The 112,419-nt window shown below is 56.8% G+C and carries 108 protein-coding genes, 2 tRNA genes and 2 pseudogenes (2 of these 112 only partly in view); 59 read left to right on the top strand and 53 right to left on the bottom strand.

The window, feature by feature from the left end; translation table 11 throughout:
- A protein-coding gene (gene ssuE, locus AC007G_RS22495; protein WP_004860128.1) for an NADPH-dependent FMN reductase crosses the window boundary here: on the bottom strand, positions 1-171 show its 5' end (the start). 405 nt of this gene lie to the left of the window's left edge; 171 of the gene's 576 nt are visible here — the first part of the coding sequence; its start codon is at positions 169-171; its stop codon lies beyond the left edge, outside the window.
- 250 nt (positions 172-421) lie between these two features.
- On the opposite strand from ssuE, the gene pyrD reads away from it, so the two are divergent.
- Positions 422-1,432, top strand: a complete 1,011-nt coding sequence (gene pyrD / locus AC007G_RS22490) for a quinone-dependent dihydroorotate dehydrogenase (protein WP_004860131.1) — start codon at positions 422-424, stop codon at positions 1,430-1,432.
- Between the two features lie 167 nt (positions 1,433-1,599).
- A complete protein-coding gene (gene zapC, locus AC007G_RS22485) occupies positions 1,600-2,142 on the top strand; it encodes a cell division protein ZapC (RefSeq protein WP_004860132.1) in 543 nt (180 codons plus the stop codon).
- A gap of 6 nt (positions 2,143-2,148) precedes the next feature.
- Here the strand turns inward: zapC and AC007G_RS22480 are convergent, their stop codons facing one another.
- Positions 2,149-3,258 (bottom strand): YcbX family protein, encoded by a 1,110-nt coding sequence (locus AC007G_RS22480; protein WP_032688504.1) that lies wholly within the window; start codon positions 3,256-3,258, stop codon positions 2,149-2,151.
- Between the two features lie 98 nt (positions 3,259-3,356).
- On the opposite strand from AC007G_RS22480, the gene rlmKL reads away from it, so the two are divergent.
- The 6 genes from rlmKL (at position 3,357) to rmf (ending at position 11,275) form a co-directional block, all read left to right on the top strand.
- Complete coding sequence (rlmKL, locus tag AC007G_RS22475) at positions 3,357-5,462, top strand: bifunctional 23S rRNA (guanine(2069)-N(7))-methyltransferase RlmK/23S rRNA (guanine(2445)-N(2))-methyltransferase RlmL (protein ID WP_032688503.1); 2,106 nt, start codon at positions 3,357-3,359, stop codon at positions 5,460-5,462.
- 12 nt (positions 5,463-5,474) lie between these two features.
- Positions 5,475-7,382, top strand: a complete 1,908-nt coding sequence (locus AC007G_RS22470) for an ABC transporter ATP-binding protein (RefSeq protein ID WP_032688502.1) — start codon at positions 5,475-5,477, stop codon at positions 7,380-7,382.
- Between the two features lie 14 nt (positions 7,383-7,396).
- Positions 7,397-8,665 carry a membrane integrity-associated transporter subunit PqiA gene (gene pqiA / locus AC007G_RS22465; protein WP_032688501.1) on the top strand — a complete coding sequence of 423 codons (1,269 nt, stop codon included), beginning with the start codon at positions 7,397-7,399 and terminating at the stop codon, positions 8,663-8,665.
- Positions 8,655-10,292, top strand: a complete 1,638-nt coding sequence (pqiB, locus tag AC007G_RS22460) for an intermembrane transport protein PqiB (protein WP_032688500.1) — start codon at positions 8,655-8,657, stop codon at positions 10,290-10,292. The genes pqiA and pqiB overlap by 11 nt, the downstream gene beginning before the upstream one ends.
- Positions 10,292-10,852, top strand: coding sequence for a membrane integrity-associated transporter subunit PqiC (pqiC, locus tag AC007G_RS22455; protein WP_032688499.1), 561 nt, complete (start codon positions 10,292-10,294; stop codon positions 10,850-10,852). Before pqiB ends, pqiC begins: the two co-directional genes overlap by 1 nt.
- 255 nt (positions 10,853-11,107) lie before the next feature.
- Positions 11,108-11,275, top strand: coding sequence for a ribosome modulation factor (gene rmf, locus AC007G_RS22450; RefSeq protein WP_004871568.1), 168 nt, complete (start codon positions 11,108-11,110; stop codon positions 11,273-11,275).
- A gap of 66 nt (positions 11,276-11,341) precedes the next feature.
- On the opposite strand, the gene fabA is transcribed toward rmf, so the two are convergent.
- Both fabA and AC007G_RS22440 read right to left on the bottom strand, forming a co-directional pair.
- A complete protein-coding gene (gene fabA / locus AC007G_RS22445; RefSeq protein ID WP_004860150.1) occupies positions 11,342-11,860 on the bottom strand; it encodes a bifunctional 3-hydroxydecanoyl-ACP dehydratase/trans-2-decenoyl-ACP isomerase in 519 nt (172 codons plus the stop codon).
- A 69-nt stretch (positions 11,861-11,929) separates the two neighbouring features.
- The gene (locus AC007G_RS22440) at positions 11,930-13,687 is read right to left on the bottom strand and encodes an AAA family ATPase (RefSeq protein ID WP_032688497.1); all 1,758 of its coding nucleotides are present in this window, start codon (positions 13,685-13,687) and stop codon (positions 11,930-11,932) included.
- Positions 13,688-13,872: 185 nt separating this feature from the next.
- Here AC007G_RS22440 and matP point away from each other — a divergent pair, with 185 nt between their 5' ends.
- The gene (matP, locus tag AC007G_RS22435; RefSeq protein WP_004860155.1) at positions 13,873-14,325 is read left to right on the top strand and encodes a macrodomain Ter protein MatP; all 453 of its coding nucleotides are present in this window, start codon (positions 13,873-13,875) and stop codon (positions 14,323-14,325) included.
- A 105-nt stretch (positions 14,326-14,430) separates the two neighbouring features.
- On the opposite strand, the gene ompA is transcribed toward matP, so the two are convergent.
- Positions 14,431-15,501, bottom strand: a complete 1,071-nt coding sequence (ompA, locus tag AC007G_RS22430) for a porin OmpA (RefSeq protein ID WP_032688496.1) — start codon at positions 15,499-15,501, stop codon at positions 14,431-14,433.
- A gap of 352 nt (positions 15,502-15,853) precedes the next feature.
- A complete protein-coding gene (gene sulA, locus AC007G_RS22425) occupies positions 15,854-16,363 on the bottom strand; it encodes an SOS-induced cell division inhibitor SulA (RefSeq protein WP_032688495.1) in 510 nt (169 codons plus the stop codon).
- 460 nt (positions 16,364-16,823) lie between these two features.
- On the opposite strand from sulA, the gene AC007G_RS22420 reads away from it, so the two are divergent.
- Positions 16,824-17,447 carry a TfoX/Sxy family DNA transformation protein gene (locus AC007G_RS22420; RefSeq protein WP_032688494.1) on the top strand — a complete coding sequence of 208 codons (624 nt, stop codon included), beginning with the start codon at positions 16,824-16,826 and terminating at the stop codon, positions 17,445-17,447.
- Here the strand turns inward: AC007G_RS22420 and yccS are convergent.
- A complete protein-coding gene (gene yccS, locus AC007G_RS22415; protein WP_132467305.1) occupies positions 17,435-19,570 on the bottom strand; it encodes a YccS family putative transporter in 2,136 nt (711 codons plus the stop codon). The genes AC007G_RS22420 and yccS overlap by 13 nt on opposite strands.
- 17 nt (positions 19,571-19,587) lie before the next feature.
- On the bottom strand, positions 19,588-20,034 hold the full coding sequence (locus tag AC007G_RS22410; RefSeq protein WP_004860167.1) for a YccF domain-containing protein: 447 nt from the start codon (positions 20,032-20,034) through the stop codon (positions 19,588-19,590).
- 122 nt (positions 20,035-20,156) lie between these two features.
- Here AC007G_RS22410 and helD point away from each other — a divergent pair, with 122 nt between their 5' ends.
- Positions 20,157-22,211, top strand: coding sequence for a DNA helicase IV (gene helD, locus AC007G_RS22405; RefSeq protein ID WP_142630399.1), 2,055 nt, complete (start codon positions 20,157-20,159; stop codon positions 22,209-22,211).
- Positions 22,212-22,239: 28 nt separating this feature from the next.
- Here helD and mgsA read toward each other — a convergent pair whose 3' ends face one another.
- Positions 22,240-22,698, bottom strand: coding sequence for a methylglyoxal synthase (gene mgsA / locus AC007G_RS22400; RefSeq protein WP_032688625.1), 459 nt, complete (start codon positions 22,696-22,698; stop codon positions 22,240-22,242).
- 153 nt (positions 22,699-22,851) lie between these two features.
- Between mgsA and AC007G_RS22395 the strand changes: the two genes are divergently transcribed.
- A complete protein-coding gene (locus tag AC007G_RS22395; RefSeq protein WP_032688491.1) occupies positions 22,852-23,265 on the top strand; it encodes a CoA-binding protein in 414 nt (137 codons plus the stop codon).
- 34 nt (positions 23,266-23,299) lie between these two features.
- Here the strand turns inward: AC007G_RS22395 and hspQ are convergent, their stop codons facing one another.
- The gene (gene hspQ / locus AC007G_RS22390; RefSeq protein WP_004860177.1) at positions 23,300-23,617 is read right to left on the bottom strand and encodes a heat shock protein HspQ; all 318 of its coding nucleotides are present in this window, start codon (positions 23,615-23,617) and stop codon (positions 23,300-23,302) included.
- A gap of 59 nt (positions 23,618-23,676) precedes the next feature.
- The gene (gene rlmI, locus AC007G_RS22385) at positions 23,677-24,879 is read right to left on the bottom strand and encodes a 23S rRNA (cytosine(1962)-C(5))-methyltransferase RlmI (RefSeq protein WP_032688490.1); all 1,203 of its coding nucleotides are present in this window, start codon (positions 24,877-24,879) and stop codon (positions 23,677-23,679) included.
- Positions 24,880-25,068: 189 nt separating this feature from the next.
- Here rlmI and AC007G_RS22380 point away from each other — a divergent pair, with 189 nt between their 5' ends.
- From AC007G_RS22380 to yccX, 3 genes are read left to right on the top strand one after another with little or no spacing between them, the layout of a single operon-like run.
- Entirely contained in the window at positions 25,069-25,623 is a 555-nt protein-coding gene (locus AC007G_RS22380; protein WP_032695678.1) for a kinase inhibitor, read from the top strand.
- Between the two features lie 20 nt (positions 25,624-25,643).
- Positions 25,644-26,432, top strand: coding sequence for a helix-turn-helix domain-containing protein (locus AC007G_RS22375; RefSeq protein WP_032700359.1), 789 nt, complete (start codon positions 25,644-25,646; stop codon positions 26,430-26,432).
- 51 nt (positions 26,433-26,483) lie between these two features.
- Complete coding sequence (yccX, locus tag AC007G_RS22370) at positions 26,484-26,765, top strand: acylphosphatase (RefSeq protein ID WP_032695680.1); 282 nt, start codon at positions 26,484-26,486, stop codon at positions 26,763-26,765.
- On the opposite strand, the gene tusE is transcribed toward yccX, so the two are convergent.
- Together tusE and yccA are read right to left on the bottom strand one after the other, a co-directional pair.
- On the bottom strand, positions 26,762-27,091 hold the full coding sequence (gene tusE, locus AC007G_RS22365) for a sulfurtransferase TusE (RefSeq protein ID WP_004860187.1): 330 nt from the start codon (positions 27,089-27,091) through the stop codon (positions 26,762-26,764). The two genes, yccX and tusE, sit on opposite strands and share 4 nt — an antisense overlap.
- A gap of 88 nt (positions 27,092-27,179) precedes the next feature.
- Positions 27,180-27,839, bottom strand: coding sequence for an FtsH protease modulator YccA (yccA, locus tag AC007G_RS22360; RefSeq protein ID WP_004860189.1), 660 nt, complete (start codon positions 27,837-27,839; stop codon positions 27,180-27,182).
- 267 nt (positions 27,840-28,106) lie between these two features.
- Here yccA and AC007G_RS22355 point away from each other — a divergent pair, with 267 nt between their 5' ends.
- On the top strand, positions 28,107-29,735 hold the full coding sequence (locus AC007G_RS22355; protein WP_032688486.1) for an ABC transporter substrate-binding protein: 1,629 nt from the start codon (positions 28,107-28,109) through the stop codon (positions 29,733-29,735).
- Positions 29,736-29,880: 145 nt separating this feature from the next.
- Positions 29,881-29,968 (top strand) — tRNA-Ser (locus AC007G_RS22350).
- A 49-nt stretch (positions 29,969-30,017) separates the two neighbouring features.
- Here the strand turns inward: AC007G_RS22350 and AC007G_RS22345 are convergent.
- Positions 30,018-30,767 (bottom strand): hypothetical protein, encoded by a 750-nt coding sequence (locus AC007G_RS22345; protein WP_260612541.1) that lies wholly within the window; start codon positions 30,765-30,767, stop codon positions 30,018-30,020.
- A 12-nt stretch (positions 30,768-30,779) separates the two neighbouring features.
- Complete coding sequence (locus AC007G_RS22340) at positions 30,780-31,196, bottom strand: hypothetical protein (RefSeq protein WP_479466671.1); 417 nt, start codon at positions 31,194-31,196, stop codon at positions 30,780-30,782.
- 146 nt (positions 31,197-31,342) lie between these two features.
- Here AC007G_RS22340 and AC007G_RS22335 point away from each other — a divergent pair.
- The 8 genes and pseudogenes from AC007G_RS22335 (at position 31,343) to AC007G_RS22300 (ending at position 40,860) form a co-directional block, all read left to right on the top strand.
- Positions 31,343-31,430, top strand: a tRNA-Ser gene (locus tag AC007G_RS22335).
- Between the two features lie 595 nt (positions 31,431-32,025).
- Complete coding sequence (locus AC007G_RS22330; protein ID WP_032695682.1) at positions 32,026-32,640, top strand: TetR/AcrR family transcriptional regulator; 615 nt, start codon at positions 32,026-32,028, stop codon at positions 32,638-32,640.
- A gap of 75 nt (positions 32,641-32,715) precedes the next feature.
- On the top strand, positions 32,716-33,825 hold the full coding sequence (locus AC007G_RS22325; protein WP_032695684.1) for an efflux RND transporter periplasmic adaptor subunit: 1,110 nt from the start codon (positions 32,716-32,718) through the stop codon (positions 33,823-33,825).
- Complete coding sequence (locus AC007G_RS22320) at positions 33,822-36,908, top strand: efflux RND transporter permease subunit (RefSeq protein WP_032700357.1); 3,087 nt, start codon at positions 33,822-33,824, stop codon at positions 36,906-36,908. Before AC007G_RS22325 ends, AC007G_RS22320 begins: the two co-directional genes overlap by 4 nt.
- A 768-nt stretch (positions 36,909-37,676) precedes the next feature.
- Positions 37,677-37,790: pseudogene (locus AC007G_RS22315) on the top strand (helix-turn-helix transcriptional regulator); the annotation flags it as partial.
- 48 nt (positions 37,791-37,838) lie between these two features.
- Positions 37,839-38,750 carry a helix-turn-helix transcriptional regulator gene (locus AC007G_RS22310; RefSeq protein ID WP_373865650.1) on the top strand — a complete coding sequence of 304 codons (912 nt, stop codon included), beginning with the start codon at positions 37,839-37,841 and terminating at the stop codon, positions 38,748-38,750.
- Positions 38,751-39,166: 416 nt separating this feature from the next.
- A complete protein-coding gene (locus tag AC007G_RS22305) occupies positions 39,167-39,745 on the top strand; it encodes a hypothetical protein (protein ID WP_142630397.1) in 579 nt (192 codons plus the stop codon).
- A 44-nt stretch (positions 39,746-39,789) separates the two neighbouring features.
- Positions 39,790-40,860: a hypothetical protein gene (locus tag AC007G_RS22300; RefSeq protein ID WP_223525942.1), complete on the top strand. Its 1,071-nt coding sequence runs from the start codon at positions 39,790-39,792 to the stop codon at positions 40,858-40,860.
- A 255-nt stretch (positions 40,861-41,115) separates the two neighbouring features.
- Here AC007G_RS22300 and AC007G_RS22295 read toward each other — a convergent pair.
- A pseudogene (locus tag AC007G_RS22295) lies at positions 41,116-41,556 on the bottom strand (GNAT family N-acetyltransferase).
- Positions 41,557-42,024: 468 nt separating this feature from the next.
- On the opposite strand from AC007G_RS22295, the gene AC007G_RS22290 reads away from it, so the two are divergent.
- The 7 genes from AC007G_RS22290 to AC007G_RS22260 all read left to right on the top strand — a co-directional run bounded on the left by AC007G_RS22290 (position 42,025) and on the right by AC007G_RS22260 (position 48,385).
- Positions 42,025-43,041, top strand: coding sequence for an iron ABC transporter substrate-binding protein (locus tag AC007G_RS22290; RefSeq protein ID WP_032688471.1), 1,017 nt, complete (start codon positions 42,025-42,027; stop codon positions 43,039-43,041).
- Positions 43,042-43,065: 24 nt separating this feature from the next.
- Entirely contained in the window at positions 43,066-44,640 is a 1,575-nt protein-coding gene (locus tag AC007G_RS22285; protein WP_180888609.1) for an ABC transporter permease, read from the top strand.
- Positions 44,641-45,663, top strand: a complete 1,023-nt coding sequence (locus AC007G_RS22280; RefSeq protein WP_032695690.1) for an ABC transporter ATP-binding protein — start codon at positions 44,641-44,643, stop codon at positions 45,661-45,663.
- A gap of 360 nt (positions 45,664-46,023) precedes the next feature.
- A complete protein-coding gene (locus AC007G_RS22275; RefSeq protein WP_032695691.1) occupies positions 46,024-47,079 on the top strand; it encodes a DarT ssDNA thymidine ADP-ribosyltransferase family protein in 1,056 nt (351 codons plus the stop codon).
- Between the two features lie 4 nt (positions 47,080-47,083).
- The gene (locus AC007G_RS22270) at positions 47,084-47,809 is read left to right on the top strand and encodes a DarT1-associated NADAR antitoxin family protein (protein WP_032688468.1); all 726 of its coding nucleotides are present in this window, start codon (positions 47,084-47,086) and stop codon (positions 47,807-47,809) included.
- 13 nt (positions 47,810-47,822) lie between these two features.
- Entirely contained in the window at positions 47,823-48,068 is a 246-nt protein-coding gene (locus AC007G_RS22265) for a hypothetical protein (RefSeq protein ID WP_241950726.1), read from the top strand.
- Positions 48,065-48,385, top strand: a complete 321-nt coding sequence (locus AC007G_RS22260) for a hypothetical protein (protein WP_032688466.1) — start codon at positions 48,065-48,067, stop codon at positions 48,383-48,385. The genes AC007G_RS22265 and AC007G_RS22260 overlap by 4 nt, the downstream gene beginning before the upstream one ends.
- A gap of 176 nt (positions 48,386-48,561) precedes the next feature.
- On the opposite strand, the gene AC007G_RS22255 is transcribed toward AC007G_RS22260, so the two are convergent.
- From AC007G_RS22255 to hpxD, 3 genes are all read right to left on the bottom strand, one after another.
- Positions 48,562-48,903: a hypothetical protein gene (locus tag AC007G_RS22255; RefSeq protein ID WP_032688465.1), complete on the bottom strand. Its 342-nt coding sequence runs from the start codon at positions 48,901-48,903 to the stop codon at positions 48,562-48,564.
- 222 nt (positions 48,904-49,125) lie between these two features.
- Entirely contained in the window at positions 49,126-50,100 is a 975-nt protein-coding gene (locus AC007G_RS22250) for a PDR/VanB family oxidoreductase (protein ID WP_047664573.1), read from the bottom strand.
- A gap of 13 nt (positions 50,101-50,113) precedes the next feature.
- Complete coding sequence (gene hpxD / locus AC007G_RS22245) at positions 50,114-51,151, bottom strand: molybdenum cofactor-independent xanthine hydroxylase subunit HpxD (RefSeq protein WP_142630393.1); 1,038 nt, start codon at positions 51,149-51,151, stop codon at positions 50,114-50,116.
- A 126-nt stretch (positions 51,152-51,277) separates the two neighbouring features.
- On the opposite strand from hpxD, the gene hpxR reads away from it, so the two are divergent.
- On the top strand, positions 51,278-52,195 hold the full coding sequence (gene hpxR / locus AC007G_RS22240; protein WP_032688461.1) for a LysR family hpxDE operon transcriptional regulator HpxR: 918 nt from the start codon (positions 51,278-51,280) through the stop codon (positions 52,193-52,195).
- Here hpxR and hpxO read toward each other — a convergent pair.
- Positions 52,192-53,346 (bottom strand): FAD-dependent urate hydroxylase HpxO, encoded by a 1,155-nt coding sequence (hpxO, locus tag AC007G_RS22235; protein WP_032688460.1) that lies wholly within the window; start codon positions 53,344-53,346, stop codon positions 52,192-52,194. The two genes, hpxR and hpxO, sit on opposite strands and share 4 nt — an antisense overlap.
- 499 nt (positions 53,347-53,845) lie before the next feature.
- On the opposite strand from hpxO, the gene uraD reads away from it, so the two are divergent.
- Positions 53,846-54,346: a 2-oxo-4-hydroxy-4-carboxy-5-ureidoimidazoline decarboxylase gene (uraD, locus tag AC007G_RS22230; protein ID WP_094898233.1), complete on the top strand. Its 501-nt coding sequence runs from the start codon at positions 53,846-53,848 to the stop codon at positions 54,344-54,346.
- A complete protein-coding gene (gene uraH / locus AC007G_RS22225) occupies positions 54,343-54,669 on the top strand; it encodes a hydroxyisourate hydrolase (protein WP_032688458.1) in 327 nt (108 codons plus the stop codon). The genes uraD and uraH overlap by 4 nt, the downstream gene beginning before the upstream one ends.
- A gap of 33 nt (positions 54,670-54,702) precedes the next feature.
- On the opposite strand, the gene guaD is transcribed toward uraH, so the two are convergent.
- Together guaD and AC007G_RS22215 are read right to left on the bottom strand one after the other, a co-directional pair.
- Positions 54,703-56,019 carry a guanine deaminase gene (guaD, locus tag AC007G_RS22220; protein WP_032688457.1) on the bottom strand — a complete coding sequence of 439 codons (1,317 nt, stop codon included), beginning with the start codon at positions 56,017-56,019 and terminating at the stop codon, positions 54,703-54,705.
- 107 nt (positions 56,020-56,126) lie between these two features.
- Positions 56,127-57,620: an NCS1 family nucleobase:cation symporter-1 gene (locus tag AC007G_RS22215; protein ID WP_032688456.1), complete on the bottom strand. Its 1,494-nt coding sequence runs from the start codon at positions 57,618-57,620 to the stop codon at positions 56,127-56,129.
- A 145-nt stretch (positions 57,621-57,765) separates the two neighbouring features.
- Between AC007G_RS22215 and AC007G_RS22210 the strand changes: the two genes are divergently transcribed.
- Genes AC007G_RS22210 through puuE form a run of 3 tightly spaced genes read left to right on the top strand, consistent with a single transcriptional unit; the run spans position 57,766 to position 60,174 of the window.
- The gene (locus AC007G_RS22210) at positions 57,766-58,482 is read left to right on the top strand and encodes a GntR family transcriptional regulator (protein WP_032688455.1); all 717 of its coding nucleotides are present in this window, start codon (positions 57,766-57,768) and stop codon (positions 58,480-58,482) included.
- Positions 58,482-59,231, top strand: coding sequence for an allantoin racemase (hpxA, locus tag AC007G_RS22205; RefSeq protein ID WP_032688453.1), 750 nt, complete (start codon positions 58,482-58,484; stop codon positions 59,229-59,231). The genes AC007G_RS22210 and hpxA overlap by 1 nt, the downstream gene beginning before the upstream one ends.
- A gap of 10 nt (positions 59,232-59,241) precedes the next feature.
- Positions 59,242-60,174: an allantoinase PuuE gene (gene puuE / locus AC007G_RS22200; protein ID WP_032688451.1), complete on the top strand. Its 933-nt coding sequence runs from the start codon at positions 59,242-59,244 to the stop codon at positions 60,172-60,174.
- Between the two features lie 34 nt (positions 60,175-60,208).
- Here puuE and hpxZ read toward each other — a convergent pair whose 3' ends face one another.
- The 4 genes from hpxZ to hpxW are packed head-to-tail and all read right to left on the bottom strand — an operon-like array spanning position 60,209 to position 63,767.
- Positions 60,209-60,595, bottom strand: coding sequence for an oxalurate catabolism protein HpxZ (hpxZ, locus tag AC007G_RS22195; protein WP_046852922.1), 387 nt, complete (start codon positions 60,593-60,595; stop codon positions 60,209-60,211).
- Positions 60,595-61,989, bottom strand: coding sequence for an AtzE family amidohydrolase (locus AC007G_RS22190; RefSeq protein WP_142630391.1), 1,395 nt, complete (start codon positions 61,987-61,989; stop codon positions 60,595-60,597). The genes hpxZ and AC007G_RS22190 overlap by 1 nt, the downstream gene beginning before the upstream one ends.
- Positions 61,986-62,174 (bottom strand): oxalurate catabolism protein HpxX, encoded by a 189-nt coding sequence (gene hpxX, locus AC007G_RS22185; RefSeq protein ID WP_032688448.1) that lies wholly within the window; start codon positions 62,172-62,174, stop codon positions 61,986-61,988. The genes AC007G_RS22190 and hpxX overlap by 4 nt, the downstream gene beginning before the upstream one ends.
- 9 nt (positions 62,175-62,183) lie before the next feature.
- The gene (gene hpxW, locus AC007G_RS22180) at positions 62,184-63,767 is read right to left on the bottom strand and encodes an oxamate amidohydrolase (RefSeq protein WP_047664585.1); all 1,584 of its coding nucleotides are present in this window, start codon (positions 63,765-63,767) and stop codon (positions 62,184-62,186) included.
- A 167-nt stretch (positions 63,768-63,934) separates the two neighbouring features.
- On the opposite strand from hpxW, the gene hpxU reads away from it, so the two are divergent.
- The 8 genes from hpxU (at position 63,935) to AC007G_RS22140 (ending at position 71,581) form a co-directional block, all read left to right on the top strand.
- The gene (gene hpxU, locus AC007G_RS22175) at positions 63,935-64,774 is read left to right on the top strand and encodes a MurR/RpiR family transcriptional regulator HpxU (RefSeq protein ID WP_032688446.1); all 840 of its coding nucleotides are present in this window, start codon (positions 63,935-63,937) and stop codon (positions 64,772-64,774) included.
- 213 nt (positions 64,775-64,987) lie between these two features.
- Positions 64,988-65,773, top strand: coding sequence for a transporter substrate-binding domain-containing protein (locus AC007G_RS22170; RefSeq protein ID WP_032695697.1), 786 nt, complete (start codon positions 64,988-64,990; stop codon positions 65,771-65,773).
- A 9-nt stretch (positions 65,774-65,782) separates the two neighbouring features.
- Positions 65,783-66,448, top strand: coding sequence for an amino acid ABC transporter permease (locus AC007G_RS22165; RefSeq protein ID WP_032688444.1), 666 nt, complete (start codon positions 65,783-65,785; stop codon positions 66,446-66,448).
- Entirely contained in the window at positions 66,448-67,104 is a 657-nt protein-coding gene (locus AC007G_RS22160) for an amino acid ABC transporter permease (RefSeq protein ID WP_032688617.1), read from the top strand. The genes AC007G_RS22165 and AC007G_RS22160 overlap by 1 nt, the downstream gene beginning before the upstream one ends.
- Entirely contained in the window at positions 67,085-67,822 is a 738-nt protein-coding gene (locus AC007G_RS22155) for an amino acid ABC transporter ATP-binding protein (protein ID WP_004860340.1), read from the top strand. The genes AC007G_RS22160 and AC007G_RS22155 overlap by 20 nt, the downstream gene beginning before the upstream one ends.
- Positions 67,823-67,837: 15 nt before the next feature.
- Entirely contained in the window at positions 67,838-69,079 is a 1,242-nt protein-coding gene (locus AC007G_RS22150; RefSeq protein ID WP_049267604.1) for a pyridoxal-phosphate-dependent aminotransferase family protein, read from the top strand.
- The gene (hpxK, locus tag AC007G_RS22145) at positions 69,076-70,338 is read left to right on the top strand and encodes an allantoate amidohydrolase (RefSeq protein WP_032688442.1); all 1,263 of its coding nucleotides are present in this window, start codon (positions 69,076-69,078) and stop codon (positions 70,336-70,338) included. The genes AC007G_RS22150 and hpxK overlap by 4 nt, the downstream gene beginning before the upstream one ends.
- A gap of 337 nt (positions 70,339-70,675) precedes the next feature.
- The gene (locus AC007G_RS22140) at positions 70,676-71,581 is read left to right on the top strand and encodes a GGDEF domain-containing protein (protein WP_032688616.1); all 906 of its coding nucleotides are present in this window, start codon (positions 70,676-70,678) and stop codon (positions 71,579-71,581) included.
- Between the two features lie 8 nt (positions 71,582-71,589).
- On the opposite strand, the gene AC007G_RS22135 is transcribed toward AC007G_RS22140, so the two are convergent.
- The gene (locus AC007G_RS22135) at positions 71,590-72,423 is read right to left on the bottom strand and encodes an AraC family transcriptional regulator (RefSeq protein WP_479466669.1); all 834 of its coding nucleotides are present in this window, start codon (positions 72,421-72,423) and stop codon (positions 71,590-71,592) included.
- 250 nt (positions 72,424-72,673) lie between these two features.
- Between AC007G_RS22135 and AC007G_RS22130 the strand changes: the two genes are divergently transcribed.
- Positions 72,674-73,441: a phytanoyl-CoA dioxygenase family protein gene (locus AC007G_RS22130; protein WP_032688440.1), complete on the top strand. Its 768-nt coding sequence runs from the start codon at positions 72,674-72,676 to the stop codon at positions 73,439-73,441.
- A 486-nt stretch (positions 73,442-73,927) separates the two neighbouring features.
- Here AC007G_RS22130 and AC007G_RS22125 read toward each other — a convergent pair whose 3' ends face one another.
- The 5 genes from AC007G_RS22125 to AC007G_RS22105 form a co-directional block, all read right to left on the bottom strand.
- Positions 73,928-74,269, bottom strand: a complete 342-nt coding sequence (locus tag AC007G_RS22125; protein ID WP_032688439.1) for a PTS fructose-like transporter subunit IIB — start codon at positions 74,267-74,269, stop codon at positions 73,928-73,930.
- Between the two features lie 15 nt (positions 74,270-74,284).
- On the bottom strand, positions 74,285-75,160 hold the full coding sequence (locus AC007G_RS22120; RefSeq protein ID WP_047664593.1) for a [formate-C-acetyltransferase]-activating enzyme: 876 nt from the start codon (positions 75,158-75,160) through the stop codon (positions 74,285-74,287).
- On the bottom strand, positions 75,126-77,423 hold the full coding sequence (locus AC007G_RS22115; protein WP_032700341.1) for a formate C-acetyltransferase: 2,298 nt from the start codon (positions 77,421-77,423) through the stop codon (positions 75,126-75,128). The genes AC007G_RS22120 and AC007G_RS22115 overlap by 35 nt, the downstream gene beginning before the upstream one ends.
- Before the next feature lie 139 nt (positions 77,424-77,562).
- Positions 77,563-77,883, bottom strand: a complete 321-nt coding sequence (locus AC007G_RS22110) for a PTS fructose-like transporter subunit IIB (RefSeq protein WP_032688436.1) — start codon at positions 77,881-77,883, stop codon at positions 77,563-77,565.
- A gap of 20 nt (positions 77,884-77,903) precedes the next feature.
- Complete coding sequence (locus AC007G_RS22105; RefSeq protein WP_032695703.1) at positions 77,904-78,980, bottom strand: PTS fructose transporter subunit EIIC; 1,077 nt, start codon at positions 78,978-78,980, stop codon at positions 77,904-77,906.
- A gap of 308 nt (positions 78,981-79,288) precedes the next feature.
- Here AC007G_RS22105 and ptsP point away from each other — a divergent pair, with 308 nt between their 5' ends.
- Positions 79,289-81,790, top strand: a complete 2,502-nt coding sequence (gene ptsP / locus AC007G_RS22100; RefSeq protein WP_049266787.1) for a phosphoenolpyruvate--protein phosphotransferase — start codon at positions 79,289-79,291, stop codon at positions 81,788-81,790.
- 32 nt (positions 81,791-81,822) lie between these two features.
- Here the strand turns inward: ptsP and AC007G_RS22095 are convergent, their stop codons facing one another.
- A complete protein-coding gene (locus AC007G_RS22095) occupies positions 81,823-82,908 on the bottom strand; it encodes a tartrate dehydrogenase (protein WP_047664602.1) in 1,086 nt (361 codons plus the stop codon).
- A gap of 82 nt (positions 82,909-82,990) precedes the next feature.
- Here AC007G_RS22095 and AC007G_RS22090 point away from each other — a divergent pair, with 82 nt between their 5' ends.
- Positions 82,991-83,941, top strand: coding sequence for a LysR substrate-binding domain-containing protein (locus AC007G_RS22090; RefSeq protein ID WP_163921880.1), 951 nt, complete (start codon positions 82,991-82,993; stop codon positions 83,939-83,941).
- A 154-nt stretch (positions 83,942-84,095) separates the two neighbouring features.
- Here AC007G_RS22090 and AC007G_RS22085 read toward each other — a convergent pair whose 3' ends face one another.
- From AC007G_RS22085 to puuD, 4 genes are all read right to left on the bottom strand, one after another.
- The gene (locus tag AC007G_RS22085; protein WP_032688430.1) at positions 84,096-85,376 is read right to left on the bottom strand and encodes an NAD(P)/FAD-dependent oxidoreductase; all 1,281 of its coding nucleotides are present in this window, start codon (positions 85,374-85,376) and stop codon (positions 84,096-84,098) included.
- Positions 85,377-85,378: 2 nt separating this feature from the next.
- Positions 85,379-86,866, bottom strand: a complete 1,488-nt coding sequence (gene puuC / locus AC007G_RS22080; RefSeq protein ID WP_032695707.1) for an aldehyde dehydrogenase PuuC — start codon at positions 86,864-86,866, stop codon at positions 85,379-85,381.
- A gap of 238 nt (positions 86,867-87,104) precedes the next feature.
- Positions 87,105-87,662: an HTH-type transcriptional regulator PuuR gene (puuR, locus tag AC007G_RS22075; RefSeq protein WP_032688428.1), complete on the bottom strand. Its 558-nt coding sequence runs from the start codon at positions 87,660-87,662 to the stop codon at positions 87,105-87,107.
- Between the two features lie 25 nt (positions 87,663-87,687).
- Positions 87,688-88,440: a gamma-glutamyl-gamma-aminobutyrate hydrolase gene (puuD, locus tag AC007G_RS22070; RefSeq protein WP_181890568.1), complete on the bottom strand. Its 753-nt coding sequence runs from the start codon at positions 88,438-88,440 to the stop codon at positions 87,688-87,690.
- A 225-nt stretch (positions 88,441-88,665) separates the two neighbouring features.
- Between puuD and AC007G_RS22065 the strand changes: the two genes are divergently transcribed.
- From AC007G_RS22065 to AC007G_RS22055, 3 genes are all read left to right on the top strand, one after another.
- Entirely contained in the window at positions 88,666-90,084 is a 1,419-nt protein-coding gene (locus tag AC007G_RS22065) for a glutamine synthetase family protein (RefSeq protein ID WP_064385563.1), read from the top strand.
- Positions 90,085-90,257: 173 nt separating this feature from the next.
- A complete protein-coding gene (locus tag AC007G_RS22060) occupies positions 90,258-90,461 on the top strand; it encodes a YmjE family protein (protein ID WP_072000007.1) in 204 nt (67 codons plus the stop codon).
- The gene (locus AC007G_RS22055) at positions 90,451-91,842 is read left to right on the top strand and encodes an APC family permease (RefSeq protein ID WP_032688425.1); all 1,392 of its coding nucleotides are present in this window, start codon (positions 90,451-90,453) and stop codon (positions 91,840-91,842) included. Before AC007G_RS22060 ends, AC007G_RS22055 begins: the two co-directional genes overlap by 11 nt.
- A gap of 100 nt (positions 91,843-91,942) precedes the next feature.
- Here the strand turns inward: AC007G_RS22055 and AC007G_RS22050 are convergent, their stop codons facing one another.
- A complete protein-coding gene (locus AC007G_RS22050; protein ID WP_004860391.1) occupies positions 91,943-92,065 on the bottom strand; it encodes a small membrane protein in 123 nt (40 codons plus the stop codon).
- 247 nt (positions 92,066-92,312) lie between these two features.
- On the opposite strand from AC007G_RS22050, the gene AC007G_RS22045 reads away from it, so the two are divergent.
- Positions 92,313-92,537, top strand: a complete 225-nt coding sequence (locus AC007G_RS22045) for a hypothetical protein (protein ID WP_032688424.1) — start codon at positions 92,313-92,315, stop codon at positions 92,535-92,537.
- Between the two features lie 17 nt (positions 92,538-92,554).
- Here the strand turns inward: AC007G_RS22045 and AC007G_RS22040 are convergent, their stop codons facing one another.
- Positions 92,555-93,304 (bottom strand): SDR family oxidoreductase, encoded by a 750-nt coding sequence (locus tag AC007G_RS22040; RefSeq protein WP_046852827.1) that lies wholly within the window; start codon positions 93,302-93,304, stop codon positions 92,555-92,557.
- A gap of 100 nt (positions 93,305-93,404) precedes the next feature.
- On the opposite strand from AC007G_RS22040, the gene AC007G_RS22035 reads away from it, so the two are divergent.
- Positions 93,405-93,764: a winged helix-turn-helix transcriptional regulator gene (locus tag AC007G_RS22035; protein ID WP_032688422.1), complete on the top strand. Its 360-nt coding sequence runs from the start codon at positions 93,405-93,407 to the stop codon at positions 93,762-93,764.
- On the opposite strand, the gene AC007G_RS22030 is transcribed toward AC007G_RS22035, so the two are convergent.
- Positions 93,761-94,555 (bottom strand): SDR family NAD(P)-dependent oxidoreductase, encoded by a 795-nt coding sequence (locus AC007G_RS22030; RefSeq protein WP_049266796.1) that lies wholly within the window; start codon positions 94,553-94,555, stop codon positions 93,761-93,763. The genes AC007G_RS22035 and AC007G_RS22030 overlap by 4 nt on opposite strands.
- Positions 94,556-94,685: 130 nt before the next feature.
- Positions 94,686-95,135: a winged helix-turn-helix transcriptional regulator gene (locus AC007G_RS22025; protein ID WP_032688420.1), complete on the bottom strand. Its 450-nt coding sequence runs from the start codon at positions 95,133-95,135 to the stop codon at positions 94,686-94,688.
- Positions 95,136-95,291: 156 nt separating this feature from the next.
- On the opposite strand from AC007G_RS22025, the gene agp reads away from it, so the two are divergent.
- Entirely contained in the window at positions 95,292-96,539 is a 1,248-nt protein-coding gene (gene agp, locus AC007G_RS22020; RefSeq protein WP_032695711.1) for a bifunctional glucose-1-phosphatase/inositol phosphatase, read from the top strand.
- A 74-nt stretch (positions 96,540-96,613) separates the two neighbouring features.
- On the opposite strand, the gene AC007G_RS22015 is transcribed toward agp, so the two are convergent.
- Both AC007G_RS22015 and wrbA read right to left on the bottom strand, forming a co-directional pair.
- Entirely contained in the window at positions 96,614-96,841 is a 228-nt protein-coding gene (locus tag AC007G_RS22015) for a YccJ family protein (RefSeq protein WP_004860407.1), read from the bottom strand.
- Positions 96,842-96,861: 20 nt separating this feature from the next.
- Positions 96,862-97,458, bottom strand: a complete 597-nt coding sequence (gene wrbA / locus AC007G_RS22010; RefSeq protein WP_004860410.1) for an NAD(P)H:quinone oxidoreductase — start codon at positions 97,456-97,458, stop codon at positions 96,862-96,864.
- A 382-nt stretch (positions 97,459-97,840) separates the two neighbouring features.
- Between wrbA and AC007G_RS22005 the strand changes: the two genes are divergently transcribed.
- Complete coding sequence (locus AC007G_RS22005) at positions 97,841-98,014, top strand: con-10 family general stress protein (RefSeq protein ID WP_004860412.1); 174 nt, start codon at positions 97,841-97,843, stop codon at positions 98,012-98,014.
- Between the two features lie 167 nt (positions 98,015-98,181).
- On the opposite strand, the gene rutG is transcribed toward AC007G_RS22005, so the two are convergent.
- The 7 genes from rutG to rutA are packed head-to-tail and all read right to left on the bottom strand — an operon-like array spanning position 98,182 to position 103,603.
- On the bottom strand, positions 98,182-99,504 hold the full coding sequence (rutG, locus tag AC007G_RS22000; RefSeq protein WP_032700334.1) for a pyrimidine utilization transport protein G: 1,323 nt from the start codon (positions 99,502-99,504) through the stop codon (positions 98,182-98,184).
- Positions 99,505-99,525: 21 nt separating this feature from the next.
- The gene (rutF, locus tag AC007G_RS21995) at positions 99,526-100,020 is read right to left on the bottom strand and encodes an NADH-dependent FMN reductase RutF (RefSeq protein ID WP_004860416.1); all 495 of its coding nucleotides are present in this window, start codon (positions 100,018-100,020) and stop codon (positions 99,526-99,528) included.
- A gap of 9 nt (positions 100,021-100,029) precedes the next feature.
- Positions 100,030-100,620, bottom strand: a complete 591-nt coding sequence (locus AC007G_RS21990; RefSeq protein ID WP_032688417.1) for a malonic semialdehyde reductase — start codon at positions 100,618-100,620, stop codon at positions 100,030-100,032.
- A gap of 14 nt (positions 100,621-100,634) precedes the next feature.
- Positions 100,635-101,420 (bottom strand): pyrimidine utilization protein D, encoded by a 786-nt coding sequence (rutD, locus tag AC007G_RS21985; protein WP_142630407.1) that lies wholly within the window; start codon positions 101,418-101,420, stop codon positions 100,635-100,637.
- Positions 101,414-101,809 (bottom strand): pyrimidine utilization protein C, encoded by a 396-nt coding sequence (gene rutC / locus AC007G_RS21980; protein WP_032688415.1) that lies wholly within the window; start codon positions 101,807-101,809, stop codon positions 101,414-101,416. Before rutC ends, rutD begins: the two co-directional genes overlap by 7 nt.
- Entirely contained in the window at positions 101,802-102,512 is a 711-nt protein-coding gene (gene rutB, locus AC007G_RS21975; RefSeq protein WP_142630389.1) for a pyrimidine utilization protein B, read from the bottom strand. The genes rutC and rutB overlap by 8 nt, the downstream gene beginning before the upstream one ends.
- Positions 102,512-103,603, bottom strand: a complete 1,092-nt coding sequence (rutA, locus tag AC007G_RS21970; RefSeq protein ID WP_032688611.1) for a pyrimidine utilization protein A — start codon at positions 103,601-103,603, stop codon at positions 102,512-102,514. The genes rutB and rutA overlap by 1 nt, the downstream gene beginning before the upstream one ends.
- Before the next feature lie 283 nt (positions 103,604-103,886).
- Here rutA and rutR point away from each other — a divergent pair, with 283 nt between their 5' ends.
- Positions 103,887-104,525, top strand: a complete 639-nt coding sequence (gene rutR / locus AC007G_RS21965; protein ID WP_032688413.1) for an HTH-type transcriptional regulator RutR — start codon at positions 103,887-103,889, stop codon at positions 104,523-104,525.
- Here the strand turns inward: rutR and AC007G_RS21960 are convergent.
- A complete protein-coding gene (locus AC007G_RS21960; protein WP_479466668.1) occupies positions 104,522-104,917 on the bottom strand; it encodes a lysozyme inhibitor LprI family protein in 396 nt (131 codons plus the stop codon). The two genes, rutR and AC007G_RS21960, sit on opposite strands and share 4 nt — an antisense overlap.
- A 102-nt stretch (positions 104,918-105,019) precedes the next feature.
- Entirely contained in the window at positions 105,020-108,982 is a 3,963-nt protein-coding gene (putA, locus tag AC007G_RS21955) for a trifunctional transcriptional regulator/proline dehydrogenase/L-glutamate gamma-semialdehyde dehydrogenase (protein ID WP_032688411.1), read from the bottom strand.
- A 424-nt stretch (positions 108,983-109,406) separates the two neighbouring features.
- Here putA and putP point away from each other — a divergent pair, with 424 nt between their 5' ends.
- The gene (gene putP / locus AC007G_RS21950) at positions 109,407-110,915 is read left to right on the top strand and encodes a sodium/proline symporter PutP (RefSeq protein WP_142630387.1); all 1,509 of its coding nucleotides are present in this window, start codon (positions 109,407-109,409) and stop codon (positions 110,913-110,915) included.
- Positions 110,916-111,060: 145 nt separating this feature from the next.
- Positions 111,061-111,495, top strand: a complete 435-nt coding sequence (locus tag AC007G_RS21945; RefSeq protein ID WP_046852824.1) for a DUF3574 domain-containing protein — start codon at positions 111,061-111,063, stop codon at positions 111,493-111,495.
- Positions 111,496-111,526: 31 nt separating this feature from the next.
- Here the strand turns inward: AC007G_RS21945 and AC007G_RS21940 are convergent, their stop codons facing one another.
- Positions 111,527-112,419 carry the 3' portion of a NupC/NupG family nucleoside CNT transporter gene (locus tag AC007G_RS21940; protein WP_032688408.1) on the bottom strand. Its footprint extends 292 nt past the window's final position, so 893 of the gene's 1,185 nt are visible here — the last part of the coding sequence; its start codon lies off the right edge, out of view; its stop codon occupies positions 111,527-111,529.

The following is a 112,419-nucleotide window of genomic DNA, read 5'->3' as shown; positions in this document are numbered from 1 at the left end:
TAATGCCGGGTTATCGAAGCGAGCATACAGCAGGTCTTCCGGAGCAAAATTTTGCAAATGCCAGTGGCAGACTTCAACATCTGCCGCGGAGAGCGTCTCTCTGGCATATTCCAGAAGCGCGCTGGAACGGGAAGGGTAACGCGGACTGCCCGCAAGTGTAATGACACGCATCTTCTCTCTCCTTATAACCAAATGTTTGCATTTATCTATAATTGATAACATTTGCTGGCAGTGTGACAGAGCCGATTTATTTCCCTAAATGATTTTTCCACCCTTGTTTTGTCAGAAATTGCATAACGCGGGGGCGAAAAGTAAACGTTTGCGTTGGATGCGAGATTTTTTGTCGTAGGTCAATTCCCTTTCAGGCGTCAATCGAACATAATACGCCCCCGGTTTGCACACCGGGAATCCAGGAGAGTTCATGTACTACCCCTTCGTTCGTAAAGCCCTTTTTCAGCTCGATCCTGAGCGCGCTCATGAAGTTACTTTTCAACAATTACGTCGCGTATCAGGTACGCCGCTGGAAATGCTGGTCCGTCAGAAGGTGCCGTCCAAACCGGTCACCTGCATGGGTCTCACGTTTAAAAATCCGCTGGGTCTGGCCGCTGGGCTGGACAAGAACGGCGAGTGCATTGATGCGCTCGGCGCCATGGGTTTTGGCTCCATTGAAATTGGTACCGTAACGCCGCGTCCGCAGCCGGGGAACGATAAGCCGAGGATCTTCCGTCTGGTGGATGCCGAAGGTTTGATCAACCGCATGGGCTTTAATAACCACGGCGTTGATAACCTGGTTGAGAACGTTAAAAAGGCGCATTTTGACGGTATTCTCGGTATTAATATCGGTAAGAATAAAGATACGCCGGTTGAGCAGGGTAAAGATGATTATCTGATTTGTATGGAAAAAGTCTATCCGTATGCCGGGTATATCGCCATTAATATCTCTTCACCGAATACCCCAGGGCTGCGTACCTTACAATACGGCGATGCCCTGGATGATTTACTCTCTGGTATTAAAAATAAGCAGCTTGAGCTGCAGCAAAAGCATCAGAAATATGTCCCAGTCGCTGTGAAGATCGCCCCGGATCTTTCTCTTGAGGAATTGATCCAGGTGGCCGATAGTTTAGTTCGTCATAATATTGATGGGGTCATTGCCACCAATACTACTCTCGATCGTTCGCTGGTCCAGGGAATGAAATTCTGTGATGAAACCGGTGGCCTCAGCGGTCGTCCATTACAATTAAAGAGTACGGAAATTATCCGTATGCTGGCGACAGAATTAAACGGTCGTTTGCCGATTATCGGAGTCGGAGGGATTGACTCGGTGATCGCCGCACGGGAAAAAATCGCCGCCGGTGCAAGCCTTGTCCAGATTTATTCCGGATTTATTTTTAAAGGCCCTCCGCTGATTAAAGAAATTGTTACCCATATCTAATCTTTTCCTCCTCTGATCCCCCCCAGGGCTTTATTTCCGGCCCTGGTTGTTTTATATTCCTTCATTGTTGCTTATTTAGACATTTTAGTCTTTTCTTAATTTTGGAAATTATTCTGTTGCAGGATGCTATTGCATAAGAGATGCACGGGAAAGAGGACGGGGGAACGATGCGAATTAAACCTGACGATAACTGGCGTTGGTATTACGATGAAGAGCACGATCGTATGATGCTCGATTTGGCCAATGGTATGTTGTTCCGTTCGCGGTTTGCGCGTCGGATGTTGACGCCCGATGCCTTCTCACCTTCCGGATTCTGTGTCGACGATGCCGCACTGTATTTCTCTTTTGAAGAAAAATGTCGCGATATCGAGTTATCGAAAGAGCAGCGCGCGGAATTAGTTCTCAATGCGCTGGTCGCCATTCGCTTCCTGAAACCGCAGATGCCAAAGAGCTGGCACTTCACAACGCATGAAGTCTCCTGGCAGCCTGCCACCGGCGATGCCGCCAGCGCCTGGCTCAGCGATAGCGGACAGCAGGTTAATCTGCTGGTGGTTGAGCCGGGTGAAAATGCCGCGCTCTGTCTGTTGGCTCAGCCGGGCGTGACGGTCGCCGGGCGAGTCATGCAGCTGGGGGATGTGATTAAAATCATGAACGACAGGCTGCAACCGGCACAGGGTATGACCAGCTACAGCCTGGGTCAGGCGGTTTAAAGCGCGCTAAGGCGCCAGCCGTAAGGCCGTTTTCGGTATACAGCTACAGCACAGAATCGTGCCATCGTCAGCGACCGCGTTTTTCTTCAACGGGCTGACCTCGCCTTCTTCCAGTCTGATGCGGCAGCTGCCGCAAATCCCCGCCCGACAAGAGTAGGGGATTCGAATGCCTTTTTGCTCCAGCTGCTCCAGCAATACCTGCTGATTATTGCCGCTAAACCGCTGCCCCTGCCATTCAATTTCAATGACGGCATCCGGCTGTGCGACAACCGCGGGCGTATCGTCGCTCTCGCCTGCGCCATAGGCTTTTGCCGGGCCGCGAGTCAGCACTTCCACTTCATCGCCCACGCGCACTACGCCGCTGTTGCGGGCAATCAGGTTTTGTCCAAAATCGACATCGCCGCTATCCAGCGCGGTGCGGAACCGCTGCAGCGTGGCCAGCGGTTCACCGGAAGGATGCTTTTGCCCCCGTTCCGGACTGACGGTAGTCAGCACGCAGCGGCTGCAGGGTTTTGCTACGTCAAAAACCACGTCACCGATGCGAATCACTTTCCAGGTATCCTCTTCCCAGGCCGCCGCACCGGTCACCACCAGGTTAGGGCGAAACTGTTCCATTCGCACGCTGGCCGGACAGCGTTTTTGCAGATCGCGCAGTGAGGCTTCGTTAGCCAGCAGATAGGGGAAACCATCGGCGAAGGTGAGTGGGACGGCATCGTGGCGCTTCACCCGCCGGGTGAGGCGGGGTCCTAACCAGCGGAGCTGAACATCGCGGTTAAAGAAACCGCTGAGCCACTGGTTGACCGATGGTGGAGCGATCAGCGCGGTGAAGTGATTCCCCCATACCTCGGTAGGCTCCTCCTGCGCCGAAAAATCGCTGAAGCGCACCACCGCGCTGCTGCCGTCTACCGCCGTCAGATGAATACCGTCGTACAGCGGAGATGGCGTAAACTTCACCATCTGCGGAAACTGACGGGCGGTAATAAAGGTGCCATCGGTTTCCGTCACCATAAAGGCGCGATCGAAGGCCAGGCCGCTGATATCGGCAAACGCGTGCGTCAGACCAATTCCACGCATGGATTTGACGGGATGAATAAAAAGTCGCGATAGCGTTAGCATGCGCTGCCTCTGGGCTTAAAAATAAGCCTTTAACTTTATGACATGAGGCGCATATTGGCTATAATGCGCAACAATTTTCTTTTAGTAAAAGTGACGATATGAATTCTCTGTTTGCCAGTACGGCTCGTGGCCTTGAAGAGCTGTTAAAAACTGAACTGGAAGCACTTGGCGCGGTGGACTGCCAGGTAGTCCAGGGCGGGGTCCATTTTCAGGGAGATACGCGCCTGCTGTATCAAAGCCTGATGTGGAGCCGACTGGCTTCGCGCATCATGCTGCCGCTGGGCCAGTGTAGCGTGTATAGCGACCTGGATCTGTACCTCGGTGTGCAGGCCATTCCGTGGACGGAGATTTTCACCCCTGACGCCACCTTCGCCGTCCATTTTAGCGGGCTGAACGATGAGATTCGCAACAGTCAGTACGGGGCGTTAAAGGTTAAAGATGCGATCGTCGATAGCTTCACGCGTAAAAATCTGCCGCGACCCAACGTCGATCGTGAAAACCCCGATTTGCGGATTAATGTCTGGCTGAATAAAGAAACGGCGCACATTTCACTCGATCTTAGCGGCGAAGGTCTGCATCTGCGCGGCTACCGCGACGGCACCGGCATGGCGCCGATCAAAGAGACGCTCGCTTCGGCGATCGTCATGCGCTCTGGCTGGGTTCCGGGGACGCCGCTGCTCGATCCAATGTGCGGTTCCGGTACGCTGCTGATTGAAGCCGCCATGCTGGCGACCGATCGTGCGCCGGGCCTGCATCGCGGTCACTGGGGCTTCAACGGCTGGCTGCAGCATGATGACGCGGTCTGGAAAGAGGTGAAGGCCGAAGCGCAGACCCGAGCACGTAAAGGGCTGGCGGCCTATGAGTCGCGTTTCTATGGTTCTGACGTCGATGCCCGCGTCATTGAACGCGCGCGCAGCAACGCCCGTCGCGCGGGCGTCGGCGAACTGATCGCATTTGAAGCGAAAGATGTCGCCCAACTCAGCAATCCGCTGCCAAAAGGCCCGTACGGAACCGTTATCAGCAACCCGCCGTACGGCGAACGTCTTGAAAGCGAGCCGGCGCTGATTGCCCTGCATAGCCTGCTTGGGCGGACGATGAAAACCCAGTTTGGCGGCTGGAACCTGTCGCTGTTCAGCGCTTCGCCGGAGCTTCTGAGCTGCCTGCAATTGCGCGCAGACAAGCAGTTTAAAGCCAAGAATGGCCCGCTGGACTGCGTACAGAAGAACTACCATCTGGCGGAAAACGACGGCAGCGGCGCGGTCTCCCTGGCGGAAGATTTCGCTAACCGTCTGCGCAAAAATCTGAAGAAATACGAGAAATGGGCGCGTCAGGAAGGGATTGAGTGTTACCGCCTGTATGATGCCGATTTGCCGGAGTATAACGTCGCGATCGACCGCTACGGCGAGTGGGTTGTGGTACAGGAGTATGCGCCGCCGAAGACGGTTGATGCGCATAAAGCGCGTCAGCGTCTGTTCGATATTATCGCTGCAACGATCTCCGTGCTTGGCATTGCGCCGAATAAGCTGGTGTTGAAAACCCGCGAGCGGCAGAAAGGGAAAAACCAGTATCAGAAAATGGCCGAGAAGGGCGATTTCCTCGAGGTTCAGGAGTATAACGCGCGTCTGTGGGTCAACCTGACCGACTATCTGGATACCGGTCTGTTCCTTGACCACCGTATTGCGCGTCGCATGCTGGGCCAGATGAGTAAAGGCAAGGACTTCCTCAACCTCTTCGCCTACACCGGCAGCGCCAGCGTTCATGCCGGCCTTGGCGGGGCGCGTTCGACGACCACCGTCGATATGTCGCGTACTTATCTCGAATGGGCCGAACGTAACCTGCGCCTCAACGGCTTAACCGGACGCGCGCATCGTCTGATGCAGGCTGACGTGCTGGGCTGGCTGCGCGAGAGCGATGAACAGTTCGATCTGATCTTTATCGATCCGCCGACGTTCTCTAACTCAAAACGCATGGAAGATGCCTTCGACGTGCAGCGCGACCATCTGCGTCTGATGACCGATCTCAAACGTCTGCTGCGCAAAGGCGGCACGATTATGTTCTCGAATAACAAACGCGGTTTCCGTATGGATCATGACGGGCTGGCGCAACTGGGGCTGAAAGCGCAAGAAATTACCCAAAAAACGCTGTCTCAGGATTTCGCCCGTAACCGTCAGATCCACAACTGCTGGCTGATTACTGCAGCCTGAAAGGAATAAAGAATGTCATTAATTAGTATGCATGGTGCCTGGCTCTCCTTCAGCGACTCTCCGCTGCTGGATAATGCCGAGTTGCATATCGAAGATAACGAGCGCGTCTGTCTGGTCGGGCGTAACGGCGCGGGCAAATCCACCCTGATGAAAATCCTTAACCGGGAGCAGGGGCTGGATGACGGGCGCATTATTTATGAGCAGGATCTGGTGGTCGCGCGACTGCAGCAGGATCCGCCGCGCAATGTGACCGGAACCGTCTATGATTTCGTTGCGGAAGGTATCGCCGAGCAGGCGGCCTACCTCAAAGGCTATCACGATGTTTCGCAGTTGGTAATGACCGACCCGAGCGACAAGAACCTGAATGAACTGGCGCGTCTGCAGGAGCAACTGGATAATTTAGGGCTGTGGCAGCTAGATAGCCGTATTAACGAAGTGCTGGAGCAGCTTAATCTCGATCCCAACGCCGAGCTCTCCTCGCTTTCCGGCGGCTGGCTGCGTAAAGCGGCTCTCGGCCGTGCCCTGGTCAGCGGGCCGCGCGTGCTGCTGCTCGATGAACCGACCAACCACCTGGATATTGAAACCATTGACTGGCTGGAAGGTTTCCTCAAGACCTTCAAAGGGACCATTATTTTCATCTCGCACGACCGTTCCTTTATTCGCAACATGGCGACGCGGATTGTCGATCTCGATCGCGGCAAGCTGGTGACCTACCCGGGGAACTACGATCAGTATCTGCTGGATAAAGAAGAAGCGCTGCGCGTCGAAGAGCTCCAGAATGCGGAATTCGATCGTAAACTGGCGCAGGAAGAGGTGTGGATCCGTCAGGGGATCAAAGCGCGTCGTACCCGTAACGAAGGGCGCGTGCGGGCACTGAAAGCCATGCGCCGCGAACGTGGCGAGCGCCGTGAAGTGATGGGCAGCGCGAAGATGCAGGTCGAAGAGGCTGCTCGCTCGGGTAAGATTGTCTTCGAAATGGAGAACGTCAACTACCAGGTTGATGGCAAGGTCCTGATTAAAGATTTCAGCGCCCAGATCCAGCGCGGTGACAAAATCGCCCTGATTGGTCCAAACGGCTGTGGGAAAACCACGCTGCTGAAATTGATGCTTGGTCAGCTGAAGGCGGATAGCGGGCGTATTCACGTCGGGACCAAGCTGGAAGTGGCCTACTTCGACCAGCACCGCGCGGAGCTTGACCCGGATAAAACGGTGATGGACAACCTAGCGGAAGGCAAGCAGGAAGTGATGGTCAACGGCAAGCCGCGTCACGTTCTGGGCTACCTGCAGGACTTCATGTTCCATCCGAAACGCGCGATGACACCGGTGCGCGCGCTGTCCGGCGGTGAGCGTAACCGCCTGCTGCTGGCGCGTCTGTTCCTGAAGCCGAGCAACCTGCTGATCCTCGATGAACCGACAAACGATCTGGATGTCGAGACCCTCGAGCTGCTGGAAGAGCTGGTCGACGGTTATCAGGGCACCGTGATGCTGGTCAGCCACGACCGTCAATTCGTCGATAATACCGTTACCGAGTGCTGGATCTTCGAAGGGGAAGGGCGCATCGGGCAATACGTCGGCGGCTATCACGACGCCCGCGGTCAGCAAGCGCAGTATCTGGCGCAAAAGCAGCAGATTAGCAAAAAAGCGGTAGAAGCTGCTCAACCGAAAGCAGAAAGTGTCAAACGAGCGTCAGGCAAACTAAGCTATAACCTGCAGCGCGAACTGGAACAGTTGCCGCAACGGCTCGAAGAACTGGAAACCCAACTGCAAACGCTGCAGGAACAGGTTGCCGATCCTTCTTTCTTTGGCCAGTCCCATGATCATACGCAGCAGGTGCTGGCACAGCTGGCCGAGGCGGAACAGGCGCTGGAAACAGCCTTTGAACGCTGGGAATATCTCGAAGGATTAAAAAACGGCGCATAAGCTGAGGAGTTTTCATGTGCGATCATCATCATGCTGCGCGGCATATTCTGTGCCCACAATGTGATTTGCTGGTGGCTTTGCCGCAGCTGGAGCATCGCCAGAAAGCCGTATGCCCGCGCTGTGGCACGACGCTGACAACTTCGTGGGATGCGCCCCGGCAGCGTCCTACAGCCTATGCGCTGGTAGCGTTGTTTATGCTGCTGTTGGCCAACCTGTTTCCCTTCGTGGATATGCAGGTGAGCGGTCTCAGCAGCGAAATCAAGCTGCTGGAAATCCCCGGGGTGCTGTTTAGCGAAGATTACGCCAGCCTCGGCACCTTCTTTTTACTCTTCGTACAGCTGGTGCCCGCTTTTTGTCTGGTCACCATTCTGCTACTGGTCAACCGCATCCATATGCCGCGCGCGTTAAAGGCGTTTCTGGCGCGCATTCTGTTTCACCTCAAAACCTGGGGAATGGCGGAGATTTTCCTTGCCGGGGTGCTGGTGAGCTTCGTCAAGCTGATGGCATACGGTGATATCGGCGTCGGCTTAAGCTTCGCTCCCTGGTGTCTGTTCTGTATGCTGCAGCTGCGAGCGCTGCAGTGCGTAGACCGACGCTGGTTGTGGGACGATATTGCCCCGATGCCGGCGGTGACGCAGCCGCTGAAGATCGGCGTGACGGGGATCCGCCAGGGACTCCGTTCATGTTCGTGCTGTACCGCGGTTTTGCCCGCTGATGAAGCCGTTTGTCCCCGCTGTCAGACAAAAGGTACCGCGCGACGCAAACATAGCCTGCAGTGGACGCTGGCCCTGCTGCTGACCTCATGCGTCCTTTATCTGCCCGCCAATATCATGCCGATCATGATTACCGATTTACTGGGCGATAAATTGCCGTCAACGATTATGGCAGGGGTGATCTTGCTGTGGAGTGAAGGTTCATACCCGGTGGCGCTGGTGATATTTATTGCCAGTATTATGGTACCGACGCTGAAAATGCTCGCCATTGCCTGGCTGTGCTGGAACGCTAACGGTAACGGGCAGCGTGATTCGGAGCGCATGCACCTGATTTACGAAATTGTGGAGTTTGTTGGCCGCTGGTCAATGATTGATGTTTTTGTCATCGCTGTGCTCTCGGCGCTGGTGCGCATGGGAGGGTTGATGAGTATCTATCCTGCGATCGGGGCGGTGATGTTTGCGCTCGTTGTTGTCATGACAATGTTCTCAGCCATGACCTTTGACCCTCGTTTGTTGTGGGACCGTGAACCAGATTCAAGCCATGAGGAAATGCAGCAGCATGGAAAATAAGAGCGGAGAAGCGAAAGTGCAAAAGGTGAAGAACTGGTCACCCGTGTGGATCTTCCCCATCGTCACTGTGCTAATCGGCGCGTGGATTCTTTTTTATCACTACAGCCATCAAGGGCCGGAGGTGACGCTGATCACCACCAACGCTGAAGGGATTGAAGGGGGGAAAACCCGGATTAAAAGCCGCAGCGTGGATGTGGGGGTAGTCGAGAGCGCCACGTTGACCGACGATCTGACGCACGTAGAGATTAAAGCCCGGCTGAACGCCGGCATGAAGAAACTGTTGCATGAAGATTCCGTTTTTTGGGTCGTCAAACCGCAGGTAGGACGTGAAGGGATCAGTGGACTCGGCACGCTGCTGTCCGGAGCGTATATTGAACTGCAGCCGGGGACGAAAGGTGGGGAACCCGCCCGTTTCCCGCTGCTGGATTCTCCGCCGCTGGCTTCACCGGATGCAAAAGGGATCCGTATCCTGCTGGAGAGTAATAAAGCGGGTCAGCTGTCGCCTGGCGATCCGGTACTTTTCCGTGGCTATCGCGTTGGATCGGTGGAAACCAGTTCCTTTGATGCCCAAAAGCGCAGGATCACCTATCAGCTGTTTATCAATGCGCCCAACGATCGTCTGGTCACAACCAACGTCCGCTTCTGGAAAGACAGCGGTATTGCGGTCGATCTTTCTTCATCCGGGATGCGCGTGGAGATGGGATCGCTGGCGACCCTGTTCGGCGGCGGCGTCAGCTTTGATATCCCGGAAGGTCTGGATATGGGCGAGCCGGTGGCGAACAAAACGGGCTACCATCTCTTTGACGATCAGAAGAGCATTCAGGATTCAGTCTTTACCCAGCATATTGACTACGTCATGTTCTTTAAAGACTCCGTGCGCGGGCTGCAGCCGGGAGCTCCGGTCGAGTTCCGTGGAATTCGCCTGGGTACCGTCGGGAAAGTGCCGTTCTTTATTCCAGGACTGTATCAGCACCTGAATGAAGACTACCGCATCCCGGTGGAAGTCCGTATTGAACCAGAACGGCTGATCAGTCAGCTCGGCGGCGATCCAAATATCCGTACGCATATTGATGATCTGATTAATCGCGGCTTGCGGGGATCGCTGAAAACAGGGAACCTGGTGACCGGCGCGCTGTATATCGATCTCGACTTCTATCCGAAGGCGCCTCCGCGCGGCAAGATTCAGGAGTTTGGAAGCTATCCGATCATTCCAACAATCAGCGGTGGTCTGGCGCAGATCCAGCAGCGTCTGATGGAAGCGCTGGATAAGATTAACAACCTGCCGATAAACCCGCTGCTGGAACAAGCGACCACCACGCTGGCGCAAAGTGAAAAAACGATGCAGCACGTTCAGACCACGCTGGATAGCCTGAACAAGATAGCGGCAAGCCCGTCAATGCAGCAGCTTCCTGGCGATATGCAGAATACGCTGCGCGAACTGAACCGCAGTATGCAGGGCTTCCAGCCTGGCTCGGCGGCATACAATAAAATGGTGGCCGATATGCAGCGACTGGATCAGGTTCTTCGCGAACTGCAGCCGGTACTGAAAACGCTCAATGATAAGAGCAATGCGCTGGTATTCGAGGCCAAGGATAAGAAAGATCCTCAGCCGAAGGGAGCAAAATAATGAAAAAATGGCTAATTGTGGCTGCGGCCTGCGCGTTGGCGGCCTGCAGCAGTGGGGAAAATAAAACCTACTATCAGCTTCCGGTTGTACAAAGCGGCGCACAAAGCGCCGCCCACCAAAGCAAAAACCTGCTGTGGGTTGAACAGGTCAGCATCCCGGATTATCTGGCGGGCAACGGGGTGGTCTATCAGACCAGTGACGTGCAGTATGTCATTGCCAATAACAATCTGTGGGCCAGCCCGCTCGATCAGCAGCTGCGTACCACGCTGGTGGCGAATCTGAGTGCTCAGCTTCCGGGCTGGGTGGTTGCTTCGCAGCCTCTGGGCAGCGAACAGGATACGCTCAATGTGGCGGTTAATGGCTTCCATGGCCGTTACGATGGCCGGGTCATCGTTAGCGGTGAGTGGTTGCTGAAGCACCAGGGTCAGCTGATTAAGCGCCCGTTCAATATTGAGCTTAAGCAGCAGCAGGATGGCTATGATGCGATGGTGAAGACTCTGGCTCAGGCCTGGTCTCAGGAAGCCACGGCAATTGCCAGCGAACTGAATCGCCTGCCATAAGTAAAATGAATGAAAATGAAGCGCCGCGGTGGACTGAAAAACCCCCGCGGTTTTTTATTTGTCTCGTCAGATCGTTACTTGTGCCGGTTCACATTTTTTGTACAAATGAATTTTCATGTAGCTCACAATTATGACAATGGCGTGAATTTTGCGCATTGACGTTGCCCCTGATTCGCGGTATTCGTTAACCGTGGTTGCATATTTAGTGACCACTGTTTTCTTTTCCACCAGATCAAATAATGAGGGAAACGAGGCATGAAGAGACAAAAACGAGATCGCCTGGAACGGGCACATCAACGTGGATACCAGGCCGGGATAACCGGAAGATCGAAAGAAATGTGTCCCTACCAGACCTTGAACCAAAGGTCCTACTGGCTAGGAGGCTGGCGAGAAGCCATGGAGGACAGGGTACAAACTGCCTGACTGTCTCTTTAAAAAAAGAAGCCTCCGCAGAGCGGGGGCTTCGCCTTTTTCAAGCATTGCTGCTTATCAGAATGCGGACGTATCCTGGAACAGACCCACTTTCAGATCGTTTGCGGTGTAGATCAGACGATCGTCAACCAGCACTTCACCATCCGCCAGGCCCATAATCAGACGACGGTTAACAACGCGTTTGAAGTGAATACGGTAAGTGACTTTCTTTGCCGTCGGCAGTACCTGGCCGGTGAATTTCACCTCGCCAACTCCCAGCGCGCGGCCTTTGCCTTCGCCACCGAGCCAGCCCAGATAGAAGCCTACCAGCTGCCACATGGCATCCAGCCCCAGACAGCCAGGCATAACCGGATCGCCGATAAAGTGGCAACCGAAGAACCACAGGTCCGGGTTAATATCGAGTTCTGCTTCAACATAACCTTTATCGTAGTTACCACCCGTCTCAGTCATTTTGATGACGCGGTCCATCATCAGCATATTCGGCGCGGGTAACTGTGGGCCTTTTGCGCCAAACAGTTCACCACGGCCAGAGGCAAGAAGGTCTTCTTTCGTATAGGATTCGCGTTTATCTACCATGTTTTCAGTAAGCCTTATTTTGAGTTCGGGACGCAGGATAGCTAACACGTGTAAGCTGAACAAGTCCGATCAGTTAGAACCTGAACCACCTAACCAGCGTAGCGGCCACGGAAAACGATGACGACTCTCTTGCTGCGTCGCCTGCGCGATCCGTTCCTGGATGGTTTGCCGTAAAGTTTGCCCTTCGCCATCCCATAGCAGCTGGGTCAGAACCGGCAGCGCTTCCGTGACATCTTCCACCGCCCAGATGAAAAACTGCTCGTCAGCGACGGCCTGCCGGAGTTCTGCTGCCAGACTCAGGTGGCGGATATTTGCCGCAGGAATAATGACCCCTTGCTTACCGGTTAATCCGCGCTGCTGGCAAATGGTGAAAAAGCCTTCGATCTTCTCATTAAGGCCGCCTACCGGCTGCACGCGACCAAACTGATCGACGGAACCGGTAATGGCAATGCTCTGATTAATCGGTACGCCGGCGAGAGCACTGATTAGCGCACATAGCTCGGCCATCGAGGCGCTGTCGCCGTCGACTTCACTGTAGGATTGTTCGAAGGTCAGCGAAGCCGTGAAGGGGAGCTGCTGTTCGAGCTCCAGCTCGGACATCAGGAACGCCTGCATGATCATCATGCCTTTGGCATGGATGTTGCCACCCAGCTCCGCCTTACGTTCAACGTCGATGAACTCACCGTCACCGATGTGTACGACGCAGCTGATGCGAGACGGTTCGCCAAACGGACGCGGATGTCCGGGGAATTCGATGACCGACAAGGCGTTAATCTGGCCGATGCATTCGCCTTCGGTTTCAATCATTATCTGCTCTTGCAGGATTTCATCCTGAATCCGCTCGGCGAGATAGCCTTCACGCCACTCGCGCCGGGCCAGCATGGTTTGCATCTCTTCCGCGGTGATCTGCCCACCTTCGCAGAACGCCGCTGCTTCTCGCAGCTGACGGGCTATCCAGAGCGGGCACAGCGGTAATGTCTCCTGATCGCCGGTATAACGCGCGGCTTCCTGAATCAACAGGGGCCAGGCGTCAGCGGCCAGTTCCGGTAGTCCGAGCTGCTGCGCGTTTTTCCCGACCCACTGACACCACAGCTTGAGCGTATCCGCATCGGCAATCTGTAGATTCTCTTCGTATTCGCTGTAAATCGCCTGAGCGGAGAGTTCGGGCTCCATCTCCTGGAAATCGGCCAATGAATCACGCTCCCCAACCAGAATCACCTTCAGGCTGAGCGGCATAGAAGGAATCGCGACCGGCAGAGGACGAGACTCATCAATGGACAGCCAGTCAAAGCGCTGGCGGGTGACCATGCTTTTCAGGCGCATCCAGAGCAGCGGTTGAGCGAGTAACGCGCGCAGAGAGATAATCAGTACGCCGCCGTTGGCCCGGTGCACCAGACCTGGCTGGAGAGTGATTTCGCCGTTAAATTGCCGTACGCAGCCAAAGAGCTGCTCTGCTTCTATCCAGTCGGCAGATTCAACCGGTGCGGAGCTGGCAAAATTATCGTCAGCATCTTTAGCCGGGGTGAGGGTGACGTTGCCGCCATTGACCTGATAGCGCACACCGTAGAGCGGTGCGGCAGGCTCATGTAAGGTTCGCGTTTCCGTCGCCAGCCACTGCAGGTACTCCGGTTCTTCCGGGGCTTTCACCAGCATGAATGGCGAGATGGTCGGAGTCACCAGAAGCTGCTCCAGACCATAGAATAAACGGGGCTGCAGTTCGCCGGAGAGGCCATCTTCTGCCTGAGCTAAATCGGCTTGTGCAAACAGCGCCTGATAACTTTCCGTATCAGGAGCAAGGTCGTTTCGGGTAAGTTTCGTAATGGTCAAAGTCGCTGTTTTTTAGTCAGATGTAAAACGCGCGATTATACCTGATGCTGCGTCTGAGCACACGGGGGATTGCGTTTGCCGTGATGATTACCGGGTTACCTGCATCACGAATGATGATTTATTCTCAGCACATTGGGAAAAAACTGATATCCTGAAATGAGTTACACGGTCACATTGAGATCGCAATGAAATATCAACAACTGGAAAATCTTGAAAGCGGCTGGAAATGGAAATATCTGGTAAAAAAGCACCGGGAAGGTGAGCTGATTACCCGCTACATTGAAGCCAGCGCAGCGAAAGCCGCGGTCGATGTCTTACTGACGCTCGAAAATGAACCTGTTCTGGTGCATACCTGGATTGAGCAGCATATGAATCCGGAGTTAATGAACCGGATGAAGCAGACAATCCGCGCGCGTCGGAAACGGCACTTCAACGCTGAGCATCTGCACACGCGTAAAAAGTCGATCGACCTGGAGTTTATCGTCTGGCAGCGCCTGGCGGGACTCGCGCAGCGGCGTGGGAAAACCCTGTCTGAAACCATCGTACAGTTGATTGAAGACGCCGAGCATAAAGAGAAGTACGCCAGTAAAATGTCCAGCCTGAAGCATGATTTACAGGTGCTGTTGGGGAAAGAGTAGCTGCAGAGGACAGGGCGAGACAGTATCGGGCAGGCTATGTGTTGATGCCAGAAATAAGTCCAAAAAAAACCCCGCAAAAGCGGGGTTTTTTATCGGTAGTAAAACTTAAGCCTGCGGCTGAGTTACTACGTCTTTGTAACCTTTAACTTCGATCTCTACGCGACGATCTGGGCCCAGGCAGTCGATCAGTGCAGCGCGAGCTTTCACGTTGTCACAGGTATTGCCGGTAACCGGGTTGGATTCACCCATACCACGTGCGGAGATTTTGCCAGCCGGGATACCTTTAGATACCAGGTAATCAACAACGGACTGAGCACGTTTCTCAGACAGCTGCTGGTTGTAAGCGTCAGAACCGATACGGTCGGTGTAGCCCAGAACCACTGCAGAACCGTCTTTCGGATCCATGTTGCTCAGCTGAGTGTACAGCTGATCCAGTGCCTGCTGACCTTCCGGTTTCAGGGTAGATTTGTTGAAGTTGAACAGAACGTCAGACTTCAGAGTGAAGTGCTTAGTCGTCACTTCCGGAGCCGGTGCCGGTGCCGGAGCAACAACCGGAGCTGCTTCTTCCTGACCGAAACGGTAAGAAACACCCAGGCTCAGCATGCCGTTGTCAGGACGCGCGCCAACGGTACCTGCGTCACCGATGTTGTTAACCCACTGGTATTCCAGACGGGTAGCGATGTCACGAGTAACAGCCCACTCTAAACCACCAGCAAATACCGGGGATACGCCAGTGTCGTGTTCGCTGCGGGATACGCCGGTAGAACCGTAGTTGCCGTCAGCATCTGCACGCCAGACCATACCACCCAGACGGGTATAGATATCCAGATCGTCAGTGATCGGGTAACCCAGTTTAGCAGTCAGCTGAACGCCCTGAGCTTTGAAAGCGCCGTTGTCTACGCTGCCTTTATAAGCCATACGGCCCAGCCAGTCGTAACCCATTTCAAAACCGAGGTACGGGTTAACCTGATAACCACCGAACGCACCAGCACCCAGCTGATCGTTACGGGTCGGGCCGTTGTTGTTCTGGAAACCGTTACCGTAGAAACCGGTATCGTGATACTGGGACCAGCCCAGTTTACCACCTGCATACCAGGTGTTATCTTTCGGTGCGGCCTGCGCTACGGTAGCGAAGCCAGCCAGTGCCACTGCAATCGCGATAGCTGTCTTTTTCATTTTTTGCGCCTCATTATCATCCAAAATTCGCCATGAAGTTACAAAAGACCTCACGGTTAAATCCTTCACCCGGGGCGTGACTTGTTGTTAACTATGCTGATACATGCAGCGTAAGCCGATCACCCCTGGCGATGTAAAGTCTACAACTTAGTTCGAAACTTACAAGTGTGAACTCCGTCAGGCATATGAAAAAAAAGGGTTGTGTACACAAGATTTAACAAATATGGTTAATTTTTATTCACCAAATAAAGCCGCGAAACCGCATCAGACAGGCATTCCGCTACAAATCACCCTGTTTTAAAAAGGGTATTGTTGTAAGCAAAAAAAATTCCAGGATTAATCCTAATTTGGCTTAATGATACAAATTCGAGTGAATTTTTAGCCCGCTGAGTTGTCTCCCAGCCTGGTTCGTATTTCCAACCGGCCGCATGATAAACCCCATTGCATTACCCTCTTGTGCGGCAATGGCCAGGCGTTCATGCTCTTCTGCCGCCAGCTCATCTGCCAGCCAGCCAATCACCACACTGTAATTCCCAGTGCGCAGCGCGCGGATCATCGACTCGACGGTGTTGAAAGGGGAGAGCTGATTAATCTGCATAACCTTCGACAGCGGTAATCCGGAAGACTGAACCCATTCGCGACTCAATTTCTGCTTCGGCGTCAGCCAGAGCTGCCAGCGAGACTGCTGGCCGAGCTGCTGTAATAAAGGTAGCAGGAGTAATTGTGTCATCATCGGTTGATCTTCACGGTAGACAATTTCACTGATCAGCCCGCTGGCCGGTTGTTCGACAACGTCATGTGAAGGGCGACGTACTGAAGCAGAAGTCAGTGATGAACGATTTGCGTAAGCTGAAGTAAACATAGTCTATCCCGCCTGTGGGTTACTGTATGAATATACAGTATATCCAGCAGGGGAAAAGATCAACCTCATTTATCGCTTCATTGGTTGAAAATTGTACATGATTTTTGTCGATTCCGCGCCTGACCGTTCTGGTGGGGAGAGCGGAGAGAGCGATTCTTATCACCAATCGTCGTGGCGCAAGCCAATCGCCTGGCCCAGCGCTATATGCACATTGCCCAGGTTTACCATGCGGCTTGCCAAACTATTCACCGGCATTTCAGTGAGCAGGGCTGGCGTATTTATTACTTATATATCGGGTATTCCCGCCAGACTGTTTTCTGAAAGCCCCTCGCAAAATGATGATTAAATGTTGAACAGTGTAAAAATCATCTTGCTGCAATATACGAAGTCACTTATTTTCTATATTAACGGATCCGTTAACAAATAATCTTCTATTTACATGATTAACAAAGGAATAATCATGAAGAAAATGTCATCTTTACGGTTCCATCAACTCCAGGAATGTTTATCTCCACTCGGCAAAATAAGCTGTCGCCCGCTCTTTGGCGGCTATAGCCTTGCCATAGACGATACCGTTTTTGCCATGGTCGCCGAGGGCGAAATCTATCTTAAAATTTGTGAGCAGAGCGCGGAATATCGCGTTGTGCATGCCACTCCACTCTTGACGATGCGGAAAAATGGTCGCCCGGTCTTACTGAAATATTATCAGGTTGACGAGACCCTCTGGGGGGATAGCAAAACGCTTTTCAATCTATCGGCGTCCTCATTACAAAGTGCACGCAATGAAAAGCGTCTACAGCATGCGTCCGGAAGATTAAAAGATCTCCCGAATATCAGTTTTCATATGGAGCTGCTGTTGATTAACGCAGGCGTGAGCGATGAAAAAATGCTCCGTCAGTTTGGTGCGGAGAAAGTCTGGTTGAAATTGCGGGAATCAAACAAAGCACTCACGTTGAATGTTCTCTATGCGCTGGAAGGGGCTATTGCCGGAGTGCATTCCGCAGCGCTCCCGACGCAGCGGCGTCAGGAGCTTAAGGTATGGGCCGGCAGCCAGCACAAAAATATCGATCTTTACTCGGGTTGAACCGCAACCTGCTTTTGCAACCTGCAGATTTCCGGCAACAGCGCCAGCAGCAGACCAATTTGCTGCAGCACCAGCGGCTCTTTGCTGTCAGCCCGGGGCTCAAGATGTTGGATCCGGGTCTGCAAACTATTAAGCGCCTGCTGCACCCGCTGTTCGTCGGCAGGCGTGTGGTGCAGCGCATCATCAACGTAGCAGACGGCATCATCAAGCAGGGCGAGAATTTCCGCAGTCGTGAGTTTTTCCCGGTGCGCACCGAGTGCGGAAATATAGCTGGTAAAGGTATGGTTCAGGCAAAGTAAACGGAATGCCGTTTCGCGCATGGCTGAGTTAGCCCGCGGTTCCGTCGACAGGTTTGATACCACAGATGCCAGTTCACCATCCCGGCTATGGGCATCGCGGCGGGCAACGCGATAGGCCAGGCGGTTATCGCGTCCCTGGTGATATTGCTCGAGGATGGCATCGAGGTAGCGGCAGTTGGCGTTGATAGCCTGATCCAGCGCCCGTGGCAGATTGCGGAACTTCCAGTCTGGCCAGATAAAGCTCACCGCCGCCCAGGCGATAGCACAGCCAATCAGCGTATCGAAAATACGCGGCAGCGCGACCTCGAAACCTTCGCCTAGCAGGTTAAAGCACAGCAGAACCAGCAGGGTGATGAACATCGTCGCGTGGGCATACTGCACGTTGCGAAAAGCAAAGAACAGCACGCCGGTCAGAACAATGAGCAGCAGTTGGCCTTCAACCGATGGCACGAGCAGTAATATCGGCAGGCCTATGGCCACCCCGATCAGGGTACCGATAATCCTCAGCGCGAGTCGATGACGGGTGGCGTTATAGTTCGGCTGGCAGACAAACAGGCTGGTCAGGAGTATCCAGTAACCGTGGTTTAAGCCGGTGAACTGGATAAACGCATAGCCGGTACAGAGGACCAATGACATCCTGACCGCATGACGGAACAGAGCCGATTCTGGCGACATGTTGCGGCGCAGCCGCAGCCAAATATCGCTGAAACTGTTAAGTCCGTCGTCTGCGAGCAGGTTTTCGGTTGCGCTGTTCGCCGGGGCAATGGTTTGCGCCGACTCAATGGTTGCCAGCTGAGCGTCGATAGCGCGGAGATTGTTAAGCAGAAAGCCCAGCGCTTTCATCTGTTCAGCCGGAGCGCCGCTGGCCTGCACGCGGTCGAGGGCGGCATCAAGGTGCATAAATGCCCGCTCGAAATGGGCATCGTGCTGGTAGGGCTCGCGTAAAAGAATCGCGCGGGACAGTTTCTGGCATGCCTGCGCCTGCATCGACAGCATGCGCTGGAAGCGGAACATCACATCGCTATAGCGAAAATGATCGCGCAGCGTTTGGTACTGAATGTGCGATGAACTGGCGCGTTCGTGAATATCCTGAGCAACAAAGTAGTATTGCAATGTGCGACGGGTGCCGCGCTGGCCGCGGTCGCCGCGCAGACGCGTCAGCAGAGAGACCTTGGTCTGATTGAGCGTCGTCACCAGTTGGCCATTGGCAATGGCTAAATCATATAGCGGCGCCTGGCTCTCATCCTCAATATCCGGGTCAAACAGACGGGATTTAAGATCCAGGTAATGCGCCAGCTGTTCATAGCTGCGCGCAAGATTATCCTGAAGAGGGCGAATCGGGAAAATCAGGTGTCCGCAGAGGGTCAGCAGGTTGTACCAGACTGCACCGGTCAGCAGAAAGAGCGGCTGCAGATACCAGCGATCGTAGAGCGTTACCCCCAGCATGGTATAAATGGCGATCAGCAAGGCGCCAAATGCGATGGTGGCGTAACGCTGCCCCAGACCGCCGAGCAAGATAAATCCGGTGGTCGATACGGTTAACCCAAGCGCAAACAGCCAGGGCCAGGGGAACAGTAGCTCCACCGAAGCGGAAGCAATAAAGAAACACACTAGCGTGATGGCCAGATTGCGCAACCGGCCGGCCAGACGATCGTCGAGGTCGGTCAATGCCGCGGCCACCACGCCCAGCGTCAGGGGAATGGTCAGTTTGACTTCGCCAAGCCACCATGGAACGGCGGTTGTGCCGCAGAGTGCGATAAAAATCCTGGCGTTATATAGCCAGGCACTGTTCCATGTATAACGGCGTAGCAAGGGGCTAAGCATGGTCGTGTTCCGTCCGGTTACTGAAAGCGACGACGCGCATTCGCTTCACGCGCGGCGCGAGCCGTTTCGACGGAAACCACTCGACGTCCCACCGGCCATAATGCAATGGCGGCAATTTTAAAATTGGCAATACCGACCGGGATGCCAATGATGGTCAGGCATTGGGCGATGCCGCTGAAAATATGCATCAGGCACAGCCACCAGCCAAAAAAGATAAACCACAAAATATTCAGAATCGTGCCACCGGCATTCAGCAGGCTATTTTTGCCTTGCGGTTCAAGTTCATCGACATGAATGGCTTCATTACCGTAAGGCAGCAAGGAGAGTCGGGTAATCTCCCAGCATGAGCGGGTTAATGGCAGGGTGAAGATCAGGATGATGCTGACCAGAGTTGCCAGCAGCCAGCCCAGCGTGGTGGCGAAACCGCCAAGGATAAAGTTCAAAATATTCAGAATGGTACGCATAAACCCTCAGTTCAGTCCTGGAGATAATAAGTCCTGACCATTGTAACGTTTTTTACGCTGGAGCACCTGGTCGCTGGCGGTTAAACTTAAAAACATCCAACCTGATTGAAATTCGGCATGATATGGAACTTAAAGCGACAACATTGGGCAAACGTATGGCACAGCATCCCTACGACCGGGTGCAACTGCTAAACGCGGGAGTAAAAGTCTCGGGTGATAACCATGAGTATCTTATCCCTTTCAATCAGTTATTGTCAGTTCAATGTAAGCGCGGCCTGGTCTGGGGCGAACTGGAGTTCGTTTTACCGGACAGCAAAGTCGTGCGTTTACACGGCACCGAGTGGAATGAAACGCAGCGTTTTTATCATCATCTGAATACCCTGTGGCAGCAGTGGAGCGCGGAAATGAGCGGTATTGCCGCCGGTGTTCTCCAGCAGCAGCTGGAGGAGGTTGCCCGCGCCAGCGCCGAAGGCAAGTGGCTGACCCGTCAGCAGGTTACTGACATTCAGGTGAAGATTCGTCGTGCGTTGACCGGTCTGCCGATGCCGACCAGCCGTCTTGAGGCTTTCGAGAACTGTCGTGAGCTGTGGCGGCAGTGCCAAAGCTGGCTGGCCGATACCGAAGAGGCCCGGCTGGCTCATAATCAGGCTTTTACGGAATCGATGCTGGAGCAGTATCGCGGATTTTTTACCAGCGTCGAAACCTCTCCGCTGAATCCTGCGCAGGCGCGGGCGGTGGTCAACGGCGAGCGCGCTTTATTGGTGCTTGCCGGGGCCGGAAGCGGCAAAACGTCCGTGCTAGTGGCGCGAGCCGGATGGTTATTAACGCGGGGAGAAGCCGCCGCCGACCAGATTCTGCTGCTGGCATTTGGCCGCCAGGCGGCGCAGGAAATGGATGAGCGTATTCGTGAACGGCTGGGCTCAGAAGAAATTACGGCGCGCACCTTTCACTCTCTGGCACTGCATATTATTCAGCAGGGCAGCAAAAAAGTGCCGACCATCAGCAAGCTGGAGAGCGACAGCACGGCCCGCCAGACCTTGCTGCTGAAAAACTGGCGCCAGCAGTGTCAGGAGAAAAAAGCGCAGGCCAAGGGGTGGCGGCAGTGGCTGGAAGAAGAGATGGGCTGGCAGGTGCCGGACGGCGAATTCTGGCAGGATAAAAAAATTCAGCGACGGATGGCCAGTCGCCTCGATCGCTGGGTTAGTCTGATGCGAATGCACGGGGGATCGCAGGCGGAGATGATCGCCGGCACGCCGGAAGAGGTGCGCGACCTGTTCAGTAAGCGCGTTAAGCTGATGGCGCCGTTGTTAAAAGCGTGGAAAACGGCGCTGAAAGACGAAGGCGCGGTCGATTTTTCCGGGTTGATACATCAGGCGATTAATATTCTGGATAAAGGACGCTTCGTCAGCCCGTGGAAACATATCCTGGTCGACGAGTTCCAGGATATCTCGCCGCAGCGCGCTGCCTTGCTTGCTGCGCTGCGTCGGCAGAACACGCAGGCGACGTTATTTGCCGTTGGCGATGACTGGCAGGCTATCTATCGCTTTAGCGGGGCACAACTCTCTTTGACCACCGCATTTAATCACTATTTTGGCGAAGGCGATTGCTGCGCGCTGGATACCACCTACCGGTTTAACGGGCGTATTGGGGAGGTGGCGAACGGCTTTATACAACAAAACCCGCATCAGTTGAGTAAACCATTGAACAGCCTGACGGCCGGAGACAAGAAAGCCGTAACGTTGCTGGCGGACGATAAGCTCGACGATCTCCTCGATAAGCTCAGCGGCTACGCGAAACCGGAGCAGCGGATTTTATTGCTGGCGCGCTACCATCATTTGAAACCTGAGGCGCTGGAAAAAGCGGCGACGCGCTGGCCGCATCTGCAGCTCGATTTTATGACCATCCATGCCAGTAAAGGTCAGCAGGCGGATTATGTCATTGTCCTGGGACTTCAGGATGGTGATGATGCGTTTCCGGCCCCGGCGCGTGAATCCATTATGGAGCAGGCGCTGCTGCCGCAGCCGGAGGATTTTCCGGATGCGGAAGAGCGACGTTTGCTCTATGTCGCTATCACGCGTGCCCGGCTTCGCGTCTGGCTATTGTTCAACAAAGCGCGGCCTTCGCCATTTGTCGAAATGTTAGAAGATCTGGATGTGCCGGTGGCGAGAAAACCGTAAGTGCCGGCGGGCGGGCCGCCGGCCGGGATTACTTCAGCCGGTCGGCGAGGTAACGTTGATAATCCGGGATCAGAATATCGAGAGGTTCAGCGAAGTTCGGCGACAGAATAATAAAGTCGGCCGTTGAGGCATTGGTGGCTACAGGGATGTTCCACACCGTAGCCAGGCGCAGCAGTGCCTTGACATCCGGGTCGTGCGGCACGGCGTTGAGCGGATCCCAGAAGAAAATCAGCACATCGATTTTACCTTCCGAAATTAGCGCGCCGACCTGCTGATCGCCACCCATCGGTCCGCTCAGCATCGCGTTAACCTCCAGCCCGGTTGCGCGGGAGATAAGGTTACCGGTGGTGCCGGTTGCATAGAGTTCGTGCTGGGCCAGCAGCGGCTGGTGGCGCTCAACCCATTTCATCAGCATATCTTTACAGTGATCGTGAGCAACCAGCGCGATATGTTTGCGTGCGGGTAACGTACGTGTCGTCAGTTCCATATTTTTATTCCACATTTTGACCTGCAGACAGATTACTGGAAGTGACTGTTGCTGCAAGCATCCGGGTGAAAATTTTTGACGTATCCGTAAGTCAGGATGCATGGCCCGTTCAGTCGGATTAGCATACACTTGGGCTAAAGAGTGGAGGATTAAATGAAAGAGAACGATATCGCAGGCATTCTCACCTCAACCCAGACGATTGCGCTGGTGGGGGCGAGTGACAAACCGGATCGCCCAAGTTATCGGGTGATGAAATACCTTCTTGAACAGGGCTATCACGTTATCCCTGTTGCGCCGAAAGTCGCTGGTACCACGCTGATGGGGCAGAAAGGCTACGCCACCCTTGGCGATGTGCCGGAAAAAGTGGATATGGTCGATGTCTTTCGCAACTCCGATGCGGCGCTGGCCGTTGCTCAGGAGGCCATCGCCATTGGTGCGAAAACGCTGTGGCTGCAGCTGGGCGTGATTAACGAACAGGCGGCGGTACTGGCGCGCGAGGCTGGGCTGAATGTGGTGATGGATCGCTGCCCGGCGATTGAAATACCGCGTTTAGGGCTGGCGAAGTAAATAACAAACCCCGCGATAGCGGGGTTTTTTTACATCAGTTACGTAGCCGCGGGGCCTGCAGCTGTCGGCGAATCGTTCTGGCCAGCTCGTCCATCGACGGCTGTTCCGGATGTTCGTCGCTGGCTTCACCGCTCAACTGCGCTTCCGCAAGATAAGTGTGGATCGGCTGGCCGTCCTCATCTTCCATGACCACATGATACCAGGGCGACGCGCGCAGTTCGTCATTGGCTGCAATTTCATCCTCTTCCGGCTCGGCGAGCGAGTATACGGGATCGATATCAACAACCACGCCGAGGTAGCCCAATAGCGTATGGCGAACCTGCTGGCCGATACCGAATTTGCTGGCAATCATAGGCACCTCCTGGGAAACGTTATTACCTGCTATATGCGGGCAATGTTCCGCTTTTCAAGTTACATGATGCGACAGGCAAACCCTTTCAGATACAGCCCTTCCGGGTAGGTTGCAATCACCGGGTGATCGGCAGCCTGACGGAACTGTTCTATAAATTGTACATCACGTCCGGCATCAATTGCGGCATCGGCAATGATTTTCTGAAATAAATCGGTCGCCATCAAACCCGAGCAGGAGAAGGTCAGCAGGATACCGCCGGGATTCAAGAGCTGAATCGCCAGCATGTTGATATCTTTATAGCCGCGGCAGGCGCCCATCAGCTGGTTTTTATTCTCGACGAACTTCGGCGGATCCATGACGATAACGTCAAACTTCTCCCCCTGATCGCGATATTTACGCAGCAGTTTAAAGACGTCGTCGCGAACAAATTCCGCTCTGGAAAGGTCCAGCTTGTTCAGCTCTACGTTTTGTTTCGCAACATCCAGCGCCTCCTGGGAGGTATCCACGCTAATAACCTGGCGGCAGCCGCCCATCAGAGCGGAAACAGCGAAACCACCGGTGTAGGAAAAGCAGTTAAGAACGCGCTTGTCGGTGACATAGCGGCGGGTCGCCAGACGGCTATCGCGCTGGTCGAGGTAGTAACCGGTTTTGTGGCCGCCCTGAATATCTACCAGCAGCTGCATACCGTGCTCGGTAATCGGTAGCAGGGCCGGCGGCAGTTCGCCGACGACGGGACCCTGAGCCAGCTCCAGTCCCTCTTTTTTACGCACCGCGACGTCGCTCCGATCGTAGATAGAGCAGTCCGGAAACAGCGTTTGCAACGCGCTGATGATGGCGGCACGCTGGTATTCAGCACCGGCGCTCAGCAGCTGCAGTACGAAGAAGTTACCAAAACGATCGATGGTCACGCCCGGCAGGCCGTCGGATTCTCCGGCGATCAGACGATAGCTATCAAGGCCATCGCGGGCCGCCAGCCATTCGCGCCAGGTCTGAGCCTGCTGCAGACGACGCTCGAAAAAAGCGTTATCGATAGCTTCATTGCGATCGAAGCTCCAGACGCGAGCGCGGATCTGCGAAGAGGGCGAATACGCGCCGCGGGCCAGCCATTTTCCCTGAGAATCAACGATATCGATGGTCTCACCGGAACGAGCTTTACCTTCCATCCGGGCGACGGCGCCGGAGAAAATCCACGGATGGCGACGCAGCAGGGATTTCTCGCGTCCTTTGGTTAACACTAAGCGGGGGAAAATGGAATCTGTCATGGAGCTACCTTTAAGCAACGGGAATGTCGCACCGAAAAATGGCGCGTAGGTTAGCACAAGTGACCGGCGCAAGCATCATTCCACCTGCGCCGACAGGTGAGCGTTTCGGCACAAAATGCCGGCGCTTTGGCACAATAAAAACCTTCCCGGGATCTTACAGTGATTCCTCACCCAACGGAGGAAAACACGATGAAAACAGGATCCCGGTTAGCGACAATCTTGATTGCGGTTATCAGTACCAGCGCGGCAGCAGCGCCATTTCGCGTCACCAGCAGCGATATGCGCGAAGGCGACAGCCTGGCGACATCCCAACAGTTTAATGGTTTTGGCTGTCGCGGGGGGAATGTCTCGCCCCAGTTGACCTGGGAACATGCGCCGACGGGTACCCGCAGTTTTGCGGTGACCGCCTACGACCCGGATGCGCCCAGCGGGAGCGGGTGGTGGCACTGGACGGTGGTGAATATACCGCCGACGGTTTCCAGTCTGGCGACTGGTGCCGGAGATAAAAACAACGCTAAACTGCCAGCAGGCGCCGTGCAGGGGCGGAATGACTTCGGCTATGCGGGCTTTGGCGGAGCGTGTCCTCCGCCCGGGGATAAGCCTCATCGTTACCACTTTACGGTATGGGCGCTGAATACGGCGACATTACCGATTGATGCACAGGCCAGCGGCGCGTTGGTGGGCTTTATGCTGCGCAGCCATGCTATCGCCAGCGCCCAGCTGACGGCCATGTCAGGACGCTAAACGACAGACAGAGAGCTCAAATGCGGAATATTCACTTTCAGCATAACGCGTTATCGGCGGCGGAAATCACCTCCCGGCGATTATATAAACTGCATCGCGTCAGGCTTTTTTCGCCTGCGCTGTGTCGGGTCAATCGAGGAAGTAAAATCATCGTGCAGGGGGCCAGTCAGATGCAGGCCACCCCGCAGCAGCTGATTATTTTGCCCGCCGACGTTGAGCTCGAGGTCATTAATCAGCCGGACAATGGGCTATTTTGTTCTGACCTGCTCTCATTGACCGTCGACCTGCTCGCGGATTTTAAAGCACGTTACATGAGCGAGCCGCCGCCCGGCCGGCTGACATCACTCTGCGCGCCGATGACTCCTGAGCTGTCGTTTATGTGGCAGAACGTGTTGCAAGCGGTGCGTGGGGGACTATCGACGGAACTGCAGCATCACCAGACGATGGGGCTGCTGCTGGCGTTGCAGCAGGCGGGATATGCCGGACCGCTGTTAAACGAAAGACAGCAGGATCTGACCGGCCAGGTACGGCAAATTATCATGCTGTCGCCGGCGGAGGCGTGGAGCGTTCCCCGGGTGGCAAAGATGTTGTTTTTGGGGGAATCGACGCTGCGCCGCCGTTTACAGCTGGAATCGCAAAGCTTTCGTCTGATCGTTGAAGAGGTTCGCATGGCGTACGCCTTAGGCCAGCTGCAGTCAACGTCGCTACCCATAGGCGAGATCGCGCTCAACAGCGGCTATCAGTCCGGGTCACGCTTTACCGCGCGTTTTCGTCAGCACTATGGCCTGTTGCCGAAGCATGTACGCTGACGAGAATTTGCTATTCTGTGCATCAGGGCAGGCCAAAAAAGGAGCGTAACGATGGCGACAATCTGCACAATGGCATGGGTTTATGGCTCGGTTCAGGGCGTGGGGTTTCGCTACTCGACGCAGCGGGAGGCGCTACGCCTGGGGCTGACGGGCTATGCTCGTAATCTTGATGATGGCAGCGTGGAGGTGCTGGCCTGCGGGGAGGAAGACCAGGTCGCGGCACTTATCGCCTGGCTAAAAGCCGGCGGGCCGCGCAGTGCGCGGGTTGACAGAGTCAATACCGAGCCTCATCAACCCACCAGAGAGTGGCAAAAATTTGCCATTCTCTATTAAATGCACTTCACCGGTTTAGGCAGGCCGGCAATTTTGGTGGCCTGTTTGGCCGGCCCTTTCGGGAACAGACGGTAGAGATAGCGGCTGTTGCCTTTCTCTTCGCCAAACTTATTCGCCATCGCCTTCACTAACATGCGAATGGCGGGCGAGGTGTTGAACTCCAGATAAAATTCGCGCACAAAGCGCACCACTTCCCAGTGTTCAACGGAGAGCGTAATGCCTTCCTGCCCGGCGATAACTTCCGCCATGGCTTCGTTCCACTGTGTCGTCTCTTTCAGATAGCCTTCGCTATCGGTCTCAATTTCGTTGCCTTCAAAGATAAACATAATTCTTCACATACCGTTCAGACTGGCCGCAGTGTAGCAAAAAATAAGGCCCCGCATAAGCGGGGCCTGAGCACAGCGTCGGCAGAGGTTAGTCCCGGCTTGCGAAGCCAAGGATGCTCAGCAGGCTGACGAAGATGTTGTACAGCGACACGTACAGGCTGACGGTAGCGCGGATATAGTTGGTCTCACCGCCGCGGATAATATTGCTGGTTTCAAACAGGATTGCGCCTGAAGAAATCAGGATAAACACCGCGCTGATGGCCAGGTGCAGAGCCGGCAGCTGCAGGAAGATGTTAGCCACCATACCGATCAGAACCACCACTACGCCTGCCATCAGCATCCCGCCGAGGAAGGACATGTCTTTACGGGTGGTCAGCACATAGGCCGAGCAGCAGAAGAACACCAGAGCGGTACCGCCCAGCGCCAGACCAATCAGGTCACCCATGCCCGCAGACAGATAGGCGTTGAGCATTGGCCCAAGGATATACCCCAGGAAGCCGGTAAAGGCGAAGGCCGCCAGAATACCTGTCGGCTTATTGGCTAGTTTATAGGTCAGGAACATCAGACCATACATACCCACCAGCGTCAGAATCAGCCCTGGAGAAGGCAGCATCAGCACCGTGCTGGCCGTTGCCGTAATGGCGGAAAATGCCAGCGTCAGACTGAGAAGGAAATAGGTGTTCCGCAGAACTTTATGCGTACTGAGCAGCGATGAACGGTCACGCGACGACGTAATAATACGATCCATGAGTCACTCTCTTATGACAGATGTAATTAATAATGAAGCATAAAAAAACCAAGACGGAAGCCATAGTGCTTTTACCCATCTTTACTTAGACCCCAACGCAATCACGCAGCATATTATTCTAATAAATAATGGAAAGGTGGTGTGTTTGTGCGTTTGGCTTCAGGAACCCGATCGGAATCTTATAGGTCACTGAAAAATATTGCGTTATTGCCGTTCTGTGGCTAAGTGTGGAGAGGGTACAAACGAAGCGTAATAAAGGCAAGGGATATGAAATCACAAAAATACAATCACATCACGCAAGCATTGCTGGCTCTCGGTTTACTCTGCACGACGGCCACGATATTTGCCGCTCAGGTTCCCCCGGGGACGGTGCTGGCAGAGAAGCAGGAGCTGGTGAGAAATAACGGCAGCGAGCCGGCATCACTGGATCCGCATAAGGTCGAGAGTGACGTTGAGTTTAATATCATCAGCGATCTTTTCGAGGGGCTGGTCAGCGTCTCGCCGGCAGGTGAAATAGAGCCGCGGCTGGCGGAAAAGTGGGAAAATAAAGATAACACCGTCTGGACCTTCCATTTACGTCCGGGCGTTACCTGGTCTGACGGGACCGCCATCACCGCGCAGGATATTGTCTGGAGCTGGCAGCGTCTGGTCTCTCCTCTGACGGCATCTCCTTATTCCAGCTACCCGGGCAATATGCATATTGCGAACGCGCAGGAAATTGCCGAGGGGAAAAAAGCGCCGGAGACGCTGGGCGTGAAGGCGGTTGATGATGCGACGCTTGAAGTCACATTAACGCAGCCGAACGCGGCATTATTAGCGATGCTGGCGCACCCTTCGCTGGTGCCGATTGATAAAGTGCTGGTAAACCGCTTTGGCGAGCAGTGGACCAAACCGGAGCATATCGTGACCAGCGGTCCGTATAAGCTGTCCGCGTGGGTAGTTAACGAGCGCATCGTGGCCGAACGTAACCCGCGCTATTGGGACAATGAGCATACGGTAATTAATAAAGTGACCTGGCTGCCGATTCATTCAGAGGCGGCGGACGTTAACCGCTATAAAGCGGGTGAAATCGATATTGTTTATACGGTACCGATTAACCAGTTCGCACAGCTTAAAAAGACCATGGGCGATCAGCTGAACGTGTCGCCGCAGCTGGCGACCTACTATTATGAGTTCAACACCACCCGGCCGCCATTTAACGATCCGCGTGTCCGGCTGGCGCTGAACATGGCGCTGGATAAAGACATCATTGCTGAAAAAGTACTGGGGCAGGGACAACGCCCGGCCTGGCTGATTAGCCAGCCTGATATCGGCGGCGTAAAACTGCAAAATCCGGATTACGCCAGCTGGCCACGCGATAAGCGCATTGCCGAAGCCAAAAAACTGCTGAGCGAAGCGGGGTACTCGGATAGTCACCCGCTGGTGTTTAATCTGCTGTACAACACTTCGGAATCACACCAGCGCGTGGCGATTGCCGCCAGTTCGATGTGGAAGAAAAACCTTGGTGTGGAGGCGAAGCTGCAAAACCAGGAGTGGAAGACGATGCTCGACACCATGCACACGCACAATTTTGACGCCGTGCGCTATGCGTGGATTGCCGATTATGACGATGCCGCCACTTTCCTGAACAATTTCCGCACCGGCGACAGTGAGAATACCAGCCAGTACAGTAATCCTGCCTATGATGAAGCCTTAAAGAACGCCGCCAAAGCGTCGGATGGGGTGGCGCGCGGTAAGTACTACCAGCAGGCAGAGGATCTTCTGGCGAAAGATGTGCCGGCGGTTCCGGTTTATCACTATGTCCGTACGCACCTGGTGAAACCGTGGGTGGGGGGATTTACGCCTGATAAGCTGGGATACTACTTCACCAAAGATATGTACATCAAAAAGCACTAACGCCCAGCGGGCAGATTTCGTGCTGAAAAAATGGTCAATCTGCTGTTGGTTCAATCGATTAACAGCATTTTGGCTATTTTTGAAGCAAGTGAACGGCTCCTGACTTTACACGGCGCAAGTAGCTGTTTATAGTGCGCCTCATTACGGAAGTGTGGCCGAGTGGTTGAAGGCACCGGTCTTGAAAACCGGCGACCCGAAAGGGTTCTAGAGTTCGAATCTCTACGCTTCCGCCAGATACAGAAAAATCCCGCGATAGAAGTATCGCGGGATTTTTTTTGTGTATTATCTGGAGTCTTCCTGTCCGGCCTGGGCTTTGTCGCTGAGCCAGCCCATCATATATTCGGCGTAATGTGTGCTATCCAGCAGAGGCTTTGCTTGCACCCAGCCATCATTGACTTCTTTTTGCCAGGAGTCTCCCCAGCTGTTGATAACCTTCAGAACATCCAGACACTGATTTTTTTTGTCACAGAGCGTTTTGCTACCGCTAATGACAACGGTATGCAGCACCAGACATTTTTTGCCTTTTGTATTTTTATCAAGGCAAATACCTTCTAACACCAGCAGCCTGCCGCTGTTGAGTACCGTTTTAATGACCGCGATGGCTTCTTTATAGTTACCGTGTCCTGGTTTTTTATTCTGTCCGGTCTCTTTTCCCGAACTGCCAGGTGTTGTCGTGTCACCTCCCGCTGGCGGATAAACCGCGACATCCACCTTTCCGGCGTTCTCAAGCCACACTTTATTCGCGACCCGGTGGCATTTTATCGGCACGGTAAGTTTAACGACGAAGTCGCGATAAGTGGGTTCCCGCATGAGCCTGAGAAAACTGACCGACTGCTCTTTTATATTGGGGAATATTTTCTTTAATGTTGAGAATTCTGTTTGGTGAGTATTAAAAAAATCCTCAATGCACGCCTGACAATTAAAGTCTGTTTTTTGAGCGGTATTTGTGAGGTTTTTGTAAATGTTATAAACCTGATTCCACATCGTATATTCCCGAACGCCGCCATCATCGCTATTGGCGAAATCAGGCATCGTTTTATCTTTTTACGAGCACTCAAGTGATGGGTTACCGAACGCGTCATAGGCTGCATAATTTAAAGCATTTATTGCACTCCCGCCTTCATCTGCAAGAGGCTCATGACTTCTTGAATCCTCTTCGCCAAAAGGTTTTACCAGCCCGTAAGGTGAAAAGATTTTGTCTGGCGTATAGCGAGTACAATCCTCATGTAATTTGAGGCAGTTTTCCGCAGTAAGCACCACTGCCGCAGAGGCTGCGTAGCAGATCCCCCGACCTCTCTGCGCAGGTACTTTAGGTAAGTTAGTGACTTCAATCAGATCGCTTTGCACCGCATATTCTTTCGACGGTGGGGTGAATGCCGCAAATGAAGGATATTGAGCCGATGCTTCAGGCGGGATCAATAAAATAAACGCCAGAATAGCTAAGGTGTTGACCCTTTTCATATCGCCGAACCTTCTCTATGAGCACCGCTGTAAATAACGATGTTAGCGTATTGCTCGTTTTTTGCGCCATTGAGAGAGAAACCTTCGCGTTCGATAAATTCCTGCTTTACATGGCGCTAAGAGATGTTTATAGTGCGCGTCATTCTGGAAGCGTGGCCGAGCGGTTGAAGGCACCGGTCTTGAAAACCGGCGACCCGAAAGGGTTCTAGAGTTCGAATCTCTACGCTTCCGCCAAATAAAAAAAGGGGTTACCGAAAGGTAACCCCTTTTTGCTTTGGGGTCGTTTACCCTATCAGTCACATCGCCTACATTGTGAGGCGCGTATGACGCCATTCTCTTTACCCTGCTGCGCCGGGGCCGCGAACTGAGTTCCGGCGTTGTCTATTCGCCGTTTCACCGCATCACCTGTTGAGCAAGCCTGACAGCAGGCGATAAAAGCAGACCGTCTGCTCAGCGATAGTGAATATCTTGCCTGGTCGCAATGACCCTCCCTGGGAACTATCTGTTATGGATAGATTGCAACGCAGCGCCGTACTGCTTGTACACATTGATTAAAAGCAGAGGCCATTCCCGTGGTGGCATTCACTTCTGCCATTGAGATAAGCTTTCATATAGGGCTTTTATTGGCAAAGGTATTTGTCTGGTACAATTTCGGTACTGGAGCATCCGAACCGATCCGCCGGCACCTCCCGCAGTAAACAGATGCACTGCCCTGGTGCCGTCGCCGGTGAGGATAACATTGCGCGACCTTGAAACTAGCCGGAATTGTGACTAAATTCTAATTTGGTCATGAGTTGTCAATCAATGGCTATCACGCTAAGCTGAAAAAATGACTAAGAATATGAACGTCCCACCATCACGTGGTCCACTTGATCACAGCGTCCGAGAGCAAATTGTCGAAGCGGCTTTTGAGCATTTCGGCCATTACGGCTACGAAAAAACCACCGTGGCAGAGCTTGCTAAATCTATCGGTTTTTCAAAGTCCTATATCTATAAGTTTTTTGATTCCAAACAGGCTATCGGCGAGGTGATCTGCGCTAACCGCCTGTCGTTGATCATGGAGGCGGTCGATGCCGCAATTGCCGATGCGCCGTCAGCCAGCGAGAAACTCCGTCGTCTTTTCGGGGCGCTCACCGAAGCGGGGAGCGAACTGTTTTTCCACGATCGCAAGCTTTACGATATTGCCGCCGTCGCCGCGCGGGATAAGTGGCCTTCTACGGAAAAGTATGCAGAACATCTGATCAAGCTGATTGAGGGTATTCTGGTTGAAGGCAGGAAGAACGGGGAGTTTGAAAGGAAAACGCCGCTGGACGAAGCCACGCACGCGGTATATCTGGTGATGTGTCCTTTCGTTAACCCCGTTCAGCTGCAGTTTAATCTCGAAGCGGCTCCCAAAGCAGCGGTGCTGCTTTCCTCACTGATTTTAAGAAGCCTCGCCCCCTGACTAGTGACCATTGACTTTATTGGTCACTAGTCTGAGAATGCGGAAACTGTCCTGTTATTTTATTAAGGGTTTCCCATGCTCAGGCTTAATTCAGCCCGTTTTGCCGTTTGCCTCCTGCCGTTCATCCTGGGGGCCTGCGGCGACAATTCCGCTAATGACGATCCGCGCACGCGGCCGCCGCTTGTCAGAGCCGCGTCCGTTGAACTCGCGAACAATACTTCCCGGACCTTTACTGGCGTGGTGGTAGCAAGAACGCAAAGCGATCTTGGTTTCAGGGTGCAGGGTAAGATCCTCGAACGCTTTGTGGATACAGGCCAGACCGTTAAACGGGGTCAGCCGCTGATGCGACTGGACCCTGTCGACCTGAAGCTGCAGGCGCTGGCGCAGCAACAGGCCGTTGATGCCGCCAGGGCACGCGCAAGAAAAGCAATCAGTGATGAGGCGCGCTATCGTGGCCTCGTTGCCTCTGGCGCCGTCTCCGCGTCAGAGTATGACCAGATTAAAGCGGCGGCCGATTCTGCTAAAGCGGAGCTCAGCGCCGCCCAGGCTCAGGCAAACGTGGCGCAAAACGCGACGGGCTATGCCGTGCTGCTGGCCGATTCCGACGGCGTGGTGATGGAGACGCTCGGCGAACCCGGTCAGGTCGTCAGCGCCGGACAGGCGGTGATTCGGCTGGCGAGAGCGGGGCAGCGTGAGGCGCTGGTGCAGCTCCCGGAGACGTTGCGTCCCGCCATCGGCAGCGAAGCTCAGGCTACGCGCTATGGCAACGAAACCGAGCCCGTTATCGCCAGACTGCGGCTGCTTTCGGATTCGGCTGATACTGCGACCCGCACATTCGAGGCGCGGTACGTGCTGGAAGGCCCGCTGGCGAACGCTCCGCTGGGGTCGACCGTGACGCTGCAAATTCAAAAAAATAGCGGGGAACGCCCGGTGATGCAGGTTCCGCTGGCTTCTCTGTACGATTCGGGTAAAGGGCCCGGTATCTGGCGGATTTCTACACCGCCAACCAAGGTCGTCTGGCAGCCCGTAACGGTGCTAAGCGTAGGTGCGGAAGCTGTGCAGGTGACTGGCGATGTGCGGCCGGGCGAGAAGATTGTGGCGCTAGGGGCGCATCTTCTGCACGAAGGCGAGGCTGTGCGACTTGCTGAACAACGCGATGCTGCCCATGCGGGGAGCAAACCATGAGCGCAAAACGCTTCAATCTGTCCGCGCTGGCGGTGCGCGAGCGCTCGATCACCCTGTTTTTGATTATTCTGATTACGATTGCCGGTATTTATTCGTTTTTTGGCCTTGGACGAGCGGAAGATCCGCCCTTTACGGTCAAGCAGATGACCATTATCAGCGTCTGGCCCGGGGCGACCGCGCAGGAAATCCAGGATCAGGTTGCCGAGCCGCTGGAAAAACGTCTGCAGGAGCTCAAATGGTATGACCGTACGGAAACCTATACCCGCCCCGGCATGGCCTTTATCACGCTCTCATTACAGGACAGTACGCCGCCATCCCAGGTGCAGGAAGAGTTCTATCAGGCGCGAAAAAAGCTGGGGGATGAAGCCAAAAATCTCCCCGCCGGCGTGATAGGGCCGATGATCAATGATGAATTCTCCGACGTCACTTTCGCGCTTTTTGCGCTGAAAGCGAAAGGGGAGCCGCAGCGCCTGTTGGTTCGTGATGCCGAAACATTACGCCAGCAGCTCCTGCACGTCCCTGGCGTGAAGAAAGTCAATATTATCGGCGAGCAGGCGGAACGCATTTATATCTCCTTCTCGCATGCGCGTTTGGCTACGATAGGGCTCTCTCCGCAGGATATTTTCAATGCGCTTAACAGCCAGAACGTCTTAACCCCGGCGGGTTCAATTGAGACTCGCGGCGCGCAGATCTTTATCCGCCTCGATGGCGCTTTCGATGAATTGCAGAAGATCCGCGATACGCCATTTATCGCTCAGGGCAAAACGCTCAAGCTGTCCGACGTGGCAACGGTTGAACGCGGTTATGAAGACCCTCCCACTCTGCAGATTCGTAACCAGTCTGAACCGGCGCTGCTGCTCGGTATTGTCATGCGCGAAGGCTGGAATGGCCTGGCGTTAGGTAAAGCGCTGGATGCCGAAGCGGCAAAAATCAATGCGGCTATGCCGCTGGGGATGACCCTGACGAAAGTCACCGATCAGTCGGTGAATATCAGTGCGTCGGTCGACGAGTTCATGCTCAAATTCTTCGCCGCCCTGCTGGTCGTGATGATGGTCTGTTTTGTCAGCATGGGGTGGCGCGTGGGCGTGGTGGTCGCGGCGGCGGTCCCCCTGACGCTGGCGATTGTTTTTGTGGTGATGGAAGCCTCCGGTATCAACTTTGACCGCGTCACCCTGGGCTCGCTTATTCTTGCTCTCGGCCTGCTGGTCGATGATGCCATTATCGCCATCGAAATGATGGTGGTGAAAATGGAGGAGGGCTACGACAGAATTAAAGCTTCGGCCTACGCCTGGAGCCATACCGCCGCGCCAATGCTGGCAGGAACTCTGGTGACCGCCATTGGTTTTATGCCTAATGGTTTTGCGCAGTCTACCGCTGGAGAATACACCAGCAATATGTTCTGGATTGTCGGTCTCGCCCTGATCGCCTCGTGGTTGGTTGCCGTTGTTTTCACGCCGTATCTGGGCGTGAAGATGCTGCCGGATATTGCAAAAGTGGCAGGCGGCCATGCCGCTATCTATAACACGCCGCGCTATAACCGCTTCCGCCGTATGCTGGCCCGCGTTATCGCAAGCAAATGGGGTGTGGCCGGGTCCGTCGTCGCGATTTTCGTTTTGGCCGTTCTCGGAATGGGGCTGGTGAAAAAACAATTTTTCCCCACCTCTGACCGGCCGGAAGTTCTGGTCGAAGTGCAGATGCCCTATGGCACCTCTATTGGGCTGACCAGCGCAGCGGCGGCCAAAATAGAGGCGTGGTTGCAAAAACAGCCGGAAGCGAAAATGGTGACCGCCTACATTGGCCAGGGCTCACCGCGTTTTTATCTGGCGATGGCCCCCGAGCTACCCGACCCGTCGTTTGCCAGGATAGTGGTGTTGACGGACAGCCAGCAATCACGCGATGCGCTCAAACTCCGGCTGCGGGAAGCCGTCGCCAGCGGACTGGCGCCTGAAGCGCGCGTTCGCGTAACGCAACTGGTGTTTGGCCCGTATTCACCTTTCCCCGTGGCATGGCGGGTAATGGGGCCAGATAGCGATAAATTGCGCGACATCGCAGATAAGGTTGAGAGCGTGCTGCAGGCCAGCCCGATGATGAGGACCGTTAATACCGACTGGGGGCCGAAGGTACCCGCCTTACATTTCACCCTCGATCAGGACCGTCTGCAGGCAACCGGTTTAACGTCGAATGCCGTGGCCCAACAGCTCCAGTTCCTGTTATCGGGAATTCCCATTACCTCGGTACGGGAAGATATTCGCTCGGTGCAGGTCACGGGGCGCGCCGCCGGTGATATACGTCTGGACCCGGCGAAAATTGAGGGGTTTACCCTGGTGGGCAATGCGGGGCAGCGCATTCCTCTCGCACAAATCGGAAAGGTTGAGGTCAGAATGGAAGACCCGCTACTGCGTCGTCGCGATCGAACGCCGACCATTACCGTGCGCGGTGACATTGCCGACAACCTTCAGCCGCCGGACGTTTCTGCCGCCATCATGAAACAGCTACAGCCGATTGTTGATTCGCTCCCCCCTGGATACCGTATCGATATGGCGGGCTCGATTGAGGAATCGGGCAAAGCCACTCGGGCGATGGCGCCTTTATTCCCCATTATGATCGCCCTGACGCTGCTGGTCATCATTCTGCAGGTACGCTCCATGTCGGCCATGGTGATGGTGTTTCTTACCGCTCCGCTGGGGTTGGTCGGCGTGGTCCCTGCGCTGCTGCTTTTCAATCAGCCGTTTGGCATCAATGCCCTGGTCGGGTTGATCGCGCTTTCGGGCATTCTTATGCGTAATACGCTGATTCTTATCGGCCAAATTCATCATAACGAGAGGGAAGGCCTCGATCCGTACCATGCGGTGATAGAAGCTACGGTACAGCGGGCGAGGCCCGTGCTACTGACGGCAATGGCCGCTGTGCTGGCGTTTATTCCCCTGACCCATTCGGTGTTCTGGGGAACCCTCGCTTATACGCTGATTGGCGGAACGTTAGGGGGCACCATCATGACGCTGGTCTTCTTGCCGGCGATGTATGCTATCTGGTTCCGGATCCGTCCTGAGGTTCCGCCCCATTCGGCACGACAACAGGCGTAAACGGTAGTGCTTCGCATCGCGAGCGCCACGGCCAAAGAGGGGGAGGTGAGACGTCAGGCTCCCCCCCCCCCGAACAGGGGGTGATGTTTTTGTGATGCAAGTCATAAAATAACGTCCGGTTATTGTGATGTTACTTGCACGCAATGGATTTGAATTTGAATCAACCCGCGCTATCTCTGCGGGTTTTTTTTCTTCCCACGCTTGCTGACCGGCGATCGGCTACGGGTCAGACGGAATCAAGGGCAGAAAACCGCACCGACTTCATACCCATTTCAGCCAAAGCGCTCATGCCGCTTGCGGCGGGGAGTGACTCACCCATCGCTGGGGTATCGCTGGGCTATCGCTGGCTGAGCAGAGAGAACATTTGTCTGGCGCAGACTATTTGCCGTTGCCGGATAATGTGACCGCCCAGATGTCTTGCGCCATAGCTGGCTGCGTAAAACCCATTGGGCTTTCACTCCACGTCCTGCGATGGCGGGTTTATTCCCCGCTTTTTTCAGTGGCAGGACGTTGAAGGCAGCAAATTTTTCACCTTCCTGTCATCCGTTGCTATATGTAGTGCGGTTTGCGGCCACTAAAGAGTTGTTTCTCTTCCCGGCTGTCTTCGACATCAGGAATGACCTTTGCCTGGCCCTCTCTATCAGGTTACGTATTTCCCTGCCAACTTGTTGCGCCGGGTTTGCCACGATTTATCTTCCGGGTCTATGATGACTATGCAGGCATCATGTGCCGTCCAGGCAGGTTAAACACTGAGTAACAGGTGTTGTTATGGCCACCGATCCGGAACGAATTTATCTTGAGATCCTGGAAACTATCCTGATGGCCACGCTGGATCCCCAGCTGTGGAAACTCGCGCTGCAGAAGCTGTCGTTCCTCACCGGTCATCAGTACGCGGCATTACTTTTTTATGATAAAGGTAATGCGCATCTGATGACGGATTCATTCCTACTTGAAGAAAAGGTAGTTACGGCCTACCGGGATGTCTTTCTGGCCATTGACCCTGCCGAGAAAATACTGACGGGATTGCCTGTCGGACAGATGTACCGGGACAGGGAGTTTTTAGGCGATAAATTTATTGCGAACAGCATTTATTACAATGAATTTCATCACCCGAATGACCTGAATTATCTGACCAGTGTCAAGCTGTGTACCGTCAATGGTTATTCCACCTATTTATCGCTGATGACAGCCAACGATGCCGTCTATCCGCAGTCTGCACAATTTGACCTGTTTCAGCGCCTCATCCCGGCCTTAATGACCGCCAGCCAGCTTCACGCCAGATTTGAGCAACTTCGTGACACGATTAAGTATCAAACTGCCATTATGGACAACGGTATTTACCCGGTCTGGCTTGTGGATCGTAGTGGGAAAATTCTTTACGCCAGTGCCCATGCCGAAAGTTACCAACGTGCGAACGTCCGGTTAGCCTGGTCTGCCGGCGCTGATACACTCAGTCTGGATACCGACAGCAAAAAACTGAAACATGCCATCGAACAGGCCACGCGAACCGCGGAGCCACCCCGGGCAGGATTATGCTACACCGCCAGACGCCCGGCAAAACCGATTCTGGTTCTTCCGGCTTCCCGTATTCCCGGGGTAGCCTGCATTATCATTCCCGAGCCTTTCTTCAGCGGTAGCGCATTGATGGCGGTGTTTAATGTCAAACCCGCCGAAAATGCGGTGGCTGAACTGCTGGTCAGGGGGATGACCCCTGCTGAATGCGCCCTACATCTGGGCGTATCCATCACTACCATCAGAACTCATCTCAGTGCGCTGTACCGGAAAACGCATACCCGAAATCAGTCCGAATTGCTGCTTATTATCCGGGCCATTCACGGCTGATTTATTTCACTTACTCCTTCATATGAATGAGTGAGAATTGCATTATCGCCATTATACTCATGCTTATACGGCCGGGCAGATTTTACTTATCTTCATTAATGCCAGCGGCATATCGGTGTCTGTTTACGGGATGCGGTAATGATGTTTTAGCTTAGTCCGACAGTCCTGCTGTTTTTAGAATGCCAGGGTATATTTTTTGTCTGGAATTGCATGAAAAATATCCTGAAACTTCTTTCGTTCATCATTCTGACATTACTGCTCTCGGCGTGTGGTTCTGAATAGGTCGCGAAGCACGGAACAGCGGCATGGCAAAAATAAGTGAGATAACATCCTGTTGCAAAGGATGTATCTATATGAATGACTTTGTCTTCGCATGTCAATAATAAATGAAAGTGATATCGATGAGGAGTGTATTTATGTTTTCTCTCAAAACATACTGGTCAGCACATGCAATATTCTTGCTCTTTTTTTCTGCTGCCGTGCTGGCCGGGGAACCCTCAGCGCAGGGGCAGCATCTGTGTGGCGAGAATTACAGACTTATTTTCTCATCTATAATACTTTTTATTGTCATCTTTGGGACGCTGATTTCTATTTTAGTGATCCGCAACTCTCTTCCTGAAGAATGGTCTTTGGCCGATGCGCTTTCTGAAGATGTGGCGTTATCTGCCGTCTCTGAAGTTAAGGAAACAAAAAATGGCATTGATAGCGTGACAAAAACACCGCTTTATGACGCAGCAGGTAAACCTGTTCTGGAAACGGTCATGAAAGCCAGTTCGAGTCGGTTGATTGCGCTGATAGGGATGCTGGTTATTTTGTTTATGTTTGTTGGTTTTGGGTCCTTAATATTACTTGATTATGGTATGACTGGTGAAATATCAAGTCCTGAATCCGTTGGTGAGATTATTAAATTCCTGTCTGCCGGGATGACATTATTTGCACCATACCTGGTGAATAAGTTCTCTTCTCTGTTTCAGAGCTTATCCTCAAATAAATAGAGGCAAAACAGCGTCTCTGCAGTAATAAACCCATGAAGGAGAATATGATGGAGACTATGAACAAACGTATATTCATCACGACCCGCTATCCTGTCAGCGCGCAACATGGTCGCCCGCCCAGTGAGTTTCTGCAACAACTGGTCGAGACTCTGGATGCTTTACCCGATGATGTTTTTGCCGAAAATGAGCTTCATGATATCTATGCCGTCATGAAAGGGGTGCTTGGGCCTTACACCAGTCTTCAACACCGAAAAGCAGTGATGTGTGAAGTGCTTCGCGTGCAGGCGGGATTTGAATCGGACTGGCGCTGGGAAGCTGGCGTCGATCTGAGAAATCATCATTCCCGGACTCACATTGAAAGCGAAGAGACCGGAGCCTTTCAGGTCTCATTTGACAGTATTGGCACCAGGCAATCGGCACTGCTGGATTTTGCCAAACGGCATGGGATAGACACGGCTGAAACGTTCATTACCAAAATGAAAACCGACCACAGCCTGGCCGTGGAATATTGTGCCCGACTATTGCGTATCAGCACCGCCTGGTGCGGTACGATAAAAGACCCGGGTAAGGTTATCTCCCATGTGCGACGCGATGCCGTAGAGGAATTTCAGACATTTCTCTCGCCGCGAATAGCTTCCCAGACGCTATTCGCGGCAGGTATCGGGCCGCTCAGCGACAAAGAGAAAATGATCGAGGTGATGAATATTGCCAGAACGCCAGCTCGTTATGAAAAAGTACAGGAGGTCGCCGCGAGTGAGCTATTTAAGCTAACCCATGAGAGCTGGCCACATGATGGCTGTGCGCTAAATCTGGCTAATCTATTGCAGGAAGGTGGGATTGCCGTTCCCGATATTACGCAAGCATTAGCGTTGGGCAACTATCTTCACGATGAAAGAAAATGGGAAAAAATTCCTGTTGGTCAACAGCAAGCGGGAGATGTCGGTTCTACCTGCGGCCCGACGGCTCATCATGGTTATGATCATATTTATCTGGTGCTGGAACGTCAAGATAGCGACAAAATGGTGATTGTCGATAATCAAAAACCCCAGCCTCATGAACGACTCGCCAGCGGAAAGGGTAAAACACCCACGAAGTTCTTTTTGCGCCCGGTCTGAAGCAGCAAAACAAAGATCGACCCGATTAGCGCGTCGCGCCTCTCCCGGTGTGGCCGGGGAACCGTCAACGCCAGCGGAAGCACAAGTTGGCAACTGCATTATTTCAGCCGTTGCCGCACGGAACCCACGCGATATTTGGCGGTGGGTTCTCTACGCATCATTCGATGCTCAGCTTTCAGGGCATCTGCTCTACCTTGCTCGCCAGCAGCGTGCAGGGCGCGCAACCCCGATATATTATCGGGACTGCGAGAGCGGTTATTTATTTAACATCTTATTATAGACGTATAAATCCGTGTCGCGTACGAAGCCATTTTTCTCATACAGCGCTTGCGTATTATCCGTTGCGATACTGAGCATAATAAACGCCGGGTCGGACTCTTTGGCTAATTGCCCGGCGCGGGCGATTAGCGCTTCAGCAACTCCTTGTTTACGGGAGGAAGGATCAACAAATAAGTCATACAGTAACCAGATACGCTTCATTTCTAATGAGCAAAACAGCGGATACAGCTGCGTCAATCCCACGACTTTGTCGGCCACTTGAGCAAAGAAAATAGTCGATTCATTAAGCTGTAAGCGCTGCAGAATAAAATCACGCGCCTGTTCGCGCTATGTCGCGACATCATAAAATTCGCGATATGCCAGAAACAGGGGCAGGATTTTATCCCCATCCTTGGGTTGCGCCTGATAAATATTCATATTAAACCTTGTGACAAAGACCCATTATGGGATGCCGAATTATGCCACCGTAAATGCCAGCCCGGTGGCAAAACAAAATGCTGGCCATTTCACGCGCCGCGCTCGTTGTCTGTCCGGGGGATCATGCCGTCAGTGGAAAGACCTGCCGCTATCGTGGCGCAGATTCGCGCTTGTTGGCGTCGGCTAAACGGATGGTGTAGGATTTTTGTTCGCGGCAGAAATGCAACCGAGATCATATTTTTCATATTCTCTGCGAAAAAACGAACCTTTCTTAAGGTTTTTTTAATCTTTCATTTTTCATTGTTTTAAATAAAGCATTTTCAGATAAGAAAGCTATGCAGGGCAGTATTTTTAACTATTTTTATTTTATGGGAATTGTTTTCATTATCATTCCTATTTCTCTGTGTTTTAATCCTTTCCGGCCAGGCTATCGGCGGCCATTTGTCCATCAATACTAAGGATTAGCACATGAATTTTCGCCTGTCGTCTTATTGCTCCGCCGCGCTCGTCGCTGCTTCGGTGTTTCTTGCCCCTCAGGTCCTGGCGGCCGAAAGCGGTGAAGGCATTGTTGTCTATAACGCGCAGCATGAAAATCTGGTCAAGTCGTGGGTGGATGGCTTTACCAAAGAAACCGGTATTAAAGTGACTCTGCGTAACGGCGGCGATAGCGAGCTGGGAAATCAGCTGGTGCAGGAAGGCACGGCTTCACCGGCTGACGTTTTCCTGACGGAAAACTCCCCGTCTATGGTGCTGGTCGACAATGCAAAATTATTCGCGCCGCTGAATGCCGACACCTTAAGCCAGGTCGCGCCGGAATTCCGCCCTGAGCATGGCCGCTGGATCGGCATTGCCGCGCGTAGCACCGTTTTTGTCTATAACCCGGAAAAAATCAGTGAATCTCAGCTGCCGCATTCTCTGATGGATCTGGCGAAACCGGAATGGAAAGGGCGCTGGGCCGCTTCGCCATCGGGTGCTGATTTCCAGGCCATTGTCAGCGCGATGCTGGCGCTGAAGGGCGAGAAAGCCACGCTGGACTGGCTCAAAGCGATGAAAACCAACTTCGTGGCCTATAAAGGCAACAGCACCGTGATGAAGGCCGTCAATGCCGGGCAAATTGATGGCGGGGTGATTTACCACTACTACCGCTTTGTCGATCAGGCCAAAACCGGTGAGAACAGCAAAAACACCAAACTGTACTACTTCAAACATCAGGATCCGGGGGCTTTCGTGAGTATCTCCGGCGGTGGCGTGCTGGCCTCCAGCAAACACAAAGAGCAGGCCCAGGCCTTCATCAAATGGATCACCGGCAAGCAGGGCCAGGAGCAGCTGAGAACCAATAATGCATTTGAATATGCCGTGGGCGTTGATGCTGCCTCTAACCCGAAACTGACGCCGCTGAAAGCGCTGGATGCACCAAAGGTCGAGCCTTCTTCGCTGAACAGCAAAAAAGTTATCGAACTGATGACGCAAGCTGGCCTGCTGTGATCCCTCCGGTGAAGTGAATACCTTATGTCTGGTCTGAGTATTACACTCGGAAAAAAAGTACGACGCCTGCCCGAGCGCAGGCGTCCTGCATTTCCGATGGTTGCATTAGCGGTACTGTTTTCATTATTAGCCCTCCTCCCGCCGGGTTTTGTCGTTGCCGTGGGTATTGATACCGGCTGGGAGACCATTAAGGCGCTGGTGTTCCGTCCGCGCGTCGGGGAGCTGCTCAGCAATACGCTGTGGCTCAGCGCCCTGACCGTACCGGCGTGCATTGCGCTCGGCGTGACGGTCGCGTGGTTGACTGAACGCACGACCCTGGCGGGGCGGCAGGTCTGGTCGGCGCTGGCGGTTGCCCCGCTGGCGATACCGGCGTTTGTGCAGAGCTATGCCTGGGTCAGCGCGGTGCCATCGATGCACGGCCTCTCCTCCGGCGTGTTCCTCTCGGTGCTTGCCTACTATCCCTTTATCTATATGCCAGTAGCGGCGGTGCTTCGCCGCCTGGATCCGACGCTGGAAGACGTTGCTGCCTCGCTGGGTACGCCGCCGTGGCTGGTTTTTTTCCGCGTGGTGTTGCCGCAGCTGAAGCTGGCCATTTGCGGCGGCGCACTGCTGGTAGCGCTGCACCTGCTGGCGGAATACGGCCTGTATGCGATGATCCGTTTCGACACCTTTACGACCGCGATCTATGACCAGTTCCAGTCCACGTTCAGCGGCCCGGCGGCAAATATGCTGGCCGGCGTGCTGGCGCTATGCTGCCTGGCGTTCCTGCTGCTGGAGAGCGTCACCCGAGGCAAGGCGCGCTATGCCCGTATTGGCGCCGGGGCCGCGCGGGAGCAGAAACGCAAACAGATGAACATGATGGCGACCCTCGCAGCGCAGTCGCTGCTGTGTGCGCTGGTGCTGCTGGCGCTAGGGGTACCGCTGATGGTGCTGTGCCGCTGGCTGTGGTTGGGAGGCCTTGAAAACTGGATGAACGCCGACCTGTGGCTCTCTCTTCGCCAGACGCTCATGCTGGGGGCCAGCGGGGCGCTGCTGACGACCGCCTGCGGCATCCCCATCGCCTGGCTGGGGATTCGCTATCCGCATCGTCTGTTTCGTCTGCTTGAAGGGTGCAATTACATGACCAGTTCGCTGCCGGGGATCGTGACCGCGCTGGCGCTGGTTACGGTGACCATTCACTACGCCCGGCCCATCTATCAGACCGAAGTGACGCTGTTTCTGGCCTACCTGCTGATGTTTATGCCTCGTGCGCTGATCAATCTTCGCGCGGGAATCGCCCAGGCGCCGGTGGAGCTGGAAAACGTCGCGCGGAGTCTGGGAAGAAGCCCGGGGCGGGCGCTGTGGAGCATCACACTGCGTCTCGCCGCGCCAGGGGCGACGGCCGGGGCCGCTCTGGTCTTTCTCGGCGTCAGCAACGAACTGACCGCGACGCTGCTGCTTTCACCGCTGGGAACCCGTACGCTGGCCACCGGCTTTTGGGCATTAACCAGCGAGATAGATTATGTCGCTGCGGCGCCCTACGCGATGCTGATGATCGCGATTTCTCTACCGTTGACCGGTGTGCTCTATCACCAGTCGAAAAAAATTGCAGGTCTGTGAATGCTGGAATTAACCGCTATCTCAAAATCTTTTGCCGATGTGCAGGTGCTGGATAACCTTTTTCTGTCGGTGGCCCCCGGCAGCCGGACGGCCATCGTCGGGCCGTCCGGCTCCGGGAAAACAACGCTGCTGCGTATTCTCGCCGGCTTTGAAACGCCGGATGCCGGGCGCATCGTGATGCAGGGCCGGACGCTGTTTGATGAGGGGGTTTTTATTCCCGCCCATCAGCGCGGCATCGGTTTCGTTCCGCAGGAGGGAGCTTTGTTCCCGCACCTTAACGTCGCCGACAATATTGCCTGGGGCTTAGATTGCTCCCGGCAGGAGAAGCGCCGTCGGGTCGCGGCATTGATGGAGATGGTGTCGCTGGATGGGCAGCTGGCCACGCACTGGCCGCATGAAATTTCCGGCGGCCAGCAGCAGCGCGTGGCCCTCGCCCGGGCGCTGGCGCAGCGGCCATCGCTGATGCTGCTGGATGAACCTTTTTCCGCCCTCGATACCGGGCTTCGTGCCACCACGCGAAAGGCGACGGCAGACCTGCTTGCCCAGGCCGGCGTCGCCTCGATTCTGGTGACCCATGACCAGAATGAAGCGCTGTCGTTTGCCAGCCAGGTCGCGGTCATGCGTCAGGGGCGCTTTACCCAGGTGGGCACCCCGTTTGAGGTCTATTCGCGGCCCGCCGATGAAGCCACGGCACTGTTTCTGGGCGATGCGCTGGTGCTGCCTGCCGAGCTTCATGGCGGGCGGGCGCAGTGCGCGATTGGCGCGCTGCTTACCGATAATGACGACGCGACGGGGCAGGGGCGGGTGATGCTGCGTCCGGAACAATTGATGATTACGCCTTGCCAGAATGAGGAGAGTGCCGTCACCATCCTCGACGTTGATTTTTCCGGCCATCTGTCGACCTTAACGCTGGCGATCGCCCAGCAGACGCTGACCCTGAAAACCGTCAGCCGGGCGGACTGGGTACCGGGCCGCCGGGTACATATTGAGGTCAGCGGGAAAGGGCGGGTATTTATTCCTTAATAAATAAAAATCGCGCCAGGCTATTTCTGGCGTCATTTATTCTACCGGCGACCGTGACGTGGATGAATAATATCGACACGCACGGTTTGGCGGCTAAAAATGCTGCGTCCGGATCTCTGTCCGCTATCCACGCCGCATTTCCGCGCCCGTCATGCCGGCGTACAGGCAACCGTTAGTCCTTGAGTTAACTGAATGAATCGATTAATGTGAGTCGTCGTTCATCCTTTGCACGTGCCGTGGGCCCTCTGAATAACTAAAAATACGAATAAGATAACACGCACTTCCTCTTTGCTATCGGTGAAGCGTAACGGCGTGCGCGGTAATGCAAAATAATAGAATAATGATTGTGCTGGAGTTCATATGTGGACTGTGATTGGCATTTTTTTCGTTCTGGTTGTTATCGGCAATTTAATAAAGAAAAAAGAAACGCCCCCTACTAAAACAGGTAGTCGGGTAGCCGAACCGTTGGTTGACGTTGAAAAACGGAAAGCCTGTACCCGGCAGGTTGATCCGCTCAAGCCGCTGACGAAGCCGCGAATGCTTTTGGGTGACATACCGACGGATGACAAAGCGCCGCGCCCGTTAATGGTCGATGTAAATAATACTGCGCCCGGTATTACGATGGCGGAAGCGCTGAATCTTATTATGTATATCGACGGCTTTAAAGAATATATGTTAACGCGCTATGCAATTACGGGGTTAACTCACCTGGCACCGGCTTATATGTCCGATGTCCACGATGATTTCATGCGCTTAATTGCGAATAAACCCTTCTATGCGATTCAGCAATTTAACTGGGCACGAGTCATTGATTTTTCCTCCACCCGGCGGCGAAATATTTCTTCGCTGTATCACTTTAGTCATCTGTCAAATCTGAGAAGCATATTTAAATCTGGGATTATTAGCCGCCAAAGACTCGAAGAGGGCGGGCACAGTTTTCACTATAATGACGAACTGCGGCTGGAAGGGGTGCGAGATGCTATTTCCCTCTCGTTAGGTGAGGTGAATAAAAAAATGCTCTACAAATATTCCAACGGGCTGCGCGATCGCGACTGGGTAATCCTCAAAATAAAAAAAGAGTTGATTAGCGGACCCACCCAACCTTCATTCGATCATCGGGCTTTGCTCAAGCGGGCCATTTTTTGCCACCGCAACGCGGCGTCTTCCTCCGTCAGAGCTATCAGCGTGGAGCAGCGGCAAAAACATCAGGCTTTCCAGGCGATGTTTTGCGGTGATAATCATGAAGATTCCGGCGATCGTCCGTATGATATCCAGGCCGAAATTTTATATTCTGGCGAGATTCCCGCCTGGTTTATTAGTGACGTTGTTTTTTATTCCGCGGATAAGATCCCGCCGTGGTTACGCGACTATGCGGTGAACATCGTGGTTGATCCTTCACATTTTTCTTTCAGGTGAGTTTATGGCCGTTCGTCCCGTCTTTATCCCGACCCGAGAAGGGGAGGCGCTGGTGGACATCGTTAACGTGGATTTCAGCTGGTCACCGGGTCTGGCGGTCAGTCAGAAACAAAAGTCGATTGCCGCGCTGCATGACGGTTACGCGCAGATGTCGCCGGGAGCAAAGATTCTTGAAGTATCCAGTAAATCTCCGGATGCACTGGGCGTTCAGCTCAGCGCCTTTAACATGGGCGTCGGTAGCCTCGGCGGACAATTTATCAGCGTGGAATCGCTGTTCCAGTCTTCGAAAGTGTTTACCGATAGCGGAACGTTACGCGGGCCCTTTCGCGAGCTGATGCGCAAGGCGCCAAAAGAGGCCAGGCGCGCAGAACTGCTCAAAACGTCGGGTCGCTTAGCCCACTTTTCCTTTCAGCCCACTGAGGCGCGTGAACCGGTTATCTGGCCGCTGGAGCCGAAAACCGCCTTCTATGACTGGCTGTATCTCAATGCGCTGTACCACTCGCCTTGTAAAGAACAGGTGCTGAACTATTCGGCCTTTACCGACATCGAGTTTAATCCCATGAAATCGGTCAACTGCCAGGCCTACTCCGTGGCGCTGTGGTGTGCGCTACGCCAGCGGCAATTGTTAACAGCGGCAATTCCCCCGCGAGATGCGTTCATCGCACTGATCGAACGCTTCACCATTCACAACACCAGCGATGGCGATCTCCGCAATATGTCTCTTTTCTAAGTAATCAGGAGCGATGATGGCAAGTCAACTACCCAATGGCGATATCCCTGTGCCGACTTCTTCTGCGGCAGAGACCTTTGACGATATACCGCAGGTGCGTAAGCAGGCGATTCGCGAAGAGGTGATGGGCGACTATTACGCCCGCCTCCAGGCGGTGAAAAAAGCGGTGGATGCGATGACCATTACCCAGCGCGAAATGTTTCACCGTAGCCTGACGGAGACGCTGGCATTGCTGTCGGTCGGGGAGACGAAAAAATGAACGAGAACAAAATCCTGGCCGCCGTTGCCGAATCCCTTAATAAAACCCACGACGCCATCAACCAGGCCAATAATGCGCTCGGAACGCTGGCACGCGAGTATTTGTATCGCTCAATGCTGGAAAGCGCCCTCTCCGGAGAGCTGATTGCTATGGAAGCCGCATTGAAATCGGTGCAGGAGCGTATCCAGCGTCAGGAAAAACAAGAGGCGATGCTGGCGGGAATGGATCCCCAAAATCGGCAGACGTTTAACGCGCTGTATGAAGAAAACAGGGCCAGATACGCCCGGCTGCTGAATGAAAAACGCCCCGGAAAGTAAGCCGCCATGGCCGCATTCGGGCGGTGAAAAAAAGCCAGCCAGGAGCTGGCTGGCGAAGACTCGGATACAACTCCATATTATGATTGGTGTTTCGGGGGTTCCTGAACACCTGTCTGGGAACGGCGGCACAGGCTGCAATACCCAGAAAGCTGGTCAGCTATCGTTGGAGCCCGGGGTTATTCTCCGGCCAGCAGCTTTTTGCAGCGGTAGATAAACGCGCTGGAACGCCGCGTTAACCCTTCAATCTCCCTCGGCTTCATGCCGTTACGCAGATGCGTCATAATCCATTCCCGATCGGCGTCGATATGAGATCGGCAGTGATATTTCGCTGCCTCTTTCTCTACTTTTTGCTGCGTCAGCAGCGCGGCGATCTCCTGTTGTTTGTGGCGGGCTATCGGCGTCAGTTCGCTGTCGCCGTGTCGCGCGATTTCGTTCCACAGCGCTAAGGCACGCCGCAATAATCCCCGCTCCTGTAGACTTTGCGCCTGAACCTGTTTCTCTTGCAGTGTCGTTACCATGATATCAGCGCGGCCCGTTTCGCTGTGGAGTTATTTGTCATACAAATATGGCGGTGATTGATTCAGAAAGGAAATGAATAATTTTTATCTTAATTATGAATGAATGGCATGATTTTATATGTCGCTGATTTAAATGAATTTTATTTTACCGGCGGGAGTGGGGCAGGCCCGGCGTCTGAGATCCTGTGGTGCGCTATCATCAGACCCCGGAGAGGGCAAAAATTACAAATCAATGACTAAGTTTGCCGAGCGGCTGCGCGAGCAGCACAGGGCTATCTGCTGCGCGGCGGCAGATTTCTCGGCCTCTGACTGTACCGTATCACGATGATCGGCCTCACCGGCCATCAGCGGCGTCAGGCAGGCGCCGCACATCCCCATTTCGCAGGAGAGCGGCACGGCGACGCCATGTTCCTGAAGCACCTGGGCAATGGTCTTATCGCCCGGAACCGGCCACGTCTCGCCTGACGACGCCAGGGTGACGGTAAACGTATCCTGATCATCGCTCGTCGCGGCGGCCTTCAGCGGCTGGAAGGCTTCGCTGTGAACCTGCGCCTCGGGCCAGTTTTTCTCCGCCGCAATTCGCCGGGCGGTATCCATAAAACCCGACGGGCCGCAGAGATACAGATGGTGGTCGGCGCGCGCATCGCCCAGCGTATCAGCCAACGACGAGCGCGGACTTTGCCCTTCATCTGAACAATGGACCACGCAGGTGCCATGGCTGATGATTTTTGCCATTTCGCCGACAAAGGCCGCATTTTCCCGACGCTTAACGTAGTAGTGCAGCTCAAACGGCGTGCCCGCCGCGTCGAGATGCAGGGCCATGGTGTACAGCGGCGTGATGCCAATGCCGGCGGCCAGCAGCGTAACCTGTCGCGCAGGCTGCAGCGCAAACAGATTGCGCGGCGGAGAGATAAGCAGCGTCTGGCCCGGGCGCAGCGTCTCATGAATATAGCGTGACCCGCCGCGGGAGGCGCCCTCCCGACTCACGCAGATCAGGTAAGCGTCGGCGCCCGCTTCGGCGTGGCGACCGGTAAGCGAATACTGGCGAATTATCCCGCAGGGCAGGTGAACGTCAATATGTGCCCCCGGCAGCCAGCCGGGAAGCGGTCTACCGTCCGGTGCTAACAATTTGATGGCGAGGCTTTTGTCCCCCTCGCGCCACAGGCCATCGACAACGACCTTCAGTACGTCACTCATCACTCTTCTCCCTTTACACCAGGAAAAACTCACCAAAACCCATTTTCTTCAGGCTACGGCGATAGGCGATTGAACTGCGATCGGCGGGAATGTGCGCCTCAAGCGTTAAGTCCAGCGGCAGCCGTTCCGGACGTTGAGTCTCCACCATCAGACGGTCCTCTTCGAACACGCGCAGGTTGAACGCATGTACCTCTTCCACCGGCACATGCAGGTCAAAATTGCGCGCAATGGGGGCAAACATTCGGGTCACCCGCGATGATACCGGTGAGGCGGCATTCATGATCACCAGTCGGGCCTCGCCAGGGAAATGGATGGTCAGGGTTGCCGTAAAGGGCAGGTGCAACTCAAAATGACGCAGCCACTGGAAGCCATCCGGGGCCCGAAATTCAGAACTGGCCGGGTAATTGCCGACCGAACTCCAGTAATCGGCGATGAAGCCAAAGGGGGTCTCCTGCGGGGTATAGTCGGGAACCACTTGATTATCGGGATCCGCGAAGGTGTCGGTATGGATCCAGGCGAAGTGGGCAACATCGAGAAATCCCTCGACCTGGCGACCGGCAAAGCCGTTGACTTCAAAGGCCGGGCAGTTGATCTGCTGGAAGCCCTCATCGTCCCAGTGGGGAAGGGTGGGCAACGGCATCGGGTTTTCCGCATCGAAAGCCAGGCAGGTCCAGATGAGCCCGTAGCGCTCCTCGACCGCGTAGCAGGTGAGATTAAGCTTTGCCGGTACCGGCCGATCGGGGCTTGAGGGAATGCGGTTGCAGAGGCCATCTTCCCCGAAGCGCAGGCCGTGATAGGGACAAACGATCCCCTCTTCATCATGGAAGCCCAGCGTCAGCGGCACGCCGCGGTGCGGGCAGACGTCGCGCGCGACCACGACCTGGCCCTTAATGCGATAGATAACCAGCTGTTCATCCAGCAGCACCGCTTTCACCGGCGCGGCGCCAATATCTTCGGCACGGGCGACCGGATGCCAGCAGCGGGCCAGGCGTAACCAGTCTTCAGGATCGAAAGTGCAATGGGCGGGGGGCGTTGGCGCGGCTCTGTTCATGATTTTCCTTCCTGCTCACAGAATACATTTGTTTAATTGTTGTGAGTTTATTGTTGTCATATTAGGGTGTTGACATCCATCAGCATTAATTCACTAACCCGTTGCAAAAAAGAGGACAGGGTAGACATGAGTCCGTTTTCGCGTTTTGCGCTCTATTTTGCTGAAGTCGCCCGCAGCGGCAGCCTGCGTCGGGCCGCTGAAAAGCTGCATATTTCGGCTTCGGCGATCAATCGCCAGATCCTGCAGGCCGAAGAGGCATTTGGTACGCCGCTGTTTGAACGTCTGCCGGAAGGGCTGCGAATGACGACCGCCGGCGAGCTGCTGTATGACAATCTGTTGCGCTGGCAAAAAGAGTTTCGCCTGACCCGGCAAAAGTTTGATGAGCTGCAGGGGCTGAAGCGCGGAACGGTCAGCGTGGGGATGGTGCAGGCGCTGGCGGAGGGAAGCTTTGCCGCGGCGCTGGCCGATATTATCGGTACCTGGGACTGGCTGGAACTGGTTTTGCAGGTGGCCGACAGCCATACGGTCAGCGAAAAAGTTCGTCAGGCCGATCTCGATTTCGGCCTGATTCTTGATCCGGAAGGCCAGGTGGGGCTGAGCGTACTGGCGTTTGTGGAACTGGAAATGGGCGTTGTCATGCGCCCGGATAACCCCCTGGCGGATGCGGCCGCGCTCTCCCTGGGGGAGCTCAGCCAGCAGCGCCATATTGTCCCTGGCGCTCCGTTGATTGTGCACGAACGCGTCGGCCTGCTCTATCGCCATTATGATTTTAGCCCGGCCAACAGCATCAGCTGTAACGATATCCGGCTGATTAAATCGCTGGTGCTGAAAGGCAGCGGCGTGACCGTTCTGAGCCTGCTGGATGTTCTGGATGAGGTGAAAAGCGGCCAGCTGGCGTTTGTTCCGCTGCGCAATAAGCTGCTGCGGCCGCTGACGCTGGCGCTGTGTACGGCGCCATCGCGCCAGCTGTCTCGCCCGGCGCAAATGGCGATTCAAAAATTGACGGCGGTGATGGAGGAGATGCAAACCGTCGGCGGAGGTTAGCCCAGCGGGCCGCCCTGGATGGTTTCGCACAGGCCATTGATAATTCGCTCCCCGGTCTCCTCTTTGAGCTCCTGATACCACGCCTGGGTCAGGGCCATATCTTTCCCGTGCGTGATGTCGCAGCGCTTGCGCGCCTTGAGTATCAGGTCGCGTACGCGCGCGCAGCGCAGCGCTTCGTACTGCCGCAGCGCGGAAACAATCTCACGATTTTCCAGGAAAATATTGCCCAGCACCACCGCATCCTCCATCGCCGCGCAGCCGCCCTGTCCGATGTCCGGGGTCGTGCTGTGACCGGCATCGCCGAGCAGCGCGACCTTGCCGCGAACCAGGGTATCCAGGGGTTCAATGTCATGGATTTCAACACGGTTGGTTGTCTGCGGATCCAGGGCGGCAATCAGTTTTTGCACCGCGGGCGCCCAGCCGCTGAAGTAGCGGCTGAGATCGTCGCGCAGGGTGTGCCGATCTTCGGCCAGACCGGCGGGCAGCGGAACATCAAAGAAGAAATAGAAACGGCCATGCGCCACCGGCATCAGCGAGACGCGTTTGCCTTCGCCGACGAAGGTGGTCCACTGATCCGCCGGCGCAATGCTCTCATCGATATCCACCAGTCCGTTCCAGTTGACGTAACCCGCATAGCGGCGCTCGGGCTGATGGCCAAGTACATAGGGGCGCAGCGCCGAGTGGCTACCGTCGGCGGCGATCAGAAAATCACCGTGGGCCGTGCTCCCGTCGCTAAACCAGACGGTGACACCGTCAGCGTTTTCTTCCGCGCGAGTCACCCGTTTACCAAACTGCACCGCCTCGCGTCCCCAAAAATCGAGCATCTCTCTTTGCAGTTCGCTGCGTGACACCGGGCAGGGGCGGCCGCCGGTGCGTTCAACCAGCGGAGCGAGGCTAAAGCGGGTCAGGGTTTCTCCGCCCTGATACTCTTTATAGGCTAAAAAGTGCATCGGGCCGCCGTAGGTTTCGATGATCTCGCCCATGCCGAGGTTGTTCATGCACTTCACGCCGTTTGGCCAGATGGAGATCGCCGCGCCGACCGGCTTTATCTCTTTCACCGCCTCAAACACCTCGCAGGTAATTCCCGCATTCTTCAGGGCTACCGCCGCGCTCAGACCGCCGATACCGGCACCAATCACTAATGCTTTCATGCTGTTCTCCTTATATTGCGTCATCAGGGAAGTGAGCAATTTGCGTACCAGCTTGCTCAAAGCACTAAAATCGGCCTTGCGGCGACAACACGGCGAGGTTTTGCACTTATCTGGTGCGTCAGAGGGTGGCAATTGCCATTTTCTGAACTAAAAATTTCTTAAGGATAATGATGGAATCGAAAGTTTCATCAACGGCGCACGACAGATGAGCGGGCAGGTAACAGCGATATCGAGTAATTATCATTAATAAACAACTAGTTATTGAGCTTCGCTATTGACGGGCGGCCCGCGGCGCCACTCTGGCCTGCTTTGTGCACTGTGCAGACAACGTTGAGGTGAAACGGGGGAATGGAGATGTTGCAAAACAACAACAGCGGTCAGTTGACGGCCTGGGCAATGGACAATGGCGCGGGGCCCTGTCCGCGTGGCCAACGACGGGCGACGCCCCTGCATGGGTTGTTATCACGCGGACAACGCGCGGCGGCGGCAAGGAGGGACAATGATCCTGCTTACTGACTTTAACCAACTGCCAGCCGACGAGGCCGCGCATCTGCTGGAGCCGTGCGTGGCGATTGACGCCTGGGTGACGGCGCTGGTGCAGGCCCGGCCATACCCGAACCTGGCGACGCTGCACGCCGTGGCGCAGCAGAAGTCGCTGGTGTGGGGCGAACCGGAGCTGGATCTGGCGCTAAGCGCGCATCCGCGCATTGGCGAAAAACCCGCCGCCCGGCACGGACATGCCGCGCTGTCGCGGCAGGAACAGGCGGCGGTCAACGATCGGGATGCGTCGCTCATCCAGGCGTTAACGGAGGGCAACGCCCGCTATGAAGCGCGCTTTGGCCGGGTGTTCCTGATTCGTGCCAAAGGTCGCAGCGGGGAAGAGATACTGCAGGCGCTGACGCAACGGCTGACCCACAACGCGGCGCAAGAGGTTGCGTGCGCGCTGGCGCAGCTACGTGAAATTACGTTATTACGACTAACGGGAGTCATTGGCGAATGAATACGTTGAGTACCCATATTCTGGATGTTTCCACCGGCAAGCCTGCACAGGGGGTGGTGGTCAACCTGCTGCGGGGAGGGCAATCTATCGCCAGCGGCATCACGGATGCGAATGGTCGCATCGCGTCGCTGGCGCCGGGCAAGCTGGTCGCCGGCCGCTATCGGCTGGTGGCGGATATTGGCGACTGGTTCACCCGCGGCGGTCTTGAGACGCTGTATCTGTGCGCGCAGATTGATTTTGCGATTGCCGAAGAGGCGGATGAGCATTTCCATCTGCCGTTCTTGATTGCCCCCGGCGGCTGGTCAACCTATCGCGGGAGCTGAGCGTGCCAACGCCCGGCAGCGAGCCGGGCTTACTTATTCCGCCTCTGTGTGCCAGACGCACTCGCCATTGACCCAGGTCTGGTGAATATTGCGTTCGTCGCCCAGCGTCATCAGGACAAACAGCTGTTCGTAAATATCCTGACAGCGGGAGAGGCGCAGCCGCTGCAACGGCGTCACCCCAGGGGTGATGGCGACAAAGTCGGCCTCTTTCCCCGGCTGGAAGTTGCCAATCTTCTCATCGAGAGACAGCGCCCGGGCTCCTCCCAGCGTGGCATGGTAAAAGGCTTCACTGGCGCGTAGACGATAGCTTTGCAACTGCGCCACTTTATAGGCTTCGCCCAGAGTGCGTAGCATACTGAAAGTCGTCCCCGCGCCGACGTCGCTGCCGATGCCGATACGCACCTTCTGCTGCCAACTGGTGGGCAAGCGGAACAGACCGCTGCCGAGAAACAGATTTGAGGTCGGGCAGAAGGCGAGCGCCGAGCCGGTCTCGTGCAGGCATCGCCACTCCGCATCGGCGAGGTGAACTCCGTGGGCAAATACGCTGCGTTGGCCGGTTAAGCGATAGTGGTGATACACATCAAGATAGTGCTCATGCTCCGGCCACAGGCTTTTTACCCACGCTATCTCATTGAGATTTTCGCTCAGGTGGGTATGCAGCCAGGTATCCGGGAACTCTTCCCGCAGGCGTTGAACCGCGGTCAGCAGCTCCGGCGTCGACGTGGGGGCAAAACGCGGCGTGATGGCGTAGCCGAGGCGGCCCCGATGGTGCCAGCGCTGAATGAGCTCGCGGGTTTGCCGGTAGCTCTGCTCCGCCGTTTCACTCAGATAGTCCGGGGTGTGGCGGTCCATCATCACTTTACCGGCCAGCAGGCGCATATTCAGCCGCAGGGCTTCGCTAAACAGCGCATCGACGGATTCGGGATGCAGGGTACAAAACACCAGCGCGGTGGTGGTGCCGTGGCTCAGCAGCTGGTTGATAAAGAACTGCGCGATCTCTGCGGCATACTCTTCATCACAAAACTGACTCTCCACCGGAAATGTGTAGGTGGTCAGCCACTCCAGCAGCTGCTCGCCGAAGGCGCCAATCATCTCAGTTTGCGGATAATGCACGTGCGCATCGACAAAACCGGGGAGTAACAGCTGTCCGCGCAGATCGAGATAGCCTGTTTGCGGATGCAGGTACTGTTCGCCCTCCTGCCACGGCAGCAGCGCCTGAATTTTTCCCTGCTGGATAAACAGCACGCCATCATCAAGGTAGCGCGCATGGCGAGCGATATCGTCGGCGCTGTCGGCGATATGGGCGATATCGAAAAAGGCGCCGCGAACGGCGGTGTGGTACTCAATCATCAGGACAACCTTCTTTGTTCCAGATAGGGGCAAGGGTATTGAGCAAAAATAATGCCAGTTTGTCGGACGGGAGATGCCGCGGCGCGGTGCCGCGGCAAAGAGGGGCGTTACTCTTTCTGGGCAAGCGGGCGGGAGGTAAAGCGCGATGCGGCGGGGGCGCGATCGTCGCGGGCGATCCAACGATAGGCCGCGCCGCTCAGGAAGACGCCGATAAACCAGCTAAAGTTCGCCACTTCATGCAGGGCCGGAATAAAGCTAATCACCAGTCCGAAAGCCACCGACGGGATCAACGCCGCGATGGCTTTCGGGTTAAAGCCGTTGCGATACCAGTACTGGCCCTGCGGCGTGGCATCAAACAAGTCGTCAACGGACACCTGGCCGCGCTTAATCAGGTAGAAGTCGACAATCAGAATACCAAACAGCGGGCCGATAAAGGCACCCAGAACATCCAGCGTATAGTGAATCAGCTCCGGTGAGTTAAACAGGTTCCACGGCGTGAGCAGAATGGAGCCGACCGCGGCGATCATGCCGCCGGTACGGAAGCTGATTTTCTGCGGTGAACAGTTGGAGAAATCAAATGCCGGTGAGACAAAGTTGGCGACGATATTGATCCCGATGGTGGCCGTGATCATCGTCAGCAGACCAATGGCGACCGCCAGATCGTTCCCCACGCGGCTGACGGTTTCAATCGGGTCGGTGATCATCCGGCCGAACAGCGACTGGGTGCCGGAGACAATCACCACGGTAACGATCGAAAACAGCAGGAAGTTAAACGGCAGACCCCAGCGATTGCCGCGCCGAATTTCGCCCATGCTTTTGCCGTAGCGCGAGAAGTCGCCGAAGTTCAGCAGCGGGCCAGAGAAGTAGGAGACCACCAGCGCGGTGGCGGTGATCATCTGCCAGGTCTGCTCGCCGGCGGTCAGCGATTTGCTGGCCAGGGTAAAGGAAATACCGTCAAAGCCGGTTTTGTATACGATCCAGCCCGCCAGTGCCAGCATCACCACGTAGACCGCCGGTCCGGCAATATCAATAAAGCGCTTAATGGCGCTCATTCCGTGCCAGAAGACCATCGCCTGCAGCAGCCACATGGTGGCGAAACAGAGCCATCCGAGGTGCGACAGACCCAGGAAAGTGGCTTCGGTTAATGTCGCCAGCGAAGGCCAGAACTTGAGCAGCACCAGCATCAGCGCGTTGGCCGCCAGATAGGTCTGGATGCCGTACCAGGCGAAGGCGATAAGCCCGCGGATCACCGCCGGGATATTGGCGCCAAAGACGCCAAACGCCTGACGACAGATGACCGCATAGGGCACGCCCGCCATCTGGCTCGGCTTCGCCACCAGGTTGGCGCACAGCTGGACGATACAAATTCCTACCAGCAGGCAGAGAAGCACCTGCCAGCTGGCCAGCCCGAGCGTGAAGAAGCTCGCCGCCACCACGTAGCCTCCCATGCTATGGACGTCGGACATCCAGAAAGAAAAGATGTTGTACCAGCTCCAGTTCTGGTCGCGCGTCGGCGCCAGATCCTCATTACACAGCCGTGGGCTGTAGCCGACGGTGGAGTCAGCGGCCTTAACCTGATGGGTATGTTGTCTGTTTGGCATGAAACCTGCTCCTCTGAATGAAAACCCTTTTACGTTACTGGTTGAGGCTGTTGCAGGATTCAGGCCAGAATCGTTAATCTTGTATACAAGAAATTTATTTTATGTATACGATTGGCTATCGAAAAGTAAAATCCGGAGTGGGTGAATGCGTAATGAAAACCGTCAGCAGGCCGCGCCAGCGCTGCATGACAAGGATGAATCCATCTATCAGGCCCTGCTGACCGCCATCGTGGAGCATCAGCTGCCGCCGGGCAGCAAGTTGCCGGAGGAGGCGCTGGCCGAGGTCTTCGGCGTGAGCCGGACCGGGATCCGCAAGGTGCTGCAACGACTCAATGCTGTGCAAATGGTGACATTAACGCCCAAACGTGGTGCACAGGTGGCCAGCCCAACGGTGGAAGAGGCGCGGGAGATCTTCCGCACCCGCGCGCTGCTGGAGGTGGCGAACCTGCCTGAGGTGATCGCCCGCTGTCAGCCGCCGCACCTGGCGGCGCTGGAGGCGATTATCCGCCAGGAGCAGCAGGCGCATGAAGCTTACGATGGCCCGGCGGCGATTCGTTTTTCCGCCGAATTTCATATTCAGCTGCAGGCCATTTCCGGCAATCAGGTCCTCACCGAAATGGTGACCCGCCTGAGTCAGCGCTCTTCATTAGTGATTGCGGCATGGGGAGCGCCGTGGCGTCAGGGCTGCCGCTGCGACGATCACGAGCAGCTTGTCCAGCTGCTGCGGCAAAAAGCGCTGCCGCCCCTGAGCGCGGCGTTAACGCACCATTTTGAACATATCGTTGCCAGCCTCTGCTTTGAGCGGGCTGGTGAATGCCTGCCTGATTTTGCCCGGCTGTTTGCCGGCGACAAGGAGTCCTGATGGCCGCTATTTGTATACAAGTGATTAATCCCAACACCAACCCCGGGATGACCGACACCATCGCCACCGCCGCCCGCATGGCGGCGGCGCCGGGGACCGAGATTATGGCGGTCTCGGCACGGGAAGGGGTGCCGTCCATCGAAGGCCATTTTGATGAGGCCATTGCCGCCGTCGGCGTGCTGGAGCAGATTCAGGCCGGCCGCCAGCAGGGCGTTTCGGGCCACGTGATCGCCTGTTTCGGCGATCCGGGATTGCTGGCGGCCCGCGAGCTGGCGCAGGGGCCGGTGATCGGCATTGCCGAAGCGGCGATGCATCTGGCCACGCTGGTCGCCACGCGCTTTTCCATTGTTACCACGCTGCCGCGTACGCTGATTATCGCCCGTCATCTGCTGCATCAATATGGCTTCTACGACCGTTGTTCCGGTCTGCACGCCATTGATCTGCCGGTGCTGGCGCTGGAAGACGGCAGCGGCGTGGCGCAGGAGAAGGTGCGCGCGCGCTGTATCCAGGCATTAAAAGAGGATGGCTGCGGCGCCCTCGTGCTGGGCTGTGGCGGAATGGCCACCCTGGCCCAGGAGCTGACCCGCGAACTGCAGGTGCCGGTCATTGATGGCGTCAGCGCGGCGGTGAAGATGGTGGAGTCGCTGGTGGCGCTGGGTCTGTCGACCAGCAAACGCGGGGACTTAGCGTTCCCGGAAGCCAAAACCCTGAGCGGTAAATTTCAGGTATTCAATACATTTTCAATTTAAGGGGTGGGAGATGACGTCAGCAGCACAGAATTACCCTCGCGACCTGCGAGGATACGCCGGTCAACCGCCGCACGCGCAGTGGCCGAACCAGGCGCGCATTGCCGTGCAGTTTGTCCTCAATTATGAAGAGGGGGCGGAAAACCATGTTCTGCATGGCGACGCCGGTTCCGAGCAGTTTCTCTCCGATATAATCGGCGCCGCCAGCTACCCGGACAGGCACATGTCGATGGACTCGCTGTATGAGTACGGCAGTCGCGCCGGGTTCTGGCGCATCCATCAGGAGTTCAGCCGACGCGGGTTGCCGCTGACGGTGTTCGGGGTGGCGATGGCCCTCGCGCGTCACCCCGATATCGTCGCGGCGATCAAAGCCGCCGACTACGACGTGGTTAGCCACGGCTGGCGTTGGATCCACTATCAGCATATGGATAGCGACATGGAGCGCGAGCATTTGCATAAGGCAGTGCACGTCTTAACCGACCTGTTCGGCAAGCCGCCAACCGGCTGGTACACCGGGCGGGATAGCCCCAACACGCGACGGCTGGTGGTGGAACACGGCGGTTTCGATTACGACAGCGACTACTATGGCGATGATTTACCTTTCTGGACCGAGGTGCAGTGCGGCGACGGTTCGCGTAAGCCGCATCTGATTGTCCCCTATACCCTCGACGCCAATGACATGCGCTTTGCCACCGCGCAGGGCTTCAACACCGCCGAGCAGTTTTATACTTACCTCAAAGACAGTTTTGATGTGCTGTATGAAGAGGGGGAAGAGGCGCCGAAGATGATGTCTATCGGCATGCACTGTCGCCTGCTTGGCCGGCCGGGGCGCTTCCGCGCCCTGCAGCGTTTCCTCGATTATGTCCAGCAGCACGAGCGGGTCTGGGTCTGTACGCGCCAGCAGATCGCCACCCACTGGCGCGAAGTCCACCCGTTCCGGGAATAGTGGTCGTTCCCGGGTAGCCCGGCTCAGCGCCGGGTTAGTTCATCAGGCTGACCTGCGCGGCAACAATCCGCCAGCCAAACGGAAAACGGACCCAGGTTTGCTGCTGGCGGCCGATCCGCTCGCTGCCGGCGCGGGTAAACTCGGTGCTGCACACCGCGTAATCCTCGCCAAAGGTGACGATTTCGGTGTGGCGTAATTCGCGCTGCAATCCCGCCGCCGGACGGGCGGCGCGAAAGGCGCGAATTTCATCGATACCGTAGAGGTTCTCGCCAGCCCCCAGGCGCACCGTCCGTTTATCGTGCCAGAAGAGCTCATCCAGCACCGCAATGTTGTTGCTGACCAGCGCCTCTTCGTAGCGGTAAAAAGCGGCGGTTACCTCGGCCAGAACGCGCGGCCGGTTAATATTATCCTGATTGATCATCATGCTCTCTCCGCAGGGCGGGCCTCGGTGATGCCCGCGTGTTCCAGAGCGCGCGCAGCGCGCAGACAGGCCTGTTCATTAAACGGCGCGGCAATCAGCTGCACGCCAATGGGTCGGTTGGATGCCGTGCGCAGCGGGACCGTGACCACCGGCAGGCCGAGGAACGAGATGGGCTGGGTGAGTATGCCCATACTGGCGCGAACGGGCAGTATCTCGCCGTTGATCGTCATCGTCTGTTGGCCGATAAGGGTGGCGCTGCACGGTGTCGCCGGGGCGATGAGTACATCGACGTGGTGAAACAGCGATTTTATTGCCTGCCGGGCATGGCGGCGAAAACGCTGCGCCTGAAGATACCAGGCCGCAGGAATCATCGCCCCGGCCAGCAGACGCTCCCGCGAGTTCGGTTCAAAGCGTGCCGGCTCACGCCGCAGCGCCGGCAGATAGTGATTGCCCCCTTCGGAGGCGCTGATGATAAACGCCGCCGAACGCGCCAGTTCGGCCTCGGGGAACCGATGCTCTTCCCGGGCGTCGAGGGCCTGCGCGACGCGGGCCACCGCGGCACGGGCGTCGCTATCGCACCAGTCGCTGAAATAACCGCCAAGCACTCCGCAGCGCAGACCCTCCGCCGTGCGTTCCAGCCGCTGGCGAGTGGGGGCAACGGCTTCGTCCGCCTGGGCATCATCGTCGGGGTCGTGCCCCTGTAAGGCATCGTAGACCGCCGCCAGATCGTCGACGCAGCGGGCAAACGGGCCAATGTGATCGAGGCTGGCGACGAACGGATGGCTGCCCGCACGCGACAGGCGGCCAAACGTCGGCTTCAGGCCAAAAATACCGCACAGGGAGGCCGGGACGCGGATTGAGCCGTTGGTATCGCTTCCCAGAGAGAAGTGAACCAGCCCGGCGGCAACCGCCGCTGCCGAACCGCCGGAAGAGCCGCCGGCGATGCGCTGCGGATCGTGCGGATTATGGGTGGCGCCATAGTGGCTGTTTTCGGTGGTGAACCCATAGGCGTAGGCATCCATATTGACCATTCCGCTAAGCAGACCGCCTGCCGCGCAGATCTGCCGTACCGCCCAGCCGTCGTTGACGGCAGGCGGGCGGTCGCTGAACAGCTGTGCGCCGGCGAGGGTGGTTTCCCCGGCAACGTCGAACAGATTTTTTACCGCGTAGGGAACCCCCGCCAGCGCCGGTAACGGCTGGCGGGTTCGACGCAGCGCATCAATCTGGTCGGCTTCGGCGAGCATCCGGCGTTCGGTGATCTGCGTCCAGGCATTAATTCGCCGGTTAACCTGCGCCATATCGTCGAGAGTACGGCGGGCAATCTCTCTGGCGCTCAGCTCACCGTCAGCCAGCGCGCGCTGAATATCAGCAATCGTCATCTCAGTCAGGGTCATGCTTTGTACACTCCGGCAATCTCCAGGCGTTCATCGAGCGGAAAGGCCATCAGCGGCTCAGCCATGGCGGCAATGCGGGAGAACTGTAGCTGAAGCTCAGCGCGGCGGGTGTCGTCCAGCTCCAGTGCCAGCAGGTGTTCCATTTGCGCCAGATAAGCGCGCCAGTCGTTTACGCTATGGGTCATGTTCGTCTCCTAATAACCGGCGGCGGCGCCGTTGCTGCGCGGATCGGACGCCCCTTCAAACAGGCCGTTGGGATGACGGACGATGGCGCCGGCGTGCCCCATGGCTTCGCTATAATCGGCCAGCACCTCCACGTCATGACCCAGCGCCCGCAGACGGGCGATGCTCTCCGGCGCGAAGCGGCCTTCCAGCTTCAGAGAATCTGAGGTTTGTCCCCAGGTTCGGCCCAGCAGCCAGCGCGGGCGCGAAATACTCTCCTGCAGCGGGATGCCCTGCAGGATGTAGCGGGTGAAAATGGCCGCCTGAGTTTGCGGTTGGCCATCCCCGCCCATCGAACCGTATACCATGACCCGGCCGTCGTTGAGGCGCGCGGCGGCGGGGTTGAGGGTATGAAACGGCTGTTTGCCTGGCGCCAGCGCCAGCAGATGTGCGGGGTCGAGACTGAACGAGGCGCCGCGGTTTTGCCAGACGATCCCGCTATCCGGCAGTACGACGCCGCTGCCAAACTCATGATAAAGACTTTGAATAAAGGAGACCGCCAGCCCGCTGCTGTCCATCACCCCCATCCAGACGGTGTCGCCGGGGCCTTTTCCCGCCCCCCAGGGGGCGGCCTGCCGATCGTCGATGTTATCGGCCAACTGCTGGAGCGCCTGCGGGTCGAGCAGGCTTTGAATATCCACGTCGAGATGACGGGGGTCGGTAATGTGGGCATCGCGCAGGCCAAAAGCCTGCTTGGTGGCCTCGACGATACGGTGCACGGTCTGCGCGTCATCGGCATCGTGCATCGCCAGCCGGTCGGTAATCCCGAGGATCGCCAGCGAGACCAGTCCCTGCGTTGGCGGCGCCAGATTCCACAGTTCGCCGTGCTGGTGCTGAAGCTTCAGCGGCGCAGGGCGACGGGCGCGATGCTGCTGTAGGTCGGCAAGGGTGATGGGCAGCCCGCAGGCCGCCATCCCCGCAGCCAGACGGCAGGCCAGCGGGCCGCGATAAAAACTGTCGAGGCCATCGTCGACCAGCTGCTTAAGCGTCGATGCCAGCGCGGGCTGACGAAAACGACTGCCGGCGGCCGGCGGTTGTCCGTTGACCAGAAAGGTCTCCGCGAACCCTGGCAGGTCATGGAGTTCGGCGAGTTTTCCGGCGCTGGCGCTGGACTGGGACGCCGTCACCGGCGTGCCGTCAGCGGCATAGCGAATCGCATCCTCCAGCAGGCGCGCCAGCGGCAGCGCTTTTCCGGTTAACGTCTGCGACACCTTCAGCGCTTCATCCCAGCCGCTGACGGTCCCGGCGACGGTCAGCGCCGCTTGCGGTCCGCGGTGCGGAATTTGCGCCAACCCGGCGTAGGCTTCCGGCGTGGCCAGCGAGCCCGCTGCGCCGCTGGCGTCAATGGCTATCGGTTCGCCCTCCGGCGGGACGATAAGCCAGAAGCCATCGCCGCCCAGGCCGTTCATATGTGGGTAAACCACCGCAATGGTGGCCGCCGCGGCGACCATGGCTTCTATCGCGCTGCCGCCTTCGCGCAGCACGGCAACCGCGCTTTGGCTGGCCAGATGGTGCGGGGCGACCGCCATTCCGTGGGCGGATACATTACTCTGCATGGGTTGTCCTCATGATCCAAAGGTGATGTCAGCGCTGCAAAAGCTGTTCCACTTTGAGCGTAAAGTTTCATTCGTCGGGAGGGGCGGCCCTTTTTCTTAAACTGGCATGCATTATGAAAGCGCTCTCATCATGTATAGTTTGATGAAACAAAAGTTACAGAGGCTGTATGGAACAACTGGATGAACGCTTGAAAGGGCAATATGCCTCATTGTCGCCTCAGGAACAGCGGGTGGCGGATTTTATTTTCGATCACTTCGACGACCTGATTAGCTATAACAGCGCTGAGCTGGCGCAGCTGAGCGGGGTGTCAAAAGCCACGGTGAGCCGTCTGTTTAAGCGGCTGGGCTACGAAAAATATAAGGATATGCGCGATGAGCTGCGCACCTTGCGCCAGAGCGGAATGCCGCTGACCGATCATCGCGATGCGGTGCAGGGGAACACGCTGCTGGCGCGGCACTATAAGCAGGAAATGGCGAATCTGACGCAGTGGGTCAATGCGCTCGATGCGCAGCAGTTTGCCGAGGCGATTAGCGGGATGGTCAACGCCCGGCGCATTGCGATCATCGGAATGCGCAACTCCTGGCCGGTGGCGCTGCACCTGCGCCAGCAGCTGCTGCAGGCGCGCGGGCAGGTGCAGGTGCTGCCGCAGCCGGGACAGAGCTTAAGCGAGGAACTGGTGGATCTGACGGCGGACGATCTGGTGGTGGTCATGGCCTTTCGCCGCCGTCCGCGCATTATTCGCCCGCTGTTGCAACAGCTCCAGCAGCGCGGTATTCCGGTACTGCTGATCTGCGAACCGCAGGCATACAGCCTGTTTCCGCTGTCCCGCTGGCAGCTGTGTGCTCCCCTGGATAGCGTCTCGGCCTATGACAGCTACAGTTCGGTAAACAGCTTGATCAACCTGCTGGCGAATGCGTTCCTGCACGAAATTCTCGATAAAGGCCGCCCGCGCATCCACGATATCGCCACCCTTTATCAGCAGCTGGACGAGCTTGAGCAACGATAATGGGGCCTCAGGCTGGTGCTTTGCTCTTTTATGGTGCAATAAAATAGTGGGGGAATGAACTCCGTTTCCCCGCTGTTTTCCGCTATCTCCTGTTTCTTCTCTCTTTTCTCGCGCTTTGCGCTGTGACCCTCCTATTTTTTGTATCTGGCACATTAGTTGCAGAAGTTTATTTAAAGAATCTTTTGTTTCATACTAACGTAACGGGTAAACATCATGAAAAAACTGCTGATCGCACTGGCCGGGGCCGCTTGTCTGTTCACGCAAATCACAGCGGCGAAAGCCGACCAGCTGCAGGATATCGAAAAGCGCGGCGTGATTCGCATTGCGGTTCCGCAGGATTTCCCGCCGTTTGGTTCGGTGGGGACCGATCTCCAGCCGCAGGGCTATGACATCGATATGGCGCGTTATCTTGCCAGTCAGATGAAGCTCAAGCTGCAGCTGGTGCCGGTGACCAGCGCCAACCGGGTGCCTTATCTGCAAACCGATAAAGTGGATCTGGTTATCTCCAGCCTCGGCAAAAATGCGGAGCGCGAGAAGGTGATTGATTTCAGCCGCCCGTATGCGCCGTTCTTCCTTGGCGTATTCGGCCCGAAAGGGGAAGAGCTGAAGGATGCGGCGGCGCTCGGCGGCAAAACCGTCGGCGTTACCCGTGGCGCGGTGGAAGATATGGTGCTGACCAGCATTGCGCCGAAAGAGGCGCAGATTAAACGCTATGAAGACAACAACACCACGCTGTCGGCTTATCTGTCAGGCCAGGTGCAGTACGTGGCGACCGGTAACCTGGTGGTGGCGGCGATTTCCCGGCAAAACCCGGCTAAAGCGCCGGTGCCGAGCTTTATGCTGAAAGATTCGCCGTGCGTGATTGGTCTGAAAAAGAATGAGCCGGCGCTGAAAACGAAAGTCGATGCGCTGATCGAGCAGGGAATTAAAGACGGTACCCTGAACAATTTGTCTCAGCAGTGGCTGAAAGCGCCGTTGCCCGCCGACTTTTCCGCATAAGGTCAGTGAATGACGGAACAACTTCATTTTTCTGCGCTCTGGCCGCACTGGCCGGAGCTGCTGGCGGGGCTGTGGGTGACGGTTCAGCTGACGGTACTGGCGACGGTCGGCGGCCTGGCTATCGGCATCTTCGGCGCCGCTATTCGTAGCGGGCGGCCATCCTGGTTCAGCCGTTTGTGGGGCGGCTACGTGGAGCTTATCCGCAATACGCCGTTTGTGGTTCAGCTGTTCTTTATCGTCTTCGGTCTGCCTAACCTCGGGCTGAAGATGACGGCAGGCGAAGCCGCGCTGCTGGCGATGGTGGTCAACCTTGGCGCCTACAGCACCGAGATCGTTCGCGCCGGGATCCAGGTGACGCCAAAAGGCCAGTGGGAGGCCGGGCGTGTGCTGGGGCTGAGCCGCACGCAGACTTTTATTCGGGTGGTGTTGCCGCCGGCGCTGCAGCGGATTTACCCGGCGCTGGTCAGTCAATGCATTATCGTGATGCTGGGATCGTCGGTGGTGTCGCAGGTCTCTTATGAAGAGCTGACCTTTGCCGCCAACCTGATCCAGTCGCGGACGTTTCTGAGCTTTGAGGTCTATCTGGTGACGACGGGGATCTACTTAGTGCTTTCGATAACCATGCGTCAGCTGCTGATGGCGGCAGGGCGAAAATGGCTGGGGGTGCAGGCATGATGGTCACCTTTACTGACTGGGATATTATTCGCAATCTGCTGCTGGCCGGCCGCTGGACGGTGCTGCTGTCGCTGGTGGCGTTTATTGGCGGCGCGCTGGTGACGTTGCCGCTGCTGCTGCTGCGCCTCACCGGCGGACGCCAGGTTAAGCGCCTGATCCGCGGCTATATCGAGCTGTTTCAGGGGACGCCGCTGCTGATGCAGCTGTTTCTGGCCTTCTTCGGCGTGGCGCTGTTCGGCATTGACGTCTCGCCGTGGACCGCCGCGTCGCTGGCGCTGACCTTCTACACCAGCGCCTTTTTACTCGATATCTGGTTCGGCAGCATTCGCGCGTTGCCGAAAGGGCAGTGGGAAGCTTCGCGCTGTCTGGGCCTCAGTTTCGCCCAGACCTTGTTTCGCGTCATTGCGCCGCAGGCGCTGCGTATCGCCATTGCGCCCACCGTGGGGTTTGCGGTGCAGGTGGTGAAAGGCACCGCGCTGGCGTCGATTATCGGCTTCGTCGAACTGACCAAAGCTGGCACGATGCTGACCAACGTGACCTATCAGCCGTTTAAAGTCTTTGCGCTGGTGGCGCTGGGCTACTTCATTCTGTGCTACCCGCTGTCCCGCTACAGCCGCTATCTGGAGAATAAATTCAATGCCTCTCATCACCATTAATCAGATGCAGAAGTACTACGGCGACAACCACGTGCTCAAAGGTGTCGATCTGGACATCGAGATGGGCGAGGTCATTTCGATTATTGGCCGTAGCGGCTCGGGGAAAAGCACGCTGCTGCGTTGCATCAACGGGCTGGAAGGGTATCAGGACGGCAGCATTAAGCTGGGCGGCATGACCATTACCGACCGCGATTCGCAGGCCCGCGAGATCAGCCGTTCCGTCGGGATGGTGTTCCAGAATTTTAACCTGTTTCCGCACATGACCGCGCTGGAGAACGTGATGCTGGCGCCGCGACGGGTGCTGAAAAAAAGCGCCGCCGAATGTCGTGAGCTGGCGCAGCGGATGCTGGAGAAGGTCGGCCTTGGCGATCGGCTGGACTATTATCCCTCGAGCCTCTCCGGCGGCCAGCAGCAGCGGGTGGCGATTGCCCGCGCGCTGGCGATGTCGCCAAAAGTGTTACTGTGTGACGAGATTACCTCGGCGCTGGATCCGGAACTGGTGGGCGAAGTGCTCAAGGTTCTCGAGCAGCTGGCTGCCGAGGGAATGACGCTGATTCTCGTCACCCATGAAATGAATTTTGCCCGTGAAGTGGGCGATCGGGTGGTGTTTATGCATCAGGGACGGGTCTGGGAGCAGGGTGACAGTAAAACGCTGTTTGCCAACCCGCAGACCAATGAACTGAAGCAGTTTATCTCCTCCGTTCGCGGCCTGAATTAATCAAAGGACTCTAAAATGGATATCGCTCAATTTTCGCAACTCAACCCGCCGCCGCGCCTGCTGATGGGGCCGGGGCCGATTAACGCCGACCCGCGCGTGCTGCGCGCCATGTCGAGCCAGCTGATTGGTCAGTACGATCCGGCGATGACCCACTATATGAATGAGGTTATGGCGCTGTACCGCGGGGTGTTCCGTACCGAAAATCGCTGGACGATGCTGGTGGACGGCACCTCGCGCGCGGGAATCGAAGCGATTCTGGTGTCGGCTATTCGCCCTGGCGATAAGGTGCTGGTGCCGGTATTTGGCCGCTTCGGCCATCTGCTGTGCGAAATCGCCCGCCGCTGTCGCGCCGAGGTTCACACTATCGAGGTACCGTGGGGCGAAGTCTTCACCCCCGATCGGGTTGAAGACGCCATCAAACGCGTGCGTCCGCGCCTGCTGCTGACGGTACAGGGCGACACCTCGACCACCATGCTCCAGCCGCTGGCGGAGCTGGGCGATATCTGTCGCCGTCACGAGGTGCTGTTTTACACCGACGCTACCGCCTCGCTGGCCGGCAATGCCCTGGAGACCGATGCCTGGGGGCTGGATGCGGTATCCGCAGGGATGCAGAAATGCCTCGGCGGCCCGTCCGGTACCTCGCCGATTACCCTCAGCGCGCGCATGGAGGAGGTGATTCGCCGCCGCAAATGCGTGGAGGAGGGCATTCGTACCGACGCCCATCTTGATGGCGTGGATGAGATGGTTTACTCCAACTACTTCGACCTCGGCATGGTGATGGACTACTGGGGGCCGGAGCGCCTGAATCACCACACCGAGGCCACATCGGCGCTGTTTGGCGCTCGCGAATGCGCGCGACTGATCCTGCAGGAGGGGCTGGATCGGGGGATCGCCCGACATAAGCTGCATGGCGATGCGCTGCTCAAAGGCATTCAGGCGATGGGGCTGGAGACCTTTGGCGACCTGAAACATAAGATGAACAATGTGCTCGGAGTGGTGATTCCGCAGGGCATCAACGGTGACCAGGTACGGAAGCTAATGCTGGAAGATTTCGGCATTGAGATCGGCACCTCCTTTGGCCCGCTGCATGGCAAAGTGTGGCGCATCGGCACCATGGGCTATAACGCGCGGAAAGATTGCGTGCTGACCACGCTCAGCGCTCTGGAGTCGGTACTGAATTACCTGAAATTCTCTACCGCCCAGGGAGCGGCGATGCAGGCGGCGTGGGATCACTATTGCAGCGAGAGTGCGCGATGAATCAATCAACACGCCAGCAGGCGGAGATGATGGCGGCCGCGGAGCGGGTGATGGCCCGCGCCGATGAGCTGGCCGCGATCAGCGAAACGGCAGAAGGGCTGACCCGGGTGTATCTCTCGCCGCAGCATTTGCAGGCCAATCAGCAGGTGGCGCGCTGGATGACGCAGGCGGGAATGACCGTCTGGCAGGATAGCGTCGGGAACATCTGCGGGCGTTATGAAGGCGAGCAGGAGGGGGCGCCGGCAATTCTGCTGGGATCTCATCTGGATACGGTACGCAATGCCGGGCGCTATGACGGCATGCTGGGAGTGCTTACGGCGATTGACGTGGTGGAAAACCTGCATCGGCAGGGGCTTCGCCTGGCGAAAGCGATAGAGATTGTCGGTTTCTGCGATGAAGAAGGGACCCGTTTTGGCATCACGTTGCTGGGCAGTCGCGGCCTGACGGGAAGCTGGCCGGAGAGCTGGCTGGCGCAGACCGATGCTCAGGGGATCAGCGTGGCGCAGGCGATGGCGCAGGCCGGACTTGATCCTGCGCGAGTCGGCCTGGCGGCGCGTCCGACGGCGGATATCGCCGGCTATCTCGAGCTGCACATTGAGCAGGGGCCGTGCCTTGAGCAAGCGGAGCTGGCGCTCGGCGTGGTGGAGGCCATCAACGGCGCCCGCCGCCTGAACTGCCGTTTTACCGGCGAAGCGGGCCACGCCGGAACGGTACCGATGAGCCAGCGTCGGGATGCGCTGGCCGCCGCCGCCGAATGGATGGTCCTCATTGAGACGACAACCCGGCAGCACGGGGGAAACCTGGTGGCTACGGTGGGGACGCTGCGCTGCGCCCCGGGCGCGGTTAACGTCATTCCCGGCGAGGTGGCGCTGACTCTGGATATTCGCGGCCCGCAGGATGGTCCGCTCGACGCGCTGCTCACCACGCTGCTGGATGCCGCGCAGGCGATAGCCGCCCGTCGCCATCTGCGCTTTGCCGCCGAAGCGTTCTACCACATCGCCGCGACCGCCTGCGATCGGCGGCTACAGGCGGTGTTGACGCAAGCCGTCACCGAGGTTCAGGGGCGCTCGCTGTCCCTGCCGAGCGGCGCCGGGCACGATGCGATCGCCATCGCCGAACGTTGGCCGGTAGGCATGCTGTTTGTGCGCTGCAAAGGCGGCGTCAGCCACCACCCGGCGGAATCCGTTACCTGCCAGGATGTGGCGTTGGCTATTGCGGCGTTTCGCCGCGCGACGCGGGCGCTGGCCGAAAACGCATAAGCCGTCCCGCGCGGTCGCACTAGCGGCTTCTTCTGCGCCGGCGCCGCGCTGAGGGCCGCTGATCGGCGGCTGATTGACCGAAGTGACGGGCTATTTTTACCCGAAAGTAGCACAAAGTGCTAAATATGCGGATGATGAACTCTATACCATCCGCGGCACTGACCTCGTCGCCATGGATTGGTAGTCAGTTGGAATCATTCCGCGGGGTCAGTCTGCTCTTCTTGTTAAGCATCGATGACGCCTTTAACCCTCAGATAATCATCATTTTTATTCGCTGAAAATTCCCCGACTGTTATGCTACTTGTGAAAAGATATGCTGCTGACGAGAGACATGCCGATGCTGAATTCAGAACAGAGTATTAATATACAGACGCAGTCCTCCCGTTCCGGGATGAATCTTTTCTCCGCATTACTGATAATTATCGCCGTTTCCGCATTGTGTATTGTGATTTCGAAACCATTAGGTCCCTGGGACGTTATCTTCGCCAACGCCGGGCTGTATATTGATCTGTTAGCCTTATTGTTCCTGGTGTTTATGTTATGGATTTCGGCAAAAGTCAGAATGAGTTATGTCGCGGTAAACTGGGTGCGCTACGGGCTGTTGCTCTGGATAGCCGGCTGTACCTTTGATGTAATGGACGAAATATTTGTCCAGCCGAAATGGATGGGCTATTACTGCGAAGATCTGCTCCGTCTTTCCGGCATGCTGTTGACGACCATCGGCATCTATAAAATTATCGAGCGTATTAACGTGCTGTACGTCGACGCGCGTTCTCAATCGTTAAAAGACGAGCTTACTCAACTGCCTAACCGGCGTTTTTTCATTGATACCATCCGGGAAAAACAGGGCCACCAGCTGGCGCTGATGATTCTGGATATTGATTTTTTCAAGAACATCAATGATACCTACGGCCATCTGGTGGGCGATGAGGTGCTATTTGCGTTGGGTAAACAGCTGGCAAAATTAACCAGCGATAAAATTCTGCCGGCCCGGATTGGCGGCGAAGAGTTTGCCATTATTGTTGACGGGATGCCGGCCGAAGAGGTGCGCAACCTGGCGCAGTCCATTCTGGAGAATGTCCGCTCCATTCTGATTAATCATGATTATCCGCTGTCGGTCAGCATTGGCGTCGGCATGCGTGAAAAAGGTGAAGCGCAGGATGCGTTTATTAAGAAGGTGGATGAAGCGCTCTACCAGGCGAAACATAACGGCCGTGGACGCGTCGAGTGGGCCACATCCTGAGGCCGCCGCTATCCCTGCTGCGCGCTGCGACAATGGCGGCGATATTCAGAAGGGGAGCGTTCGGTATAGCGTTTAAACACCCGGTAAAAATAGTTACTGTCGACAAAACCGCAGTTATGGGCAATCTCTTTGACTTTTAAATCGTAACCCCGCAGCAGCTTTTTGGCCTGCTCGAGCCGGACGCGGGTCAGGTATTCGTTAAAGCCGACGGAACCCGACTTCTGAAAAATGTGCGACAGGTAGTTGGGGGTGATATGAAAACGTTTCGCCACCGATTCGCGGGTTAACGGCTGGCTGAGATTCTCCTCCAGATAATCCTGTACCGCCATAAACAGGTCGCGGCTACGGCTGACCCGCATCTCCAGGCCGACCAGCTGTTCAAGGCAGTGGCTCAGCAGCGCCGACACCACCAGCCGGGCGGTGACCGGGTCTGGCTGCAGACATATTTCGTTCAGCGCCAGCAGCAGATAAGAGCCCACGCGCGGTCCCAGGCGAGCGACGCTCTGTTTCTCCGTTCGCAGCCGTTTACCGTCCCAGTGCTGGATGCAAAACCCCAGCTTTTGCCTGCCAAATAAAATACTTAAGGTCGATGCCTGACCGGTCCACTGCGGACAGGTCCATTTTCCCGCCTGAACATAAAGCACCTGTGATGTTGACAGCACCATATCGGACAAGGGTAAACCGTTCTCCCGCAGCTCCCCCTCCAGCACAATTTCCAGACGCGGAAACGCGACCTGATAGGCCAGTTCCGGGACAGAAATATCCGGTTCCGGGAACCTGACCAGCAGCCTGTCCTTCTGATTGACCAGACGATTTAAAATACCCGGCAGATCTTCAATCATCCCTTCACCCCGAGAGCGAACTATTATCCTGTTGAATATAATCTATTTAATACCCGCAGATCTCTTTTAGATCGCCCGATTGAGCGCCCGGAGCCGGCCTGCGGCCGCCCGCAGCTCAGAGTTTGATGATCATCACACTTTGTCTCCCCGCGTACGGATGTCCAGTTTTTCGTAGGAATCGCCTCATGTTTTTCCCCTGGCCGACGATTAGAGTTTATTTCGTGTTATCGAAAGGTTAAGGAAAGGAAATATGGAACATCAATCTGCTGTCTATCTGGATGCCCTCGGCGCCAACATCGCCTTATCCGCCAAAATGAAACAGGAGCTGGATACGCTTGGCTACACCGTGGTGCATCATCTGGCCGACCCGGCATGGCTGGCGGCGATGCGCGAGCTCATCGATGCGCTTGTCGAGAGCGAGGGAGATAACCTGGCCATGGAACACCATCAGGAGGCGACCGCGACGCGTATTGCCAATCTGGTGAATAAAGGGGTGATTTGGGAGAAGGTGTGGTCCCATCCGCTGGTGCTGTCGGCCTGCCGCTATATTTTTCAGGGCGACTTTAAAGTGTCCAGCCTGAATGCGCGCGAGGCGCTGGTTAACGGCGGCCACCAGCCTCTACATGCCGACTGGAAAAAACCGCGTCCCGATTTTCCCAAAGTGCATCTGGTCAATACCATTTGGGCAATCGATGATTTGAGCGCCGAGAATGGCGCCCCGCGAATTATTCCCGGTACGCATCTGCGCCCGGAACTGCCCGAAGAGGTCCTGAGCGACCCTGAACTGCCGCACCCGGATGAGGTGGTGTTTGCCGCCCCGGCGGGGAGCGTGATGATTTATAACGCGCATACCTGGCACGGCGGAACCTGCAATATCACCGGCAGCAGAAGACGGGTGCTGCACGGTTTATACATTGACCGCCAGGACAGCGCGCAGCAGGACCAGCGGCTCTGGTTAAAGCCGGAAACCGCCAGTCGCCTGACGCCGGCGCAAAAATGGCTGCTGGATGTGGAGTAACCCGGTGCGCCGTGGTGTCCGTTTTTTGCCAGGTGGCGGCTACGCCTTACCTGGCCTACGAAACGGTTGCGTCCTGGGCGGCGGGGTAAATCCCTTGTCCGGGCTACGGTGTGCACCGGCTGTAGCCCCGGTAAGCGTAGCGTCAGCGGGGAGAGATTCCCTGGCAGCGGGGTAAATCCCTTGTCCGGGCTACGGTGCGCACCGGCTGTAGCCCCGGTAAGCGTAGCGCCACCGGGGAGAGATTCCCTGGCGGCGGGGTAAATCCCTTGCCCGGCTACGGTGTGGCACCGGCTGTCGCCCCGGTAAGCGTAGCGCCAGAGGGGAGAGACTCCCGGGCAGCGGGGTAAATCCCTTGCCGGGGCTACGGTGTGCACCGGCTGTAGCCCCGGTAAGCGTAGCGCCACCGGGGAGAGGCTCCCGGGCGACAACCCGGCAGACGCTAGCGGTTCGTCTTCCCTGGGAGGCAGTGGAATGAGCAGGCCGTTCTCAGGGGATATCTAAATAAACGATCGGCTTTTTCATGATGCTTTTTACCGCTTCAGCGATGTGCTGCGGCTGGAGTAAAAACGTTTTGATGCTGGTTTTAATCGTACGCTGACCGCAAAAGCGCCTGGCGTCGTCGATTTCAATATCCGTGACCAGCAGGACGACATCGGCCTGGGCAATATCGTCGGGGGTAATTTTATTCTCAATCCCCAGCGCGCCCTGGGTTTCGATTTTGATCTGCCACTTTTCGTGGTGGCCGACTTTTTGTAAACGTTCCGCCGCCATATAGGTATGGGCCACGCCGCTCACACAGGCCGTGACCGCAACGATCTTGAGAACCATAGCATCCTCCGGGCATTAGCCACCGACAGTTACGCGAAAACCAGCTTGTTCAGCCATGAGAGTGAATCGGTTCATTTCTGCTGCCGATGGCGCACCGACCTTTGCCATCGCCCATCTCTTGCCCAACAGCGAGTATTTCGGCTCGCCATATTGGTGAAACGGCAGCAGGTGAATGTCAGACAGGGCAAACGGCGCCAGGAAGGAGAGAATCTGGCTGAAGTTCTTTTCACACAGGGTAAAGCCGGGAATGAGCGGCACTCTGGGAATGACGTGAATGCCATTTTCCACCAGCCGGCGGAAATTTTCCAGCACCCGGGGGAGATCCATGGCGAGCTGCTCTCTGGCCTGCCCGGGATCCATGATTTTCAGATCAAACAGCACTTCGTCGCACGCCTGGGCAAGAGGGTAGACGCGGCTGAAGGCGGCGTCGCCCGCCGTTTCTATTGCCGTGTGGATCCCCCACTGGCGCAACGCGCGTAAGAAGCGGGTGGCAAACCCGGCCTGCATTAACACCTCTCCGCCCGATAGTGTGACGCCGCCGCCCGAGGCGCGAAAAAAGATCTCATCTTTCAGCACCTCTTTGAGCAATGCTTCCTGAGTGACATCGCGGCCAATCTGCTCCCATGCACCGGAAGGGCACTCTTCGACGTCCCGCTGGCAATGCGCGCAGTGGAGACAGCGGCTTTCCCGGCGCACGGTTTCAATTTTGGGCGAGAGGGATTCCGGGTTGGCACACCACGGGCAGGTGTGTGGGCAACCTTTAAAAAAGACGACGGTTCTGATCCCCTGGCCATCGTTGAGCGAGTAGCGCTGGAGATTGAAAATGCGCGCCCGGTCGGCGCGCGTCTCGATAACGTCACAGTTGATGCGTGGTGCGGTGGATAATGTCATCCTGGATCTCCTTCGATAACTCCACAAAGAAGGCGCTGTAGCCGGCGACGCGTACCACCAGGCCGGCGAAATCCTGAGGGCGCTGCTGCGCTTCCCGCAGCGTCTGTGCGTTGACCACGTTAAACTGGATATGCTGTAGCTTCAGGCTGGTGAAAGCCTGTAAGAAATCGGCCAGCTTGTTGAGCCCGCTCTCTCCGCTCAGGGTCGCCGGGGTGAACTTAACGTTCAGCAGCGTGCCATTGGAGAGCAGGTAGTTATCCAGCTTGCTGACCGATTTCAGGACCGCCGTTGGCCCCTGAGAATCCTGGCCGACCATCGGCGACAGACCGCCATCGGCTAACTGCTCGCCGGCCAGGCGGCCATCCGGGGTTGCGCCGACCACTGAGCCGAGCGGGACGTGTGCCGAGACGGTATACGAACCGGGGGTGAAATGCCCGCCGCGCGGGTTGCGGTACTGCTCAACCTCTTTACAGTAAAAGCGCAACAGGTCGGCGCTGATATTGTCCACCTCATCGATATCGTTGCCATATTTTTCAAAGCGGTGAACCAGGCGGGCGCGGATTTTCTCGCCTTCCGGCGTCTGGAAATTGGCCTTGAGGACCTGAATCAGCTCGTCGTAGCTCATGCGCTGCTGGTCGAAGACCATCCCCTTGAGCGCATGCAGGGAGTCGCTGAGATTGGCGATACCAATCCCCTGCACGCCGGAGAAGTTGTAGCGCGCGCCGCCTTCGGTGATGTCCTTTCCGTGCAACGCACAATCCTGAATAAACGAGGAGAGCAGGGGAACCGGCGCCTGATCCCGATGGCCGAGGTCGCAAATGTTGCTGCCTTCGACCATCAGCTTGATGTAGTAGCGGGTCTTCTCGCGGATCTGCTGAATCAGCCCGTCCCAGCTGATATCGGGGTTACCTTCGTTCTCCAGCATCACGATTTCCATCACCTTCAGCAGGTTGAACATCGCAATATCGTGCAGCCCATAGGTACGGCCGGGGATGGAGAGTTCGACGCAGCCCACGACGGCATAATCTCGCGCATCCTCCAGCGAGACGCCGCGGTTGAGAAAGGCCGGAACCACCACTTCGTCGTTGAAAATTTGCGGGATCCCGGTGCCTAAGCGGATGGTTTCCGCCGTTTTGTGCAGGAACGGGCGGTCGATCAGTTCGTTGACCCGCACCCCGAGATTGGGCTGCGGTAGACGGACGTTCTGATAGGCATCCAGCGCGAGAAAGGAGAGCACGTTTACCGCGCTGCGCCCGGTCTCGCTCAGGCCGCCGAGCAAGGCGGTATAGCCCGTCGGGAAGCCGGCAAAGTAGCGGGCGCTGCTGGATGAGCGCAGCAGGACGATATCGTTGCACTTGACCCACAGCGATTCCAGCAGCGTTTTCAGGAACGCGGGATCCTCGCCGCGGGTTAACGACGCCTGATAAAACGGCAGCATATACTGGTCAAAACGGCCAAGTGAAATCGAACTGGCGTTGGACTCGTACTGCAGAATGATGTTCATGTACCAGAACAGCTGGCAGGCCTGCCAGAAATCCTCCGGGCGATGCTCGGCGTTATGACGCGAATGAGCGGCAATCGCCTCCAGCTCCTGGCGTCGCTGCGGATCGTTGCAGCGGCGGGCCATGTCAGCGGCGAGGGTGGCGTAACGCAAAATGTGGCGCTGCGAGGCCGCCAGTAAAATCAGCACCGCCTGATAAAAATCGTTCTCCGGATGCTGCCGGGCCAGGGTTTTCATTTCCACCGTCAGCGCCGCCAGTCCTTTATTCAGCAGACGGGGATAATCAATAATGATGTGTCCCTGGCCCTTGTCGGTCTGGTTGATGCTGAAAATCTGCGTGCGTACCGCCGCTTTCACCTCGTCGGTCATCTGTGCGTTAATGACATCTTTCATCGAGCGTTTTTCCCAGTACGGGAACAGCGCTTCACGGTAGATGCGCTTGTCTTCGTCGCTGATGGCGAAGCGATCCTGCGGACGGACCGGGAACCGATCCAGCTCGTTAAGCAACCAGTAGGGGTCCATCTCGGGGGAGACGATGCCGGCGCGCGGTTTGATTGTCCGGTTGCCGGCAATCAGTTCATCATCACGAATCGAAATCTGTACATGGTCAAGGATCCAGGCGGTGGCCTTCGCCCGACGAATCATCGTCGGCTCACCCTCGGTGCGTTTGTGGCTTTCGGTATAGAGCAGGGCGCGTTCGAGCGAGATTTCCCGGGGGTGAGCGAACAGGCTTGCTATTAAGCGTTGGGTACGATTGGTCATGACAAACTCCATGTGAACGCCCTCTCCACGCGCGGATTGAGGCAATTCGCGACGCGGTTCGCGCACGGACTGCCGGTCACGATGACGCTCGTGGAGCGAGGCGCTGAGTCTTGCGCAGCGTCGCTGCGCGTGACGGTATTCAGGCTTTCTGCGAAAGATGGCTGTCGATTTTGTTCATAATGGCGTCAGCCCGCTTCACGGCATCGCTGATATTGACGCGAACGATGGTTTTACCGGCAAAACGCTCTTCACTCTTGATGCCGATATCTTTGGTCAGAATCACGATATCGGCGCTGGCGACATCGTCTGCCGACAGCTCATTCTCAATACCGATGGAGCCCTGAGTCTCCACCTTGACCTGCCAGCCTTTGGCTCTGGCGGCGCTCTCCAGCGACTCTGCTGCCATGTAGGTGTGTGCGACTCCGGACGGGCAGGCGGTAACGGCGATAATCCTGGTCATAAACTCTTCCTTCTGCGGTTTCAGTTAATTTCGAAATCAAGATCCAGTTCGTCATCGGCTTTGGCTGCTGACGCTTTCTTCTTCGTGAGGGCTTTAAGTACGATGACGCAGGCGGCGCTGACAAATGCCCCGACCAGCAGGCCGATAATGAACCCGCCTTTACCCTCAACCACCGGCAGGACAATCAGTCCACCCCAGCCGGCGTAGCACTGAACGCCGAGCAGAGCGGTCGTCGCGCAGCCGCTTGCGGCGCCAATCATGATGGACGGGATGACGCGTAGCGGGTCGGCGGCCGCGAAGGGGATTGCGCCTTCCGACACGCCAACGCAGCCCATGACCAGGGCGGCTTTGCCCGTTTCGCGCTCCTCTGGCGTGAAGTATTTGCGCCCCATCAGCGTCGCCAGCCCCATGCCCAGCGGCGGAATGGCGATCCCGACGGCGGCGATAGCCACCACGCTATAAACCCCCTGGGAGACGCAGATCAGCATGAAGGCGTAGGCCACTTTATTGACCGGGCCACCCATGTCGAAAGCCAGCATCAGCCCCATGATGATGGCGAGGAGCACGATGCTGCCCTCGCGCATGCCCTGTAGCCAGGTTGTCAGACTGGCGGTGAGCGCGCCAATAGGTTCACCCAGCCCCCACATCATGATCCCGGCCGTAATAAAGGTGCCGATAATGGGGATAACAAAAATGGGCATCACGGAGCGCAGCACTTTGTGGACAGGGATTTTCTTCAGGTAGTAAACCACCAGGCCGCCGATCATCCCGGCGATCAGGGCGCCGAAAAAGCCGGCGCCAAAACTGTTGCCGACCCACGCGCCAATGGCGCACGGGGCCAGCGCCGCGCGGTCAGAAATGGAGTAGCCGATATAGGCCGCCAGAAAAGGCACCATCAGGGTCAGTCCGGCGACGCCAATATCAAACAGTTTTTTCAGGTTGGGATCCGTTGCGCCATCGGGCACGGCGCCCTTGCCGTACAGCATGACCGAGACGGCGAGGAGGATCCCGCCGGAGACCACAAAGGGAATCATATGTGAGACGCCGGTCATGAGATGCTGGCGTGTATTTTTTAGTATTTGCACCAGTTCGTTCATTGCTTGCTCCTGAGCGCGCTTGCGCTCGTGACAGTATTGTTGCTTCAACAGTAGGAAAATGGCGGGGGAGAAAACAGTAGAGAAAAAGTGCATTTACTGGATATTTGTAAGGTGCGCGTGAAATTGCGATCCACCTCAAATCTTAAGTGCTATAGGGTCATGTTGCGACAAAAAGAGAGAATTGTGAGGCGGAGCAGAAAAAAGATCTCTGTGTACAATTTTCCAGTAATTCACTCTTTTCTCGCGTAGTCCCTGCCGCGCGCTTTCTTTACCGTTGAGGCAATGATGTCTTGCTCAGGAGAAAGCCAATGGCCCAGGTCATTAAATTCCGTTGTGATTTGCCAAATGGCGTCCACGCCCGTCCCGCCAGTCTGGTGGAAACGCTATGCAATACCTTTTCGTCTTCTGTTGACTGGTGGAATACGCGCAGCGACCTGCGCGGCAATGCGAAAAGCGCACTGGCCATTATTGCAACCAACACGATACGGGGCGACGAGTGTCAGTTAACGATCAGCGGTGAGGATGAGCAGCGGGCGCTTGCTGCGCTGTCGGCATTTATTCAGGATGAATTTCCGCACTGCGATACGCCGTTGCCGGCGGCGGAAAGTATAGAGGTACAGCCGGTTCCGCAATCGCTGTCCCGACTGAATCCTGTTTTGTTTCACGGCCGGCCGGTGTGTGCCGGGAGCGCCGGGGGCACGCTCACCCGGCTGAAATCTTTCGATCTGCGCAACCCGGGCCCGCTGCCTGCTGCCGGGAGTATTGAGCACGAGCAGGCGCTGCTGGATCAAGGATTGCTGCTGCTGGTTAAAAATATCGAGCTGCGGCTGCTGGATAACGACGGAACCGCCGGCGCCATTCTGGAGGCGCATCGTTCGCTGGCGACGGATGCTTCTCTACGCCAGCATCTGCTGGGCGGGCTGCTGACCGGCCTGAGCTGTGCTCAGGCGATCGTCGCCAGCGGCGAGCACTTCTGCGCTCAGTTCCACGACTCCGGCAACCGCTATTTACAGGAGCGGGTGCTGGACGTACGCGATGTCTGTTTCCAGCTTCTGCAGCACATCTACGGTGAGTCCCGCTTCCCGGCACCGGGTAAACTGACCGTCCCGGCGATTTGTCTTGCCGATGAGTTAACGCCCAGCCAGTTTCTTGAGCTGGATAAAACGCTGCTGCAAGGCCTGCTGCTGAGCGGCGGCGGGACCACTTCGCATACCGTGATTCTGGCGCGTTCGTTTAATATTCCGACTCTGGTCGGCGTGGAGATGGCGGCGCTGCTGCCGTGGGTAGGGCAACCGCTATTTATCGACGGCAATGCCGGGCTGGTGGTGGTTAACCCGGATGAGGCGGTGGAACGCTACTACCAACAGGAGGCCTGGACCGCGGCGCAGTTACGTCGTCAACAGCAGGCGTGGTTTGATAAAGACGGGGTCACAAAAGATGGCCTGCGTCTGGAGGTGGCGGCCAATATTGCCCACTCCGTTGAAGCCGCCGCGGCGTTTGGCAACGGCGCGCAGGCGGTGGGCCTGTTCCGTACCGAAATGCTGTATATGGACCGGCCCGGCGCGCCGTCCGAAGATGAACTTTATAATATTTTTTGCCAGGCTCTGGAACCGGCGAACGGCCGCAGCATTATCATTCGCACCATGGATATCGGCGGCGATAAGCCGGTGGCCTATCTCAATATCCCGGCGGAAAACAACCCTTTCCTTGGCTATCGCGCGGTGCGAATTTACGAGGAGTACCAGACGCTGTTCCGCACGCAGCTCAGGGCGATTCTGCGCGCCTCGGCGCACGGCTCGTTGAAAATTATGATTCCGATGATCTCCTCGATGGAAGAGATTCTGTGGGTGAAAGATCAGCTGGCCGAAGCCAGGCAATCCCTGCGCGATGAACATATTCCGTTCGATGAGAAGATCCCGTTTGGCATCATGCTGGAAGTGCCATCGGTGATGTTTATCATCGACCAGTGCTGTGAAGAGATCGATTTCTTCAGTATCGGCAGCAATGACCTGACGCAGTATCTGCTGGCGGTGGATCGTGATAACAGTAAGGTCACGCGCCACTACAACAGCCTCAACCCGGCTTTTTTGCGCGCGCTGGACTACGCCGTACAGGCGGTACATCGCCAGGGGAAATGGATTGGCCTGTGTGGAGAACTGGGGGCGAAAGGTTCGGTGCTGCCGCTGCTGGTGGGGCTTGGGCTGGATGAACTGAGCATGAGCGCGCCGGCAATTCCGGCGACGAAAGCGCGTCTGGCCCGGCTGGATAGCCGGGCCTGTCGCCAGCTGTTGAACCAGGCCATGCAGTGTCGCACCTCGCTGGAGGTGGAACACTTATTGGCCCAGTTCCGCATGGCTCAGCAGGACGCGCCGCTGATTACCACGCAGTGCATTACCTTAAACAGCGACTGGCGCAGTAAAGAAGAGGTGCTGAAAGGCATGACCGACAATCTGCTGTTGGCGGGGCGGTGCCGCTACCCGCGCAAGCTGGAGGCCGATCTCTGGGCGCGCGAAGCGGTATTTTCCACCGGGCTGGGCTTCAGCTTTGCTATCCCGCACAGCAAGTCGGAGCATATTGAGCAGTCGACCATCAGCGTGGCTCGCCTGGCACGGCCGGTGGCGTGGGGAGATGACGAAGCGCAATTTGTGATTATGCTGACGCTGAACAAACATGCCGCCGGGGATCAGCATATGCGCATCTTCTCTCGCCTGGCGCGGCGCATTATGCATGAGGCGTTTCGTCACGCGCTGGTCACCGCCGACAGCAGCGAGGCCATCGCCGGGTTATTGCAGCGCGAGCTGGATCTGTAGTTCCTCCGGCGGCACGGCGCCGGGGAGGCGGGTTAGCGCAAAATAGCCTGGCAAATGGCGTCGCTGACCTGCCGGGTCGAGGCATTCCCCTTCATATCCGGCGTTTTCGGCCCGCTGGCGATAACCTGCTCAATGGCCAGTAAAATACCGTCATGCGCCGCCTGATAGCGCGCGTCGCCGGCGCCGAGGAAATCCAGCATCATGGCGCCGGCCCAGATAGTGGCTATTGGGTTGGCGATGTTTTGGCCATAAATATCCGGCGCCGAGCCGTGCACCGGCTCGAACAGCGACGGGAAGGTGCGCTGCGGATTCAGGTTCGCCGACGGGGCGATGCCGATAGTGCCGGTACAGGCCGGGCCAAGATCGGAGAGGATATCGCCGAACAGATTTGAGCCGACGACCACGTCGAAGCGTTCCGGCTGGAGGACGAAGCGGGCGCACAGGATATCGATATGCTGTTTATCCCAGCGGATGTCAGGGTACTCCCGGGCCATGGCTTCTACGCGCTCATCCCAGAAGGGCATACTGATGGCCAGCCCATTGGATTTGGTGGCGGAGGTCAGGGTCTTACGCGGGCGGCTTTGCGCCAGCTCAAAGGCGTAGCGCAGGATCCGGTCTACGCCGCGGCGGGTGAATACCGACTCCTGAATCACCATCTCATGTTCGGTCCCGGGGTTCACGCGTCCACCGAGCGAGGAGTATTCCCCTTCGGTATTCTCCCGCACCACGTAGAAATCAATATCGCCGGCTTTTTTACCCGCCAGCGGGCAGGGAACGCCGGGAAACAGGCGCACCGGGCGCAGGTTGACGTACTGATCGAACTCGCGGCGAAACTTGAGCAGCGAGCCCCACAGTGAGACGTGATCCGCGACGGTTTCTGGCCAGCCGACGGCGCCAAAATAGATAGCATCAAAGGTCTTCAGCTGCTCATGCCAGTCGTCCGGCATCATTTTGCCGTGGCGGGCGTAATAGTCGCAGCTGGCCCATTCAATCTGTTCAAAGCTTAATGACAAATCCCAGCGTTCCGCCGCGGCGTGTAATACGCGAATACCTTCAGGCAGAACTTCTTTACCAATACCGTCCCCTGGGATGGCGGCAATACGACAGGTTTTCTTCATACCGGTTCTCACTTATCAGCGATGAAAATTGACTTCCTTTCTATCCTATAATTGACTGGTTCATAATTAATCACGCTAACTGGTGAAACATAAAACACAGTTCATGAATAATCTGCCGCTGCTAAATGATTTACGCGTGTTTATGCTGGTTGCCCGCCGCGCCGGTTTTGCCTCAGCCGCCGAAGAGCTGGGCGTTTCGCCCGCGTTTGTCAGCAAGCGCATTGCGTTGCTTGAGCAGACGCTGAATGTGCTGCTGCTGCACCGCACCACCCGGCGGGTCACGATTACCGAAGAGGGCGAGCGCATCTACGAATGGGCGCAGCGCATTTTGCAGGACGTCGACCAGATGATGGATGAGCTGTCCGATGTGCGTCAGGTGCCGCAGGGGACGCTGAAGATTATCAGCAGCTTTGGCTTTGGGCGCCGGGTGGTGGCACCGGCGCTGTCGGCGCTGGCTCGTCAGTATCCGCAGCTGGAGCTGCGGTTTGATGTTGCAGACCGGCTGGTAGATTTGGTGAATGAAGGCGTCGATCTCGATATTCGCGTGGGTGACGATATCGCCCCCAATCTGATTGCCCGTAAACTGGCGACCAATCAGCGGATTCTCTGCGCTTCGCCGGCGTTTCTGGCCCGCTATCCGCAGCCCAGGCAGCTTAGCGATCTGGCGACCTTGCCCTGTCTGGTGATTAAAGAGCGCGATCGGCCGTTTGGCGTCTGGCAGCTTCACGGAAAAGAGGGGGAGCAGGCCATTAAGGTGACCGGCCCGCTCTCCTCTAACCACGGGGAGATCGTGCATCAGTGGTGTCTGGACGGGCAGGGGATCTCGCTACGCTCGTGGTGGGATGTCCGTGACAACATCGCCAGCGGCCACCTGGTGCATCTGCTGCCGGAATATTCTCAACCGGCCAATATCTGGGCGGTGTATGTGTCGCGGCTGGCGACCTCGGCGAAAATCCGGGCCACGGTAGAGTTTTTACGCCACTACTTTCAGCAGCACTATCCACAGCAATGCATCGTGAGCCGCGAAACCTGATGCGTAAGACGAGAACACGCCCGGCGGCGGGTGCTGCCGGGCGTGCGGTCAAACAGCCGGCGCCAGTAAACGGTGCCCTGGCGCCGTCGAAGGCGCGCCGGGCGCGGGATCAACGAACCCGGCGGCAGTTATCGACCCCAGGCGGCGTACCGGCTTACACCCCGAGGCGGTCGCGCAGGCTGTAGTACGCCGCGCCCATTGCGGTAAACGGAATACGCAGGCTTCGTCCGCCCGGGAACGGGTAGTGCGGCAGGTTGGCAAAGGCGTCGAAGCGCTCGGCATCCCCGCGCAGCAGCTCGGAAATCAGCCGACCGGCGAGGTGGGTACAGGTGACGCCGTGGCCGCTGTAGCCCTGCATGTAATAGATGTTGTTGTCCAGGCGACCGAACTGCGGCATCCTCGAAAGCGTCAGCAGGAAGTTGCCGGTCCAGCGATAATCGATTTTCACCCCTTTCAGCTGCGGGAAAGTCTTCAGCAGCTTCGGCATGATCAGGCGTTCAACATCGTCCGGATCGCGGGCGCCGTAGACCACGCCACCACCGTACAGCAGACGGTTATCGCCGGTCAGGCGGTAGTAGTCCAGCAGATAGTTGCAGTCCTCCACGCAGTAATTTTTCGGGATCAGCGAGCGGGCGACCTCCTCGGACAGCGGCTCGGTGGTGACCACCTGGGTACCGCACGGCATACTGCGTTTGGCCAGCTCCGGCTCCACTTTGTCGCCAAGGTAGGCGTTCCCGGCGACGATCACGTAGCGGGCGGTCACCTGGCCTTTGGCGGTGCTCACCACTGCCGGGCTGGTGTGCTGGATACGGGTGACCGGCGATTGTTCATAAATCCGTCCGCCGTTCAGACGAATGGCATCCGCTTCGCCGATGGCCAGATTCAGAGGATGAATATGACCACCGCTATGATCGAGCAGGGCGCCGGTGTAACGATCGCTGTTGACCTCGCGGCGGATGGCATTGGCGTCCAGCAGCTCCAGCTGGTTATTACCGTAGCGCTCCCAGTTCGCTTTCTGTTCTTCCAGGGTTTCCAGCTGTTTGTGGTTCATCGCCACAAACAGGCCGCCGGGACGATAGTCGCACTGAATCTGATAGCGCTGGATACGTTCGCGGATGATCTCGCCACCTTCAAACATCATGCTGCCGAGCATTCTTGCCGCGTCCGGTCCGTAGGTTTTTTCAATCACGTCGATATCGCGGCTGTAGGAGTTTACCAGCTGGCCGCCGTTGCGCCCGCTGGCGCCAAAGCCGATCCGGGCGCTTTCCAGCAGCACCACGTCATAGCCCATTTCGGCAAGATGTAAGGCGGAAGAGAGGCCGGTGTAGCCGCCGCCGACCACGCAGACATCGCAGCTGATGGATTCGCTCAGCGTCGGAAACGGTGCGTATTTGTTGGCGCTGGCGGCGTAATAACTGGTGGTATGTTCGGTCATAATTAAGACTCCAGAGTCATCCAAATCGTTTTCAGTTCGGTGAATTTTTCCAGCGCGTGCAGAGACTTATCGCGTCCGTTTCCGCTTTGCTTATAGCCGCCAAACGGGACGGTCATATCACCATCGTTATAGTTGTTCACAAAAACGGAGCCCGCTTTCAGGCGCCGGCTCATGCGGTGGGCGCGGGAAAGATCGCGCGTCCAGACCGCGGCGCCCAGGCCGTAATGGCTGTCGTTGGCAAGCCGTAACGCCTCTTCTTCGCAGGTGAAGCGGGTAACCACCAGTACCGGGCCGAAAATCTCTTCCCGGCTCAGAGGAGAGGCCGGATCGACATCGACAAAAATGGTCGGGCCGACGGCGGCCGGCCACGGATTTTTCCGCCCATCGATCAGTAAGGTGCTGTGACTCTCACCCACGCGGATAAAGCTGTGGACGCTGTCGGCATGGGTGTTATCAATCAACATGCCCATGGTGGTGTTGGGGTCGAGCGGGTTGCCCGGCTGCCAGAGGCGAGCCTGCTCCTGCAGACGGCTGAGGAACTCATCGGCAATGCTGTCTTCAACCAGCAGGCGGGTCCCGGCGATGCACACCTGGCCCTGGTTGTAGAAGATGCCGCCGGCGGTGGCGTTGACCGCTTTTTGCAGATCCGGGCAGTCGGCAAAGACGATATTGGCGCTTTTACCGCCGGCTTCCAGCCAGACGCGCTTCATATTGCTGTCGCCGGCATCTTTTAACAGCTGTTTGCCGGTGCGGGTGGAGCCGGTAAAGGTGATGACCTCGACGTCCGGGTGCAGCGCCAGGGCCTGGCCCGCTTCATGGCCAAAACCGCTGATCACGTTCAGCACACCGTCCGGCAGCCCGGCTTCTTTCGCCAGGCCTGCAAGACGCAGGGCGGTGAGCGGTGATTTCTCAGACGGTTTAAGCACGATGCTATTGCCGGTAGCCAGCGCCGGGCCGAGTTTCCAGCAGGCCAGCAGCAGCGGGAAATTCCACGGGACCACGGCGGCAATCACGCCTACCGGTTCGCGGACGATCATCGCCAGCTCATTGACGCCGGTCGGCGCGACTTCGCCATACACTTTGTCGATGGCTTCCGCATACCAGCGGATGGCCCTGGCAGCGCCGGGGATATCGTCGCGCAGGCTGTGGCGGATCGGCTTTCCGGTATCGAGGGTCTCCAGCAGCGCCAGCTCTTCACGGTGGCTTTCCATCAGGTCCGCCAGCTTATTGAGCACCGCTTTACGCTTCGCGGGTGATGCCTGTGACCAGTCGCCGCATTCAAAGACGCGGCGCGCGGCCTGAACGGCGAGGTCGACGTCGGCCTTTTTACCGCGGGCGACGTGCGCCAGCGTGTGCTGGGCGGCAGGGTCGATGGTTTCAAACGTGGTATTATCGACAGCAGAGCAGTATTCGCCATTAATAAATAACCGCGTTTCAATCTCCATGCTTTTCGCTTTATCCTGCCACCAGGCCAGATGTTTGAAATCCATATAAGACTCCTTAATCACATAATCGAATAGTGGGCATTTCAGACAGCACAGGGCGCAGGGCGTCCCCGGAGTCAGATACCGTCTTTAGCGCGTTTTATTTGCGCGTATTATTGCGGCCAGCAGGAAATAAGATTCCGCACTACGCTGCGTATTATTTGCGTGTTCTTCGCTCCGCCGGAAACAGGGCATCCGACGGAGCAGGCCAGAAGAAAGCCTGAAACCTGCTCAGGCTAAAAAATCAGAATGTGGTGGGGGTATGGGCACTGATAATTCGGCAAATGCCGGCCGAAGTATTGCTGAAACTGTGCGGTATGCCGGTATTTATGGCATAGCTTTGCCCAGCAACCAGATGATACGACTGACCATTGATGACCAGTACGACTTCACCTTCCAGTATGGTGCCAATTTCCTCACCTTGATGTTTGATCCTCTCCCCGGTTGTGGTTCCAGGCTGGTAAGTTTCAAAAATCATCGCCAGCGTACGGTTCGGATTTCCGTTATGCACCAGCTTCATCGAAACCCCCTGACTGCCGATTTCGATAAGGTCATCCTGATTAATAACCACCTGCGGTTCATCAGGTTTTTCTGGTTCAGAAAAGAATTCCGAGAGCGACAGCCCATAAACTTTCAGCAGCTTTTGCAGCGTACTGATGGCAGGACTGACTTTGTCCTGTTCTATGGTACTGATGGCACTATGTGTTAACCCAGACAGTTCGGCGGCACGACGTTGTGAGAGACCCAGCTGTTGGCGGATCGCTGACAGACGTTTTCCTGGCGCCAGTCCGTCATCGCTCATATTTGCATTTCCTTAACTGTAATGGTCAGAGCCGCGGCTTTTCAGCCATGCGGTTCTGACAGGCGGTGATAAAACCTTCAAACAACAAACGCGACAGGGCGTATTCACTACTGTTCCATTCCGGATGCCACTGTACCCCCAGCGCGAAGGGGTGGTCATTGACGCTGACCGCTTCTGCCAGCCCATCGGAAGAACGGGCTTCGACGCGCAGACGCGAGCTTAGTGTCTTTGCTCCCTGCCCATGTAGCGAGTTTACCCAAAACGTGTTGCAGCCCGGTATTAACTGTGAAAGTAATCCTCCTTGCTGAACCTGTACTTCGTGAGACGGCGCATATTGCTGCTCTACCGGCAGTTCCGCATCTTCGCGATGTTCGAGGAGCTCCGGCTGCTCGAAAAGACGACGATACAGAGTCCCACCGGTGGCGACAACCAGTTCCTGTAACCCACGGCAGATGGCGAAAATGGGGATGCGCCTTTCGAGTGCGGCGTTTATCAGTGCCATGCTCAGAAGATCACGCCCGGGATCGGCGTCAGGCTCATCGCCGTTTTCACCATAAAGGTGCGGCTGCACATTGCTGGGGCTGCCCGGCAGGTAAATGCCGTCCAGTTGTGGTAACAACGCGGCAAGCAGTTCCGGTTCGGCCAGCGCATGCGGCAGGGCAATCGGCAATCCACCGGCGTTAATTATTGCATTCAGGTATTTTTCTTGCAGGGTCTGGGTCTGGTGACCCTTCAGCCTGTTCCTGCACATCACGACACCAATAACTGGCTTGTACATTATATTTTCCATGATCGCCCTCACAAAGTGGACTAAATTATGACCGTTTAGCGCTTTAAATGGCCATATCGTTCAATATTTTCTCAATCTAGCAGTGAGAATTGCCGTTTGCAAACTTAATTTAACATTTGACAAACATTTTGTTTGCATACACATTCGAATGGTGGACATTATATTTAACGGCAAGAAAGCCCGGCTCCGAAACCAACACAACGGCGGTGAATGATGGAAACCAATATTGTAGAAGTTGAGAATTTTGTTCAGCAGTCAGAAGAGAGACGGGGCAGCGCATTCACCTGGGAAGTGAAGCGCTACCTTGAGCAGTATCCGAATACGCAGTACGTCGATGTGCTGCTGACCGATCTGAACGGCTGTTTCCGCGGTAAGCGCATCCCGGTATCCAGCCTGAGCAAACTGGAAAAAGGGTGCTACTTCCCGGCCTCCGTTTTTGCCATGGATATTCTGGGGAATGTGGTGGAAGAGGCCGGTCTGGGCCAGGAGATGGGGGAACCGGACTGTACCTGCGTACCGGTACCGGGCACCTTAACCCCTTCTGCCGCCGACCCGGAGTCTATCGCGCAGCTGCAGCTGACCATGGTTGATGAAGATGGCGCTCCCTTTGACGTTGAGCCGCGGAACGTTCTCAATCGACTCTGGCAGCAGCTGCGCCAGCGTGGGTTGTTCCCCGTGGTAGCGGTAGAGCTGGAGTTCTATTTACTCGATCGTAAACGCGATGCGGAAGGCTATCTCCAGCCGCCTTGCGCGCCGGGTACCGGCGATCGCAACACCCAAAGCCAGGTCTACTCCGTGGATAACCTCAACCACTTCGCCGACGTGCTCAACGACATTGATGAGCTGGCCCAGCTGCAGCTGATTCCGGCCGATGGCGCGGTGGCGGAAGCGTCTCCGGGTCAGTTCGAAATCAACCTTCATCACACCGATAACGTGCTGGATGCCTGCGACGATGCGCTGGCGTTAAAACGCCTCGTGCGTTTGATGGCAGAGAAGCATAAGATGCATGCCACTTTTATGGCCAAGCCTTATGAAGAGCATGCCGGTAGCGGGATGCATATCCATATCAGCATGCAAAACAACAAGGGCGAAAACGTTCTCGCGGATGCCAATGGCGAAGATTCTGCGCTGCTGAAACGCGCGCTCGCCGGGATGATTGACCTGATGCCGGCGTCGATGGCGCTGCTGGCGCCAAACGTCAACTCATACCGCCGCTTCCAGCCGGGTATGTATGTGCCGACGCAGGCCTCCTGGGGGCATAACAACCGGACGGTGGCGCTGCGGATCCCCTGCGGCGATCGCCAGAATCACCGGGTGGAGTATCGCGTGGCGGGGGCCGACGCCAACCCGTATCTGGTGATGGCGGCGATCTTTGCCGGCATCTTGCACGGTCTGGACAATACGCTGCCGTTGCAGGAAGAGGTGGAAGGCAACGGTCTGGAACAGGAAGGGCTGCCGTTCCCGATCCGTCAAAGCGATGCGCTGTGGGAGTTTATGCAAAACGATAGCCTGCGTGAGCGCCTGGGGGAACGTTTCTGCCACGTTTACCACGCCTGTAAACATGACGAATTACTGCAGTTTGAGCGTCTTATCACAGAAACAGAAATTGAGTGGATGTTGAAAAACGCCTGATTGCCGCCCCGCAAGGGGCCTGTAGATTTGATAGACAAGTAGCATCATACGGCCTGAGCGGAGCCTGGTCGGACGTTTTTGCTGGGAGTCCAGCCATTTCCCGGATGTCGCGTAAAGGAGCGCAGGCGATAACGGGGCTTCAGTTAACGACACAGTGTGTGACGAGGTAAGAGATGACGCCGATGTTCAAATATCCGCAGGGAGAAGGAGGCCATGAAGGCCGCGATGCATGCCGTAATAACGCGAAATCAACCGCCGTATGCCGAAACGTTTTAACCGATTATTTATGCCTTACCCCCTTGCTAAGCAGGTTTGTTACCCGGTCATTGCGCCCGCAAACCCACGTTTACATGGGGGGGTATAACTATGGCTGCTAACACTTCTCTCGACATCTCATCCGCGGCGGGGAAACCGCGTTTGCGCAAGTCGCTCAAGCTCTGGCAGGTGGTGATGATGGGGCTGGCCTATCTCACCCCGATGACGGTGTTTGATACCTTTGGTATTGTCTCGGGAATCAGTAACGGCCACGTTCCCGCGTCCTATCTTCTGGCGCTGGCCGGGGTGCTGTTCACCGCCATCAGCTACGGTAAGCTGGTGCGACAGTTCCCGGAGGCCGGGTCGGCGTATACCTATGCGCAGAAGTCGATCAGCCCGCACGTGGGTTTTATGGTGGGCTGGTCTTCACTGCTGGATTATCTCTTTTTACCGATGATCAACGTGCTACTGGCGAAGATCTATCTGTCGGCGCTGTTTCCGGAAGTTCCGCCGTGGGTGTGGGTGGTGGGGTTTGTGGCGATTCTGACCGCGGCGAATATCAAAAGCGTCAATCTGGTGGCCAACTTCAATACGCTGTTTGTGCTGGTGCAGATTGCGATCATGGTCGTCTTTATTTTCCTGGTGGTGCAGGGGCTGCATAAGGGTGAAGGGGTCGGGACCGTCTGGTCGCTGCAACCGTTTATCAGCCAGAATGCCCATCTGATTCCGATTATCACCGGGGCGACGATTGTCTGTTTCTCGTTCCTCGGTTTTGATGCGGTCACTACGCTGTCGGAAGAGACGCCGGATGCCGCACGCACCATTCCGAAAGCCATTTTCCTGACGGCGGTCTATGGCGGGATTATCTTTATCGTCGCCTCCTTCTTTATGCAGCTCTTTTTCCCCGATATCAGCCGCTTTAAGGATCCGGATGCGGCGCTGCCGGAAATTGCGCTGTACGTCGGCGGGAAACTGTTCCAGTCGATTTTCCTCTGTACCACCTTCGTCAACACGCTGGCGTCGGGGCTGGCGTCGCACGCCAGCGTCTCCCGCCTGCTGTATGTCATGGGGCGCGATAACGTCTTTCCGGAGCGTATTTTTGGCTATGTCCATCCGAAATGGCGGACCCCGGCCCTCAACGTGTTGATGGTGGGCGTGGTGGCGATGTCGGCGCTGTTCTTTGATCTGGTGACCGCGACGGCGCTGATTAACTTTGGCGCGCTGGTGGCGTTTACCTTCGTCAACCTGTCGGTGTTCAACCACTTCTGGCGGCGTAAAGGCTATAACAAAACGTGGAAGGATCGCGTGCACTACCTGATTCTGCCGCTAATTGGCGCGGCGACGGTAGCGGTCCTGTGGGTTAACCTGGAGGCAACATCATTGACCCTGGGTCTGGTGTGGGCGGCGTTAGGGCTGCTGTATCTGACCTGGCTGACCCGTCGCTTCCGTCAGCCTCCGCCGCAGTTTGACGCCCGTAAAGCGGAGCAGGCCTGGGAGTCGTAACCGTTCAGACTGAACAGGAAGTAAAGAATAAAAGCAGGCATAACGCCTGCTTTTATTCTTCCTGGATGCGTCGTGGCGCAACGTGGTACCTCGGGAGGGGCTATTTTTTCTTCTTATGGGTCGGGAGCTGGCTGGCGCGGCGTTCTTTGACGTATGACACCAGACTGTAAATCGCCACTCCCAGCAAAATGACCGCGACAACAATGAGAATAATACCGGACATAAGCGATCCTGGGCTTGAGTTGAAAACCATGAACTCTATTAAGTTACGTGTAAGATAGCATCAGGATGTGTCCGAAATATGACTCGTTTTACGGTTAAAATCGAAAAAAATCAGGATGATAAAATCATACTGACCGGTCTGAAGCGCCGTTTCGTCGATCGGGTAACACTCCGTTAAGTGATTTTACAGACGTACGGCCCGCGGGCTGATACCCTGCATTTGAGTAAGAATTGTCTGAGAGTAATGCATGCGTAATCAACATATCGTCGGCCTGGTTGGGCTGACTCTTATCCTGACTTCATTTGCCGGCGCAGCGGAGTCAGATCGCCAACAAACCCGCGAACGAATCATGGATCAGGTGCTAAAACCCTGTGAAGGCAAAAAAGCGGGGGACAAAGTGGTGATGGTCGATCGTCGCGGCGGCGAGCATGAGGCGATCTGCACGCTGGCGGCGGTACCGCTACCGGAGTAACGCCCGCCGCCGCCGGCTCAGAGATTTCCCGTGCCGCCATCCACCCGCAGTTCGCTGCCGAGTACGTAGCTGGACTCATCCGATGCCAGATACAGGGCGGCGTTGGCCAGCTCCTGCGGCGTGCCCATCCGTCCCAGCGGCACCAGGTTTTTGATCTCCTCCTGCAGGTCGCTCAAGGCCTGGGCGCTGAGGCCGAGTTTATCCAGCGCCGGGGTGCGCACGGGGCCCGGACTCAGGCCATTCACCCGGATACCGTGCGGTAGCAGCTCCGCCGACAGGGTACGCGCCAGCGACAGCAGCCCGGCTTTACTGGCGGCATAGGCGCTGCTGGTGGGCAGGCCGATATGGGCGCTGACCGACCCGCAAAGAATGACCGACGCCGGGTTGGCGAGCAGCGGCAGCAGCGCCTGCAGCAAGAAGAACGGCCCTTTCAGGTTGATATTCATCAATCGATCCCACTCCACTTCGCGCCAGTCGCCGAAGGGAGCATGGGTGACATCACCGGCGTTGACGAACACCACATCCAGCTGCGGCCAGCGGTCGGCGAGGGTTGCGGCCAGCTGGCGCTGCCCGGCGGCGTCGCCGGAATCGGCGGCGATGACCCAGCCATTGTTACCCAGTAGCGCCTGCGCCTGCTCAAGGGCGACCGGATTACGCCCTGTCACCGCCACCTGCGCCCCTTCGGCGATAAACGTCTGCGCCGTAGCGAGACCAATCCCGCTGGTCCCGCCGGTTATCAGCGCATATTTTCCTGCTAAACGTCCCATTACCTTCTCCTGATAGTGATGTGGAAAAGGGACTATAAAAGCTTTAGTATCCAAAGGATACCAGGTACCAATTGGATACTAATGAGGCGAAAGGTGTGCTATGGCGAAGACAGCGGCGCGCGTCGGGGAAAATAATTTCGTGCAGCATGCTTGCCCGATGACCGATTTTGTTAATCTGATTGCCGGGAAGTGGGCGATCCCGATTCTCTACCGGCTGATTGTCCTTAATGCGCCGGTGCGCTTCGGCGAACTGCTGCGCGCGGCGGCGCCGATTACGCAAAAAGAGCTGACCCGCCAGCTGCGGTTGTTCGAGCAGCGCGGGCTGGTGTCGCGCTGCGTCTATCCCGAAATTCCCCCCCGCGTTGAATATCAGATAACTGACCTGGGACTGTCGATGCGCAGCGCACTTCAGCCGCTGGCGGAGTGGATGAGTCAGCACGGCCACCTGCTCAAACGTTAAGCCCGGCGATAGCGCGGCGCCGGTTGGCCGGTGCGTGCGCTGCCGAACAGCGCGAGCCTCGCCTGGTCGTAATGGGTCCAGAGCGCCAGATCGTGAACCGGCGGCAGGGTGATATTTTCGCCCTGATCAAGGCCGCTAAGCGCCGCGTCCACCAGATCTTCCGTCGTCATCACCGAGCCTGCCGGCAGTGCGTCAAGAGCGACGCCGGAGGTGGGCCACAGATCCGTCGCGGTTGCCGCCGGAAGCACCGCCTGAATACGCAAACCGCTGTCGGCAAACTCCTCCTGAAGCGCGCGGGTAAAGCTCAGCACCCACGCCTTGCTGGCGCTGTAGACGGCGCTGCCCGGTAGCGCATGCAGCGCAAGAATGGAGGCGATATTGATCAGCGTCCCCTGACCTCGCGGGCTGAAGGCGGCCAACGCCGCATAGCTCAGGCGCAGCAGAGCGGTGGTATTCAGGGTATGAATCATCTGATGTTCGCGCACATCCGTGGTCAGTAACCCCCCCATTTTCGCCGTGCCAGCGTTGTTAATCACCAGCGCAATCGTCGGATCCGATTGCAGGCGCGCTTCAACGGCGCGGATACCGCTTTCTTCGCTCAGGTCTGCCTTGAGCACGTCGGCCCGGATGCTGTACTGGCGCTGCAGCTCTTGGGCGAGGGCCTGCAAACGTTCTTCCCGGCGTGCGACCAGAATCAGGTGATAGCCGCGAGCGGCGAGACGTTCGGCATAGCGGGCGCCGATGCCGGAAGATGCGCCGGTAATCAAAGCGGTATAAGAAGGGGTCGTCATGGAGTTACCTCAAGTAATATGGTTGCATTATTAAACCAAATTCAGCATGCGTTAAATGGTTTAATAATGCAACCAATTGGCGGAGGTTATTTTATTATGAGGAATGATTAAAAAGTAATAATGATTAAAATCAGTCTGTTAGAGGCAGTCTGGCGGTGATATCGTCGGGGCGGAGCGTCCGGCCATCGGCGGACTGTAGCACCAGCTTGCGCAGCGGCTGGCGCGTGAGATTATCAATCAACACGGTGGCGGGTTCGTCGGGCGTCAACAGATACTCGTCGGCCCATTGCGCCAGCGCCACCAGCACAGTTTGCAGCCCACGCCCCTTTTCGGTAAGCACGTACTCCTGCCACGCGCTACCGTCCGAAGCGGGCTGCATCGTGAGAATACCTTCTTCCACCAGCATTTTTAGCCGCCCGGCGAGCATGTTCTTAGCAATGCCAAGGTGCTTTTGAAATTCGCTGAAGCGCCGGGTCCCCCCCAGGGCATCGCGGACAATGAGTAGCGACCACCAGTCGCCAATGACGTCAAGTGAGCGGGCAATGGGGCAACTGCTGTTTTCCAGACGAGTACGTTTCACGAGAGCTCCTGTGGCTTCAGTTGTTTTATTATAAAACTATTTCCCCGGGCTGCGAAAAGTTTCTCCCGTTGCGTGAGTTTGCGAGCCGTCGTGCGGAAAAATGTCATCAATTTGTCACAATGAAAGCGATGATAATCACTGACTGAGGATTAAGGGATGCAAAAGAGTCTACTCGCCAGCGTCGTGGCCGGCGCCGTATTGTTATCGACGGCTGCCCAGGCAGAGGAACAGACGGCACCGCAGGGCTATCAGCTACAGCAGGTGTTGATCATGAGTCGCCACAACCTGCGCGCGCCGCTGGCCAACAACGGCAGCGTGCTGGAGCAGTCAACGCCGAAATCATGGCCGGAGTGGGATGTGCCCGGCGGTCAACTGACCACTAAGGGCGGCGTGCTTGAGGTCTATATGGGGCACTATATGCGCGAATGGCTGGCGCAGCAGGGGCTGGTCACCCGCGGCGAGTGTCCGGCGGAGAATAGCGTTTACGCCTACGCCAACAGTCTGCAACGTACCGTGGCGACCGCGCAGTTCTTTATAACCGGCGCGTTCCCCGGCTGTGGGGTTACGGTTCATCACCAGCCGCAAATGGGCACCATGGACCCGACGTTTAATCCGGTGATTACCGACGATTCTGCCGCCTTCAGCGAAAAAGCCGTACAGGCGATGGAAAAAGAGCGGCAGACCATGCAGCTGGCCGACAGCTACAAGCTACTCGAAGTGATGACGGACTATCAAAATTCACCGTCCTGCAAAGAGAAGCAGCAGTGCTCGCTGAGCGACGGCAAGGATACCTTCAGCGCAAAATATCAGCAGGAACCGGGCGTTTCCGGGCCGTTAAAGGTGGGCAACTCGCTGGTTGATGCCTTCACGCTGCAGTATTACGAAGGGTATCCGCTGGATCAGGTGGCGTGGGGCGAGATAAAAACCGACAAACAGTGGCAGGTGTTGTCGAAGCTGAAAAACGGCTATCAGGATAGCCTGTTCACCTCGGCGGAAGTGGCGCGCAACGTGGCTAAACCGCTGGTGAAATATATCGATAAAGCGCTGGTCAGCGATCCCGCTCAGGCGGCGAAAGTGACGCTGCTGGTGGGGCACGATTCCAATATTGCCTCACTGCTGACGGCGTTAGACTTCAAACCTTATCAGCTGCATGACCAGTATGAACGGACCCCGATCGGCGGGAAAATTGTTTTCCAGCGCTGGCATGATAGCGGCGCCAACCGTGAGCTGATGAAAATTGAGTATGTGTATCAAAGCACGGCGCAGCTGCGCAATACCGAAACCTTAACCCTGCAATCCCCGCCGCAGCGCGTGACCCTGGCGCTGAACGGCTGTCCGGTGGATGCAAACGGCTTCTGTCCGATGGAGACCTTTAAGCAGGTGATGAACGACGCGGCGAAATAAAAAAAACGGACCGGCCATGGCTGGTCGGTCCGGGTCTTGTTTTGTTGGCCCGGTCATGCGCCGGGCACTCCGGGTTACACGTTTTTGCGCTCGATGGTCTGTTCGCCCCAGAAAAGGGCGTCTTTATCCGTTTTCGCGAAGGCCAAAGAGAGCACTTCATCGCTGCCTTCTTCCCAAATTTTCTCTGCTAGCTTTTCATCGTATTTGGCTAATTCAAAAATCGCTTCGGCGATCTCTAAAGAGGTATTTCGTAAACTAGCCCATTCACCCACGTGGTGGGCTTTCGCTTCTTGAGTTGGCATGCAAATCCTCCTGCTGAAGGTTAGCCGTGTAGTTTAACTGCCAGTCCTGCGACATGTTCACCCTGATAGCGGGCGATCGCCAGCTCTTCCTGACTTGGCTGACGAGAACCATCGCCGCCGGCGATAGTGGTTGCGCCATACGGTGTGCCGCCGCGCACCGCCGACACATCAAAAAGCTCCTGGGCGCCGTAGCCGATAGGGACAATCACCATCCCATGATGGGCAAGCGTGGTCCAGGTAGAGGTAATGGTCTGCTCTTGTCCACCGCCGGTACCGGTAGAGCTAAAGACGCTGGCCAGTTTGCCGTACAGTGCGCCCGATGCCCACAGGCCGCCGGTCTGATCGAGGAAGGTGCGCATTTGTCCGGACATATTGCCGAAACGGGTGGGGGTACCAAAGATGATGGCATCATACTCTGCCAGTTCCTGCGGCGTGGCGACGGGCGCATTCTGCGTTTTCCCGCCTGCTTTGGCGAACGCCTCAGCTTGCATAGTTTCCGGCACGCGCTTCACGACCACCTCAACGCCGTCTACTTTGTTCGCCCCTTCGGCGACAGCGTGAGCCATGGTTTCGATGTGTCCATACATTGAATAATAAAGCACCAGAATTTTAGCCATTTGCATCACTCCTCGGTTGCGTTAGAGACCAGCCAAACGACTGGCTACCTTTAAAGATAAGGCCTCTGGCTAAGAGTGCAAATCTAACAATCATTTATTTGATTTATAACAAAATTGCAAAGAACGCGTTTGTCGCAAAAAGAAACATCTTTATCTGCCCGCTTTTCATCAGCCATAAGAGACGCTTAGCGCGGCGCGGGCGGCGGTAAATCCGTTGTGGCCGTCAAATTATTACAGAATGTTACTATTTGTCTGGTGAATGAGTTTCCTTCACTACGCTTAACAGCACGCAATACGAAAAATGGCCATGCCATATGCCGCTGAGTCGCGGCTTCGTATTGTACGCAATGCAAGATGATGTCTAACCAAGTGGAGGTCAGTGATGGCAAACCATCGTGGCGGTTCCGGCAACTTTGCTGAGGATCGTGAAAGAGCATCAGAAGCAGGTCGTAAGGGTGGCCAGCATAGCGGGGGGAACTTCAAAAACGATCCTCAGCGCGCCTCGGAAGCCGGCAAAAAAGGGGGGAAAAACAGTCACGGCAATCGTCATAGCTGACCTGCCCGGCTGACTGTGTTTGATGTGGCTCTACTCTCCTCGGCACCTGCCACATCCTCCTCGCCGCCGGCCTCCGCCGGCGGTTTTTATTGCCTGTCGCGAGCCCCCCTGGCAGCGCATGAGATTGTGGGGCGACACGTTCTTAGCCGCCCCGTAAGCATAGCGTTTTAAACGGGGGTGACGTCGGGCTGTTCTGCTTCACGTGCGCGGCGGTTCAGCAGCGCGTGAAGTAAAATCGCGCCAAAGGTGGCCGTTCCGATCCCGCCAAGGGTAAACCCGCCCAGCGACAGGGCGAAATCTCCGGCACCGAGCACCAGCGTGACCGCCACCATGATCAGATTGCTGTTCTGACTCAGGTCAACCCGATTCTGTACCCAGATACGGGCGCCGGCGACCGCAATCAAGCCAAAGACCACGATCGACGCGCCGCCGATAACCGGCCCGGGGATCGTATGGATCAACGCGCCAAACTTCGGTGAAAAGCCGAGTAAAATGGCAATCAGCGCGGCGGCAACAAACACCAGGGTGGAATAGACTTTGGTCACCGCCATCACGCCGATATTTTCCGCATAGGTGGTCACGCCGCTGCCGCCTACCGCGCCGGAGAGCATCGTCGCCAGCCCGTCACCGACGAACGCCCGTCCCATATAAGGGTCCATATTGCGTCCGGTCATGCCGGCGACCGCTTTCAGATGCCCCAGGTTTTCCGCCACCAGAATCACCGCCACCGGGGCTATCAGCATCATCGCCTGGCCGTCAAAGGTCGGGGCGGTAAAGTGCGGCAGCCCGAACCACGCCGCCTGGTGCAGTAAGGTAAAGTCGAGCGGTTTACCCAACCCGAGGAGATTCGCCAGCAGCGCGTACAGCCCGCAGGCAACGATCAGGCCGACGAGAATCAGCAGCCGCTGGATCATCCCGCGGGTAAAGACCGCCACCAGTCCGATACAGAGTACGGTCAGCACCGCCATCCAGCCATCGAAGGCGGAGGCGGAGACGCTGTGTACGGCGATGGGGGCGAGATTGAGCCCAATGGCCATCACCACCGCGCCGGTCACCACCGGCGGCATCAGTCGTTCAATCCAGCGGGTACCGATTTTCATCACCACCACGCCAATCAGGGTATACACCAGGCCGCAGGCGATAATTCCTCCGAGGGCGACGCTAAGGTGCGGATTGAGTCCCTGACCATTAAAGCCGGTGACGGCGATAACCACGCCGATGAAGGCGGCGCTGGAGCCCAGGTAGCTTGGCACCCGACCGCCGGTTACCAGGAAAAACAGCAGCGTGCCGATACCGGACAATAAAATCGCCAGGTTAGGATCCAGCCCCATCAGGATGGGCATCAGCACGGTGGCGCCAAACATGGCGACCGCGTGCTGGACGCCCATGACCATCGTTTGTCCGACGGAGAGGCGTTCATCGGGGGCCACCACGCCGGACGCGGCGGAAGGGGAGGTCAACTGCCAGCGAGGAAAATCGAAAAGTGCCATGATGATATCCCGGGTTTGAAGTTAACAGGCTGGACGCATAAGCGTGTGGTAGCCGCGGTCGAACCACATCAGCCCGCGCGGCTCTGGATGTCTGACGATGGCGGCCACTTCACAGAACAAAATGTCGTGGGTGCCGACGCTGACTATCTGGTTGATACGACAATCGAAGCTGACCAGCGCATCGACCAGGCGCGGGCAGCCGGTGAGACCGGTTTGCCATTCGGCGGCGGCGAAACGCTCCGCCATCGGCGTTTTACCGCCAAAGACGTTGGAGAGCGACTCCTGGCCAGCCGCCAGGGTGTTGACGCACAGCGCCTGGTGCTGGCGGAAGGTTGGCCACACCGAGGCGGAGCGGTTGAGACAGACCAGCAGCGTTGGCGGCGTATCGGTGACGCTACAGACCGCGCTGGCGGTAAATCCGGCGCGACCCGCCGGGCCATCGGTGGTAATCACGTTGACCGCCGCGCCGACCTGGGCCATGGCGTCACGAAAACTCTGTTTATCCGCTACGGACATAGTGGCTCCTTACGCCAGCTGGCAGGCATCATCAAAGGACAGGCGCGGCAGGCGGCCATACAGTTTGGCAGTGTCGCCATAACCAATATTAATCAACAGGTTGCTCTTCCAGCCGCTGTCGGCAAAGAACGCAGCATCAACCTTATCGCGGTCAAACCCTGACATCGGGCCGGTATCCAGGCCAAGGGCGCGGCAGGCGAAAATCAGATATGCCGCCTGCAGAGAGCTGTTGCGAAAGGCGGTCTCTTCCGCCAGCTGCGGACTGGAGGTGAACCAGCTGCGGGCATCGCCGTGGGGGAACAGCGTCGGCAGGCGATCGTAGAAGGCGCGATCCCAGGCCACGATGGCGGTCACCGGCGCGCGCAGGGTTTTTTCGAGGTTGCCGCTGGAGAGCGTCGGACGCAGTTTCTCCTTTCCTTCCGGCGTGCGGACAAACAGGATCCGTGCGGGGGAGCAGTTGGCGGAGGTCGGCCCCATTTTCATCAGATCGTATATTTCGTGCAGCAGGCTATCGCTGACCGGTTTATCCAGCCAGCCATTGTGGGTACGGGCGTGAGTAAACAGACTGTCGCGCGCGCTTTGGCTAATGCTTTCGCTCATAGATTCTCCTGATATCAGGCCAGCATGGCGGCCAGCCCGTTGCATAAAATAGGGTTGAAGGTGTCGGCATCGGTCACGTTGCAGGCGTGGCCGCCCCAGGCCATCTCGACCCGCTGGCTGCCCGCGATCGCCGCTTGTAGCGTGCGCGAGCAGGAGGCAGGAACCAGCAGATCGTCATGGGCGCTGACGATCAGGGTCGGGCATGCCACGGCGGACGCCCGGCGAGAAAAGTCGGCCTGCTTCAACGCCTGCAGCCGCTTGAGCAGATTCTCCTTGCCCTGAAAATGGCTGAGGGCGAGAGCATCTTCCGCCTCTAGCCTCGGCATCCGCGCGGCCATCCACTCCGCCGGGTAGAGAAATAAAGGCTGTGCTTCGACCCACGCCTGGGCACCGCCCGCGTGCAGCAGACGCTCGCGTACCTGAAAACAGCGGCGGGTGTGGGGAGACAGGGTTAGCCAGCCGTTGACCAACACCAGGCCGCTGACCGCCTGCGGAAAGTCCAGCGCCAGCTGCAGGGCAATCAGCGCCCCCAGGGCGTGACCCACCAGGGCAAAGCGGGATATTCCCGCCGCCTGCAGCGCCTGATTGAGCTCCTGCGCCATGGTCGCCATGCTGTAGCCGGCGGGCAGCGGCCCGGCGTTTTCACCGGTGCCGTTTTGATCATAGCTCACCAGCTGATACCATTGTTCCAGCGCCGCGCGCTGCGGCAGCCAGTAGCTGCCCGCACCGCCTAAGCCGGCGCTCAGCACGACCGTCGGTGCACCCTCAAAGGGGGGCGGGGAGATATTCAGTTTCATGATGCTGCTTTTCCGATATGGGCGACGGTCGCTATCTCTACCAGCGCCTCCGGCTTGACCAGCCCGCACTGAATGCAGAAGCGCGCCGGTTTATCTCCCGGGAAGAACTCGGCATAGACTTCGTTAATCGCGGCGTAGTTTTTCCAGTCGGTGATAAAGATGCTGTTGAACGTCACATCCTCCATGCTGCCACCCGCCGTTTCGATCACCGTTTTGATCGTTTCCAGAACGTGACGGGTTTGCGCCTTTGGGTCGCCGATGTGGACCACGTTATTTTGCTTGTCAAACGGCAGGGTGCCGGAGACATACACCACCCCATCGGCCAGGGTGCCAGGGACGAAAGGGGCAATCGGCGTGGTGGTGCCGGGCGGAATAATCACCTGTTTAGGCATAACGTTTCTCCTCCGGGAAAGATAGCGGGGCGGCCGGGGCCAGCGCATCGCAGAAGCTGGCGACGTCGCTGACCCAGCCAAAGAAGGTCTCAATATTGAACAGTGCAGCCTGCTGGGCGAAGGCCGGGCCCGCCTGGTGGGTGGCGTCTTCCAGCACGACGCCGAAATACTCGAGGAAGAAGCCGTCGCGCAGGGTGGACTCCACGCAAACATTGGTGGCGATGCCGGTAAAGATCAGGTGGCGAATGCCGCGGCTGCGCAAAATACTGTCCAGCTGAGTGTTGAAAAAGCCGCTGTAGCGCGGTTTCGGCAGCACCACATCGCCGGGCTGGGGCTGCAGCTCATCGACCAGTTGATAATCCCAGCCGCCTTTAGCCAGCAGCTTGCCCTGCAGTTCAGGACGACGGCGCATGGTCTTCAGAGCGTTAGATTTGTGGTAGTTCGGCGAGCCCGGGCCACCGGCTTCCATATACTCCTCATCCCAGCCGTTCTGGAACCAGATGATCAGCATGCCGGCGGCGCGGGCCGCGGCAACGGCGTTATTAATGTTGTCGATAACCGGCCGGGTGGCGGAGACATCAAACCCGGCAAGATCGAGATATCCTCCCTGGCTGGCATAGGCGTTTTGCATATCGACGACGATCAGCGCGCTATTTTGCGCCGGGAAGGTCAGGGATTCCGGACGGGCGGAAAGCGTAATCATCAGGCAACCTCGCGGGTAACGGTGGCAATATGGTCACGGCAGCGCATCAGCGGCTGAATGCGCTGGCCAAAGGCATCGATGCCAGAAAGAAAATCATCAAACGTCAGCAGGACGCCGTCGGTGCCGGGGACGGAGGCGACGTCGTCGAGCATTCGGGCGACGTTGGCGTAGGAGCCCACCAGCGTTCCCATATTGATATTGACCGCCGAGGTCGGGTCGGCCATCTGGCGGACGTTGGTGTCGCTGCCGGAGCGGGTGTCTTTTTGGCTTTGTTCGGTGAGCCAGGCCAGCGCTTCGTCATCGGCTCCCGCCTTGTAGTGCTCCCATTTGGCGCGGGCCGCTTCGTCGGTTTCATCGGCGATGACCATGAACAGCACATAGGAGCCCACGTCGCGACCGGTCTTTTCCGCCGCCTGCATCATGCGCGCGGCGGTCGGCGCAAAGGCGGTCGGGGTATTGACCCCTTTGCCGAAGCAGAAGTTGTAGTCGGCATACTGGGCGGAGAAGGCCATGCCCGCGTCGCTTTGCCCGGCGCAGATCACTTTCATCGGCTGCGACGGCTGCGGGCTGACGCGACAGTCGTTCATCGTGAAGTGGTCGCCTTTAAAGTCGCTGCGCCCGGTGCCCCACAGGTCGCGCAGCACCTGGACATATTCGGTGAGATAGTCGTAGCGGCGGGCGAAATAATCGTCGCCGGGCCAGATGCCCATCTGCTCATATTCCGGTTTTTGCCAGCCGGTCACCAGATTGACGCCGAAGCGGCCGCCGGAGATAGAGTCGATGGTGGAGGCCATCCGGGCGACAATGGCCGGCGGCAGCGTGAGCGTCGCGGCGGTGGCGTAGATCTGGATCCGCGAGGTCACCGCGGCCAGGCCGGCCATTAAGGTGAAGGATTCGAGGTTATGATCCCAGAACTCGGTTTTGCCGCCGAAACCGCGCAGTTTGATCATCGACAGCGCAAAATCAAAATGGTAATGCTCCGCTTTCTGGACGATCGCTTTATTCAGTTCGAACGTCGGCATGTACTGCGGGGCATGGGTTGAAATCAACCAGCCGTTATTACCAATCGGAACGAAGACACCAATTTTCATACGTACCTCTCTGCAATCGTTGACGAAGAAGGCGCGCGGTGCTGCATCCTGCATCTCCTGGGTCACCTCGCCAGAAAGCTAAAGCAAAGGGAATGCCAGTTTTGCAAAAATCAATGTTATTAATGTGTTGCGTATTGGTTGCTTAAAATGAAGGTGATAAAAGTGGACTAAATGGTCAAAATGAGTGCACGAAAAAACGGCAGTCATGCGCAATTGGGGTGCATAAGGTCGTGTCAAGGTTGGGCTTTTGCTATGCTGATGGCGTTGAAAGAAGGAGATGATGATGGCAGAGGGCGCTGTGAAAAAAACCGGGAAGCGTTCGCAGGCGGTGAGCGCAAAGAAAGAGGCTATCCTGGCCGCTGCGCTGGACGCATTTTCCCAGTTTGGTATCCACGGTACGCGGCTTGAGCAGGTTGCAGAGCTGGCCGGGGTATCGAAAACGAATCTACTCTATTACTACCCGTCGAAAGAGGCGCTGTATGTCGCCGTGCTGCAGCAGATCCTCACCATCTGGCTGGCGCCGCTGAGGGCGTTTCGCGAAGATATCAGCCCGCTGGTCGCTATCCGCGAATATATTCGCCTCAAGCTGGAGGTGTCGCGCGATTATCCGCAGGCCTCCAGGCTGTTTTGTCTGGAGATGCTACAGGGCGCGCCGCTGCTGATGGGCGAGCTGACCGGCGATCTGAAAGCGCTGGTGGATGAAAAGTCGGCGATTGTCTCTGGCTGGGTCGATAGCGGGAAACTGGCGCCGGTCGACCCTCAGCATCTGATCTTCATGATCTGGGCCACCACTCAACATTACGCCGATTTTGCCACGCAGATTGAGGCGGTCACCGGCGCAACGTTGCGCGACGAGGCGTTTTTTCAACAAACCGTAGAGAACGTCCAGCGGATGATCATTGAAGGTATCCGGGTACGTTAATTGGCGGGGGGAAGCGGGCAGCTCTGGTCGCCATCTTCACACTGCAGCAGCGAAGCAAGGAACGATTCACGCTCCACGGTTTTGTCTGCCATACACTGGTTGATAAGCATCGGCTGGACGCTGCCGCCTTCGGCGCCGGAAGCGAGGAAGGTGCAGTCGGCGTCGCGCAGCCCTATCCACGCCAGCTGCGCTTTTTTCAGCTGTTCCTGCTGTTTACCCGCGGCGCGTTTCAGCGCTTCCTGATAGGTCTGATTCAGCTTGCTATCGGCCGCCTGATATTGTGCTGCCGTACACTGGTTCAACTCAGCCTGATTGCCGGCGTTAGCACATTCGTCCGCCAGCGCCTGTCCGCTTGCCAGCAGGGCTGCGAGGGCAATTAAAGTTCGTTTCATTGGTCCACTCCCATAAAAAAAGCTCCCGTCGGGGGAGCTTTAATTAACCACAGCCGGCGTCCGGTGTCATCAGCTGACGTGGATGTCGGTCGCAACAGACCCTTAGCCGATGGTCATCAGGCTAGCGTTACCGCCTGCCGCCGCAGTATTGACGCTCAGCGAGCGTTCAATATAGAGGCGTTCCAGCAACAGGTTGCTTTCACCGCGGGCGAACCCCTGAACCGAGATAATCGCGCCGTCGCGTGCCGCCACCTGTTCACACAGTTCCCGCAGCTGATCGGAATCGCCGTGGTAGATAACCGCATCGAAAGCCTGAGCGGTCAGCATCTCTGGTTTGGCAAAGTGGAGACGTTCGCTGACCTCGCGCGGCAGCTTCTTCGCCAGCTCGCGATGCAGAGCGCTCTCCGGCCACAGGATTTCACAGCCGACTGCGGTGACCGCCGCCAGCTGAATCAGCGCATCCTGCTCGTTATCCGCCACGCACAGTACGCGGTCGCGAGGGATAAAGGTCAGGGTATTGCGCTCGCCGGTTGGACCCGGCAGCAGACGTTGGGTACCGGCTTGCGCCAGTTCACGGTACTGCTGACACAGCGCCTGCAGTTCAGGACGACCGGCGGCCCACTGCTGCAGGGCGTTTAGCGGTTTTTCCAGCAGGGTTTTCAGCTGCGCATCCAGCGGACGTTCCGCATCCTGGCGGGCGAGCGTGGTTCCCACGGCGTTTTGCGGGCGGCTGGAGAGCAGACGATACAGATACAGCGGGCCGCCGGCTTTCGGTCCGGTCCCCGACAGACCTTCGCCGCCAAACGGCTGCACGCCGACCACGGCGCCAACCATATTGCGGTTAACGTACAGGTTGCCGACCTTCGCGCTGCCGGTGACCTGAGCAATGGTTTCGTCGATGCGGGTATGGACGCCGAGGGTCAGACCGTAGCCGGAGGCGTTAATCTGCTCGACCAGCTGATCCAGCTCGTTGCGGTTATAGCGAACCACGTGCAGCACCGGACCAAAGACCTCTTTTTTCAGCTCATCAAAGCTCTCGAGTTCGATCAGGGTCGGCGGAATGAAGGTCCCGCTTTGCCACTCACGCGCATCCTCGCTGTTTTCCCGTACCGCCTGGAACACCGTGCGGCCTTTGGCGCGCAGGCTCTGAATATGGCGTTCAATATTCTCTTTGGCTTCGGCATCGATGACCGGACCAATGTCGGTCGTCAGACGGCCAGGGTTGCCCATCCGGCATTCGCCCATTGCGCCGCGCAGCATGGTCAGCGTATGGTCGGCGATCTCTTCCTGCAGGCAGAGAATACGCAGGGCGGAACAGCGCTGCCCGGCGCTATCAAACGCGGAGGCCAGCACGTCGATCACCACTTGCTCGGTAAGGGCCGAGGAGTCGACGATCATGGCGTTCATCCCGCCGGTTTCGGCGATAAGCGGCGTCGGGCGACCCTGTGCATCCAGGCGGCTGGCGATATTGCGTTGCAGCAGCGTGGCGACTTCGGTGGAGCCGGTGAACATCACGCCGCGAACGCGTTCGTCGGTGGTCAGCGCGGCGCCGACGGTTTCCCCGCGGCCCGGCAGCAGCTGAATCACGCCCGGCGGAACGCCGGCTTCCAGCAGAATCGCTACGCCCTGAGCGGCAATCAGCGGCGTCTGTTCGGCGGGTTTCGCCAGCACGCTGTTACCGGCGGCCAGCGCGGCGGCAATCTGACCGGTGAAAATCGCCAGTGGGAAGTTCCACGGACTAATACAAACTACCGGTCCCAGCGGACGGTGGGTTTCATTATCGAAATCGTCGCGCACCTGACCGGCGTAGTAGTGGAGAAAATCGACGGCTTCGCGGACTTCGGCGATGGCGTTGCTGAAGGTTTTACCGGCTTCACGGACCAGAATGCCGATCAGCGTCTGCATCTGGTCTTCCATCAGCACCGCCGCGCGTTCAAGGATCGCCGCTCGTTCCTGCGGCGGGGTGGCAAACCAGATAGGCGCGTTATTGACTGCGCTGGTCAGCGCCAGTTCAATCTCTTCCGGGTGGGCTTCACGCACGTGGCCGACGATATCTTTCGGCTCGGCCGGGTTAATCACCGCCTGCAGTTCGCCCGCCATCACCGGATGCTCCAGCGCCGGCAGCGCCTGCCATTTGTGCAATGCGCTGTTCAGCAGAGAGGAGGAGAGGGAGGCCAGACGGTGTTCGTTGGCCAGATCCAGGCCCGCGGAGTTACTGCGGCCTTTGCCGTACAGATCGCGCGGCAGCGGAATCTTAGGATGGGGCAGGCCGGCCTGACCCTCCTGGCGGGCCAGTTTTTCCACGGCGCTGACCGGGTCGGCAACCAGCTCGTCCAGCGGCAGCGTAGTATCCGCGATACGGTTAACAAAGGAGGTGTTGGCGCCGTTTTCCAGCAGGCGGCGTACCAGGTATGCCAGCAGCGTCTCGTGGGTCCCGACCGGCGCATAAATTCGGCACGGACGGTTCAGTTTCCCGTCGGCAACCTTGCCGACTACCTGTTCGTAGAGCGGTTCGCCCATGCCGTGCAGGCACTGGAACTCATACTGGCCCGGATAGTAGTTCTGCCCGGCCAACTGATAAATGGCTGCCAGGGTATGGGCGTTGTGTGTGGCGAACTGCGGGTAGATAAGGCTCGGCACCGCCAGCAGCTTTTTCGCGCAGGCGAGGTAGGAGACGTCGGTGTACACCTTGCGGGTATACACCGGGTAGCCTTCGAGGCCGTCCATCTGCGCGCGTTTGATTTCGCTGTCCCAGTAGGCGCCTTTTACCAGGCGGATCATCAGGCGACGGCGGCTGCGGGTGGCGAGGTCAATCAGGGAATCAATGACGAACGGGCAGCGTTTTTGGTAGGCCTGAATCACGAAGCCAATTCCGTTCCAGCCGGCCAGCTCTGGTTCAAAGCACAGCTTCTCCAGCAGGTCGAGGGAGATCTCCAGGCGATCGGCCTCTTCGGCATCGATGTTAATCCCGATATCGTACTGACGCGCCAGCAGGGTCAATGATTTCAGCCGCGGATACAGTTCATCCATCACCCGATCGTATTGTGCGCGGCTGTAGCGCGGGTGCAGCGCAGAGAGCTTGATCGAAATCCCCGGGCCTTCATAAATGCCGCGGCCGTTAGAGGCTTTGCCAATCGCGTGGATCGCCTGCTGGTAGGAGACCATATAGGCCTGAGCATCGGCGGCGGTGAGCGCGGCCTCGCCCAGCATATCGTAGGAGTAACGGAACCCTTTCTCTTCCAGCTTGCGGGCGTTGGCCAGCGCTTCGGCGATGGTTTCGCCGGTCACGAACTGTTCGCCCATCAAACGCATCGCCATGTCGACGCCTTTGCGAATCAGCGGTTCGCCGCTTTTGCCGATAATCCGGTTCAGCGAGCGCGAAAGGCTGGTTTCGTTATGGGTAGAGACCAGTTTGCCGGTAAACAGCAGGCCCCAGGTTGCCGCATTGACGAACAGCGACGGGCTGCGGCCGATGTGCGACTGCCAGTTACCGTTGCTGATTTTGTCGCGGATGAGGGCATCGCGGGTGGCTTTGTCCGGAATACGCAGCAGCGCCTCCGCCAGACACATCAGCGCCACCCCTTCCTGTGAAGAGAGCGAAAACTCTTGTAGCAGGCTCTGCACCATGCCGGCGCGACCGCTGGCGGTTTTTTGATTACGCAGTTTCTCCGCCAGCTGATAAGCCAGCTTATGCGCCTGTTCAGCCAGCGGCTGCGGCAGGCGCGCCTGCTCCAGCAGCATAGGGACGGCGTCAGTTTCTGCCCGGCGGTAAGCGGCGGTAATCGAGGCCCGGGTGACGGACTGCGGCAGAATCTGCTCGGCAAATTCGAGGAATGGCTGCCACGGCTCATCGACCGGGCTGCTGACGTCATCGCTTTCATTGGCGGCGCCGGCAAGCAGGGCCGGCAGCTCGGGCAGCGTCTCGTCGTTTTCCAGCTTTTCCAGATAGTTGAAAATGGCCTGTTTAATCAGCCAGTGCGGCGTGCGGTCAATACGGCTCGCGGCGAACTTGATGCGTTCACGCGTCGCGTCGTCAAGCTTAACACCCATGGTGGTGGTGCCCATGCTTATCACTCCTGTTATGAATCGTTGTTCTTTTTTGCGGTTACGCGAAAATATCTACTATGTTGCAACTTTGTGCAACCTTGTTAATCGTGACCTGTGTAGCAAGCTGAGAAATGAGTGAGTTGTTAATTGAGATGGTGGATGTAACGGAAAATTAACCTTTCTGCGCTGGGGTTTTTTATGCGTCAGTTAACAGTTTTACAAGGTGCAACCAATAAAAACGTGAGAGAGTGCAACCTATAACAAAATGAAGTTTGGTACGGACAAAAATTAGTGTAAATGCTGTGTTAAATCGTTTGTGAAATGCCGACGCTTCCGTCAGGATACGGTCGCCCAATACAATCCTTGTGCCACTACCCCGTTCCGGTAGTGGAATAAAATGACAAAGCAGGACGTTGTCGACAAAAGAATCTGGAGATTTTACATGGCTATTAGCACCCCCATGTTGGTGACTTTTATTATTTATATATTTGGCATGGTACTGATCGGTTTTATTGCCTGGCGATCGACAAAAAACTTTGATGATTATATTCTCGGCGGCCGCAGTCTCGGGCCATTTGTGACGGCGCTCTCTGCCGGCGCCTCCGATATGAGCGGCTGGCTGCTGATGGGATTGCCCGGCGCAATATTTCTCTCCGGTATTTCCGAGAGCTGGATTGCCATTGGTCTGACGCTCGGCGCATGGATTAACTGGAAACTGGTCGCCGGTCGTCTGCGCGTACACACCGAGGTAAATAATAATGCGCTGACCTTACCGGATTATTTTACCGGGCGCTTTGAAGATAAAAGCCGCGTGCTGCGTATTATTTCGGCGCTGGTTATTTTGCTGTTCTTCACCATTTATTGTGCCTCCGGGATTGTTGCCGGTGCCCGTCTGTTTGAAAGCACTTTTGGCATGAGCTATGAAACGGCGTTGTGGGCCGGTGCGGCGGCGACGATTATTTATACCTTCGTCGGCGGATTCCTCGCGGTAAGCTGGACCGATACCGTACAGGCCAGCCTGATGATTTTTGCGCTGATTCTGACGCCGGTGATGGTGATTATTTCCGTTGGCGGCTTTGGTGAATCGCTGGAAGTGATCAAGCAGAAGAGCATTGAAAATGTCGATATGCTCAAAGGACTGAATTTTGTGGCGATTATTTCGCTGATGGGCTGGGGCCTGGGCTACTTTGGCCAGCCGCATATTCTGGCGCGTTTTATGGCGGCGGATTCGCACCACAGTATCGTTCACGCACGTCGCATCAGTATGACCTGGATGATTCTCTGCCTGGCGGGTGCCGTGGCGGTCGGTTTCTTCGGTATTGCATGGTTCAATAATAACCCGGCGCTGGCCGGCGCGGTTAATCAGAACTCCGAGCGCGTGTTTATCGAACTGGCGCAAATCCTGTTTAACCCGTGGATTGCCGGTATTCTGCTGTCGGCGATTCTGGCGGCGGTGATGTCCACCCTGAGCTGTCAGCTGCTGGTGTGCTCCAGCGCGATTACCGAAGACCTGTATAAAGCGTTTCTGCGCAAAAACGCCGGTCAGAAAGAGCTGGTGTGGGTCGGACGGACGATGGTCCTGGTGGTGGCGCTGATCGCCATCGCGCTGGCGGCAAACCCGAACAACCGCGTGCTGGGTCTGGTGAGCTACGCCTGGGCAGGCTTCGGTGCCGCGTTTGGTCCGGTCGTACTGTTCTCGGTGATGTGGTCGCGGATGACGCGTAACGGGGCGCTGGCCGGGATGGTGATTGGCGCGCTGACGGTGATTGTCTGGAAACAGTTCGGTTGGCTGGGCCTGTATGAAATCATCCCTGGCTTTATCTTTGGCAGTCTGGGCATCGTGGTCTTCAGCCTGCTGGGCAAAGCCCCGTCGATATCCATGCAGCAACGCTTTGCCGAAGCGGACGCCCATTATCATTCGGCTCCGCCGACACCGGCTACCGCCGAGTAAACTCACGACCGGTTAATCAAGCCCGCGCTCAGCGGGCTTTTTTGTGGCTGAAAGCCGGCCAGGCGCCCGGCACGGCTCCCACCTCTTGCTAATTCCATGAAAATACGCTGATATCGGGGGCACAAAAAACAATGAGGATAGCAAAATGACGTTCAGACAGGGTGCGCTGGTGCTGGTGATGGCAGGGCTGCTTGGCGGCTGCGTGGCACCGGCGAAGAAGAGTACGCCGGTTGCCACGGCAGCGGTATGCCCGGCAGAGAATGCGATGGTGCAGACCACGCTCTATTTCGGTTTAAGCCGCCCGGCGGGTAAAGATATCACCCCCCAGGAGTGGCAGCAGTTTGTTGACCGCGACGTCACGCCGCGTTTTCGTGAGGGATTAACGGTGTTTGACGCCCGAGGCCAGTGGCTGGGGAATGATGGCAGCGTGGCCCGCGAGCAGAGCAAAGCGCTGATGCTGATTCATGGTAAGGACGGTGGCAGCGAAGAGGGGATCGAGGCGTTACGTAACCTCTATAAATCGCGCTTTGCCCAGGAGTCGGTGATGCGCGTTGACCAACCGGTCTGCGTTCACTTCTGAAAAAACGGCGGGGAAGTCCCCGCCGTATCTCTTATAGCACCAGGCCGGCAAAGCTGGCGGAAAGCAGACTGACCAGCGTGGCGCCGTAGACCAGACGCAGGCCGAAGCGGGAGACGATATTGCCCTGCTGTTCGTTCAGCCCTTTAATGGCCCCGGCGATAATGCCGATGGAGGCAAAGTTCGCGAAAGAGACCAGGAAGACCGAGAGGATGCCCAGTCCACGCGGAGTCATGCCGGCGGCAATTTTTTGCAGCTCAATCATCGCCACAAACTCATTGGCCACCAGCTTGGTTGCCATAATACTTCCGGCGTTCAACGCATCGCTGAGCGGAATACCAATCAGCCAGGCCAGCGGATAGAATACATAGCCAAGAATTTGCTGGAAGCTCAGGCCAAACAGCGTGGCAAACAGGGCATTAATGGCGCTGATCAGGGCGATAAAGCCAATCAGCATCGCCAGAATAATCATCGCTACTTTAAAGCCGGCAAGAATATATTCCCCGAGCATTTCGAAGAAGCTTTGTGATTCGTGGAGCTTCTCCAGCTTAATCTCTTCTTCGCTACCCGGACGCGTCGGGTTAATAATCGACAGCACAATAAAGGTGCTGAACATATTCAGGATCAGCGCCGCGACCACATATTTTGCATCGAGCATGCTCATATAGGCGCCGACGATGGAGAGCGATACCGTGGACATCGCGGTGGCTGCCATGGTGAACAGCCGACGTGAGGAGAGGTCGCCCAGCACGCCTTTGTAGGCGATAAAGTTCTCCGACTGGCCGAGAATCAGCGAGCTGACGGCGTTGAAGGATTCCAGTTTACCCATGCCGTTGACTTTGGAGAGCAGGGTGCCAATCACGCGGATGAAAACAGGCAGAATGCGCCAGTGCTGCAGAATACCGATCAGCGCCGAAATAAAGACAA

The sequence above is a fragment of the Klebsiella sp. CSG-1 genome (genome assembly GCF_056521145.1).
Note: the sequence above shows the minus strand (reverse complement) of the source record. Positions and strands in the feature narration are given on the sequence as shown.

Bases quoted from the DNA above. Each gene is read 5' to 3' on its own strand.
- pyrD (WP_004860131.1), top strand. From the start codon at position 422: ATGTACTACCCCTTCGTTCGTAAAGCCCTTTTTCAGCTCGATCCTGAG.
- zapC (WP_004860132.1), top strand. From the start codon at position 1,600: ATGCGAATTAAACCTGACGATAACTGGCGTTGGTATTACGATGAAGAG.
- AC007G_RS22480 (WP_032688504.1), bottom strand. From the start codon at position 3,258: ATGCTAACGCTATCGCGACTTTTTATTCATCCCGTCAAATCCATGCGT.
- rlmKL (WP_032688503.1), top strand. From the start codon at position 3,357: ATGAATTCTCTGTTTGCCAGTACGGCTCGTGGCCTTGAAGAGCTGTTA.
- AC007G_RS22470 (WP_032688502.1), top strand. From the start codon at position 5,475: ATGTCATTAATTAGTATGCATGGTGCCTGGCTCTCCTTCAGCGACTCT.
- pqiA (WP_032688501.1), top strand. From the start codon at position 7,397: ATGTGCGATCATCATCATGCTGCGCGGCATATTCTGTGCCCACAATGT.
- pqiB (WP_032688500.1), top strand. From the start codon at position 8,655: ATGGAAAATAAGAGCGGAGAAGCGAAAGTGCAAAAGGTGAAGAACTGG.
- pqiC (WP_032688499.1), top strand. From the start codon at position 10,292: ATGAAAAAATGGCTAATTGTGGCTGCGGCCTGCGCGTTGGCGGCCTGC.
- rmf (WP_004871568.1), top strand. From the start codon at position 11,108: ATGAAGAGACAAAAACGAGATCGCCTGGAACGGGCACATCAACGTGGA.
- fabA (WP_004860150.1), bottom strand. From the start codon at position 11,860: ATGGTAGATAAACGCGAATCCTATACGAAAGAAGACCTTCTTGCCTCT.
- matP (WP_004860155.1), top strand. From the start codon at position 13,873: ATGAAATATCAACAACTGGAAAATCTTGAAAGCGGCTGGAAATGGAAA.
- ompA (WP_032688496.1), bottom strand. From the start codon at position 15,501: ATGAAAAAGACAGCTATCGCGATTGCAGTGGCACTGGCTGGCTTCGCT.
- sulA (WP_032688495.1), bottom strand. From the start codon at position 16,363: ATGTTTACTTCAGCTTACGCAAATCGTTCATCACTGACTTCTGCTTCA.
- AC007G_RS22420 (WP_032688494.1), top strand. From the start codon at position 16,824: ATGAAGAAAATGTCATCTTTACGGTTCCATCAACTCCAGGAATGTTTA.
- yccS (WP_132467305.1), bottom strand. From the start codon at position 19,570: ATGCTTAGCCCCTTGCTACGCCGTTATACATGGAACAGTGCCTGGCTA.
- AC007G_RS22410 (WP_004860167.1), bottom strand. From the start codon at position 20,034: ATGCGTACCATTCTGAATATTTTGAACTTTATCCTTGGCGGTTTCGCC.
- helD (WP_142630399.1), top strand. From the start codon at position 20,157: ATGGAACTTAAAGCGACAACATTGGGCAAACGTATGGCACAGCATCCC.
- mgsA (WP_032688625.1), bottom strand. From the start codon at position 22,698: ATGGAACTGACGACACGTACGTTACCCGCACGCAAACATATCGCGCTG.
- AC007G_RS22395 (WP_032688491.1), top strand. From the start codon at position 22,852: ATGAAAGAGAACGATATCGCAGGCATTCTCACCTCAACCCAGACGATT.
- hspQ (WP_004860177.1), bottom strand. From the start codon at position 23,617: ATGATTGCCAGCAAATTCGGTATCGGCCAGCAGGTTCGCCATACGCTA.
- rlmI (WP_032688490.1), bottom strand. From the start codon at position 24,879: ATGACAGATTCCATTTTCCCCCGCTTAGTGTTAACCAAAGGACGCGAG.
- AC007G_RS22380 (WP_032695678.1), top strand. From the start codon at position 25,069: ATGAAAACAGGATCCCGGTTAGCGACAATCTTGATTGCGGTTATCAGT.
- AC007G_RS22375 (WP_032700359.1), top strand. From the start codon at position 25,644: ATGCGGAATATTCACTTTCAGCATAACGCGTTATCGGCGGCGGAAATC.
- yccX (WP_032695680.1), top strand. From the start codon at position 26,484: ATGGCGACAATCTGCACAATGGCATGGGTTTATGGCTCGGTTCAGGGC.
- tusE (WP_004860187.1), bottom strand. From the start codon at position 27,091: ATGTTTATCTTTGAAGGCAACGAAATTGAGACCGATAGCGAAGGCTAT.
- yccA (WP_004860189.1), bottom strand. From the start codon at position 27,839: ATGGATCGTATTATTACGTCGTCGCGTGACCGTTCATCGCTGCTCAGT.
- AC007G_RS22355 (WP_032688486.1), top strand. From the start codon at position 28,107: ATGAAATCACAAAAATACAATCACATCACGCAAGCATTGCTGGCTCTC.
- AC007G_RS22345 (WP_260612541.1), bottom strand. From the start codon at position 30,767: ATGCCTGATTTCGCCAATAGCGATGATGGCGGCGTTCGGGAATATACG.
- AC007G_RS22340 (WP_479466671.1), bottom strand. From the start codon at position 31,196: ATGAAAAGGGTCAACACCTTAGCTATTCTGGCGTTTATTTTATTGATC.
- AC007G_RS22330 (WP_032695682.1), top strand. From the start codon at position 32,026: ATGACTAAGAATATGAACGTCCCACCATCACGTGGTCCACTTGATCAC.
- AC007G_RS22325 (WP_032695684.1), top strand. From the start codon at position 32,716: ATGCTCAGGCTTAATTCAGCCCGTTTTGCCGTTTGCCTCCTGCCGTTC.
- AC007G_RS22320 (WP_032700357.1), top strand. From the start codon at position 33,822: ATGAGCGCAAAACGCTTCAATCTGTCCGCGCTGGCGGTGCGCGAGCGC.
- AC007G_RS22310 (WP_373865650.1), top strand. From the start codon at position 37,839: ATGACGGATTCATTCCTACTTGAAGAAAAGGTAGTTACGGCCTACCGG.
- AC007G_RS22305 (WP_142630397.1), top strand. From the start codon at position 39,167: ATGTTTTCTCTCAAAACATACTGGTCAGCACATGCAATATTCTTGCTC.
- AC007G_RS22300 (WP_223525942.1), top strand. From the start codon at position 39,790: ATGATGGAGACTATGAACAAACGTATATTCATCACGACCCGCTATCCT.
- AC007G_RS22290 (WP_032688471.1), top strand. From the start codon at position 42,025: ATGAATTTTCGCCTGTCGTCTTATTGCTCCGCCGCGCTCGTCGCTGCT.
- AC007G_RS22285 (WP_180888609.1), top strand. From the start codon at position 43,066: ATGTCTGGTCTGAGTATTACACTCGGAAAAAAAGTACGACGCCTGCCC.
- AC007G_RS22280 (WP_032695690.1), top strand. From the start codon at position 44,641: ATGCTGGAATTAACCGCTATCTCAAAATCTTTTGCCGATGTGCAGGTG.
- AC007G_RS22275 (WP_032695691.1), top strand. From the start codon at position 46,024: ATGTGGACTGTGATTGGCATTTTTTTCGTTCTGGTTGTTATCGGCAAT.
- AC007G_RS22270 (WP_032688468.1), top strand. From the start codon at position 47,084: ATGGCCGTTCGTCCCGTCTTTATCCCGACCCGAGAAGGGGAGGCGCTG.
- AC007G_RS22265 (WP_241950726.1), top strand. From the start codon at position 47,823: ATGATGGCAAGTCAACTACCCAATGGCGATATCCCTGTGCCGACTTCT.
- AC007G_RS22260 (WP_032688466.1), top strand. From the start codon at position 48,065: ATGAACGAGAACAAAATCCTGGCCGCCGTTGCCGAATCCCTTAATAAA.
- AC007G_RS22255 (WP_032688465.1), bottom strand. From the start codon at position 48,903: ATGGTAACGACACTGCAAGAGAAACAGGTTCAGGCGCAAAGTCTACAG.
- AC007G_RS22250 (WP_047664573.1), bottom strand. From the start codon at position 50,100: ATGAGTGACGTACTGAAGGTCGTTGTCGATGGCCTGTGGCGCGAGGGG.
- hpxD (WP_142630393.1), bottom strand. From the start codon at position 51,151: ATGAACAGAGCCGCGCCAACGCCCCCCGCCCATTGCACTTTCGATCCT.
- hpxR (WP_032688461.1), top strand. From the start codon at position 51,278: ATGAGTCCGTTTTCGCGTTTTGCGCTCTATTTTGCTGAAGTCGCCCGC.
- hpxO (WP_032688460.1), bottom strand. From the start codon at position 53,346: ATGAAAGCATTAGTGATTGGTGCCGGTATCGGCGGTCTGAGCGCGGCG.
- uraD (WP_094898233.1), top strand. From the start codon at position 53,846: ATGATCCTGCTTACTGACTTTAACCAACTGCCAGCCGACGAGGCCGCG.
- uraH (WP_032688458.1), top strand. From the start codon at position 54,343: ATGAATACGTTGAGTACCCATATTCTGGATGTTTCCACCGGCAAGCCT.
- guaD (WP_032688457.1), bottom strand. From the start codon at position 56,019: ATGATTGAGTACCACACCGCCGTTCGCGGCGCCTTTTTCGATATCGCC.
- AC007G_RS22215 (WP_032688456.1), bottom strand. From the start codon at position 57,620: ATGCCAAACAGACAACATACCCATCAGGTTAAGGCCGCTGACTCCACC.
- AC007G_RS22210 (WP_032688455.1), top strand. From the start codon at position 57,766: ATGCGTAATGAAAACCGTCAGCAGGCCGCGCCAGCGCTGCATGACAAG.
- hpxA (WP_032688453.1), top strand. From the start codon at position 58,482: ATGGCCGCTATTTGTATACAAGTGATTAATCCCAACACCAACCCCGGG.
- puuE (WP_032688451.1), top strand. From the start codon at position 59,242: ATGACGTCAGCAGCACAGAATTACCCTCGCGACCTGCGAGGATACGCC.
- hpxZ (WP_046852922.1), bottom strand. From the start codon at position 60,595: ATGATCAATCAGGATAATATTAACCGGCCGCGCGTTCTGGCCGAGGTA.
- AC007G_RS22190 (WP_142630391.1), bottom strand. From the start codon at position 61,989: ATGACCCTGACTGAGATGACGATTGCTGATATTCAGCGCGCGCTGGCT.
- hpxX (WP_032688448.1), bottom strand. From the start codon at position 62,174: ATGACCCATAGCGTAAACGACTGGCGCGCTTATCTGGCGCAAATGGAA.
- hpxW (WP_047664585.1), bottom strand. From the start codon at position 63,767: ATGCAGAGTAATGTATCCGCCCACGGAATGGCGGTCGCCCCGCACCAT.
- hpxU (WP_032688446.1), top strand. From the start codon at position 63,935: ATGGAACAACTGGATGAACGCTTGAAAGGGCAATATGCCTCATTGTCG.
- AC007G_RS22170 (WP_032695697.1), top strand. From the start codon at position 64,988: ATGAAAAAACTGCTGATCGCACTGGCCGGGGCCGCTTGTCTGTTCACG.
- AC007G_RS22165 (WP_032688444.1), top strand. From the start codon at position 65,783: ATGACGGAACAACTTCATTTTTCTGCGCTCTGGCCGCACTGGCCGGAG.
- AC007G_RS22160 (WP_032688617.1), top strand. From the start codon at position 66,448: ATGGTCACCTTTACTGACTGGGATATTATTCGCAATCTGCTGCTGGCC.
- AC007G_RS22155 (WP_004860340.1), top strand. From the start codon at position 67,085: ATGCCTCTCATCACCATTAATCAGATGCAGAAGTACTACGGCGACAAC.
- AC007G_RS22150 (WP_049267604.1), top strand. From the start codon at position 67,838: ATGGATATCGCTCAATTTTCGCAACTCAACCCGCCGCCGCGCCTGCTG.
- hpxK (WP_032688442.1), top strand. From the start codon at position 69,076: ATGAATCAATCAACACGCCAGCAGGCGGAGATGATGGCGGCCGCGGAG.
- AC007G_RS22140 (WP_032688616.1), top strand. From the start codon at position 70,676: ATGCTGAATTCAGAACAGAGTATTAATATACAGACGCAGTCCTCCCGT.
- AC007G_RS22135 (WP_479466669.1), bottom strand. From the start codon at position 72,423: ATGATTGAAGATCTGCCGGGTATTTTAAATCGTCTGGTCAATCAGAAG.
- AC007G_RS22130 (WP_032688440.1), top strand. From the start codon at position 72,674: ATGGAACATCAATCTGCTGTCTATCTGGATGCCCTCGGCGCCAACATC.
- AC007G_RS22125 (WP_032688439.1), bottom strand. From the start codon at position 74,269: ATGGTTCTCAAGATCGTTGCGGTCACGGCCTGTGTGAGCGGCGTGGCC.
- AC007G_RS22120 (WP_047664593.1), bottom strand. From the start codon at position 75,160: ATGACATTATCCACCGCACCACGCATCAACTGTGACGTTATCGAGACG.
- AC007G_RS22115 (WP_032700341.1), bottom strand. From the start codon at position 77,423: ATGACCAATCGTACCCAACGCTTAATAGCAAGCCTGTTCGCTCACCCC.
- AC007G_RS22110 (WP_032688436.1), bottom strand. From the start codon at position 77,883: ATGACCAGGATTATCGCCGTTACCGCCTGCCCGTCCGGAGTCGCACAC.
- AC007G_RS22105 (WP_032695703.1), bottom strand. From the start codon at position 78,980: ATGAACGAACTGGTGCAAATACTAAAAAATACACGCCAGCATCTCATG.
- ptsP (WP_049266787.1), top strand. From the start codon at position 79,289: ATGGCCCAGGTCATTAAATTCCGTTGTGATTTGCCAAATGGCGTCCAC.
- AC007G_RS22095 (WP_047664602.1), bottom strand. From the start codon at position 82,908: ATGAAGAAAACCTGTCGTATTGCCGCCATCCCAGGGGACGGTATTGGT.
- AC007G_RS22085 (WP_032688430.1), bottom strand. From the start codon at position 85,376: ATGACCGAACATACCACCAGTTATTACGCCGCCAGCGCCAACAAATAC.
- puuC (WP_032695707.1), bottom strand. From the start codon at position 86,866: ATGGATTTCAAACATCTGGCCTGGTGGCAGGATAAAGCGAAAAGCATG.
- puuR (WP_032688428.1), bottom strand. From the start codon at position 87,662: ATGAGCGATGACGGACTGGCGCCAGGAAAACGTCTGTCAGCGATCCGC.
- puuD (WP_181890568.1), bottom strand. From the start codon at position 88,440: ATGTACAAGCCAGTTATTGGTGTCGTGATGTGCAGGAACAGGCTGAAG.
- AC007G_RS22065 (WP_064385563.1), top strand. From the start codon at position 88,666: ATGGAAACCAATATTGTAGAAGTTGAGAATTTTGTTCAGCAGTCAGAA.
- AC007G_RS22060 (WP_072000007.1), top strand. From the start codon at position 90,258: ATGACGCCGATGTTCAAATATCCGCAGGGAGAAGGAGGCCATGAAGGC.
- AC007G_RS22055 (WP_032688425.1), top strand. From the start codon at position 90,451: ATGGCTGCTAACACTTCTCTCGACATCTCATCCGCGGCGGGGAAACCG.
- AC007G_RS22050 (WP_004860391.1), bottom strand. From the start codon at position 92,065: ATGTCCGGTATTATTCTCATTGTTGTCGCGGTCATTTTGCTGGGAGTG.
- AC007G_RS22045 (WP_032688424.1), top strand. From the start codon at position 92,313: ATGCGTAATCAACATATCGTCGGCCTGGTTGGGCTGACTCTTATCCTG.
- AC007G_RS22040 (WP_046852827.1), bottom strand. From the start codon at position 93,304: ATGGGACGTTTAGCAGGAAAATATGCGCTGATAACCGGCGGGACCAGC.
- AC007G_RS22035 (WP_032688422.1), top strand. From the start codon at position 93,405: ATGGCGAAGACAGCGGCGCGCGTCGGGGAAAATAATTTCGTGCAGCAT.
- AC007G_RS22030 (WP_049266796.1), bottom strand. From the start codon at position 94,555: ATGACGACCCCTTCTTATACCGCTTTGATTACCGGCGCATCTTCCGGC.
- agp (WP_032695711.1), top strand. From the start codon at position 95,292: ATGCAAAAGAGTCTACTCGCCAGCGTCGTGGCCGGCGCCGTATTGTTA.
- AC007G_RS22015 (WP_004860407.1), bottom strand. From the start codon at position 96,841: ATGCCAACTCAAGAAGCGAAAGCCCACCACGTGGGTGAATGGGCTAGT.
- wrbA (WP_004860410.1), bottom strand. From the start codon at position 97,458: ATGGCTAAAATTCTGGTGCTTTATTATTCAATGTATGGACACATCGAA.
- AC007G_RS22005 (WP_004860412.1), top strand. From the start codon at position 97,841: ATGGCAAACCATCGTGGCGGTTCCGGCAACTTTGCTGAGGATCGTGAA.
- rutG (WP_032700334.1), bottom strand. From the start codon at position 99,504: ATGGCACTTTTCGATTTTCCTCGCTGGCAGTTGACCTCCCCTTCCGCC.
- rutF (WP_004860416.1), bottom strand. From the start codon at position 100,020: ATGTCCGTAGCGGATAAACAGAGTTTTCGTGACGCCATGGCCCAGGTC.
- AC007G_RS21990 (WP_032688417.1), bottom strand. From the start codon at position 100,620: ATGAGCGAAAGCATTAGCCAAAGCGCGCGCGACAGTCTGTTTACTCAC.
- rutC (WP_032688415.1), bottom strand. From the start codon at position 101,809: ATGCCTAAACAGGTGATTATTCCGCCCGGCACCACCACGCCGATTGCC.
- rutB (WP_142630389.1), bottom strand. From the start codon at position 102,512: ATGATTACGCTTTCCGCCCGTCCGGAATCCCTGACCTTCCCGGCGCAA.
- rutA (WP_032688611.1), bottom strand. From the start codon at position 103,603: ATGAAAATTGGTGTCTTCGTTCCGATTGGTAATAACGGCTGGTTGATT.
- rutR (WP_032688413.1), top strand. From the start codon at position 103,887: ATGGCAGAGGGCGCTGTGAAAAAAACCGGGAAGCGTTCGCAGGCGGTG.
- AC007G_RS21960 (WP_479466668.1), bottom strand. From the start codon at position 104,917: ATGAAACGAACTTTAATTGCCCTCGCAGCCCTGCTGGCAAGCGGACAG.
- putA (WP_032688411.1), bottom strand. From the start codon at position 108,982: ATGGGCACCACCACCATGGGTGTTAAGCTTGACGACGCGACGCGTGAA.
- putP (WP_142630387.1), top strand. From the start codon at position 109,407: ATGGCTATTAGCACCCCCATGTTGGTGACTTTTATTATTTATATATTT.
- AC007G_RS21945 (WP_046852824.1), top strand. From the start codon at position 111,061: ATGACGTTCAGACAGGGTGCGCTGGTGCTGGTGATGGCAGGGCTGCTT.